The sequence below is a fragment of the Streptomyces sp. NEAU-174 genome (assembly GCF_052665095.1).
Genome location: NZ_JBQTCE010000003.1, coordinates 57672 through 172773 on the forward strand (window position 1 = coordinate 57672; position 115102 = coordinate 172773).

A 115102-nucleotide genomic window follows, 5' to 3' on the forward strand; every position below is an offset into this window, starting at 1 on the left:
TGACGCGCAGGATCTCGACGGCCTTGTCGACGACGCCCTCGGCCTCGTCCAGCGCCTTCTTGCAGTCCATCATGCCGGCGCCGGTGAGCTCACGGAGCTTCTTGACGTCAGCGGCGGTGAAGTTCGCCATGATCTGTGAATCTCTTCTCGAAAGTCGAAAGCTCTACGGGTGAACGGCGGGGGCGGCGCCACAGGCACCGTCCCCCGCCGTCATACACCGTCTGAGTGACGTCTGAGTGGTCAGCCCTGCTCGGTGCCCGCGGCGGGGGCCTCGGCAGGCTTGGCGTCCTCGGCGGGCTGGGCAGCGTCCTCAGCGGGCTTGGCGGCGTCCTCGGCGGGCTTGTCCGCGGCGGCCTCGGCCGGCTTGGCCTCGGCCTCGTCGGCCTTCTTCTCGCCCTCGAGCAGGTCGCGCTCCCACTCGGCGAGCGGCTCGCCCGCGGCCTTGTCGGCCTTCTCGTCACCGGTGGCGACACCGGAACGGGCGATGAGGCCCTCGGCGACGGCGTCGGCGATCACCCGGGTGAGCAGGGTGACGGAGCGGATCGCGTCGTCGTTGCCCGGGATCTTGTAGTCGACCTCGTCCGGGTCGCAGTTGGTGTCGAGGATCGCGACGACCGGGATCCGGAGCTTGCGCGCCTCACCGACGGCGATGTGCTCCTTCTTGGTGTCCACGATCCAGACGGCGCTGGGCACCTTCTGCATCTCGCGGATACCGCCGAGGGTCTTCTCCAGCTTGGCCTTCTCACGGGAGAGGACCAGGAGCTCCTTCTTGGTGAGGCCGGAGGCGGCCACATCCTCGAAGTCGATCTGCTCGAGCTCCTTCAGGCGCTGAAGGCGCTTGTAGACGGTCGAGAAGTTGGTGAGCATGCCGCCCAGCCAGCGCTGGTTGACGTACGGCATGCCGACGCGGGTCGCCTGCTCGGCGATGGCCTCCTGCGCCTGCTTCTTGGTGCCGACGAACATGATGGAGCCGCCGTGGGCGACGGTCTCCTTGACGAACTCGTAGGCGCGGTCGATGTACGACAGCGACTGGAGCAGGTCGATGATGTAGATGCCGTTGCGCTCGGTGAAGATGAAGCGCTTCATCTTCGGGTTCCAGCGGCGGGTCTGGTGCCCGAAGTGGACGCCGCTCTCCAGCAGCTCCCGCATCGTGACGACGGCCATGGCCGTACTCCTTGAGGTACTCGGTTCCACGGCGGCCGGGCGGCCGCCGCTCCTGACGTCCCGGCGCGCCTGCCACGGACGGGGCCCTTTCGGGGGTCGTCCGAGGACCGAGGGGCGCGGCCACCGAGCTGACCGATGCGCGATCGGAGCACCGGTGGCGGGGCGTGCGAAGTCGATCCGGTGACCCGGATCGCCATAAGAAGTGTACGGGACCGGTACGGTGCCGGGTGACGGCGTTATCCACAACCAGTGAGTAGTCCCCCGATTCCGTCCATGATCCACCCGTTTCGGGCCGCCCGGCCATCGTGGGGGCATGCGAAGGCTTGTGGTGGGTTGGGCGCGTGTCCTGGTGATTCTTGTGCTGTCGGTGCTGTCGGTGCCGACGGCCTTCCTTCTGGTGTCGCCTCTTCCGGCGGCACGGGCCGCGGCGGCGGATCCGGAGCCGGGTACGAGGCCCGGCGAGGGACGGTCGAGGCCGGGGGGAGAACGGTCATGGCCGGTCGGTGGTGCGCCGGGCGCGGTGCGGCCTGCCGTGCTGAGGGGCTGGCGGCCGCCTCCGGCGCCCTGGGCGGCGGGGCACCGCGGGGTCGACCTCGCGGCGCGCCCGGGCGAGCGGGTCCGGGCGGCGGGCCCGGGGCGGGTGAGCTTCGTGGGTCCGGTCGCGGGCCGTGGTGTGCTGGTGATCGAGGTGTCCGGGACCGGCTCCCGTCCCCTGCGGACCACCTACGAACCGGTGCGCGCCACGGTGGCCAAGGGGGAACGGGTGGCCGCCGGGCAGGTGGTCGGCGTGGTGGCGCCGGGCCCCTTCCACTGCCGGTCGGGCTGTCTGCACTGGGGGCTACGGCGCGCGGACCGCTATCTCGATCCGCTGTCTCTACTGCCGCCGTCGATGCTGCGGGGCGGGCCGTCCCGGCTGCTCCCGGTGTTCGGGGTGCGCGAGGCGCCCACGCTCTCCGCGCTCGCCTCCCCCGCCGGGGACACCCGGCTGCCGACGGCCGCGGCGCTGGTGGCGGCCTCCCTCTGGGCCCGGCTCCGGCTGGGTCGCCCGGGCCGGTGCGGGTCGTCCGGGGCCGCCGGTCGTCCGGGTCGCGACCCGCGCGCGCCCGCTGGGGCAGGTCGCCCGGCCGTCCGCCGCGCCCCGCGCGCCCGCTGTGGCAGTGGAAGAAGGGACGGGCGGTCAGCCCCGGACGCCGCGCAGGGCCATGGCGACGGCCGCCTCGGTGATCCGCTCGGGGTCCTCGGCCGCGCCGAGCTCGATGCGGCGGACCGCGGCGTCCACGACGCCCTGGAGCAGCACGGCCGAGAGCCGGGGCTGCTCATGCCCGAGGGTCGCGAGGGCCTCGACCACCATGGCGATCAGCCCGCCGTGGGCCGCCCGGATCTTCTCCCGCGCGCCCGCGTCCAGCTCACCGGCGGAGATCGCCACCACCGCGCGGTGCCGGCGGTCGCCGACGAGCGCGAGCTGTCGGCGAACATACGCCTCGATCTTCGCCTCAGGCCCGTCGGCCCGCTCCATGGCGGCCTCGACCTCGGCGGCCCAGACCGGGAAGTCCACGGCGCACAGCTCCTCGACCACGGCGGCGCGGGAGCGGAAGTACTCATAGACGGAGGACCGTGCGAGTCCCGTGCGCTCGGCGAGGGCGGGGAAGGTCAGCGCCTCCGTGCCGCCCTCGGACAGCAGGGTGCGGGCGGCCTCCAGCAGGGCCGCGCGCTGCATCGTCCGGTGCTCGGCCACTGAGGCCGCTCGAATCCTGGGCACCCGACCACTCTACGGAAGAGGCCGCCCCGAGGGCGATGCCGGAGGGACGATTCAGCGCCCGACGTCGGCGAGTTTCGCCCGCAGCTGGAGCACCGATTTGGTGTGGATCTGGCTGACCCGGCTCTCGGTGACGCCGAGCACCTGACCGATCTCGGCGAGCGTGAGCCCCTCGTAGTAGTAGAGCGTGACCACGGTCTTCTCCCGCTCCGGGAGGGTGTTGATCGCCCGGGCGAGCAGCCGCCGCAGCTCCCTGTCCTCGGCCACCTCGACCGGGTTGTCGGCCGCGGTGTCCTCGAGGGTGTCCATGAGGCTGAGCCGGTCGCCGCCCTCGCCGCCGACGTGCAGCAGCTCCTCCAGGGCGACCACATTGGCGAGCGACAACTGGCTGAAGACGCCGTGCAGTTCCTCGAGGCTGATGCTCATCTCGCTGGCCACCTCGGCCTCCGAGGGGGTACGGCGCAGCTGGGCCTCGAGCGTGGCGTACGCCCGCTCCACGGCCCGGGCCTTCTGGCGGACCGACCGCGGAATCCAGTCCAGGGCCCGCAGCTCGTCGATCATCGCGCCGCGGATCCGGGTGATCGCGTAGGTCTCGAACTTGATGGCGCGCTCGGGGTCGAACTTCTCGATGGCGTCGATGAGTCCGAAGACCCCGGACGAGACGAAGTCCGCCTGCTCGACATTGGAGGGCAGCCCGACGCTGACCCGGCCGGCCACATATTTCACCAGCGGTGAGTAGTGCAGGATCAGCTGCTCCCGCAGCCGGCCGTCGCCCGTGGTCTTGTACGACCGCCACAGCTCGTCGAGCGATGAGGGCGCGGCAGGGTGCACCGCGCCGCGGGCCGCGGGCGGCGCCGCGCTGTCAGACCCGGAGATGTGCTGGGGCATTCGTCGCCTTGAGCCGTTCTGCCATGACATGGGTGAGGACGTACGCTTCCGCCGGAAACCTTGTGAGCGTAGCGTGACTAAGGCGTCGCGGTATGCGAAGGGCGTCGGCTCGGCGGTGTGCGGATACGGTCATCGCCTCAACCCTTTCACCCGATTGCCCCGATTCGGGGGATCGCCTCGCCGTGCGCCGTCGCTCCGGCGCACGGGCGGGACCAACTCCCATCGATCGCCATGACGTTCGACAAAGCCCAGGGCGAGCAGTTCATGGAGCCGGCCCAGGGCCTCGTCGCAGCCGGTCCCGGATTCCCGGGCCACATCCCGCAGGTGGTTGCCGCCCCGTGCCGACAACGCTTCCAGCACCCGTGCCGTCACGGGATCGAGCAGGTCCCGCTCGACCAGCGGCCCCCGCCGCTCCGGGGCGAGGTCTCCGATGCCGCCGATGAGCTCAGCCACTTCGGCGGCGTCGGTGACCAGGACGGCCTCGCCGCGCAGGAGTTCATGCACCCCGGCCGAGAGCCCGCTGGTCACCGGTCCGGGCACCCCCATGGTGGACCGCCCGAGCTGTTGTGCCCGGCGCGCGGTGACGAGCGATCCGCTGCGGTACTGGGCCTCGACCACGACCGTGCCGCGGGTGAGGGCTGCGATGACCCGGTTGCGGAGCACGAATCTGGGGCGCGTCGGATGCGCTCCCGGTGGCAACTCGGCCAGCACCAGGCCCTGTTCGGCCATGCGCGCGATCAACTCGGCGTGCGCTCGCGGATAGGGGACGTCCACACCGGAGGCGAGCACCGCGATGGTGGCCCCGCCGGCGGCGAGCGCCCCTCGGTGAGCCGCGCCGTCCACGCCGTGGGCCGCCCCGGAGACGACCACCCAGCCGCGCTCGGCGAGCCCGGCGCCGAGGGACGTCGCGACATGCGCGCCGTAGTCGCTGCAAGCCCGCGCGCCGACCACGGCGACCGAGCGCAGCGCCCACATCCGCAGGTCGGCCGCGCCGCGCACCCATAACCCGACCGGGCGAGCGTCACCGAGATCGTCGAGCTGACCGGGCCAGTCCAGGTCCCCGGGGCAGATGAACCGTCCGCCGCACCGGGCGATCAGCGCGAGGTCCGTGACCGGGTCCACCCCGGGCGCCCGGAGGGCGCATCCGGCAAGCCGCTCCCCGGTGGCCCCGGGCGGGGGCTTGCCCTTCCCGGTGAGCGCCCGCCACAGGGCGACCGGCCCCATGCGGCGCAGCCAGCGCCCCACGGTCTCGTCCCCGGGCTCCACGAGCCGGGTGAGCGCCGCCCGCGCCAGCCGCTCCTCGTCCGGAACGCCCCGCCGCTCGGGGAGATCCTGCCCCTCATCCGGAGCGACCCGCCGCTTGGCCAGCCCCTGCTCCTCGTCCGGGACGCCCCACCGCTCGGGGAGCCTCTGCCCCTCGTCCGGGGTGTCTCTCTCGTCCGGGACGCCCCGCCCCTCCGGGAGTGCCTGGCCCTCGTCCCAGCCGCCCTGCCCCTGCCCTGGCTCGGAGAACAGGGCGGGCACGGCCCCGCGGCCGCCCGCCGAAGGCGATGGCATCAGCACTCCCCCGCCGGAACCGGCACCCCGCGGCTGACCCCGGTGCGCAGTTGCAGCGCCTGGGCGACGTCCGGCGCCATGGGCCGGTCGTGCCCGGCCAGGTCGGCGACGGTCCAGGCGACCCGCAGCACCCGGTCGAGCCCCCGGGCGGTGAGCAGCCCGCGCTCCATGTCGCGCTCGGCCTCGCGCAGCGCACCGGAGGACGGCTGCCAGCGGGTGCGCAGCTCATGGCCCGGCACCTCGCTGTTCAGCCGCCAGGGGGTGCCGTGGAGGCGGGCGGCGGACCGCTCCCGGGCTTCCCGGACCCGGGCCGCGACGGACGCGCTGCTCTCCGCCCCGGCACGCGCCCCGGTGAGCTCGGTCCGGCTCACCGCCTCGACACGGACCCGCAGGTCCACCCGGTCCAGCAGCGGTCCGGACAGCCGTGCCTGATAGCGGCGGACCGTGGCGGGCGAGCACTCGCAGACGTCGCCCATCAGACCGTGGCGCCCGCAGGGGCAGGGGTTGGCCGCGAGCATCAGCAGGAAGCGCGCCGGCATCCGCATCATCCCGGCGGACCTGGCGACCACCACATGCCCCGATTCCAGGGGCTGCCGGAGAGCATCCAGCGCCTTCCCGCTGAACTCGGGAGCCTCGTCCAGGAAGAGCACGCCACGGTGGGCGAGCGAGACCGCGCCGGGTCGGGGCAGACCATTGCCCCCGCCCACGAGCGCGGCCATGGTCGCCGAGTGGTGCGGGGCGCAGTACGGCGGGGTCTCCACCAAGGGCTGTCCCGGCGGCAGGACCCCGGCGACCGAATGGACCGCGGTGACCTCCAGGGCCTCCTGCTGGGTGAGCGGCGGCAGCAGCCCGGGCAGCCGCTCGGCCAGCATGGTCTTCCCGGCCCCCGGAGGCCCGTTCAGGAAGAGGTGGTGCCCGCCCGCGGCCGCGACCTCCAGGGCGGTGCGCGCGGCCCGCTGCCCGGCGACCTCGGCCAGATCGGGCCGCCCCGCCCCGGCCCCGGGCACCGCGGCCACACCGGTGCCCATACCGGCGCCGGGCACGGTGAGCCCCGCGAGCATCGGATCGGGGCGGCCCAGCTCCTGGGGCTCCTCCTCCTCGGGCACCGGCTCGTCCGTCAGCACCGCGATCAGCTGGCGAAGGCTCCGCACACCCAGCACCGAGACGCCCGGCACCAGGGCCGCCTCCGCCGCCGTCTGCTCGGGGACCACGACCTGGCGGTAGCCCGCCTCGGAGGCGGCGAGCACGGCGGGCAGCACCCCGCGGACCGGGCGCACCCGGCCGTCGAGCCCCAGCTCCCCGATCATCATCAGATCGGCGATCTCCCGCGGGTCCACCCGCTCGGCCGCGCCGAGCACCGCACAGGCCACGGCCAGGTCGAAGCCGCTGCCGCCCTTGGGGACGGATGCCGGGCTGAGCCCGACCGTGAGCTTCTTCTGCGGCCATTCACCGCCGGAATTGACCACGGCCGCGCGGACCCGGTCCCGGCTCTCCACCAGGCTCTTGTCGGGCAGCCCGACCAGGGTGAAGGCGGCCACACCCGGCTCCAGATCGGCCTGGACCTCCACCACCACGCCCTCGACCCCGACCAGCGCCACCGAGCAGGTGCGGGCGAACCCCATCAGGCCACACCTCGCACATGCTCGACCACGGGCGCGCCCCGGCGGGGCAGCACCACCCCCACCACATCGATCCGCACCCCGCCCGGCGGCGGCCCGCCGTGCCGCTCCAGCCAGCGCTCCGCCAGCCACCGCAGCCGCGCGGTCTTGTCCTGTCCGACGGCCGCCATCGGATGCTCGTAACCGCCCTCGCGGCGCGTCTTGACCTCGCACACCACCAGCGCCCCGGCGTCGAGCGCGACGATGTCGATCTCGCCGTCCCGGCATCGCCAATTGCGCTCCAGGACCGTCATCCCGGCTTCCGCCAATGTGCGGACCGCCACATCCTCGCCGTAGCGGCCCAGCGCTCCTCGGGCGTTCATTCGGCACCACCTCCGGCACCGAATGTGACGCCCCCGCGCCCCGCTCAGGGATCTTGGAGCATTCCTGTGGACGGCCGCCCGGCTGTGGAAAACTCAGCCACCCGAAAGGTGGAGTCAGCCGCCCGAGAGTTCAGGTCAGCCCCCAGAAAGATCGGATCAGCTGCCCGGAAAGGTCGGGGGTCAGCCGCTCGGAAGATCGAGGTCGCTCTTGTTCAGCTCCTCGATGTTCACGTCCTTGAACGTGAGAACCCGTACCTGCTTCACGAAACGGGCCGGGCGGTACATGTCCCAGACCCAGGCGTCGGCCATCGACACCTCGAAGAAGACCTCACCCTGGACCGAGTGCACCTGCATCTCGTAGTCGTTGGTGAGATAGAAGCGGCGCTCGGTCTCGATCACATATTTGAACAGACCGACGACATCGCGGTACTCCCGGTAGAGCTTCAGCTCCATCTCGGTCTCGTACTTCTCGAGGTCCTCGGCGCTCATGGCATGTTCCCCTTCAGCCGTGCGTCCCCCCATTGTGCGTCAGACGCGCTCAGTCTCCAGGATCACCGGTGTACTCGGAGGTCCCTCGACGAGCAGCGTACGCAACAGCTCCGCCAGCCGTGTCGGGTACACCGGCTCGGTGGCCGTGGCCAGCTCATCCGCCGTCCACCAGCGCAGACCGGCCACGCTCCGCCGCTCCAGCTCCGTCAGCCCGCCGCCGGCCCGCGCCGGGGTCTGTTGGGTACGACACAGGTAGTACCACTCGTCCTGGTCCCAGCGCCGCCCGGCGAACGGGAAGGAGCAGATCCGCCGCCACAGCAGCGGGCCGAGCCGCATATCGGTGATCCCGGTCTCCTCCGCGAGCTCGCGGAGCGCGGCCTCCTCGCGGCTCTCCTCGCCCTCCAGGCCGCCTCCCGGGGTGAACCACCAGGTGGACGAGGGATCGTCCGGTTCGAAGCCGTGCAGCAGCAGGATGCGGTCCTGCGGGTCCAGCAGCACCACCCGGGCGACCTTCCGCAGCCGCCGCTCGTCCGTGCCGGTCGTCCGCTCGGCTCCGTCAGGCCCGTCAGCCACTCGCGGCCACCTTCCCCTTCGCCGCCTGGTCCCGCCGGGCGCCGCCGCCCGACCTGCGCCGGGCGATCGGCCCATGGGCCGCGCCCGCCAGGATCAGCACCGCACCCACGATGACCGCGATCAGGATCGGCCCCAGCGGCCCCGGCTGCGAGATCCCGCCCGGCAGCGTCTTGAAGGCGTCGGGCCGCCCCACGGTCCCCCAGGACCCCAGCGGCCAGGCGGTGGCGTCCACCCGGGCGTCCACCGCGCCGCGCTCCACGGCGCCGCCCGCCTCGTCGGTGAGGTGCACCCGCGAGTCCAGGGAGTCGCTGCGATGGTCGCCCATCAGGAACAGCCGGTCCTTGGGCACGGTGGTGGAGAAGACCGAGGAGGAGGCCTGCTCCCCCGAGCGCAGATACGGTTCCTCGAGGACCTTGCCGTTCACCCGCAGCCGGCCCTGCTTGTCACAGCACTCGACCCGGTCGCCGCCGACCCCGATGACCCGCTTCACCATCGGCAGGTCGCCCCACACCTGATCGCGGAAGACCACCACATCGCCGCGGCGCACATCGCCGCCGTCGACCCGCTCCGCCAGCACCCGGGCGCCCTTGCCGATCGTCGGCGCCATGGAGTCGGTGGGGACCGTGTACGGCTTGTAGAGCAGCGCGCCCCAGACGAAGCCGCCGAGGAACAGCACACAGCCGACGGCCACCGCCAGCCCGGACAGCACACTGCCGGGCGTGCGCCGCGGCTTGCCGCCCCCCACCCCTTGGGCTCCGCTCATTCCAGTGCTCCCGCCGTACGCAACAGACGTAGAAGATCAGGTTCCGTGTGCCCCGGGGCACACGGAACCGCACCTTACCCGGCGGTACGGGCCCCGTCAGCAGTCGGCGGTCAACCGCTCCGGCCGGCTCTCGGCCTCCGTACGGACCTTGGCGATCAGCCGGCGGCGGCGCCACAGCACGATCGGCAGCGCACCCGCGAACCCCAGGGCCGAGGGGGCCATCGCGGCGGCCGCGCCCAGACCCGGCTGGTCGAAGGTGCTCGGCACCGGCAGGGTGGTCCAGCGGTTGATCGGCCAGGCGATGACGATCGCGCGCCCGACGACGTCGTCCACCGAGACCGTGCCGTTGTTCAGGTTCTGGTGGTAGCGGGAGTCAAGCGAGTCCTGCCGGTGGTCGCCCATCACCCAGATCCGGCCATCGGGCACCTTGATCGGGCCGAACGGCTTCTCGTCACAGGGGGTGTTCCCGGGGAAGATGTACGGCTCGTCCAGCGGCTTGCCGTTGACCATGACCTTGCCGCCGCGCTTGCAGGAGACGGTGTCCCCGCCGACCGCGATGACGCGCTTGATCAGGTCCTTCTCCTCCGCCGACGGCATCAGCCCGATAAAGCTGAGCGCCTTCTGGATCCCCTCGGCGACCGGTCCTGAGCTCTTGGTCTGCGACTCGCCGAGCCAGCCGCCCGGGTCGTGGAAGACGACCACCTCGCCGCGCTCCGGCTCGGAGCCGAACCACGGGGTGAGCTTGTCCACCAGCACCCGGTCGCCCCGCTGGAGGGTGTCCTGCATCGAGTCGGACGGGATCGAGAACGCCTGCACCAGGAAGGTCTTGATCAGCAGCGCCAGGGCCAGCGCGATGACGACCAGGATCGGCAGTTCCTTCCAGAAGGAGCGCACCTTCTTGGGCTTCCCGAGCTTCCCGGGCCCGCCGGGCTTCCCGGGGCCCGGCTGATCCGCCCCGTCCCCGGGCCCGGGCGGATCAGCCGCGCCGGGACCGCCCTGGGGATCGGAGGGTTCCGGCCCGCCATCGGCTCCGCGTGGGTCCGACGCCCTCGGCGCGGCAGCCGCCCCGTTCGTGGGTGCACCGGCTTCGGGCGCCTCGTCCGCCCCGTCCGTGGGGTGCTCCGCCCCCGTCCCGGGCTGCCTCTCGGGCTCTTCGTGACCGGATCGTGCGCCGACCGCCAAATCCCCCACATCCACTCCTCACGCCTGACTGCCGCCTGCCCCACGAACGGCGCAGGATCACCACTCCCATAACGAGCGGGAGTTCCGCAGGGGTCGGGAGCTGGACCATTCCTTGCTGATCCATGGGGGACAGCCTATGTGCCGAGCCCTCGGCCTGTGTCGCCCCACTCGGCGCGTCCTTCACCGAGGCGTAGGTGCCCGGTTCCTCGAGGCGCCGCATGTGCCCGAACGGCCACGCGATCACCACAGCGCGGCCGACCACCATGTTGTCCGGCACCGTGCCCTGGTACGGCTCGTCCAGATGGACCCGGGAGTCCGCCGAGTTGGACCGGTGATCACCCATCACGAACATCCGCCCCTGAGGGACCGTCACCTTGAACTGCTTCTGCGACGGCGGATTGCCCGGGTGCAGATACGGTTCGTTCAGCGGCGTCCCGTTGACGGTGACCTTACCGTTCGTATCGCAGCACTCCACCGTGTCGCCGCCCACGGCGACCACCCGCTTGATCAGGTCCTGCTCGTCGGAGGACGGCAGCAGCCCGATGAAGGTCAGGAACTCCTTGCCCTGCTTGATGACCGGCGGGTCGTCCTTGGGTGGCTTCCGCTCGTCGTCCAGCCACCCCCCGGGGTCCTTGAACACCACCACATCGCCGCGCTCCGGCTTCGAGCCGAACCACGGGGTGAACTTGTCCACCAGCACCCGGTCGCCGATCCGGATGGTCTGCTCCATCGAGCCGGACGGAATGACGAACGCCTGCACCAGGAAGGTCTTCAGGACGAGCGCGATCACCAGCGCCACGCCCACCAGGATCGGTATCTCCTTGACGGCCGAACGGCGCCGCCTGCGCTTGATACGCCGCTGGATCTTGCGCCGCTCCGCGCGCCCGCCCACCCGGCGCTCACCCGGCGGACGGGGAGTGCCCAGGTCGACGCCGGGGGGCTGAGCGGCCTGGCGCGCCGCGGCACGAGGACGCCCACGCTTACCCATGGGCACCGCCAGAGGCGGCGGACGGTATGCGGCCGGGCGCCGCGGGCACGCTGGTGAAGGCGTCCGTCCGGGGTACGCCGGACCAGCGGCCGAACGGCCAGCCGATCCATTCGGCGCGGCCGATCACCTTGTCGACGGGGACCGTGCCCCCGCCCGGAGCGCCCAGATAGTCGCGCGAGTCCCGGGAGGCGTCGCGGTGGTCGCCCATCACCCACAGCCGTCCTTCGGGCACCACGATGTCGAAGCGCACCCGCGAGGGGCTGTCCCCGGGGTGCAGATAGTGCTCGTCCACCGGCTGACCGTTCACCTCGATCCTCCCCCGCTCGTCGCAGCAGGTGACCCGGTCACCACCGATGCCCACCACGCGCTTGACGTAGTCGGACTCGGCCGGTTCGGCCAGCCCGACCGCCGCGGCCGCCTTGCGCAGCAGACCCGTCACCGGATTCCCGGACGGCTCCTCGTCTCCGAAGGAACCGGCTCCGTCGAACACGACAACGTCGCCGCGGCTCGGATCGTCCCCGAAACGGTAGGCGAGCTTGTTCACAAGCACTCTGTCCCCGGGGCGCAGGGTGCTCTCCATCGAACCGCTCGGGATCAGGAACGGCTGGAGCACAAAGCCGCTCACCAACAGCACGAACGCGGCACACGCGGTCGCGAGCAGCGCCGCCCGCCGCCAGCGCCCGCCGCCGACCGGCCGGCCCCCGCGCAGCCATCGCGGCAGCCGCCCGGCGGACCGGGGCTCCCCGGTCCGCGCGGAGGCATGCGAAGAGCGCGACCGCCCCTCGTGCTCCTTCTCGGAGCCCGGGGAGCGGTCGCGCTCCGCGAGCTGTCCTTCGGTGTTCATCGGGCCAGAGCCTATCCGGCCCGGCCGGATGATCCGGCGGTAGCTCAGTAGTCGCGCAAAATCGCCGCGATCCAGCCGCGAGCTCAGCTCTCGCGCTTCTCCTTGATCTTGGCGGCCTTGCCGCGGAGGTCGCGCAGGTAGTACAGCTTCGCGCGGCGCACATCACCGCGGGTGACGACCTCGATCTTCTCGACGATCGGAGTGTGCACCGGGAAGGTGCGCTCCACGCCGACGCTGAAGCTCACCTTGCGGACGGTGAAGGTCTCGCGGACACCGGAGCCCTGACGGCGGATGACGACGCCCTTGAACTGCTGGACACGGGAGCGGTTGCCCTCGATGACGCGGACGTGGACGTTGACCGTGTCGCCGGGGCGGAAGGTCGGGATATCGGTGCGCAGCGACGCGGAGTCGACGGTGTCGAGCAGGTGAGACATGATCGTCTGCTTTCTTCGCCGATGCCACAGGTCATCAGCGGAATATCGGATGATGATTCGGAGTGCCGCCCTCATCGGGTGGGCGTCGGTCCCCCTGTGGCAGGGGCGCACACCCGGACGTACGGCAGCGGCCTATTCTTCCACGGCACGGTCCGGCCGCCCAAATCGGGCCCCACCGGTCGTCCCGCTGGTCGTACCGCCAGTCGTCCCGCCGGTCCCGGGCAGCTCCTCCCAGCCCAGCTCGGCCAGGAGCGCACGGTCATGCTTGTCGAGCGTCGCCGGGTCGCAGCGCTCGATCAGATCGGGGCGGTTCTCGCTGGTACGGCGGAACGCCTCGTCCCGGCGCCAGCGGGCGACCTTGCCGTGGTGGCCGCTGATCAGCACCTCCGGGATGGAGCGGCCGCGCCACTCCGGGGGCTTGGTGTAGACGGGCCCCTCCAGGAGGTCGGCCATCGTGCCGGGGGCGAAGGAGTCGTCACGGTGCGACTCGGCGTTCCCCAGCACGCCCGGCAGCAGCCGGGCCACCGCCTCGGTGATCACCAGCACCGCGGCCTCGCCGCCGGCCAGGACGTAGTCGCCGATCGAGACCTCGTGGACCTCCAGCCGTTCGCCGTACTCCTCGATCACCCGGCGGTCGATGCCCTCGTAGCGGGCGGGCGCGAAGACCAGCCAGGGGCGCTCGGCGAGCTCGACGGCGAGGGCCTGGGTGAACGGACGGCCGGACGGAGTCGGCACGATCAGCGTGGGCTTGACCAGCCCCTCGGCCTCGCCCGACGCCATGATCGAGTCAAGCGCCTCGCCCCAGGGCTCGGGCTTCATCACCATGCCGGGGCCGCCGCCGTACGGGGTGTCGTCGACCGTGTTGTGCCGGTCGTGCGTCCAGTCGCGCAGATCGTGGACGCGCACATCGAGTTGGCCGCGGGCGCGGGCCTTGCCGACCAGCGAGACGTTCAGCGGCTCCAGGTACTCGGGGAAGATCGTGACGACGTCGAGCCTCATGACGACTCATCCTCACGGCCGCCTGCGGTGTCGCCCTTACGGTCGTCACCCGCGGTCTCACCGCTGCCCGCGGCCGCGCTCTTACGGCCGCCCGCGGTCTCGTCCTTACGGCTGCCCGCGATCTCCGCCTCCGCCTCGTCGAGCAGGCCCGGCGGCGGGTCGATCACGGCGCGCTGCTCCTCCAGATCGATCTCCGGCACGACCTCGGAGACGAACGGGATCATCACCTCACCCCCATCGGGGCGCTTCACGACCAGCAGGTCCTGGTACGGCAGATGGGAGATCTCGGAGATCCGCCCGACCTCCGTGCCGTCCACGGTGACCACATCGAGGTCGATCAGCTGATGGTCGTAGAACTCCTCGGGATCCTCGGGGAGTTCCTCCGGGTCGACCTCGGCGATCAGCAGGATGTTGCGCAGCGCCTCCGCGGCGTTGCGGTCGCGTACGCCTTCGAAGCGCAGCAGCAGCCGGCCGCTGTGCACCCGGCCGGACTCGATGGTCAGCGGCCCGGCCGAGGCGGGCTCGGTGGCCAGCACGGCGCCCGGGCCGAGCCGCAGCTCCGGCTCGTCCGTCCGCACCTCGACGGTGACCTCGCCCTTGATGCCATGGGCGCGGCCGATCCGCGCGACAACCAACTGCACGATGCGATGTCCCTTCACACACACGGGCCGGGGACGGCCCAAAGCCCTCCCCGGCCCGTGCCGGTGCTCTTCTTGATCGCCTCAGCGGACCTGATCGACGTCGACGAGGTCGACGCGGATCCCACGGCCGCCGATGGCGCCCACGACGGTGCGCAGGGCGCGTGCGGTGCGGCCATTGCGGCCGATCACCTTGCCGAGGTCATCGGGGTGCACCCGGACCTCCAGCACCCGCCCACGCCGCAGGTTGCGCGAGGCCACCTGCACGTCGTCGGGGTTGTCGACGATGCCCTTCACCAGGTGCTCGAGGGCCTCCTCGAGCATCCTCAGGCCTCAGTCGACGCGGTGGACTCAGCGGACTCGGCCGCCTCGTCCGACTTCTTGTCGGCCTTCTTCGCCTTCGGGGTGATCGCCTCACCCTTCGGCTCGTCTCCGGCGTCCTTGGCGGCCGCCTCGAACAGCGCGCGCTTGTCGGCCTTGGGCTCGGCGACCTTCATCGGAGCCGGGGCGGGCAGACCCTTGAACTTCTGCCAGTCGCCGGTGACCTTCAGAATGGCCAGCACGGGCTCGGTCGGCTGCGCGCCGACCTTCAGCCAGTGCTGCACGCGCTCCGAGTCGACCTCGATGCGCGACGGGTTCTGCACCGGGTGGTACAGACCGATCTCCTCGATGGCCCGGCCGTCACGGCGGGTACGGGAGTCGGCGACGACGATGCGGTAGTGAGGCGACCGGATCTTGCCCAGACGCTTCAGCTTGATCTTGACTGCCACGGGAGTGGTGTCTCCTGGTCTTGACGTGGTTGAGCACTGCGACGTGCCGCGTGGGGTTGCGGTACCCGAGTGCCCGATGGACGCGTCAGTCGTAGGAGAGAGGGGTCCTGGTCGACTGTCGAGTACAGCAGACCATTCTGCCACACCGTGACAGGTCAGCCGACCGCGGCCACCGGCTCCGGAATGCGGAACGGCTTCCCGCATCCTCCGCACATGATCGGCGCCTGGGCCAGCACCGACGGGACGACGCGGACATTGCGCCCGCAGTCGCACACCGCCTTGACCCGGACCCCGCCACCGGACGAGCCGTGGCGCGCGGCGGGCCCGCGGAAGGTGCGGGAGGTCTCGGCGGTGGTCGCCACGGTGTGCGCCTTGAGCGCGCGCTGGAGGCGGTCGATTGTCGTCCGGTACCGCTTTCTCGCCTCGGGACTGAGGGTGACCAGCGAGAAGCCGCTGCTGGGATGCGGCTCCTCGGGGTGGTCAAGACCCAGCTCCTCGGCGATCGCCAGGAACCGGCGGTTGTGGTAGCGGCCGGCGCGTGAGGTGTCACGGACACCGCGGGCAGCGGCGATCCCATGCACTGCCTCATGCAGCAGCCGTTCGAAGGAGAGCTCGGCGCCACATGCGGACGACGATTCTCCGATCAGCGATTCGGGCGCGGCGAGATCCGGCAGCTCGGGGTGGTGCCGTTGAATATCGGCCCACGCCTGCGCCAGCTCTGCGGCGAGAACAGGTGGTGTCGTGCTCACGTCGTGCTAACGAGCGGGACCGGTCCGGTGTTCCGATTCCGGGGCATCCCAAATAATTTGCACGTACCAGTCAGTTCACGGTGATGTACGACGACGAGGGGCGGGTGCGTAAATGTATGGATGAGCCACGCACCGCGCACCAAGCCGGTACGTACCGGTTCAGTAGGCCCTCGCGACGAACGCGACGTTACCGGGAGCGTCGTCGGCGTCCGGCACCGCCCCGTCCTCGGTGACCAGACACCGCACGGAAACGGACCGCTCGGCGAGCGCCGCCTCGCCCTCCGGCCCCAGGTCCGCCCACCGGATGCGGGCCCAGCCGCCCGCGGCCGCGGCCTCGGCGGCCTCCTCCATGGTCGTCACGTCCGTGGTGCGCGCCTTACGGCGTTCACGGGCCTGCCGCAGCAGCAGCGCCTGATCCTCCTCCAGGACCTTGGGCAGCAGCTCCGGCAGCAGCTCGGCGCGCACCGGCTCCTTGCCGCCGGGGATCCGCCGGGCCACCATCGCGGTGCCGCCCTCCAGGTCGCGCGGGCCGACCTCGACCCGGACCGGCACGCCCTTGAGCTCCCAGTCGACCGCGCGCCGGCCGAAAGGGGTGTCCGTACGGTCGTCGACGTGGACCCGCACGCCCGCCGCGGTGAGCAGCTCGCCGATCTCGCGGACCTTGGCGAGCACCGCGTCATCGCCCTTGATCGCCAGCACCACGACCTGGATCGGGGCCAGCCGCGGCGGGATCCGCAGCCCGTTGTCGTCGCCGTGCATCATCACCAGCGCGCCGACCATCCGGGTCGTGCTGCCCCAGGAGGTCTGCCAGACCAGCTCCTGCTCGCCGTCCTTGGACAGATAGCTGGTGTGGAAGGCCCGGGCGAAGTTCTGGCCCAGCTCATGGCTGGTGCCCAGCTGGAGCGCCTTGCCGTCGCCCATCATCCCTTCGAGGGTGAGGGTGTTGAGGGCGCCGGCGAACCGCTCCCGGGCGGTCTTGCGGCCCAGGACCAGGTCCATCGCCAGGACGTCCTCCATGAACCGGGCGTAGACCTCGCGGTGGATGCGGGCGGCGAAGTCCCGGGCGTCCTCGTACGAGGCGTGCGCGGTGTGACCCTCCTGCCACAGGAACTCGGTCGTCCGCAGGAACAGCCGCGGCCGCAGCTCCCAACGCACCACATTGGCCCACTGGTTGATCAGCAGCGGCAGATCGCGGTAGCTCTGCACCCACTTGGAGAAGTACTCGTTGACGATCGTCTCGGAGGTGGGCCGGACGACGACCGGCTCCTCGAGCTCCTTACCGCCGCCATGGGTGACGACCGCGAGCTCCGGCGCGAACCCCTCGACGTGATCGGCCTCCTTGGCCAGATACGACTGCGGGATGAAGAGCGGGAAGTACGCGTTCTGGACGCCGACCGCCTTGATGCGGGCGTCCATGTCCTGCTGCATCCGCTCCCACAGCCCGTACCCGTACGGTCGGATCACCATGGTGCCGCGCACCGGGCCGTTGTCGGCCAGTTCGGCCTTGTTGATCACGTCCTGGTACCAGCGGGGGAAGTCCTCCGTCTGGGGGGTGAGCACGGGAGCCTTAGCCATGGCGCCGATCGTACGGCTCGGGGGTACCGAACCGTGAATCGGACCAAAACGAGCCGATCAGTGCCGGCCACCGCCCGCGCCGCGCCCGCGGACCTCCGGCGGCCCGGCGGAGGTCAGGGGGCGGTTCGGGGAGCGAGGCATACGCACAGGTGTGCGGGGGCGCACAAAGGGGGCACGCAAGCACGGCCGTGAAACCTCTGGACGCGGGGACGGATGCGGAGTTCCCTGGCATTTGGGGGTGGGACGTCACAACGCACCACGGGGGATGTGACACCGAATCTGACGACGGCACAGCTCTTCGCTGATTGGGGCCCTTTCGATGACATCTACGCTCGTACGGCGGCACCGTCCGCGCCCCTCCTCGTCGTGGACGACGGACGCGCACGCTCGCACCCGCGACTGGGCGGAGATCCAGGAGCGGATGCTGGTCCCGCTGTACGAGGCCGTGTACGAACGGCTGGACGTCGGCGCCGGAACGCGTCTGCTGGGCCTGGGCTGCGGCTCCGGGCTCGCCCTCCTCATCGCGGCCGCGCGCGGCGCCGCGGTCTGCGGAGTGGACACGGACGAGCGGCGCCTGGACCTCGCCCGGGAGCGGCTGACCGCCGCGGACACGCCGGACGACCGGGCGCGGCCCGCCCGGCTGGGCCTCGGCGGCCCGGAGAGCCCCTGTGTGCGGGAGGCCACGGCGGACGCGGCCTTCACGGTGGTGACCGCCTTCGAGCCGCTGTCCGCCCTGGGCGCGGGGAGCCCCGGTGCGACGGTGTCCGACGCGGCGTCCACGCTCGCGGCCGCCGCGGCCGGAACCGAGCGCGGCGGGGTCGTGGTGCTCGCCGGATGGGGCCCGCCGGAGCGCTGCGCCACCTCCGGGGTGCTGCGGGTGGGCGCCCGGCTCGCCGACCCCATGTGCGCACCCGGCCGGGAGGTGCCCGCTCCCGCGCGCTGGCGGCTGTGCGGCCGGGACGACTTGGAGGAGCTGGCCGCGCGGGCGGGCCTGCGGCCCGACGGTTCGGGCCGGGTGGCCTGCCCGTTCGGGTACGCCGACATGGACAGCGCGGTGCGCGGGCTGCTGTCGACGGGGCTGTTCGACGCGGCGGAGCGGGCCACGGATCCGATCCAGGTCCGTAAGGAGATCACCGAAGCGCTGCATCCGCATCAGCGGGCGGACGGCACGGTGTGGATGCCGAACGTCTTCCGCTATCTGATCTGCCGGATCTGAACGGGCCCATTGCGTAAGGCCCCTGGCGGTGTGCGCAGGGGCCTTACGGTTCGCTCGTACGGGCGCGGCCCGGGAGCCGGGGCGGCTCAGCCCATGAACTTCTTGAACTCGTCGGGGAGTTCGAAGTCCTGGCCGCCCTGGTCGCCGTTGGGCAGCCCGAACGCGCCGCCCTGCTCGCGGCGCGCCGCGGCGGCCTGCTCCTCGGCCTTGCGCTTCATGGGGTTGCCCGAGCGCTGCTTGCCCTTGGCCTTCTTCTGCTGCTTGCCCTTGCGCTTGTTGGCGCCGCCCATGCCCGGCATGCCCGGCATCCCGGGCATCCCCGGCATGCCGCCCTGGGCCATCTTCGACATCATCTTGCGCGCGTCGAAGAACCGCTCCACCAGGTTCTTGACCGCGCTCACCTCGACGCCGGAACCGCGGGCGATACGGGCGCGGCGCGAGCCGTTGATGATCGTGGGGTCCTGGCGCTCGCCGGGGGTCATCGACTTGATGATGGCCGCCGTACGGTCCACATCCCGCTCGTCCAGGTTGTTGATCTGGTCCTTCATCTGGCCCATGCCCGGCAGCATGCCGAGCAGCTTGGAGATGGAGCCCATCTTGCGGACCTGCTCCATCTGCGCCAGGAAGTCGTCGAGCGTGAACTCCTTGGGGCCCTTCGCCAGCTTGGCCGCCATCTTCTCGGCCTCTTGCTGGCTGAAGGTCTGCTCGGCCTTCTCGATCAGGCTGAGCATGTCGCCCATGCCGAGGATGCGGGACGCCATGCGGTCCGGGTGGAACGCGTCGAAGTCGTCCAGCTTCTCGCCGTTGGAGGCGAACATGATCTGGCGGCCGGTGACATGCGCGATGGACAGCGCGGCGCCGCCGCGGGCGTCGCCGTCCAGCTTGGAGAGCACCACACCGTCGAAGCCGACGCCGTCGCGGAACGCCTCCGCGGTGTTCACCGCGTCCTGGCCGATCATCGCGTCGACGACGAAGAGGACCTCGTCCGGGCGGACCGCGTCGCGGATGTCGGCGGCCTGCCGCATCAGCTCCTCGTCGATGCCGAGGCGGCCCGCGGTGTCGACGATCACGACGTCGTGCTGCTTGGTGCGGGCGAACTCGATCGAGTCCTGCGCCACCTTCACCGGGTCGCCGACGCCATTGCCGGGCTCGGGGGCGAAGACGGCGACACCGGCCCGCTCCGCGACCACCGAGAGCTGGTTGACGGCGTTGGGGCGCTGGAGGTCACAGGCGACGAGCAGCGGGGTGTGGCCCTGGCCCTTCAGCCAGCGGCCGAGCTTTCCGGCGAGCGTGGTCTTACCGGCGCCCTGGAGACCCGCGAGCATGATCACGGTCGGCGGCTGCTTGGCGAAGCGGAGGCGCCGGGCGTCGCCGCCGAGGATGCCGATGAGCTCCTCGTTGACGATCTTGATGACCTGCTGGGCGGGGTTGAGCGCCTGGGAGACCTCCGCGCCGAGGCTGCGCTCCTTGACCTGCTTGATGAACGCCCGGACGACGGGCAGCGCCACGTCGGCTTCGAGCAGGGCGATCCGGATCTCGCGTGCCGTGGCGTCGATGTCCGCCTCGCTGAGGCGTCCCTTGCCCCGGAGGTTCTTGAAAGTCGCTGCGAGGCGATCGGAGAGGGTATCGAACACGGTGGTCGCGAATCCTTCGGTCGGATGTCGGGTCGGTGGTCGGCCTCCAAGGGTATCCGCCCGTCGTGCGAACGGTCTGCCCCCGGGTTTGCGACGCGACTGTTGTTCCGGGGGCTCCGCCCCCGTGCCCCCACCGGGGCTCCGCCCCGGACCCCGCTCCTCAAACGCCGGAGGGGCTGGGAGGTGGGGCCGATCCGCCCCTTGAGCGACGGTGGCCCGAGCGAGGCTCAGCCCCGCCCTGGCCCGCTCCTCAAGCGCCGGAGGGGCTGGGAGGCGGGCCGATCCGCCCCCTCCGGCGATGCTGGCCCGAGGGGGCTCAGCCCCCTCTCCTCAAACGCCGGAGGGGCTGGGAGGTTGGGCGACCCGCTCCCCCGGGCCACGGTGGTCCGGAGCGCGGCTCAGCCCCGCCCGGGTCCGCTCCCCAAGTGCCGGAGAGGCTGGGAGGCGGGCCGATCCGCGCCCTCAGACGACGGTGGCCCGAGCGAGGCTCAGGCACCGCTTCTCAAGCGCTAGGCGTGCTGGTCAGCGCGGTCTCGACCTGCTGGGCCACCTCGGCCGCGTGCATGGGCTTCAGGGGGGCGCCGGCGTCATCTGTGACATAGAACGCGTCCACCGCGTTGGCGCCGAGGGTGGAGACGTGGGCGCTGCGGACCGCGACGCCGGCGTGTTCCAGGGCGCGGCCGATGCGGTGCAGCAGGCCGGGGGCGTCCTGGGCGCGGACCTCGATCACGGTGGCGAGCTGGGAGCTGCCGGGGGCGACCGTGACCCGGGGTGGTGGGGCGTGCACCCCGCGGCGGCGGGGGTACTTGCGGTAGGCGGCCTCGCGCTCGGCGAGGCGGGCGACGATGTCGAGGGAGCCGTCCAGGGCGCGCAGCAGGTCGTTCCGGAGCCGGGCGGCCTGGGGCAGCGAGCCGTACTCGGCCGCCACCCGCCAGCTCAGCAGCAGCACCCCGCCCGGCGCGCCTGCCGCCTCCGCCGCGTCCAGCTCCGACGGCAGCTCGACGGCGCGCAGGTCCGCCGCGCGCACCGTAAGGCGGTGCAGGGCGAGGACACCGGCCGCCGTGGCGAGGACGCCGGGCTGGTCGGGGACGGCGATGAGGAGTTCCACGCCGATCGGTTCGGGGCCGGTGGGCCCCTCCTCCGAGGGCCCTTCGGTGACGTCCGTAAGGAGGCCCGTTTCGCCGGGCGGCAGTGATTCGGAGCGGGCGTGCAGGGCCAGCACCGGGCCGCCGGTGCGCCATGCCTCGACCGCCAGGCGCTCCTGCTCGGCCGTGGTCTGTTGCGGGGTGGACCAGTCGTCCGCGGGTTCACCGGCGAGCACCGCCGAGACCCGCTTGACCAGGTCGGTGACGAGGGAGCCGCGCCAGGCGCTCCAGGCCGCGGGGCCGGTGGCGAGGGCGTCGGCCTCGGTGAGGGCGTGCAGCAGTTCCAGCGTGGTGACGCTGCCGACGGCCTCGGCGACCGAGCGCACCGTGGCCGGGTCGTCCAGGTCGCGGCGGGTGGCGGTCTCGACGAGCAGCAGATGGTGGCGTACGAGGGTGGCGAGGACCGCGACGTCCGCGCGGTCGAAGCCGATGCGGGCGGCGACGTCGCGGGCGATGGTCTCCCCGGCCACCGAGTGGTCGCCGGGCCAGCCCTTGCCGATGTCGTGCAGCAGCGCGGCGACCAGCAGCAGATCGGGGCGGCCGACCCGGCGGCTGAGTGCGCTGGCCCGCACCGCGGTCTCGACCAGGTGCCGGTCCACGGTCCAGCGGTGGACCGGGTTGCGCTGTGGACGGCAGCGCACCCGCTCCCAGTCCGGCAGCAGCCGGGTGATCAGCCCCTCGGCTTCCAGGGCCTCCCACACTCCGACGGTGGACTCGCCCGCGCCCAGCAGTGTGATCAGCTGCTCCCTGGCCTCGGGCGGCCACGGCACGGGCAGCGGCCGGGCGGCGGCGGTCAGCCGCCGTACGGCGTGCAGGGAGAGCGGCAGTCCGGCCTGGGCGGCGGCCGCGGCGGCCCGGAGGGGGAGCACGGGGTCGCGGTCGGGGCGCGCGGCGCGGGCCAGCACCACCTCGCCGTCCTGCTCCACCACGCCCTCGGCTAGCGGGCTGCGCTCCCCCGCGTCCGCCCCGCCTCCGGCGCCTCCTCGGCCGCCGAGGAGGGCGCGCAGCCGGGGCCGGGCGGCCGAGCGGGCGCGCAGCACCCGTTCGACCTCGCGCCAGGTGACATCGGAGGCGTAGGAGATGAGCCGGGCGGATTCGTAGATCTGGCGCAGCAGGGCATCGGCGTCCAGCAGTCCGAGGGCGCCCGCGACCTGGTCCTGCTCCTGGAGGGCGAGGCGGTCGGTGGCACGCCCCGTGGACAGGTGGAGCGCGTCGCGGGCGTCCAGCAGCCGCCGCCGCGCCTCGTCGAGGCCCTCGCGGGGGGCGTCGGCGAGCCAGGAGGCGGCGATGGCGCGCAGCGCGGTGGCGTCGCGGAGCCCGCCGCGGGCCTCCTTCAGATCGGGTTCGAGCAGGAACTGGAGCTCTCCGTGGCGCTCGGCGCGCTCCTGGCACAGCGCGTGGAGCTCGGGCAGCCGCCGCGGGGCCTGGGCGCGCCAGTCGGCGAGGACGGCGGTGCGCAGATCGGCGGTGAGCGCGGCGTCGCCCGCGATGTGGCGGGCGTCGAGCAGGCCGAGCTGGACCTTCAGATCCTCGGCGGCGGTCCCGCGGGCCTCGTCGGGGGTGCGCACGGAGTGGTCGAGGGCGAGGCCCATGTCCCAGACGGGGTACCAGATGTGGTCGGCGAGCGCGGCGAGGGCCGAACGGTCGGCGGAGCCGTCGTGCAGCAGCAGCACATCGAGGTCGCTGCGCGGGGAGAGTTCGCCGCGTCCGTAGCCGCCGACGGCCACCAGGGCGGCGCCCCGGGCGATCCCCGCGGTCTCCGCGCCGCCGGTGAGCAGGGCGGCCAGCCACCGGTCGGTGAGGTCGGCCAGCGCGGTGCGGCGCGGCGGCCCGGACCGCGACTCCTCCTGGAGGAGTCGCAGCCGGGCCGCCGCGTAGCCGCCGGGCCCCGAGTCGGTGGTGTGGGTCGTGGTCTCGAGGCTTTCCGTCAACTCGGCTCCCTGTCCGCGTGCCACTGGTGGTCCGGAGGGGTCAGAGGGCGTCCGGGCCGCGCTCCCCGGTGCGGACGCGGACCGCGGTCTCGACGGGGACGCTCCAGACCTTGCCGTCCCCGATCTTTCCGGTACGCGCGGCCTTGACCACGACATCGACCAGGTCGTCGGCGTCCTCGTCCTCGACCAGCACCTCTATGCGCACCTTGGGCACCAGGTCGACGGTGTACTCCGCGCCCCGGTAGACCTCGGTGTGGCCGCGCTGACGGCCGTAACCGCTGGCCTCGGTGACGGTCAGCCCCTGCACGCCGAACGCTTGCAGCGCTTCCTTGATCTCGTCGAGCCGGTGCGGCTTCACTACCGCGGTGATGAGCTTCACGCGTCCACCTTCTTGTTGTGCGACTTCTGCGGCGCGGACGCGCCGGCCTGGTCTGCGGCGGGCACCGTACTACGCGGGGACCCGCCGACCGCGCTGAAGTCATAGGCGGTCTCGGCGTGGAACGCCTGGTCGACGCCGCCGAGCTCATCGTCCTCACTGGCCCGGAAGCCGATGGTGACGTGGATGAGCTTGGCCAGGATCCAGGAGACGGCGAAGGAGTAGAACAGCACCGTGAAGGCACCGAGGGCCTGCTTGCCCAGCTGGGTCATGCCGCCGACGCCGTCGGTGGCGAGGACGCCGACCAGGAGGGTGCCGATGAGGCCGCCGACCAGGTGCACCCCGACCACGTCGAGCGAGTCGTCGTAGCCCAGCTTGTACTTGAGGCTGACGGCCCAGGAGCAGACGACTCCGGCCACCAGGCCGATCACGATGGCGCCCCAGGCGTTGACCGCCGCACCGGAGGGGGTGATGGCGACCAGGCCCGCGACCGCGCCGGAGGCGGCGCCCAGGGTGGTGAACGCGCCGTGCCGGATGCGCTCGTAGGCGAGCCAGCCGAGCATGGCGACGCCGGTGGCGACCTGGGTGTTGAAGGCCATGTTGGCGGCGGTCCCGTTGGCGGCGAGGGCGGAGCCGGCGTTGAAGCCGAACCAGCCGAACCACAGCAGTCCGGAGCCGAGCATCACCAGCGGCAGGTTGTGCGGGCGCATCGGGTCCTTCTTGAAGCCGATGCGCTTGCCGAGCACCAGGGCCACGGCGAGGCCCGCGGCGCCCGCGTTGATGTGGACCGCCGTACCGCCCGCGAAGTCGATGACCTCCCGCTTGAACAGCCAGCCGTCGGCCTGCCAGACCCAGTGCGCGACCGGGAAGTAGACGACCGTGGTCCACAGGGTGATGAAGAGCGTCCAGGCGCCGAACTTGACGCGGTCGGCGACGGCTCCGCTGATCAGCGCGGGGGTGATCACCGCGAACATCAGCTGGAAGAGCGCGAAGGCCAGGACCGGGATCGCGTCCGGCTTCTCGCCCCACAGCGAGGTCGGGTCGATGCCCTTGAAGCCGATGTGGTCGAGATTGCCCAGCAGCCCGCCGCCGACGTCATCGCCGAAGGTGAGCGAGTAGCCGTACAGCACCCACAGCAGCGAGACGACGCCGAGCGAGATGAAGGACATCATCAGCATGTTCAGGGCGCTCTTCACCCGCACCATGCCGCCGTAGAAGAAGGCCAGGCCAGGGGTCATCAGCATCACGAGCGCGGCGCTGATCAAGACGAACGCTGTATTTGCGCCATTCAATGTGGACGTCTCCTCGAAACGACGGCCCGTGCGGGCAGGACATCGGTGGGCCGGTATTCGCCTCGAGGTTGGCGCAGCGCCGTTTCAGCCGATGCCGCCCGATGTTTCACCGCAGTGACGAAGGGCGCGGGAGTGTTACGTGGCGGTGAACCGCGGTGGTCGGGCCGGAGCCCTCCGTTACGGTGTCGCAATCATCGCCGGGGCCGCTCAGACGGCCTGGCCGGGACCCGTCGTCTCGGGGTTGTCGGGCATCAGGGTGGCCAGCCGCTCACTGAGGTCGGTGATCTCCGGCACGTCGCCGAACTGGCGCACCGCCGTGTCCACGGTCTTGCGCAGCCGGTTGTTGACCCGCTCCGAGCGCACCCGCTTGGCGAGCGGCAGCGCCTCGCGGGCGACCGCGGCGGCCTGCTCGGGCTCCTTCTGGAGGAGATGGACGGTGGCCATGCCGATCAGGTTGAGCGCATACGAACGCTGGGGACCGGACTCGTTCTCGGTCTCCTGGCCGAAGAGCCGCACGGCCTTGCGCATGACCGGGTCGGCCATCTTGGCGTAGGTGGGGCTGCGGCCGGCCACATAGGCGAGATCGCGGTAGGAGTGGGCGTTCTCCGCGTTGAGCTCGGCCTCGGAGAAGAAGCGGATCCAGTCCGGGTCGCCGTCGCCCCCGGCGCAATCGGCGAAGGTGTCCTCGGCCATCTTCACCGCGCGGTGGCACTTGCTGGGCTGACCCATATTGGCGTAGGCGCGGGCCTCCATCGCATACAGCATGGCCTGGGTGCGCGGCGTGGCGTTCTCCCGGCTGCCGTACTGCGCGAGATGGATCAGCTCCAGCGCGTCGTCGGGCCGCCCGACGTGGATCATCTGGCGGCTCATGCTGGAGAGCACGTACGAACCGAGGGGGCGGTCGCCGGACTCCTTGGCCGCGTGGAGGGCGAGCACGAAGTACTTCTGCGCGGTGGGCTGGAGTCCGATGTCGTAGCTCATCCACCCGGCCAGCTGGGCGAGCTCGCCCGCGACCTTGAACAGCCGCCGGGAGACCGCGTCCGGATGCGGCTCCTGGAGCAGGTCGGTGACCTCGTGCAGCTGGCCGACCACCGCCTTGCGGCGCAGCCCGCCCCCGCACTGGGCGTCCCAGGCGCGGAACATCACGATGGTGGACTCCAGCAGCTCCAGCTCCGGCTCGGAGAGCCGGGAGACCCGGCGCGCGCGCCCGCCGTCGGCCGCCCGGCCGCCGCCGAGCTGTCCGCTCGTGGAGGGCACCAGCCAGCGCTGCATGGGCTCGATGAGGGCGGGGCCCGCGGACAGCGAGAGCGAGGTGCCGAGGAAGCCGCGGCGGGCCAGCATCAGATCGCTGCGGGAGAACTCACCGATCAGCGCGACCGTTTCGGGCCCGGCCCAGGGAAGGTCCACCCCGGACACGGACGGTGACCGGTGGACGGCGCGCAGCCCGAGGTCCTCGATGCCGACCACACAGCCGAAGCGCTCGGAGAAAAGCTCGGAGAGGATCTGCGGAATCGGCTCGCGGGGCTGCTCGCCGTCCAGCCAGCGGCGCACCCGCGAGGTGTCCGTGCTGATGTGGTGGGCACCTAACTGCCGCGCTCTGCGGTTGACTTGGCGCGCCAGCTCCCCCTTCGACCAGCCGCTGCGCACGAACCACGACCCCAATTGCGCATTGGGGCGCTTCCCAGCACCGCCGTCGCTGTCGCCCACCCGGAACGCCCCCATCCCACGAATCTTCCCGGACCGCCACCAGAATGCCCTCTGTCACGGTCAGTTGTCCCCGCGATGCGGCGCATCAACCGTCCGGACGGGGAACCGCCTCATGCCAGTGGCATGTACCGATCCGTACTCCGCCCGTCGTCAGCTCGCATTCGAGCGAGCGCCACTTCCAGGGACTGTGCACTGAAAGTAATCCTACGATCACGCCTCCGGCGAGGCGGTTCCCGAAAACGCCACCATTCGCCACCCCTTCGAATGAACCCGGTTGCGGTTTCCCACGATTCACTTGACACCGAGGCGACGGGAACAGGTGAAGGGGTGCATGTGGGGGCGCGCGAGTCGCGTCTCACCACCTCCGTCACATCGGAGCGCACACCTCCGCACCTCATCGGCGACGGAGCGTCATCGCGGCGCTTCGGCTCGTAACCATCGAGAGCGGGACCCGTTGGAGGGGGCATGGGCTTCACGATCGGCGGCATCCGGGACATGCGGTCCGGCTCGCGGCGCCGCGGCCGTACGTCCGAGTCCACGACGGTGGCGGAGTACACCGGGCTGTGGGGCTGGGACGTGGTGCCGGGCGCGCGGGCGGCACGGGGCTCGGGGGGTGGCAGAAACGAATGTTCATGCGGTGACCGGGACTGTCCCTCCCCGGGGGCGCATCCGCTCGGCTTCGCCCCCGGCGTCCCGGCGGGCGCCACGCTGGACGCCGCCGCGGCCGCGTGGGAGCGGGTCCCGGGAGCGGCCGTACTGCTGCCCGTGGGCCGCTCGTTCGACATCCTCGAGGTCTCGGAGTACGCGGGCGGACACGCGCTGGTCCGGCTGGAGCGGATGGGGCTGCCCCTCGGCCCGGTGGCCGCCACCCCGCACGGGCGCGCCCAGTTCTTCGTCGCCCCCGGCGCCGCCGCCGAACTCCCCGAGCTGCTGTACCGCATGGGGTGGGACGACGCCGATCTCGATCTGCGCTGCCTGGGCCCGGGCGACCACATCACCGCCCCGCCCTCGGATCTCGGCGGCCTCGGACCGGTCCGCTGGCTGCGCCCGCCGACCCTCGACACCGCGGGCCGCCCGCCGCACGCCCGGCTGGTGCTGGGGACCCTGGCCTATCTGAGTCATCGGGCCGGGGGCTGAAGGCGGCCCGCCCCTCGCGTGCGAACGCCGGACGGGCCGGGAGTTCGACCCCGGCCCGTCCGGCGCGATACGGGTGATCCCCCTCCACCGGCCTCAGCCGCCGATCAGCGCGTCGACGAACGCCTCCGGCTCGAACGGCGCGAGGTCGTCCGCGCCCTCGCCCAGGCCCACCAGCTTGACCGGGACGTTCAGCTCGCGCTGGACCGCCACCACGATGCCGCCCTTGGCGGTGCCGTCCAGCTTGGTCAGCACGATGCCGGTGATGTCCACCACCTCGGCGAACACCCGCGCCTGCACCAGGCCGTTCTGCCCGGTCGTGGCGTCCAGGACCAGCAGCACCTCGTCCACCGCGCCGTGCTTCTCCACGACCCGCTTGACCTTGCCCAGCTCGTCCATCAGACCGGTCTTGGTGTGCAGCCGCCCGGCGGTGTCGATAAGGACGACATCCGCGCCCTCGGCGATGCCCTCCTTCACCGCGTCGAAGGCGACCGACGCCGGATCGCCGGCCTCCGGCCCCCGGACCGTACGGGCACCGACCCGCTCGCCCCAGGTCTGGAGCTGATCGGCGGCGGCGGCGCGGAAGGTGTCGGCCGCGCCGAGCACCACCGACTTGCCGTCGGCGACGAGCACCCGGGCCAGCTTGCCGGTCGTGGTCGTCTTACCGGTGCCATTGACGCCGACGACCATGACGACGCCCGGCTTCTCCTCACCGTTCGCGCCCACACCGCTCTCGGTGTGCACCGAACGGTCGGCCTCGGTGCCGATGAGGTGCAGCAGCTCCTCGCGCAGCAGACCGCGCAGCTCGTCGGGCGTACGGGTGCCGAGCACCTTCACCCGCTCCCGCAGCCGCTCGACCAGCTCCTGGGTCGGCGCCACACCGACGTCCGCGGTCAGCAGCGTGTCCTCGACCTCCTCCCAGGTCTCGTCGTCGAGGTGCTCCCGGGACAGCAGCGTCAGCAGCCCCTTGCCCAGAGTGTTCTGGGAGCGGGACAGCCGGGCGCGCAGCCGGACCAGCCGGCCGGCGGTCGGCTCCGGGACCTCGATCGGCGGGGCCTCGGGCGCGGGTGCCTCCGCGGTCGCGGCCCCGGCGCCCGGAAGGTCCACCTCCTCGATGGTTCTGCGTGGTTCCTCACGCGGGGTTTCGGCCTCCTCGCCGACGTGCGGTTCGGCGGGCGGCGCGGTGACGGTGGGGCTGCTCGGCGGGGGCGGGGGCAGCCGCTTCTTCTTGCGGCCGCTGATCACGAGCCCGCTGATCGCGGCGACCGCGACCACAGCGATGACTACGGCAAGGATGAGGTATTCCATAACGCCACCCAGTATCAGCCACGAGCGGGGGCGAGTCATTCGCCTCCCAGCCCGGCCTGCCGGGCGCGCACGATCGCCTGGGCGCGGTCGCGCACCTGGAGCTTGGCGAAGATCGATCCGACGTGATTGCGCACCGTCTTGTCCGTCACCACCAGCCGCTGGGCGATCTGGCGATAGCCGAGCCCGGCCGCGAGCAGATCCAGCACCTCCAGCTCCCGGGCGGTCAGCGTCGGGAACGCCTCCTTCGCGGACGCCGAGCCCGACGCGCCGACCAGCGCCCCGAGCCGCTCGGCCATCCGCGGGCTGAAGACCGCGCCACCGCGCGCCACGGTGTGCAGCGCCCGCAGGATCTCGTCCCGGCCCGCGCCCTTGAGGAGATAGCCGCGGGCCCCGGCGCGCAGGGCGGCCAGCAGACTGTCGTCGTCCTCGGACATCGTCATGACCAGCACCCGGATCTCGGGGTGATCGCACAGGATCCGCCGGGTCGCCTCCAGCCCGGACCGGCCCGGCAGCGCGAGATCCATCATCACCAGGTCCGGACCGGTGCGCACGGCCTCGGCCAGCGCCCCGTCCGCGCAGGCCGCCTGGCCGACGACGGTGAACGCGTCATCGAGATTGACGGCGGCGGCCAGGCCCTCCCGGAAGAGGGGATGATCGTCCACCAGCAACACTCTCCACTGCGACACCCTTCGCTCGCACCTTTCTCTTTCGAGGCTCGGTTCTTCCCCGGCTACCGCTAGGAGGTGCCCCCGCGGGGGCACAAACGCCTTACGGTGCCCGGCTCATCGATCTGCTGGTCTTGAGGAGGGCCCGGCAGGCCTCGTGGCCGGTCGGTTTCCGGTGCTCCTCCGGGTTGCCGTGTTCGCCCGGGCCGGCGAGGGGCAGCACCGCGTGGACCACCGTGCCGGTGGCCGATCCGGTCACCGAGCAGGAGCCGCCGATCTCCTCGGCCCGTTCGGTGACCGAGGCGAGGCCGACGCCGGGCACTGCGGTCTCGCGCAGGCCGCTGCCGTCGTCGGTGACCTTGACCTCGAGCGTGTCCGGGCCCGTGGTCAGCTCGACGCTCACCTGACGTGCCCGGGCGTGCCGTACGGCGTTGGTCAGCGACTCCGCCGCGATCCGGTACGCGGCCGTCTCCACGCCGGGCGACAGCGGGGGCAGCGCGGCGGGGCGGCTGGCCACGCTGACCCGCAGGCCGTCGACGCCCAGCCGGTGCGCCAGGTCGCGGACCGCCCCGGCCAGTCCGCGCTCGGCCAGCGCGGCCGGGGCCAGGCCCGCGGTGATCCGCCGGACCTCGACCAGGGCCTCGGCGAGCGTCTCGGCGGCCTCGCACAGCTGCGGGGTGGCGGGGTGGCCGGGCGGGCAGGAGGTCTGCGCGATGTCCAGGCGCAGCCTTACGGCGGCCAGTTGGGGGCCGAGTCCGTCGTGGATCTCCCGGCGCAGCCGGCGGCGCTCCTGTTCGCGGGCGAGCACCAGGCGCTCGCGGGCGGCCTGGGCCTCCTCGGCCAGGCGCAGCGCGGCGAGCGCGGGTGCGGCCTGGTCGGCGAGGAGGGAGAGCAGTCCGCTGTCGCGTTCGGCCGGGGTGCCGGAGCCGTCGCGGGAGACCTCCAACCGGCCGACGGTACGGCCGTGGTGGCGCAGCAGAAACGTCTGGACCGGGCCGGTCAGCGGGGCCCCCGCGGCGGCCAGCCGCCGGGGCCCGGCGCGGGTGTCGACGCTGACGGCGGCGCCCGAGACGCCGAGGTCCTCCACGGCGCTGCGGCAGATCTGCTGGGGCACCTCGCCCGGGTGCGGGGCCTGTTGCAGCCGTACGGCGAGGGCGCTCACGGCCTCGTGCGGGCGGGCCCGGGGGCCGTAGAAGGCGCGCTCGACGCAGAGGGTGAGCTTACGGGCGCTCGGGCGCAGCCCCCAGCCCAGTACCAGGGCGGCTCCGGCGGTGACGGTCGTCGCCCCGCTGCGCACGGAGGGAAGCCCGGCCTGGACGGCGACGACCGCGCAGACCACCACGGCGGCCAGCGAGGTGAGCACGAAGGCGCGGGCGAGGCGGTGGCTGGTGGAGCGGTCCAGCCGCCATATGCCGGTGCGGGCGACGCCGAGGCAGATCGCGGCGGCCCATACGGCGCTGCCGACCGTACGAGCCACGATCGTGGGCACGCCCTCGCCCCACTGGGACAGCAGGAGCGAGACGCAGGCGGGGTAGGCGGCGGCCAGCAGCGCCCAGTCGCGCCGCTCGGCGCCGCGCGAGAGGGCCGCGCGGCAGCACAGGGCGGCGGTCACGGCCGCGGCGACGCTGCGCAGCACCCAGGGTTCGGCCTCGGCGTAGGCGTCGAGGTGGTCGAAGGCCCACTGGCCGCTCGCGGTGGCGAACGCCGGGTTGGCCACGGAGCCCACCCGGGGCTCGCTGATCAGCCACAGCCCCGCGTACCCCAGCCAGTAGCCGGACGCGCCCAGGCTGATCACCCACCACTGCCACCGCCGGCGCCCGCCTCGGGGGAACAGCCACAGCGGCAGCAGCAGTACGGTCAGCGGGCGGCAGGCCATCTTGGCGGCGGCGAGCAGCAGGGACAGCACGGCGCCCGTGGTGCCCAGGTCGGCCAGGCCCAGCAGCCCGGCGGCGGCCGAGGGCAGCAGCCACAGGCCGCCGGCCACCAGCAGGACGCCGCCGTAGCGCCGGGCCGAGCGCTCGGCGAGCAGCAGCACGCCGACGCCCAGCACCGGAACGCCCACGGCGACCCTGGTCAGCACGGTGGCGCCCCGGGGGTGGGGGTAGGCGAGCGCGAGCCACTCGTCGTTGACCCGCAGCAGCCCGGCCACCCATCCGGCCAGGACCACCACGATCAGCGCCGATACCCCGCCCGCGGCGCGCACGGCGCGGTCCTTCGGCAGTGCGGCCTGTCGCATCTCAACCGGCGGCGGGCCAGGCGGTCAGGGCGCGCGCCGCGCCGGAGCCGCGGCCTCTGACCCACAGCGTGACGTAGTTGTCGTTACGGCCGGGGCGGCACTTGTACTCGGCCCACTTGTGCCGTTCGACTCCGGCCTTGCCCGCGCGCTTGCAGGCCGCGGTGGTGTCGTAGTGCCCCGCCTCCCGCCAGTCGGTGTCGGCGGACGTGACGGGGTGGGAGGAGGCGGTGGCGGGGGAGGCGGCCGCGGTCCACACGACGGCCCCGGCGCTCAGGCCGAGGGCGATCGCCGTGCGGATTCGGGTAGGGCGCATGGTCGTTCTCCTTGTGTCTCGCCCCGAGCACTACCCGCCGCCGCGGCCGTGAAGTGCGCGGATGCCCCGGCCCACCCGAACCGGTGACCCCCTAGCACCCCCGTTTCCATCGACGGCGGGGCCCGGTGCTCACCCCACGAGCAGCAGTACGGCGACGGCGATCGTCTCCGCCTCGCCGTAAGGCAGTCCGAAGCGCATCAGGGCGAGCATGACGGGCCGCGCCGCCCAGACCTCCAGCGTGTCGAGGAAGTTCGCGAGCCGGTGGGCGTAGCGGCGCACCATGGCGGTCTCGCGGGGGCTGAGCCGGCTGAGCAACTTGGCCAGCAGCGCGCCCCCGTGGCGGAGGGCGGTCACCAGCAGCCGCTGCCGGATGAGCCGCGCCGCCTCGGGGTCGGGGCCGGTACCGGCGCCGTCGCCGTGGCCGTCGCCGTTGCCGGAGAAACCGGAGAAGAGCGCGGCCTTGGCGGATTCCAGGGGCCCGGGGTCGCCGGCGGTCTGCCGAACCCGGGTGATGAGGTCGTCGATGTCGGCCGCGGTGATGAGCGATTCCCCCGTGCTGATCGTCACGCGCCCCTCCTGAGTTGGCGTATGCGGGCTGCGGCCCATGTGACGGGCCGGCCCTCACCATGGGCCGCCCCGCGTCCCAGGCACATGAGTCATCCGCCCCGGCCCTGCCCGTACGGTGGGCCGAACGGGCCATGGAGGTAGCTATTTGACGGTCCGTCAGCTACGGTCCGGCTGCCGCGTCCCATGACGAAGGAGGACATCCGCCATGCCCGTCACGGTCGTACGCCTCAACCTCGTCGATCCCGACGCGACCCCGCGCGGGCTGTCCGAGCGGTACCGCGCCGCGCTGGAGATGGCGGCCTTCGCCGATGAGCGGGGTATCTCCACCCTCCAGACCGAGGAGCACCACGGGTCCACCGACAACTGGCTGCCCGCCCCGCTGGCCTTCGCGGGCACGCTGCTGGGCGCCACCCGCCGGATCACCGTCACCGTCTCGGCGCTGATCGCGCCGCTGTACGATCCGCTGCGGCTCGCCGAGGACCTCGCCGTGCTGGATCTGGCCAGTGGCGGGCGGCTGATCACGGTGGCCGGGATCGGCTACCGGCCGGAGGAGTACGCGGCCCTGGGCACGGACTGGAAGCGGCGCGGCGCGCTCCAGGACGAGGCGCTGGAGACGCTGCTCGCGGCCTGGACGGGTGAGCCCTTCGAGCACCGGGGCCGCACCGTCCGGATCACCCCGCGCCCGTACACCCGGCCGCATCCGCCGCTGCTGATCGGCGGCAGTTCCCAGGCGGCGGCCCGCCGCGCGGCCCGCCTGGGCCTGCCGTTCTTCCCGAGCGCGCATCTGCCCGAGCTGGAGGCGTACTACCACGCGCGGCGGGAGGAGTACGGCACCGAGGGCTGGTGTCTGATGCCCCCGGCGGCCACCCCGCTGCTGCATCTGTCCGAGGACCCGGACCGGGCCTGGGAGGAGTACGGCACCCACCTGCTGTACGAGGCGCGCAGGTACGCCTCCTGGCAGCAGGGCACGGTGCGCTCGGCGGTGCGTTCACGGGCCGAGGACGTGGCGGCGCTGCGCCGGGAGGGCGTCTACCGCATCGTCACCCCGGAGGAGTGCGTGGCGCTGGCGGAGGAGGGCGGCGAGTTGGCGAGCCTGGTGCTCCATCCGCTGTGCGGCGGGATGCCGGTCGAGGAGGGCTGGCGGTCCCTGCGGCTGTTCGCGGAACGAGTGCTGCCCCGCCTCAAGGACTGAGGCGGGGCAGTTCTCCTGTGCGAGGAGTGGGCGGCGGGGGGATTTAGCCCATCTCCTCCAACGCCTTGCCCTTGGTCTCCGGCACCCACTTGAGGATGAACGGAATCGAGAGCAGGGCGAAGGCCGTGTACAAGATGTACGTACCCGACAGGTTCCAGTCCGACAGGCTCGGGAAGCTCGCGGTGATGGCCCAGTTGGCGATCCACTGCGCGGAGGCGGCGACGCCGAGGGCGGCGGCGCGGATCTTGTTCGGGAACATCTCGCCGAGCAGCACCCAGACCACCACGCCCCACGAGAGGGCGAAGAAGAGCACGAAGGCGTGGGCCGCGATCAGCGCCAGGACACCCTCCGCGTGCGGCAGCTTGCCATCCACCAGGTGCGCCGAGAAGGCCCAGGCCACCAGGCCGAGCGAGACGGCCATGCCCACGGAGCCGATGAGCGCGAGCGGCTTGCGGCCGATCCGGTCGACGAAGATCATCGCGATCACGGTGCCGAGGATGTTGATGATCGACGTGGTGAAGGAGTAGAAGAACGAGCTGCTCGGGTCGACGCCGACGGACTGCCACAGCGTCGAGGAGTAGTAGAACGCCACGTTGATGCCGACGAGCTGCTGGAAGACCGAGAGCCCGATGCCGATCCAGACGATGGGCAGCAGACCGAACCGGCCGCCGAGGAGGTCCTTGAAGGTCGACTTCTCCTCACTGCGCATGGCGTGGTCGATCTCGGCGACCCGCACATCGAGGTCCACGGTCTTGCCCTCGACCTCTTCCAGGACCTGCTTGGCCTCGGCGGTGCGGCCGACGGAGATCAGGAAGCGGGGCGACTCGGGGATGGCGAAGGACAGCAGCCCGTAGAGGACGGCCGGGATGACCATGACGCCGAGCATCCACTGCCAGGCCTCAAGACCGGCGATCTGCCCGCGCTGGTCGCCGTCGGCGAGGTTGAGGATGCCCCAGTTGACGAGCTGGGAGATGGCGATGCCGACGACGATCGCGGCCTGCTGGAACGAGGCGAGCCGACCGCGGTAGGCGGGCGGGGCGACCTCGGCGATGTAGGCCGGGCCGATCACCGAGGCCATGCCGATGCCGACGCCGCCGAGCACCCGCCAGAAGGCCAGGTCCCACAGCGAGAAGGGCAGCGCCGAGCCGACCGCGCTGATCGTGAAGAGGGCGGCGGCGATCTGCATGACGCGGATCCGGCCGATCCGGTCGGCTATCCGGCCCGCGGTGGCGGCGCCGATGGCCGAACCGATCAGGGCGATGGCCACGACCTGGGCGAGGGCCGCGGAGCCGATGTCGTACTTGCCGCGGATGGCTTCGACCGCTCCGTTGATCACCGAGCTGTCGTAGCCGAAGAGAAAGCCGCCCATCGCGGCGGCTGCGGTGATGAAGATGACGTGGCCGAGGTGCTCCGGCTGGGCCTTGCGGCCCTCGGCTCCCTGTGCCTGCACGGTGGTGGACAACGTGAACTCCTGACGCCCGCCCGGCAACGGCGCCGGACGTGGGGGGACGGCTGACCCTTCCAGCGGTCGCTGCTGAGGCGTCGACCACCACTTGAAGGTAAAAGCAACGTTGCAGAGACTATTCCTTCAAGTTTCGAAGTCAATAGGGTGTGACGAAGAAATCGCTCCAGCACGCCGACACGCGGGAGCAAGTCTTGACTTCAAGTATTGAAACGGTCACCGCAAGCGCTGGCTGATGACCTTCGAGACGCCGTCGCCCTGCATGGAGACGCCGTACAGCGCGTCGGCGACCTCCATCGTCCGCTTCTGGTGGGTGATCACGATCAGCTGGGAAGCCTCCTGGAGCTCCTGCATGATCCGGATCAGCCGCTGGAGATTGGTGTCGTCGAGCGCCGCCTCGACCTCGTCCATCACATAGAACGGGCTCGGCCGCGCCTTGAAGATCGACACCAGCAGGGCCACGGCGGTCAGCGAGCGCTCACCGCCGGAGAGCAGCGACAGCCGCTTGACCTTCTTGCCCGGCGGCCGGGCCTCCACGTCCACGCCCGTGGTCAGCATGTTCTCGGGGTCGGTCAGCACCAGCCGCCCCTCCCCGCCCGGGAACAGCCGCGAGAAGACGCCCTCGAACTCGCGGGCGGTGTCCCGGTACGCCTCCGTGAAGACCTGCTCGACCCGCTCGTCGACCTCCTTGACCACCTGGAGGAGGTCGGCCCGGGTCTTCTTGAGGTCCTCCAGCTGCTCGCTCAGGAACTGATGCCGCTCCTCCAGCGCCGCGAACTCCTCGAGCGCCAGCGGATTGACCTTGCCGAGCTGCTGGTACGCGCGCTCCGCGGCCCTCAGCCGCTTCTCCTGCTGCGCTCTGACATACCGCACCGGCTGGTTGCGCGGATGCTCCGGATCCTCCGGCAGGACCTCGCCCTCGGCAGGCGGGGACGGCGGGACGAGCTGGTCGGGGCCGTATTCGGCGATCAGCCCGGCCGGTTCGACGCCCAGCTCCTCCAGCGCCTTGGTCTCCAGCTGCTCGATCCGCATCCGCTTCTCGGCGCCCAGCACCTCGCCCCGGTGCACCGAGTCGGTCAGCTTGTCCAGCTCGCCCTTGAGGTCACGCCCCTGGCCGCGGGCGGCGTCCAGCTCCCGCTCGCGCTCGGCCTTGGCGCGCTCCGCGGCGTCCCGCTCCTGCTCGGCCCGTACCAGCGACACCTCGACATGCGCCAGCAACTGGCGGGCGCCGGAGGCCACGGCCGAGGCCACCTCGGCCTCATGACGCAGCCGGGCGCGCCGCTGCTCGGCGCGCGTCCGGGCCTCGCGCTCGGCGCGCGCGCCCCGGTCGAGCGCGTCGGCACGCCCCGCGAGCCCCTTGACGCGCTCCTCATGCGTACGGACCTGGAGCCGCGCCTCCATCTCGGTCTGCCGGGCGTTCGCGCCGTCGGCCGCCAGCCGGTCGCGTACGGAGGTGTCGGGCTCCTCCTCGCCCGGCTCCTCCTCCGCCACGGCCAGCCGCTCGGCGAGCTCCTCGGCCTCCTCGGTCGCCCGCTCCAGCGCCTCCTCGGCCCTGGCGACGGCCGCGGTGCTCCGCTCGGCCTCCCCGGCGGCCCCGCGCGCCTGCCCGGCCAGCCGGCCCAGCGACTGCGCGACCCGCGACTTCTCCCGGTCCGCCGCGCTCCGGCGGCCCGCGAGCTCCTCCACGAGCGCCAGGCACTCGGCCCGCCGCTCCTGAGCCGCGCGCTGCGCCCCGGCCAGCTCCTCGCACCGTACGGCGAGCCGCTCGAGCTCCGCCGCTGCCTCGTCGACGGACGCCTGCACCTCCAGCAGCGTGGGCGCCCCGGCGGAGCCGCCCTGCGCGAAATGTGCCCCGAGCAGATCGCCCTCGGCGGTCACGGCGGTCAACTCCGGCCGCCGCGCGAGGAGTTCCTCGGCCTCCTCCAGGGTCCCGACCACCACCATGCCGTCCAGCAACCGTCTTACGGCGGGCAGCAGCGCGGCGGGCCCAGCCACCAAGTCCGCCACCCACGGCAACGCTTCGCCGGCCGCGGCCTTCCCGCCCGGCCCGCCCCCGGGCACTGCCCCTGCTACGGCCGCCTCTCCCCCGGCGGGCTGCGGCACCCGCGCGGAGACGACCGACCCGGCCGGCCCGGCAACGGCGGCGACCGCGGCACCGGGCACCGAAGCGGCTGGGGCGCCGTCAGACGCCGTACGGGGATCGCGGCCCTCGTCCCCGGACGCCTCCGGCCGCGTACCGGGCACCACGGGCCGGTCGGCGCCGGGCCCTGCGGACGCGCTCGCGACACCCGTATCGCCCCGGCTCACGGCGTCGGCGCCCGGCGCGCGCGTGCCCGGGGCAGCACTGCCCGCCGCCTCGGACGACGCTCCCGCGGTATCGGTGACGGCCTGCGCGGACCCCGGCGCGGTACCCCAGGAGTCCGCCCCGCCGGGCCGAGAGCCGTCATCGGATCCGGAGGACTCGTTCACCGGACCGTCCGGGGACCGCGTACCCGGCACGGCGGCAGCGCCATCAGCCGCCTCGGGCGCCGCCCCCGCGGCATCGGCGACGGCCTGCGGCACGCCCGGACCGCCAGTATCCGACGCGCCGCCCGGCCGAGAGCCGTCATCGGATCCGGAGGACTCGTTCACCGGACCGTCCGGGGACCGCGTGCCCGGCACGGCGGCAGCGCCGTCAGCCGTCTCGGTGGGGCCCTCCGGCGCGCCAGCGGGTGAACCGGCCCCGGCCGTGAGGGCATCCCGACCCCCGGACTCGGCCCCCGGCACCCGCGTGCCCGGCACGGCGGCAGCGCCGTCAGCCGTCTCGCCGGGGCCCTCCGGCGCGCCAGCGGGTGAACCGGCCCCGGCCGGGGGCGTTTCGGCGTCCGTGCCCGGTGTCGTGCCCGGCTCGGTCGGGCGACCGAGAGGGCCGGGCGCCGCCGGGGTGGTCGCCGATCGTGGCGCGGGCCCCTGGTCCGGCTCGCTCGGCGCGGCCCCCTCGGCACGCGTGCCCGGTACGAGGGCGGCGCCACCCGGCGCGGGCGCGCCGGGACCGCCCGGCTCCGGCGCGGCGGACGGGGATTCCGCCAAGGCGGCGGACGGGGACTCCTTCCCCTCCGCGGTCGGCGTCGTCAGCAGCAGGGTGGCGCGGCCGGCGTCGTCGGCGCGGAGGAGGCGGATCGCGTCGGCGGCCGCGTGGGGGCCGCTGACGGCGATCGCGTCGGCGGCGGCGCCCAGGGCCGTGGCGACCGGGACCTCGAAGCCCGGGGTCACGGTGAGGAGTTCGGCGGCGGGGCCCAGGAGTCCGCCGAGGCGGTCGGCGGCGGCCATAAGGGCGCCCGTGCCGTCCTTACGGCGGAGACCGAGGGCGAGGGCGTCATGCCGGGCGGAGGTCGCGGCACGCTCGCGTTCGGCGGCCGTCGCCGCCTCGCGGGCCGCGCTCAGCGCGGCCTCCGCCTCGGCCAGCTCGCGCTTCGCGGCCTCGTGGCGCTCCGCCAATTGCGCGTCGTCCGCGTCGAGTCCGTCGACCTCCGCCTTGAGCTGCTCGTACTCCTCCTGCGCGGCGACCGCCCGGGTCTGTGCCTCGTCGCGGGACGCGGCCAGCCGTTCGATCTCGGCGCGGGCCGAACCGGCCCGGCCGCGGGCGGCGTTCACCTGGCCCTGGAGCCGGGCGAGCCCTTCGCGGCGGTCGGCGATGGCGCGGGCCACGTCCTTGAGCCGGCGCTCCTCCTCGGCCAGGCTCCGCTCGAGCTCGGCCCGGTGCGCCACGGTGTCGTCCAGTGCCCGGCTCGCCGCCTCCAGGGCGGCCTCCAGCTCGGCCTCCTGCTCCCGGACGCGGGCCGCCTCGCGCTCCATGTCCTCGGGGTCGCGGCCGCGCCGCTCCTCCCCGGGGGCGGAGGTGGCGCTCTTGACCCGGGCGTCCGCCAGGCTGATCGTGCCGCGCACCCGCTCGGCGAGCTGCGAGAGCTCGTACCAGGTCTGCTGGGCGTCCCGGAGCCGGGGCGCGAGCCGCCGCACCTGCTCCTCCAGCGCCGCCTCGCGCTGCTGCGCGGCCCGCAGCTCGGCCTCGGCCGCCTCCTTGCGCCGCTTGAGCTCGGCCTCGTCGGCGACCTCGGCGCGCAGCGCCTCGCGCAGGGTCACCAGGTCGTCGGCGAGCAGCCGCAGCCGGGCGTCGCGCAGATCGGCCTGGATGACGGCGGCCCGCCGGGCCACCGCGGCTTGCCGGCCGAGCGGTTTGAGCTGGCGCCGCAGCTCGTCGGTGAGGTCCTGGACGCGGGCGAGGTTGGCCTGCATCGCGTCCAGCTTCCGCAGCGCCTTCTCCTTGCGCTTGCGGTGCTTGAGGACGCCCGCGGCCTCCTCGATGAAGGCGCGGCGGCCGGTCGGATCGGCGTGCAGCACCCCGTCGAGCTGGCCCTGCCCGACGATGACGTGCATCTCCCGGCCGATGCCGGAGTCGGAGAGCAGCTCCTGGATGTCCAGCAGCCGGCAGGTGTCCCCGTTGAGCTGGTACTCGCTTCCGCCGTTGCGGAACATGATCCGCGTGATGGTGACTTCGGCGTAGTCGATGGGCAACGCGCCATCGGCGTTGTCGATGGTGAGCGAGACCTCGGCGCGGCCGAGCGGGGGACGGCCGGTGGTCCCGGCGAAGATGACGTCCTCCATCTTGCCGCCGCGCAGGGACTTGGCACCCTGTTCGCCCATGACCCAGGAAAGGGCGTCCACGACATTGGACTTGCCCGAGCCATTGGGGCCGACGACGCAGGTGATGCCCGGCTCGAACCGGAGCGTCGTGGCGGAGGCGAAGGATTTGAACCCTCGCAGGGTCAGGCTCTTGAGATGCACGCCTTTGGACTCTACCCGCCGCGCTTCCTCCGGCACCGTCCCATGAGGGTGGCGCGGCGCACCCGTCCCGGCTTTTTCTCCGTTTCAGCAATGATCGGTTTCACCGCTGGGAGAGAGGGGCACATCAGTCGGTAAGGATGGCTCGGAGGCACACTTGGGGAAACGACGAAGGGACGCCGAAGCGTCCCTTGAGGATTCTCAAGCGGCTGACGATGCAGCCCGACCGGCCCTGGGGCTGGGTCAGGCGAGCGCAGGCTCCGCCTGGGATACGTCGATGCTTTCGAGCAGCGAGTCGCCGTGTCGAGCGGCGGCGGACAGCGCGTCGTTCTCGGCCTGAATCCGGACGATCTCGGATTCAAGGTCCTGGACGCGCTGCTGAAGCCGTCGCATCTCGGCGAGGACTCGGGGGTCGGAACCGCCGACGTAACCGAGAAGCGCCTTTGCCATGATGGATGGTCCTCCACACTGAGTGACCGACCGAAGCGGTGTGGGTCGTGAGGGATTTGCACCCGCGATGCTTGCCGAAAATACTACCGTGCTGCGCGGCAAACAGTTAAGGTGCGCGGGGCTTCCAGCGTCTCACCAATTGGTTTGAGGGTCAACACGATCACACGCCGACGGGCCCGCAGGGGCCGAGAGCACACTGACGGCGGACGCTCCCGCCCCTCTCCAGATGACCCATCGCGGTCGGGGATCTTTCGTGACTCCGCAGCCTTCCATGGAGCGGCCCGGTTGGCAACCATCAGCCGATTTCTGCTCACCGTGCGCAGGGAAGGCGTGGTCAGAGGGGGCCGCGAAGGGTGCCTCGGGTGAGTTGATCAACGGATCTCGAAGGTGTCGTAGCCGCCGCGCGGTGTGTCCCAGATCTCGGTGATTCCCTCGACTTTCCCGGGCGTGTCGCCATCCCGGAGCCATTCGAGCAATTGTTCGCACTCCGCACGGGGGCCCTCCGCGACCACCTGCACCCGCCCATCGGCGAGGTTGGAGGCAAAGCCGACGAGGTCCCCGATGCGCAACGCGTTGGCCCGGGTGTACCAGCGGAAGCCGACGCCCTGGACGCGGCCGCGGACCCACACGGTGAGGCGGACTCTTTCGTTCATATGCGCACGCTAACCCCCCGTCCGAGCAGCCGCTAAACCATCGAATTGCCCAGTAGGCAGGCGCGTTGGGGCCCGAATGGCGTACAGTCCCGGCTCAACAGGACTCACCCACACGAGTGATACATGGCTCGCGCACACGAGTGACACATTTCGAGCGACTTTTGACGCCGAGCACACAAGGAAGGCAGGAGATGGGCCGCCATCGACGATCTGCCCCCGGTACCCCGGCGCAGGTGGCCGCCGCAGGCCGCCACCGGGGACCGCACCGGAGCCCCCTCGCTCCGGTCCGGACCGGACTGTTGGGCGTATCCGCCGCTGTCGCGGTCGGCGCCGTGGCGATGGCCTCCGGACTCGGTCCGAACGGCTACGAACTCGGCGGGGGCAACGACTCCGCCGGACAGGTCCAGGCGGGCGGTCCGTCGGACTCCGGCCTGGAGACACAGGGCTCGCAGTCCGCGGCCCCCACCGATCGCGGCACGGTACCGCCCAGCCGTGGTGACGACCGCCCTCACGCACCCTCCACAACTCCCTCCAAGACCCCGCCCAAGCCCTCCGAGCCGCCCTCCACCACCCCGCCGGAGCAGCCGGCGCCCTCCCAGCCCTCCGGGAACGACCGGCCCGGCGGAAACGGCAAGGGCAAGGGAAGCGACAACGGCAACGGCCACGGCAACGGCAAGGGCGGCGCGAACGGCGGCGGGCACGGCAAGCCGTCGCAGACGCCCTCGGCGGAGCCGACCGCACCCGAACCCCCGGCGGCGTCGACCGGCCCCGAGACCGCCTCGGAGGCCGAAGTCCTCACCCTCGTCAACAAAGAGCGCAAGAAGGCCGGCTGCGACCCCGTGGTAGCCGACTCCAAACTCGCGCAGCTGGCCGAGGACTTCAGCGAGGACATGTCCCTGCGCCAGTTCTTCGACCACATCAACCCCGACGGCGACAGCCCCTGGGAGCGCGCCGAGGGTGCGGGCATCCTGGACCTCGGCGGGGAGAACATCGCCCGCGGCCAGTCGGACGCACAGTCCGTGATGGACTCCTGGATGAACAGCTCCGGCCATCGCGCCAACATCCTCAATTGCTCGTTCAAGCGACTGGGCGTCGGCGCGCACTTCGGCGACGGCGGTCCCTGGTGGACCCAGGACTTCGGCTACTGAGCCGCGTGAGCGGGAGCCGCTGAGCGAGAGCCCCCGAGCGGGCCTCCGCATCCGGCCGCATGGGAGAGCCCGGGGCGTACGAAAGCACCCCGGGCTCTCATACGCCCGCGCGAGCAGCACACTCACCAGCCGAAAGCGCGACCCCGGAGTCAGCGCTGAGTGCGCGTATGGTGTGGGTATGGACAGTGAACGCAGTGGCGGGGCGTCCACCACGGTGGACGTGGAGAACCTGGCCTTCGACGTGTTCGCCCGCGCCTGCCCCTCACGCGGCACGCTGGAGCACGTCACCGGCAAATGGGGCGGCCTCATCCTGAGCGCGCTCCACGACAGCACCTTCCGCTTCAACGAGCTGCGGCGGCGGGTCGACGGCGTCAGCGAGAAGATGCTGTCCCAGACGCTGCACGCGCTGGAGCGCGACGGTCTGGTGCACCGCGAGGCGCAGCCGACCAACCCGCCCCGGGTGGACTACCGGCTGACCCCGCTGGGCAGCGCGGTCGCCGAGCGGCTGCTGGCCCTCATCCATCTGGTCGAGGACCGGATGCCCGAGGTGCTGACGGCCCGGGAGCGCTACGACACCGCGCGCGCCGGGAGCGACGAGGCACCGGCCACGCTGGACGCCGGACGGGCCGTGGTGGCCGGGCGCGGCGGGCGCTGACAGCGCGGGCAGAAGTAGCTGGAGCGGTTCATCCAGGGGCGGCGGCGCATCGCGGTGCCACAGCGGCGGCAGGGCTCGTCCTCCCGGCCGTAGGCGTCCAGGGAGCGCTCGAAGTACCCCGACTCGCCGTTCACGTTCACATAGAGGCTGTCGAAGCTGGTGCCGCCGACGGCCAGCGCGGCGGTCATCACCTCGCGCACATGCTCCAGGAGTTCGGCGGCGCGCGGCCGGGTGAGGGTGGCCGTGGGCCGGTCGTAGTGCAGCCGGGCGCGCCACAGCGCCTCGTCGGCGTAGATGTTGCCGACCCCGCTGATCAGCGACTGGTCCAGCAGCGCGCGCTTGATCGTGGTGCGGCGGCGGCGCAGCGCGAGGTGGAAGGCGGCTTCATCGAAGGCGGGGTCCAGCGGGTCGCGGGCGATGTGCGCGATGACGTCCGGCAGCCCCTCCAGATCGCCGGGGACGGTGTCGTGCAGCGAGAGCCCGCCGAAGGTGCGCTGGTCGACGAAGCGCAGCTCGGTGCCCGCGTCGTCGGCGAAGCGGACCCGGACGCGCAGATGCTTCTCGTCGGGCGCCCCGGCCGGCTGGACCAGCAGCTGCCCGCTCATCCCCAGATGGGCCAGGACGGACTCGGCGGGCGCGCCGTCGTCGAACGGCAGCCATAGGTACTTGCCGCGGCGCCGGACGGTCCCGGCGCGGCGGCCCCGGAGGCGGGCCGCGAAGTCCTCCGCGCCGCCGAGGTGGCGGCGGACCGCGCGGGGGTGCAGCACCTGGACCTCGGCGACCGTACGGCCGCTGACCCAGCGCTCCAGTCCGCGGCGGACCACCTCGACCTCGGGCAGCTCGGGCAACGGGGGCCTCCTTGAAGCCTTCGAGCCCTCACCGCCCCCGGGCGGAACGGCCCCGGCGGGCCGTCCGCCCGGGGGCGGTGAGAGGCGTTACGGATGTGCTGGAAGGTGCGGGTCGGGGAAGGCCGATCAGCGTGCCGGGGAGGCCGCGTCGGCGGCGGCTCCGCCGTCCACCGCCGTGCCCGCGGTTCCGGCGTCGGCCGCCTTGGCCTTCGCCTGGGCCTCGTCGGCAGCCGCGCGGATGGCGCGCCAGGCGGCCTCGGCCGCCTGCTGCTCGGCTTCCTTCTTGCTGCGGCCGGTGCCGGTGCCGTACGCGACACCACCGACGCGGGCGGCAGCCGTGAAGGTCTTCTCGTGGTCGGGACCGGTCTCGGAGACCAGGTACTCGGGGACCCCGAGGCCCTCGGTGGCGGTCAGCTCCTGGAGGCTGGTCTTCCAGTCCAGGCCGGCGCCGAGGTTCGAGGACTTCTCGATCAGCGGGTCGAAGAGCCGGTGGACCAGCTCCGCGGCGGCGTCGAGCCCCCGGTCGAGATAGACAGCGCCGATCACCGCTTCAAGGGTGTCGGCCAGGATGGAAGCCTTGTCCCTGCCGCCGGTGCCCTCTTCGCCCCGGCCGAGCCGGATGAAGGCGCCGAGGTCGAGGCCGCGGCCCACCTCCGCGAGCGCGCGCGAGTTGACCACCGCGGCCCGCAGCTTGGCCAGCTGGCCCTCGGGCAGGTCGGGGTGGATGCGGTACAGCGTGTCGGTGACCACCAGGCCGAGCACCGAATCCCCGAGGAATTCCAGCCGCTCGTTGGTGGGCAGCCCGCCGTTCTCGTACGCGAAGGAGCGGTGGGTCAGCGCACGCACCAGAAGGGCGGACTCGAGCTGGTACCCGAGCCGCCCTTCCAGGATCGTGTGAGACGAGGCCGTGTCCGCCTGGGCCGTTTCACCGCGCTTGCGCGGGGGCGTGGTGGCGTCTGACATAGAGCCTGTCACCCGCCGATCAGACCTCGAGGACCTGGCGGCGGTTGTAGGTGCCGCAGCTCGGGCACGCGATGTGCTGCTGCTTCGGCTCGTGGCAGCGCTCACACGCCACCAGGTTGGGGACCGCAGCCTTCCACTGCGACCGGCGGTGGCGCGTGTTGCTGCGCGACATCTTCCGCTTCGGAACAGCCACGGCTACTTCTCCTGTGAGTCATCCCCGCGCTCGCGGGGTGCGTTGTCCTTCTCGCCGTCCCTCATGGTCTCGGCGAGTCCCTTCAGTGCCGCCCAACGGATGTCGGCGGACTCGTGGTGGTGGTCGGGGTCGTCCGCGAGCCGGGCGCCGCAATCGGCGCACAGACCCGGGCAGTCCTCCCGGCACACCGGCTGCAACGGCAGTGCGAGCACCACCGCGTCGCGCAGCACGGGCTCGAGGTCGAACAGGTCGGCCTCGAGGAAGAGCATGTCCTCCTCCTCGGCGTCGTCGCCGGTATCCGCTTCGCGGCTCCGGTCGTCGGCGTCGGGGTAGGAGTACATCTCCTGGAAGTCCACTTCGAGCTCTCGCTCCAGCGGCTCCAGACACCTTACGCACTCCCCCGTGAGCGGCGCACGGGCGGTGCCTGTGACAAGCACCCCTTCCATGACCGACTCAAGGCGGAGGTCCAGCTCGATCGTCGCGCCCTCCCGCACCCCGATGACCTCGATACCGAGACCCTTGGGCGCCACCACGGAGCGGGAGACCCTTTTGAGCGCACCGGGACGACGGCCCAGCTCGCGCGTGTCGAACACGAGAGGGGCACGGTGGTCGAGGCGGGCGTTCAGGGCTTCCTGCTTTCTACGCTGCGGCGGGCCACCCGAACATCCACTACGAATCGGGCAGCCGAGATCGCGGACGTACGCGCGACCGAAGAGCCAGGATACTGGACAGGCTGCCGTAGACCCAATCCGCCCGGTGGGGAAGGGACTCTCGCACCCCGAGCACTTCCCGCGGAGCGCTCAGCGGCCCTGCTCGTACTGGCGGAGCTGATCGAGGTCGATCATGCTCGTGTCGAACAGGCTGGTCTCGTCGAGCGCGGCGCCCTGCTGCTGCTGGTGCTGGGGCTGCTGCTGAGGCTGCTGGGGCACGTAGGCCGCGTTCGGATCGTAGCCCTGGGCCTGGGCCTGCTGCTGTTGCTGCTGTTGCTGTTGCTGTTGCTGCCAGGCGGCGTAGGCGTCCTGCTGATAGCCGCCCTGCGCGGCGTACGGGTCCTGCTGTACGTACGCCTGCTGATAGCCGTACGCGTCCTGCTGCTGGTAGCCCGCGGTGGCGGCGTAGTACCCGGCGTCGGCGGCCGCCTGGCCGGGCTGGGCGGCGGGCTGGGCGAGGTCCGCCTGGGACTGGGCCAGGTCCGCCAGATAGTCGTCGTCGGTGGTCCGCAGGGCCATGCCGGCCCCGTCCTGGGCCGCCATATGGGCGCCGAGCTCATCGGCGGGCCGGGCCCCGAGCAGCTTCTGGCGGCCCCGGCCGACCGCCTCCAGGGTCTTGGCGAGGACCGCCGAGACGGCCCCCAGCTTGGTGTCCACGTACTCGTCCGCGCGGTGCCGCAGGGTGGCAGGGTCGGCGCTGCGCTCCGGGCCCTCGTCGGGCTGCCCGAGGCCGTCCTCGGCGCCGGGGGCGCGGCCGAGCAGCTTCTCCCGGCCGCGGTCGACCGAGCCGATGGTCTTGGTGAGCACGACCTCGAAGTTGGCCAGCTTGCTGTCCACGTAGTCGTCGGCCTCGACGCGGATCTCCTCGGCCTCCCGGCGGGCCTCGGCGAGGATCCGGTCGGCCTCCTCCTGGGACTTCCGCACCAGCTCGGTTTCCGAAATCAGCGAGGCGCGCTGGGCGTGCGCGGACTCGATGATCCGCCCGGCCTCCCGGTGGGCCTCCTCGACCATCTGGTCCCGGCCGCCGATCAGCTCCTGGGCGTGGGCCAGGGAGTCCGGCAGTGCCGCGCGCACCTCTTCGAGCATGGCGAGCAGCTCGGCGCGGTTGACCACGCACGAGGCCGACATGGGCATGGACCGGGCGCCACCGACGGTATCGACGATCTCGTCGAGCTTCTTCTGCACGTCCACTGTGGGTGCTCGCAGACTGTCTGGATGCGGATGGATACGGAGACGAACGGGACGACTGTACGGCCAGCGGCCGCCTCCCGGACAGCCGCTGACGCCCCGTCAGCCGCTACTTCCGGCCGAGCCGCTCGGCAAGCGCCTCCAGGACCAACGGGGGCACCAGGTGGGAGACGTCGCCGCCCCAGGCCGCGACCTCCTTGACCAGGCTGGAGGAGAGGAAGCTGTAGGTGGGGTTGGTGGGCACGAACAGCGTTTCCACGCCGGAGAGGCCGTTGTTCATCTGGGCCATCTGCAACTCGTAGTCGAAGTCGCTGACGGCCCGCAGCCCCTTGACGATCGCGGGGATGTCCCGCTGCTTGCAGAAGTCCACCAGGAGGCCGTGGAACGCCTCCACCTGGACGTTTCCGTACTCCTCCGTGGTCTGGCGGAGAAGGTCGATCCGCTCGTCCACCGTGAACAGGCCCTGCTTCGACTTGTTGATCATCACGGCGACGTACACGACGTCATAGAGCTTGGAGGCACGGGCGATGATGTCGAGGTGTCCATTGGTGACGGGGTCGAACGACCCCGGACAGACTGCGCGGCGCAACGGAAGTTCCTCGCTCTCGGGTCCGGTCATGACGCGTCCTCGCACGTCGAGGCGGCGCGACCGTACCAAAGCGTGCCCTCCCCGTAGCGACGGGCCCTGAGCCCCTCGAATCCGGCAGGCCACACGAACTCCCCACCTCGTGTGCTCCGCTCAACGGTGGCCAGCGCACGGGGCCCGAGCCAGCCCTTCACCAGGAGTGTGAGGAGTATCTCCCGAATTTGGTCGTCGGTGACCGCGTAGGGCGGATCCAGGAAAACGACGTCGTACGGGCCGGTGTCGGGGGCCTGTCCGGCGATGGTCTGTTCGGCCTTGCCGGTGCGCAGCTCCGCGCCGGGCAGACCGAGGGTGCGGACGTTCTGCCGGATCGTGCGGGCCGCCCGCGGGTCGGACTCGACCAGCAGCGTGTGGGCGGCGCCGCGGGACAGCGCCTCCAGGCCGACCGCGCCCGAGCCGCCGTACAGATCCAGGACGCGGGCCCCGTCCAGCGAGCCGAGCAGCGACTCCCAGGTGGAGAACAGGCCCTCACGCGCCCGGTCCGAGGTGGGTCGGGTGCCGTTTCCCGGCGGCACGGCCAGGCGGCGGCCGCCGGCCGCTCCGGCGATCACGCGGGTCATGGGTGGGAGCCGTCCTTCACGGTGGTCGGGGCAGCGGCGCCCGGTGCCCGTCCGGGCGGGGCCGCCGCATCTCCACGATATGGCGTACGGGGGCAGACGGTGGCCGGGCGCGCACCTCGGACGGGCCCGGCGGTGGCCGGGCGCGTTCCTTTCGCGGGGCTCAGCTCGCGGGGCTCAGCTCGCTGGGCTCAGCCCTTGTCGAGGAACTCCGCGCGCTCCTTGTCCAGCAGGGCGTCCAGCGCGGTGCGCAGCTGCGGGTATCCGGCCAGCTCCGGGTCGGCGGCCACGATCGCGGCCGCTTCCTCCCGGGCGGCCGCGATGACCTCCTCGTCGTCGATGACGGCGAGCACCCGCAGCGAGGAGCGGACCCCGGACTGGGCCTGGCCGAGCACATCGCCCTCGCGGCGCTGCTCCAGGTCGATCCGGGACAGCTCGAAGCCGTCGAGCGTGGCGGCGACCGCGCCCAGCCGGGCCCGGGCGGGGCTGCCCTCGGGCATGTCGGTCACCAGCAGACACAGCCCGGCGGCGGAGCCCCGGCCGACGCGGCCGCGCAGCTGGTGCAGCTGGGAGACGCCGAACCGGTCGGCGTCCATGATCACCATGGCGGTGGCGTTGGGCACGTTCACACCGACCTCGATGACGGTCGTGGCGACCAGGACGTCCACCTCGCCCGCGGCGAAGCGGCGCATCACCTCGTCCTTGGCCTCGGGCTGCATCCGCCCGTGCAGCACCTCCACCCGCAGATCGCTCAGCGGGCCCTTGACCAGCTGCTCGGCGACGTCGACGACGGCCAGCGGCGGTCGCTTCTCGGCCTCGTCCTCGGGGCTCTTCCCCTTCGCCGCCTTGGCCTCGTCCTCCTCGTCCCCGATCCGCGGGCACACCACATAGGCCTGGTGGCCGGCGGCCACCTCCTCGCGCACCCGCTCCCAGGCGCGGGTCAGGAAGTGCGGCTTGTCCTTGGCGGGCACCACGTGGGAGGCGATCGGGGAACGGCCCGAGGGCAGCTGGTCCAGGACGGAGGTCTCCAGGTCGCCGAAGACGGTCATGGCCACGGTGCGCGGGATCGGGGTGGCCGTCATCACCAACAGATGCGGGGGCTGTTTGCCCTTGGAGCGCAGGGCGTCGCGCTGCTCGACCCCGAAGCGGTGCTGCTCGTCCACGACCACCAGGCCCAGATCGTGGAACTGGACCTTGTCCTCGATCAGGGCATGGGTGCCGATCACGATCCCGGCCTCGCCGGTGACCAGGTCCAGCAGCGCCTGACGGCGGGCCGCGGCGCCCATGGAGCCGGTGAGCAGCACCACCTTGGTGCCCTGCTCGGCCCCGCCCAGCATCCCTCCCTCGGCCAGCTCCCCCATCATCTCGGTGATCGAGCGGTGGTGCTGCTGGGCGAGCACCTCGGTGGGCGCGAGCATCGCCGCCTGTCCCCCGGCGTCCACGACGCCGAGCATCGCGCGCAGCGCGACCATGGTCTTGCCCGAGCCGACCTCGCCCTGGAGCAGCCGGTGCATGGGGTGGTCGGTGGCGAGGTCGGCGAAGATCTCCTCGCTGACCCGGCGCTGGCCCTCGGTGAGGGTGAACGGCAGCCGGGCGTCGAAGGCGGTCAGCAGCCCGTCCGGGGCGGGCTTGCGGGGCGCCGCGGGCAGCTGGGCGTCGGCCTGCCGCCGCCGGGCGAGCGCCACCTGGAGGACGAACGCCTCGTCCCACTTCAGCCGGTCCCGGGCCGTCGCGATATCGGCCTTGGTGCCCGGCCGGTGGATCTTGCGCAGCGCCTCGGGGAGCGTGGCCAGTCCCCGGCCCTCGCGCAGGCTCTCGGGCAGCGGGTCGATCAGCCCGGCCAGGGCGGACTCCTCATGGCCGGCCGGGCCGAGCACGGTGTCGACGGCCTGCTGGATCTGCCAGGACTCCATCTGCTTGCACGCCGGGTACAGCGGCAGCAGCTGATTGGCGAACGCCTCCACGGCCTCCGCGCCGCTCCCCGCGCCCAGCGTCTTGAACTCGGGGTGGGCCAGCTGCCGCTTGCGGTTGAAGACCGAGACCTTCCCGGCGAACATCGCGCGGGTGCCGGGCTGGAGCTCCGTACGCGGCTTGTGGACGCCCTTGCCGAAGAAGACCAGCTGGAGACGGCCGCTGCCGTCGGTGATGGTGACCTCGAGCCGCCGGCCCCGGCCGCCGTTGAACGTGTGCACCCGGGCGTCGGCGACCTGGGCCACCACGGTCACATGCTCGTCCAGGGGCAGGTCGGACAGCCGGGTCAGCTCACCGCGCTCCGCGTACCGCCGCGGGTAGTGGTGCAGCAGGTCGCCGACGGTGTGCAGGTCGAGATGGTCGGCCATCACCTTCGCGGTGTTGCCGCCCAGGACCTTCTTCAGGGGTTCATCCAGCACGGGCACCCGTCCATTGCACACCACGGGAGTGACAATCGGGGATGACGAGCGGGGTGGTTCGGCGGGTGGCCGCTCCGGGCGGCCGGGCTCATTCGATGCCTATGATCAGCGGCGCGGTGGGCTGACCCCCGTGGTAGACGACCGTGTCGACGGCGAAGTGCCCCTCCCGCACATGCCGCTCCAGCCGCTCGGCGACCTCCTCCGGAAGGTCCGCGCCGAGCACCAGCGTGACCATCTCGCCGCCCGACGCCAGCATTCGGTCCAGCACCGTCTCGGCGGTCGCGGCCAGCTCCGAGCCGATCACCGCCACATCGCCGTCGATCATGCCCAGGACGTCCCCGGCCTGGCACACCCCGGCCATGGTCCAGGACTGGCGCTCGGCGACGGCCAGTTCCGCGTAGCGGGTGGCGCCCGCGGCCGAGGTCATGGCGACCACGTCCTCGTCGAAGCTGCGGCCGGGCTCGTGGACGGCGAGCGCGGCGATGCCCTGGACGGCGGAGCGGGTGGGGATCACCGCGACCCGTACGCCCTCGGCGCGGGCCTGGGCCGCGGCCGCGGCCGCCGTGTGGTGCAGCTCGGTGTCGTTGGGCAGCAGCACGACCTCCCGGGCCCGGGCCCGGCGGACCGCGTCCACCAGCTCACCGCTGGCGGGCGGCTCCCCGGGGCGGGTGGCGACCGCGGTCGCGCCCGCCTCGGCGCACAGCGCGGCCAGCCCGTCGCCGGGGACGACGGCGACCACGGCACGGGGGGCGCGCTCGGCGCGCGGGCCGCCCGTGGGGCCCTGGGCACCGGACTGATCCGGCAGGACGACGGCCGGGCCCGGCCGGTCCGGACCGCCCGAGCCCGCCTTACGGTCGGCGGCGCCGCCGAAGTGGGTGATCCGGATGCGGTACGGGCGCCCGGCCTGGATGCCCGCCTCCACGGCCGCCCCCGCGTCGTCCACATGGACGTGGACGTTCCACAAGCCGTCGCCACCGACGACCACCAGGGAGTCGCCGAGGGCGTCCAGCCGCTCCCTCAGGGCGGTCACGGCCGTGTCGCCGGCCTCCAGGAGGTAGATCACCTCGAAGGCGGGTCCGCCGTCCGGGGCGCCGTCGGCGGAGCAGCCCGCCACGTCCTGCTCGCTCGTTCCGGTGGGCGCCTGGGCGTCATGGCCGGGGCGGGCCGGGGCGGGCGGCGCGGGGACCTCGCCCGACAGCGCCTGGGCGAGCCCGCCCAGGACCGTCACCAGGCCGTAGCCGCCCGCGTCGACCACCCCCGCGCGGGCGAGGACGTCGAGCTGGCCCGGGGTGGCCTGGAGCGCCGTACGGGCGCCCTCGTACGCGGCGCGGGCCACCGTGGCGGCGTCGCCCGTGGTGCGCTCCGCGCTCTCCGCGGCGGCCACGGCGACCGTGAGGACGGTGCCTTCGACGGGGTGCGCGACGGCCAGGTAGGCGAGGTCGACCGCGCGCCGCAGCGCCCGCCGCAGCCCGTCCGCCTCATCCTCGCCAGGGGCCGCTCCCGCGCCCAGGGTCACTCCCGTGTCCGGGGCCGCTCCCGCGCCCGGGTTCCCGTCCGGCCCGCCGTCGGCCAGGACGTCCGCCATGCCGCGCAGCAGCTGCGCCAGGATCGTGCCGGAGTTGCCCCGCGCGCCGATCAGCGCGCCATGGGCCATGGCGCGCACCACATCGGCGAGGGTGGGGCGGGACGCGGCGGCCGAGGCCGCGTGGCCGTCGAAGGCCGCGTCGACGGCCCGGGCGGCGGACTCGACGGTCAGATACAGATTGGTGCCGGTGTCCCCGTCCGCGACCGGATAGACGTTGATCGCGTCGATGTCCGCCCGGGCCCGGCCCAGCGCGTCGAGGGCGAGCCCGCACCAGGTCCGTACCGCATCGGCATCGAGCGTGTGCGGCACGAAAGGTCCTCCTCGGAGGCTGCTGGGGGCGGGGGTGGGCATCGCGTCATCGCAGGGTAGCCGCCGCCCTCGGCGGGTGCCGGGGCAGCCATGATAGTTTCGTTGTACGGGAGTGGCCGTTGTATGCTGCTCCGGTTGCCCGATGCGAATCGGGCCATTCCCCCCAGGCGCCGCCGATCCTTCACGATTCAGGCAACGTCCGGGGCATCCGTTCAGTGTCCTGTCTCCTCGCGGGAAGCGAGGGTGACCCGTCTTTGGAGTAACCCGTGGCTGCCAACTGCGACGTCTGCGGCAAGGGGCCGGGCTTCGGCAACAACATCTCGCACTCGCACCGCCGCACCCGCCGTCGTTGGAACCCCAACATCCAGACGGTGCGCGCTGTGGTCGGTCGTACCCCGAAGCGGCTCAACGTCTGCACCTCGTGCATCAAGGCCGGCAAGGTTTCGCGCTAGTCGTCTAGTCGCACGGCCTCCCCGCGCAAGCGGGACAACCGGTACGCCAGGCCGGTCCACCACTGGAGTGGACCGGCCTTTCGCGTGCCCTCAGCCGGTCCGCTCCGACAACCACCCGTGGTCGACCGGGCCGATGCCCGTGCCCAGGGGGAAGCCTGCCGCGATGGCGCCCGTGACGTAGTCCTTGGCCGCCGTGACGGCCTCGGGGACCGCGTAGCCGCCCGCCAGATACGTGGCGACGGCAGCGGCCAGGGTGCACCCCGTGCCGTGCGTATGGCGGTTGTCCTGGCGCGGCGCCCGGAGCCAGTGCTCCTCGGTGCCGTCGGTGAGCAGATCCACCGCGTCGCCGCCGGGCAGATGGCCGCCCTTGATCAGCGCCCATCGCGGGCCGTGCCCCAGCACCGCCCCGGCCGCCCGTCGCTGGTCGTCCTCCGACTCCACCCGGACGCCGGTGAGCTGGGCCACCTCGTCCAGGTTGGGCGTGGCCACGGTCGCGGTCGGCAGCAGCTTCGTACGGACCGCGTCGAGCGCCTCGGCGGCCAGCAGCGGGTCACCGTGCTTGGAGACGCCGACCGGATCGACGACCACGGGCGCGGTGACGTCCGCGAGCAGCGCGGCGACGGTCTCGACCAGTTCGGCGGTCGCCAGCATCCCGGTCTTGACCGCCTGGACGCCGATGTCGTCGGCCACGCTGCGGAACTGGGCCCGTACGGCCTCGGCCGGCAGCTCCCAGGCGCCCTGGACGCCCAGGGAGTTCTGCGCCGTCACGGCCGTGATCACGCTCATGCCGTGCGCGCCCAGGGCCAGCATGGTCTTCAGGTCGGCCTGGATGCCCGCACCGCCGCCGGAGTCCGATCCGGCGACGGTGAGGACGCGCACGGGCGCCGAGCCGTCATGGGCGGGGCGGGGGACGCGGGGAGGTAGAGCCATGGCACCGAATCTACTCGGCGCCGAGGACATCCCCAGACGTCCCCCAGGGGCCCTTACGGCCGCCCGGTGCCCTTACCGTCACCCGGCACCATCACTCGGCGCCCTTACCGTCGCCGAAGTGGTCCCAGCCCCCATGTGCCCACGGGGCTCCGTCCACCGTCACCTGGGGCAGCGCCGAGGGGTTGAGCACCTCGCCGATCACCTTCCAGCGGGCCGGCAGCTTGGCGTCGGGCGGGAAGGTGGCCACGATCGCGTGGTCCTCTCCCCCGCTGAGCACCCACTGGAGCGGATCGACGCCCACCGCCTGCCCGATGTCCGACATCTGCGAGGGGACGTCGATGTCCGCCGAGCGCAGATCGATGCGGACCTTACTGGCCTCGGCGATATGCCCGAGGTCGGCCACCAGCCCGTCGCTCACATCGGTCATCGCCGTCGCGCCGAGCCCGGCGGCGGCGGGACCGGCGTGGTACGGCGGCTCCGGCCGCCGGTGCGCCTCGACAAAGGCCCGCGGTGAGCGGAAGCCGCGCGAGAGCACCGCGTGTCCGGCCGCCGACCAGCCGAGCCACCCGGTGACGGCGACGACGTCGCCTGGCTGGGCACCGGATCGGGTGACCGGCTCGTGGTTGCGCAGATCGCCCAGGGCGGTGATGGCCACGGTGATGGTGTCCCCGCGCACGACGTCACCGCCCACCACGGCCGCGCCCGCGACCTGGCATTCGTCGCGGATGCCGTCCATCAGCTCGGTCGGCCAGGTCACCGGCAGATCGGCGGGGACCACCAGGCCGAGCAGCAGGGCGGTCGGCACGGCGCCCATGGCCGCGATATCGGCCAGGTTCTGGGCCGCGGCCTTACGGCCGACGTCATAGGCGGTGGACCAGTCCCGGCGGAAGTGCCTGCCCTCCAGCAGGACGTCCGTACTGGCCACGACCCTCCGGTCGGGCGCGGCCACGACCGCGGCATCGTCACCGGGCCCCAACCTCACCGCCGGGGTGGTGGTGAGCCGGGAGGTGAGCTCTCTGATGAGCCCGAACTCCCCCAACTCGCCCACGGTGCCCTTCATCCCATCGCCCCTTCGTGCTCGTGACCGCTTTCCGCCGCGCCGCGCTCCCCGCGCGGGTCTCCCCGCGCCGCATGGCGACGCGGTACCGTGGCGTCCCTTCTTTCCACATGATCCTCGTAGCCGCCCTGGAGGTTCCGTGGTACAGGCGTACATCCTGATCCAGACCGAGGTCGGCAGGGCCTCGACCGTGGCCGACGTCATCGCCAAGCTCCCCGGGGTGATACAGGCGGAGGACGTGACGGGCCCCTACGACGTGATCGTGCGGGCCCAGGCCGACACGGTCGATGAGCTCGGCCGCATGGTGGTCGCGAAAGTCCAGCAAGTGGAAGGGATCACCCGTACCCTGACCTGCCCGGTAGTCCATCTCTAGCTCCCCCGTATGATCGGCCGGTGAATTCCGCACACCGTAGTCCCACCCGACGGCTCGTTCCGCTGTCCGCCGTGGTGGCCTTGGCCCTGGTGCCGGTAGCCGGTTGCTCCTTCACCGGGGATTCCGACGACACCAAGGCGCCCGCGGTTCCCACACCGGCCCCACAGGCGGCCGCGATATGCCGGGCGCTGCACAAGGAACTGCCCGATGCCGTGAACGGGCTGAAGCGGGGCACCGCCGAGCCCGCCTCGGACTACACAGCCGTGTGGGGGGACCCCGCCGTGCAGCTGCGCTGCGGGGTCCCCCGGCCGGAGGCGATGGGCTCCAAGACCGATTCGGCCGAGGTGAACGGCGTCGAGTGGCTCCCGGAGAAGCGAAAGGACGGCTACCGCTTCACCACCGTACTGCGCCGGGCCTATGTCGAGGTGACCGTGCCCGGGAAGTACTCCCCCGAGATCAACCCCCTGCTCGACCTCGCCCGCGCCGTCAAGAAGACGGTCCCGAAGGGCGTGGCCTAGCGCGATCCGGTGCGACTGGCCCGGCCGCGGCCGTCCGGCTACGGGCGGGGAGGGGAGCAGCCCGCCGCAGGCGCCGAGATCCGCCGGAAACCCCCTAGCGCAGCCCCGTCGAGCGGCGCAGCGCGGCCTCCAGCAGCCGGTCCACCAGCTCGGGGTAGCTCACGCCGCTCTCCTGCCACATGCGCGGGTACATCGAGATCGGGGTGAAACCGGGCATGGTGTTGATCTCGTTGATCACGAACTCGCCGCTGTCCAGCAGGAAGAAGTCGGCCCGCACCAGCCCCTCGCAGGACGCCGCCTCGAAGGCGGCCACCGCGAGCTCCTGGACCCGCCGGGTCTGCTCCTCGGTGAGCGGCGCGGGCACGATGCCGTCCGCCGCGTCGATGTACTTCGCCTCGAAGTCGTAGAAGGCGTGGGAGGAGACCGGCGGGATTTCGGCGGGCACGCTGGCGCGCGGCCCGTCCTCGTACTCCAGCACCCCGCACTCGATCTCGCGGCCGCGCAGCAGCGCCTCCACGATGACCTTCGGGTCGTGGCGCCTGGCCTCCTCGATGGCCGCGTCCAGGTCCGCCGGGCCCTCGACCTTGCTGATGCCGAAGGACGAGCCGGCCCGCGCGGGCTTCACGAAGAGCGGCCAGCCGTGCTCCTCGGCGAACTCCACGATCCGCTGTCGGGCGGCGGAAGGTTCCTGCTCCCAGGCCCGGGGGCGGATCACCTCGTACGGGCCGACGGGCAGCCCGAAGGAGACGAACACCCGCTTCATGTACTCCTTGTCCATGCCCACGGCGGAGGCGAGCACTCCGGCGCCCACGTACGGCACCCCGGAGAGCTCCAGCAGCCCCTGGAGGGTGCCGTCCTCGCCGTACGGGCCGTGCAGCATGGGGAAGACGACGTCGACGTCGCCCAGCGCCTTGGGCACCGCCCCCGGCTCGCTGTAGACGACCTCGCGGTTCCCCGGGTCGACCGGGAGGACGACCGAGCCCTCGCTGGACTCGGCGAGCCGTTCGACGCTGGGCAGCTCGCGGTCCGCGATGGCCATCCGCTCGGGCTCGTCTGCGGTCAGCGCCCAACGGCCGTCCGTGGTGATGCCGATCGGCAGCACGTCGTACTTCTCGCGGTCGATGGCGCGCAGCACGGCGCCCGCGGTGACCACCGAGATGGCGTGCTCGGAGCTGCGGCCGCCGAAGACGACGGCCACGCGCGGCTTGCGCCGCTCGCCTCCGGAGGAAGCCGGGACAGGGCCTGGGGAAGGGGTCTGGCTGCTCATATCGCGTTGAGATTACCTTGCGGTCCGCGCGGCGTCAGTGCCGCTCGGCCTTGGCGCTGCGGGACATCAGCTCTTTGAGTGCGACAAGGGGCTGTTTGCCGTCGTGCACGATCTCGACGACGGTCTCGGTGATGGGCATGTCGACGTCGTGGCGGCGGGCGAGATCCAGCACCGACTCGCACGACTTGACGCCCTCCGCGGTCTGCTTGGTGACCGCGATGGTCTCCTCCAGTGTCATCCCGCGCCCCAGGTTGGTGCCGAAGGTGTGGTTGCGGGAGAGCGGGGAGGAGCAGGTGGCGACCAGGTCGCCCATGCCCGCCAGGCCCGCGAAGGTGTGCGCGTCGGCGCCCATCGCCAGGCCCAGCCGGGTCGTTTCGGCCAGGCCGCGGGTGATCAGCGACGCCTTGGTGTTGTCGCCGAGGCCCATGCCGTCGGCGATGCCCACGGCCAGCGCGATGACGTTCTTCACCGCGCCGCCCAGCTCGCAGCCGACCACGTCGGTGTTGGTGTACGGGCGGAAGTACGCGGTGTGGCAGGCGGTCTGGAGGCGGCGGGCCACGCTCTCGTCGGGGCAGGCCACCACGGAGGCGGCGGGCTGCCGGGCGGCGATCTCCTTGGCGAGGTTGGGCCCGGTGAGCACCGCGACGCGCTCCGCGGGCGCCTTGGCGACCTCCTGGACGACCTCGCTCATCCGCTTGGCCGTGCCGAGTTCGACCCCCTTCATCAGGGAGACCAGCACGGTGTCGGCGGCCAGCAGCGGGGCCCAGTCGGAGAGGTTGCCGCGTAGCGTCTGGGAGGGCACGGAGAAGACGGTGAACTCCGCGCCGTCCGCGGCCTCGGCCGGGTCGGTGGTGGCCCGCACGCCGTCGGGGAGCCGCACCCCGGGGAAGTAGTCGGGATTGCCGCGGCCGGTGTTGATGGCCTCGACGACACCGGGCCGGCGCCCCCACAGCGTCACCTCGCACCCCGCGTCGGCGAGCACCATCGCGAAGGCGGTGCCCCAGGAGCCGGTGCCGAAGACGGCGCAGCGCGTCACTTGCTCTCCTCATCGGCCAGCGGGAGCGGCGGGCCGTCGGTGCCGGACCGGGTGGGCCGGTCGTACCTCTGAACGGGCGCCGGTTCGCCGCGCACCTCGGAGAGGAGCTCGGTGATGGCGTCCATGATGGTGTCGGTGGCCGCCCTGAGGACCTCGGCGGTGGGCTCCTGACCGTAGAACTCGGACAGGTCCACCGGCGGGCCGGCGTGCACCTTGAGCGTCTTGCGGGGGAAGAGGCGGACCCGCTTCTCCTTGGCGTACGGCGGCACGGCCTCGTTGGCGCCCCACTGGGCGACGGGGATGACCGGGGCCTTGGTGAGCAGCGCCACCCGCGCCGCGCCGGTCTTTCCGCGCATGGGCCACATGTCGGGGTCGCGGGTGAGGGTGCCCTCGGGGTAGAAGGCCACGCACTCCCCCTTGTTGATGGCGTCCACGGCGGACCGGAAGGCGTTGGCGGCGTCGGTGGACTCGCGGTAGACGGGGATCTGGCCGGTGCCGCGGAGCATGGTGCCCACGAAGCCGCCTCTGAAGAGGGCGGCCTTGGCGAGGAAGCGCGGCACCCTTCCGGTGTTGTACTGGAAGTGCGCGTAGGAGAGCGGGTCGAGATACGAGTTGTGATTGATCGCGGTGATAAATCCACCGTCGGCGGGAATGTGCTCCATTCCGTGCCAGTCCCGCTTGAACAGAACCACCAGCGGCGGTTTGCACAAGACCGCTGCCATGCGGTACCAGAAGCCGATTCTGCGGCCGGACACTCGGAACATCCTCTCTTGGACCCTGCTGACCTGCTGGCTTGCTGTCGTCCCCCGTAGCCGCACAAGTGTCGCTCCAGGCACCCCGTCTGTCGAGGACACCGTAACCCCGCAGGTCTTCGGCGAGCCGGGCAGCAGGTCAGAATGAGGCCCGTGGGAAGAAACGGAGCCCCTGTGACCTGGACCCTCGTGGTGCCGCTGAAGCCCTTGGCACGGGCCAAGACCAGGCTCTCCGACGCCGCGGGGGACGGCCCCCGGGCCTCGCTCGCCCTCGCGTTCGCCCAGGACACGGTGGGCGCGGCGCTGGCGAGCCGGTGGGTCCGGGAGGTGACCGTCGTCACCGACGACCCGCTCGCCGGACGTGAGCTGTCGGCCCTCGGCGCCCGGATCCTGCCCGACTCCCCGGGGCTCGGGCTGAACGCGGCGCTGGCGCACGGCGCCCGCACGGTCCGCGGGGAGCGCCCGGAGGCCGCCGTGGCGGCGCTGAACGCCGATCTCCCGGCGCTGCGGACAGCGGAGCTCGACCTGGTGCTCGAGGCCGCCGCCGGCTTCTCACGCGCCTTCCTGGCGGACGCCGCGGGGGTGGGCACCACGCTGCTCTCCGCGGCGCCGGGCGCCGAGCTGGCGCCCGCCTTCGGGGGCCCGTCGCGGGACCGGCACCGGGCGTCGGGCGCGCGGGAGATCGAGCTGGCCGGGGTGGACTCGGTGCGGCGCGACGTGGACACGGCCGGGGATCTGCGCGCGGCGGTGGCCCTGGGCGTGGGCGCCCACACCAGGGCTAGGCTGGCGGACATGCAGGGAACCGCCTATACGTACGACCCCGAGACCCGCGCCGGCAGCGTGCTGCTGGACGACGGCACCCCGCTGCCGTTCGACACCGCGGCCTTCGACGCCGGGGGGCTGCGGATGCTGCGCCCGGGGCAGCGGGTGCGGATCGAGGTCGAGGGCGAGGGCGAGCAGCGCCGGGTCGTCTTCGTCACGCTCCAGACGTTCTGAGCGCCGGGCGGACGTTCTGAGCTCCAGACGTTCTGAGCGCCGGGCGCCGACAGCACCGCGGGCCGGGCTCCCTCGGGGAGCCCGGCCCGGCGCGGATGCGGTGGGGCGCCTGAGCGCCGCCGGCTAGCGCTTCCTGGCGGTGGTCTTCTTCGCGGTGGTCTTACGGGCGCTCGTCTTGCGCGCGGGGGCCTTCTTGGCCGTGGCCTTGGCGGGAGCCTTCTTCGCTGTCGTCTTCTTCGCGGGGGCCTTCTTGGCCGTGGTCTTGGCGGGGGCCTTCTTGGCCGCGGCCTTCTTGGCGGGGGCCTTCTTCGCGGGAGCCTTCTTGGCGGTCGCCTTCTTGGCCGCGGCCTTCTTCGCCGCCGCCTGGAGGCTGCCCTTGGGCGCCTTCTTCACGGCGACCTCGCCGCCGCGCGGGAGCTTCTTGGAGCCGCTCACCAGATCCTTGAAGCCCTGACCGGGACGGAAACGGGGCACCGAGGTCTTCTTGACCCTCACGCGCTCCCCGGTCTGGGGGTTACGGGCGTACCGGGCGGGCCGCTCCACCTTCTCGAACGAACCAAATCCAGTGACCGAAACTCGCTCCCCGGAGACGACCGCCCGGACGATGGCGTCCAGGACGGCGTCTACGGCATCGGCGGCCTGCTGACGGCCGCCGACCTTGTCGGCAATCGCTTCTACGAGCTGCGCCTTGTTCACGTCTTCCCCTTCGGAGACATGGCCGGAATCAATGTGTTCAAGCCTTTTCGCACGTTAGGCAGATATATACCGCAAATCAAACACGAAACGGTCTAATCACCCTTGTGCCGCAACGCACTCGATCGTCACGGACTTCCGTCGGTGTCGGGATCTTCGGGGAAACGCCCCTCGTCGAGGTCGTTCATGAACCGCTCCAGACGCGTTGCCGCATCTGCGAGATCGTGTTTCGCCGCTGATGTCATGACCAGCAGCTTCCGGGACAGCGCCATCCGTACGCCCTCCGGGACTTGCAGTGCGCGCACCTTTGCGTGCGCTTCCTTGAGCCGGTCGGCGACGATGCCGTAGAGCTCGAGTTGGCCGTCGCGTTCCATGCACTGATTGTGCCATCTGAGGCGAGTTGTCGCTTCACGGGGCCTCAACATGCCGATGCGCCGCCAGTCCGAGGACCGGCGGCGCATCTTGCCAAACCCGCTCTGTACAGGGAGAACCGGGGGGTCAGACCTCCACCGTGCTGGGCTTGAAGGAGGGGCGACGCGCCTCGTACGAGGCGATCGAGTCCTCCTCCCTGAGGGTGAGGCTGATGTCGTCCAGCCCCTCCAGGAGTCGCCACCGGGCATTCTCGTCAAGCTCAAAATCAGCCGTGATGCCGTCGGCCCGGACCTGGCGCTCGACGAGGTCCACGGTGACCTCCGCGGTGGGGTCCGCCTCGACCAGCTTCCACAGCCGGTCCACGGTCTCCTGCGGCAGGACGACGGTCAGCAGCCCGTTCTTGAGGGAGTTGCCCCGGAAGATGTCGGCGAAGCGGGGGGAGATGACGGCCTTGAAGCCGTAGTTCTGGAGCGCCCACACCGCGTGTTCGCGCGAGGAGCCGGTGCCGAAGTCGGGGCCGGCCACCAGAACCGTTCCGCCCTTGTGCTCGGCCTTGTTGAGCACGAACTCCGGGTCCTTGCGCCACGCCTCGAAGAGGCCGTCCTCGAAGCCGTCGCGGGTGACCTTCTTGAGCCAGTGCGCCGGGATGATCTGGTCCGTGTCCACATTGCTGCGGCGCAGCGGGACGGCCCGGCCGGTGTGCGTGGTGAATGCTTCCATGACTGCTCAGGCCCCCACGGGAGTCGATACGGCGGCGTCGGACAGGTCGGCGGGCGAGGCCAGATGGCCCAGCACCGCGGTGGCGGCGGCGACCTGCGGCGAGACCAGGTGGGTCCGGCCGCCCTTGCCCTGCCGGCCCTCGAAGTTGCGGTTGGACGTGGACGCCGACCGCTCACCGGGGGCGAGCTGGTCGGGGTTCATGCCCAGGCACATCGAGCAACCCGCGTGCCGCCATTCGGCCCCCGCGGCGGTGAACACCTTGTCCAGCCCCTCCTCGACGGCCTGGAGGGCGACCCGCACCGAGCCGGGGACCACCAACATCCGTACGCCGTCGGCCACCGCACGGCCGGACAGCACCGAGGCGGCGGAGCGCAGGTCCTCGATCCGCCCGTTGGTGCAGGAGCCGACGAAGACGGTGTCCACCTTGATGTCGCGCAGCGGCTGACCGGCCGTCAGACCCATGTACTCCAGGGCCTTCTCGGCGGCGTAGCTCTCGCTGGCGTCCTCGAAGGAGGCCGGGTCCGGGACCGACTCCGACAGCGGCGCGCCCTGGCCGGGGTTGGTGCCCCAGGTGACGAACGGGGCGAGCGCGGAGGCGTCGATGACGACCTCACGGTCGAAGACCGCGTCGTCGTCGCCGCGCAGGGTGCGCCAGTACGCGACGGCGGCGTCCCAGTCGGCACCCTGGGGGGCGTGCGGGCGGCCCTTCAGATAGGCGAAGGTCGTCTCGTCCGGGGCGATCATGCCCGCGCGGGCGCCCGCCTCGATGGACATGTTGCACACGGTCATCCGGGCCTCCATCGAGAGCTTCTCGATGGCCGGGCCGCGGTACTCGATCACATAGCCCTGGCCGCCGCCGGTGCCGATCTTCGCGATGATCGCCAGGATCAGGTCCTTGGCGGTGACGCTCTCGGGCAGCTCCCCCTCGACGGTGATCGCCATGGTCTTGAACGGCGCCAGCGGCAGCGTCTGGGTGGCCAGCACATGCTCGACCTGGCTGGTGCCGATGCCGAACGCGAGCGCGCCGAAGGCGCCGTGGGTCGAGGTGTGGCTGTCACCGCAGACCACGGTCGTGCCCGGCTGGGTCAGCCCCAGCTGCGGTCCCACCACGTGGACGACGCCCTGCTCGACGTCACCGAGCGGGTGCAGGCGGACACCGAACTCCGCACAGTTCTTGCGCAGCGTCTCCAACTGGGCGCGCGAGACGGGGTCCGCGATCGGCTTGTCGATGTCGAGGGTGGGGGTGTTGTGGTCCTCGGTCGCGAGGGTGAGATCGGTACGACGGACCGTGCGGCCGGCCTTGCGCAGGCCGTCGAACGCCTGCGGGCTGGTCACCTCGTGCAGCAGATGCAGATCGATGAAGAGCAGGTCAGGCTCGCCTTCGGCGCGCCGGACGACATGGTCGTCCCAGACCTTCTCCGCGAGTGTCCGTCCCATCGGTTTCCCTCCGGCCGGCGCCAGCGCCGGCCCAAACTCGAGTCGAGTGCGTGCCCTGGTCCGCGGGCCCGCCATTTACAGAGTGGCGGGTATCCCCGGAAATTGAACTTGCGTTTCACAGTGTGAGACGTGAGTATCGTCCCATGGACAACACTAGCGGTGTCGGCGTTCTCGACAAGGCTGCTCTGGTTCTGAGCGCCCTGGAGTCCGGTCCGGCCACCCTCGCCGGGCTGGTCGGGGCGACCGGCCTCGCCCGCCCCACGGCGCACCGGCTGGCGGTGGCACTCGAGCACCACCGGATGGTGGCGCGTGACATGCAGGGACGCTTCATTCTGGGCCCGCGCCTGGCCGAGCTGGCGGCGGCCGCGGGCGAGGACCGGCTGCTCGCGACGGCCGGGCCGGTGCTCACCCATCTCCGGGACGTGACCGGCGAGAGCGCGCAGCTCTACCGGCGCCAGGGAGACATGCGCATCTGCGTCGCCGCGGCCGAGCGGCTGTCCGGACTGCGGGACACCGTGCCGGTCGGCTCCACGCTCCCCATGAAGGCCGGCTCGGCCGCCCAGGTGCTGATGGCCTGGGAGGAGCCCGAGCGGCTGCACCGCGGACTCCAGGGCGCCCGCTTCACCGCCACGGCCCTGTCCGGCGTACGGCGGCGGGGCTGGGCCCAGTCGATCGGCGAGCGCGAGCCCGGCGTGGCGTCCGTCTCCGCGCCCGTTCGCGGCCCGTCCAACCGCGTGGTCGCCGCCGTCTCGGTCTCCGGACCGATCGAGCGGCTGACCCGCCACCCGGGCCGCATGCACGCCCAGGCGGTCATCGACGCGGCGGCACGCCTGACGGACGCCCTCCGCCGGGGAAATTGACCAGCGCCCTCAGGCCCTCTTCAGCGACAGCCGGTCGGCCGCACGGTCTCCGCGGCGGCCGACCGGGACGACTCCGGTGGCCTTGCCCAGGCCGAACGCCGGCATGTTGATGTAGACCGCCTCGTGCGACCCGGCCGGTACGACATAGGTCTCGTGCCAGAAGCCGACCTTGCCCCGGCCCTCCCGCAACCGGCGGTTGAACGCCGCCCAGGCGGGGCGGTGCTCCTTGTCCTGGGCCACCGAGTACTCCAGCAGCCGCTCGTGCGAGTTCCAGTACTGGACCACGTAGAACACCCGCGGCGGGCCGAGCAGCACCTGATAGCCCAGCATCCCGCTCTCCTTGTCCTGCGACAGCTCGCGGAGCATCCGCGGCATCGACCGGAAGACCGGCAGCCAGCTCCGCAGCGCGCGGAAGCGGTTGATGCGCATGCCGATCAGGAAGACGGTGACCTCCCCCTCGGCCTCGGCGGTCATACGGCCGGCGAGCAGCTCGGCACCCATGATGATCCCCTCGTTCCCCACGTTCGGGATAGACTTGGATAGCTGCGCTATCCAGTTCTTAGATAGTGCCACTCTCCAATGGAAGGTGCAACAGGGATGCGACTGGCGGAGCTCAGCGAGCGCAGCGGAGTGCCCACCGCGACGATCAAGTACTACCTGCGCGAGCGGCTGCTGCCGCCGGGAGAGCGGATCACCGCCACCCAGGCCGAGTACGGCGAGGAGCATCTGCGCAGACTGCGGCTGGTGCGCTCGCTGATCCAGGTCGGCCGGATGCCGGTGGCCACGGCGCGCGAGGTGCTGGCGGCCGCCGAGGACGAGTCGCTCGGCCAGAACGCCCGGATGGGAGCCGCGGTCTGGGCGCTGCCGCAGGGCCCCGGGCCGGACGAGGACGATCCGCACGCCGCGCGCGCCCGCGAGCAGGTGGACGCCGTGCTGGGGCGGATGGGCTGGTCCTACGGCCAGGAGCTGGGCGACACCTCCCCCGCCTACCGGACGCTGGTGGCGGCCATCGCCTCCCTGGACCGCCTGGGGTACCCCCATGACACCGAGCATCTGCTGGTGCACGCCCGGCTGGCGGGCGAACTGGCCGTCGCCGACCTGGACCTGGTGGAGACCTACGACACCCCGCCCGAGCGGGTCGAGGCGGTGGTGGCGCTGACGGTGCTCTACGAACCGGTGCTGCTCAGCCTGCGGCGGCTCGCGCAAACCGAGGAATCCAGCCGTCGCTTCAAGGAGTGACCAGGGGCTAAGGGCGCGAACCCAAGGGCACGAGCCCAAGGGCACGAACGGACACGAAAAAGCCCTCCGCCGTCGCGGAGGGCTTTTCGCTGGTACCCCCGACCGGATTCGAACCGGCGCTACCGCCTTGAGAGGGCGGCGTGCTAGGCCGCTACACAACGGGGGCCTGAATCAGCACAGGTGCTGCGCTGGGCTACCAGGACTCGAACCTAGACTAAATGAACCAGAATCACTCGTGCTGCCAATTACACCATAGCCCATGGTATAGACCAGTACCCCCGACCGGATTCGAACCGGCGCTACCGCCTTGAGAGGGCGGCGTGCTAGGCCGCTACACAACGGGGGCTCTAGCGATCTCGTCTCGCGAAGAGATCCGTACCCCCGACCGGATTCGAACCGGCGCTACTGCCTTGAGAGGGCAGCGTGCTAGGCCGCTACACAACGGGGGCTTGGTCCTGCTTTGATCAAGAGATCCACCAGACATCCGGGAGATCTCCTGCTGGGGTACCAGGACTCGAACCTAGACTAAGTGAACCAGAATCACTCGTGCTGCCAATTACACCATACCCCACCAAAACGCCACCCCCGTAAGGGGTTTTGTTTGGTTTACGCCTCCGGTCCGACCTCTCGGCGGCCCGTCCGGCGCAGGAAGAACATTACCCGATGGTGGACGGGCCACCAAAACGAGTATCACCGCGAGTGGCGCCGCCTCACGGGCGCGGGCGGCGCCTCACGCGCCTATCCGGCCGGCTTCACGCGCCTATCCGGCCAGCTTCGCCAGCGCCGCGTCGACCCGGGCCAGCGTGCGCTCGCGGCCCAGGACCTCCAGGGACTCGAACAGCGGCAGCCCGACCGTGCGCCCGGTGACCGCGACGCGCAGCGGCGCCTGGGCCTTGCCCAGCTTCAGGCCGTGCTCCTCACCGGCCGCGAGGACCGCGGCCTTCAGGGTCTCGGCGTCCCAGTCCGCCTCGGCGAGCCGGGTGCGGACCGAGGCCAGGAGCGCGTCCGCGCCCGGCTTCATCGCCTTGGCCCAGGACGCCTCGTCGGCCACCGGCTCGTCGAGGAAGAGGAAGTCCACGTTCGCGGTGATGTCGGACAGGACCGTCAGCCGGGTCTGGGCCAGCGGGGCCAGCGCCTCGAAGGCGGCCGCGTCGAAGGCCTCCGGGGCCCACGGCGCGTGCGGGGCCTCCAGCCAGGGCTCGCAGGCGCCGATGAACGCCTTTACATCCAGCAGCCGGATATGGTCCGCATTGATCGCCTCGGCCTTCTTGAGGTCGAAGCGCGCCGGGTTGGCGTTCACCGCCGCGATGTCGAACGCCTCGACCATCTCCTCCAGCGAGAAGACGTCCCGGTCGGCGGAGAGCGACCAGCCCAGCAGGGAGAGGTAGTTGAGCAGCCCCTCGGGGAGGAAGCCGCGCTCCCGGTAGAGGTTCAGCGAGGCCTGCGGATCGCGCTTGGAGAGCTTCTTGTTGCCCTCGCCCATGACGTACGGGAGGTGCCCGAAGACGGGCACCGTGCCGCCGCCCACACCGATCTCGGCGAGCGCGCGGTAGAGCGCGATCTGCCGCGGGGTGGAGGAGAGCAGGTCCTCGCCGCGCAGGACGTGCGTGATCTCCATCAACGCGTCGTCGACGGGGTTGACGAGCGTGTAGAGCGGCGCGCCGTTGGCCCGCACGATCCCGTAGTCCGTGACGTTCTCGGGGGCGAAGGTCAGCTCACCGCGGACCAGGTCGGTGAAGGTGATCGGCTCGTCCGGCATCCGGAAGCGCACGATCGAGGCGCGCCCCTCGGCCTCGTACGCCGCGATCTGCCCGTCGGTCAGGGTGCGGCACTTCCCGTCGTAGCCGGAGGGCCGGCCGGCCTTGCGGGCCGCCTCGCGGCGCTCCTCCAGCTCCTCGGCGGTGCAGTAGCAGCGGTAGGCGTGGCCCGCCTCCAGCAGCTTCTCCGCGACCTCGCGGTAGAGGTCCATCCGCTGCGACTGGCGGTAGGGCGCGTGCGGACCGCCGACCTCGGGGCCCTCGTCCCAGTCGAAGCCCAGCCAGCGCATCGCGTCCAGCAGCTGGGTGTAGGACTCCTCGGAGTCGCGCGCGGCGTCGGTGTCCTCGATGCGGAACACCAGGGTGCCGCCGTGGTGACGGGCGAAGGCCCAGTTGAACAGGGCCGTGCGGACCAGGCCGACATGGGGGTTGCCGGTCGGCGAGGGACAGAAACGAACCCGCACGGGGGCGGAGGAGGGTGCGCTAGCCACGCTTGATCACCTTGTTGGTGAGAGTGCCGATGCCTTCGATGGTGACGGCGACCTCGTCGCCGACGGAGAGCGGGCCGACGCCCGCCGGGGTGCCGGTGAGCACGACGTCGCCGGGGAGCAGCGTCATCGCCTCGGTGATGTGCACGATCAGGTCCTCGATCGGGCGCACCATCTCGCTCGTACGGCCGAGCTGACGCTGCTCGCCGTTGACGGTGCACATGATGCCGAGGTCGCCGGCGCGCGTCAGGTCGATATCGGTCTCCACCCAGGGGCCCAGCGGGCAGGAGGTGTCGAAGCCCTTGGCCCGCGCCCACTGCTTCTCGCGCCGCTGGGCGTCGCGGGCCGTGATGTCGTTGCCGCAGGTGTAGCCGAGGATGACGTCCTGGACGCGGTCACGCGGCACCTCGCGGCACATCCGTCCGATGACCACGGCCAGCTCGGCCTCGTAGTGCACCTCGGAGGAGAAGGAGGGGTACGCGACCGGGTCGCCGGGGCCGATCACCGAGGTGGACGGCTTGAAGAAGACGACCGGGACGTCGGGGACCTCGTTGCCCAGCTCCGCCGCGTGCTCGGCGTAGTTGCGCCCGATTCCGACGACCTTGTTCGGCAGGACGGGCGGCAGCAGCCGGACCTTGCTCAGCGGGACCTTCTGGCCCGAGCGCTCGAATTCGGCGAAGGGGTGGCCCTTGATGATGTCGATGACGGGGCCGTCCGGATCGGACGGTTCGCCCTCCACCACGCCGAAGGCGACGTTGCCGTCGATGGAGAATCTGGCGATGCGCACGGGAAGCCTTGGCTCCTGACTGAACTCGCTGGAGACTGAAGCTCCAGGCTATCGCTCCGCGTCCCGCGCGCCGCCGTCCCGCCTGCCGCCGGTGGTGGCGCCCACCACGGGCCCGGGGGTCAGTTGCCCGGGGTCTCGGTCAGCACGGTGCGCTTGGGGTTCGCGGTCCGGTTGGGCAGATCGACGCGGTGCTCCGGCTGCTCCTCGGGCGCGCCGGTGTTCTCGGCCTCCTCGGCGATGTCCCTGGCGTCCTTGAGCTCTTGGACGTCCTTGACATGGGCCAGAGTGGTGCGCCGCGGGTTGGCTATGGAGCGGAACATCATCGTCGTCTTCACTGGGGTGTACGCCTCGCTCTTGTCGTTCGTTCCGGCTGTGTAAAGCGTCAGGCTAGAGGCGGCCTTGCCCATCGATTCGCAGGAAAAGTCGCCGCCAGCATGTGATATTGCTCACGAACGATCAGGCAAATGCGACATAGAAGACAGTTGCCTAATCGCGCTAAACGGACATCGCATACCTGAACCGAACGTTCCGCTCTTGATCATCGCTAGCCGGACACCCAAGGACGCCATTCGATTCGTTCACGAACGTCCGTTATCGCCGACATGACTTTCTACGTCCCGTAATAAAGTCCGTACTGAGCGTCACGCGCATCACAGCCTTACCCATTGCCCTTGTTGCAGCATCCGGCACTGTGCTGGAATTCCCGGGACCGCCGCGGGAATCACCGGCGCGCACGGGGGCGCAACCTGAGAGGCGCCGAGCGGCGGGGGGCTCCTCTTCTCGACACGAAAGGATGCGCGCCGGTCACTCACGACCGACAGGGGGGATCGCGGTCCCCCACGACTCGACACCGCTCCGCCGCTCAATCCGGTGGGGCGCCTGGTCCAGAGGTTGCGACGCTAGTGCAGGGACGTTTCAAGAGGGATGGTATGGGGGCTCCCCAGGCCCGCCAGGGCCGAGGGGAAGCTTCGGCGGACCCGGAGCCGCACGGCGCGGCCGACCGCGGCTCCTCGCCCCAGCGCGCCCAGGGAAGCAACGGCAGGACGCTGAGCGATCAGGGCCCCGAGGCCGGTGCGCAGAGCGCAACTCGGGTCAGTGCGCCCAGCGGCGGTGGTGGCGGCGGAGACGCCACGGAGCCGCCGGTCAAGGCGAAGCCCTCCGGCCCCACCGGGCCCGGCAATCGCATGGCCCTGCGCAACTGGCGCATCAGCACCCGACTGGTCTCCCTGCTCGCGCTCCCGGTGGTCGCCGCGACCACGCTGGGGGCGCTGCGCATCGAGGGCTCGCTGGACAACATCCAGCAGCTGGACCAGATGAAGCTGCTCACCGAGATGACGCAGCAGGCCACCCAGCTGGCCAGCGCGCTCCAGGAGGAGCGCGACAAGTCGGCGGGTCCGCTGGCGGGCAAGGGCAACGAAAAGGACGACCGGGTCGTCTCCACGCGTGAGGACACCAACCGCGCGATCTCGGCGTTCCGCGAGGCCACCCACCAGATCGACCCCGGTGACCAGTCGCTGGCCGGTGTGCAGTCCACGCTCGTCAACATCGACCGTCAGCTCGGCAAGATCAACGAGGTCCGGGACACGGCCTACGACAACAGCCAGTACTACTCGCTGACGGTCCAGAACTACAACGAGCTGATCAACTCGTTGCTGTCGCTCTCCCAGGACATGGCGCAGGCGACCAGCAACCGCGCGATGATCAACAACACCCGCGCGCTCGCCACCTTCTCCTCCGCGAAGGAGTACGCGTCCATCCAGCGCGCGCTCATCAGCGCCGCTCTCGCCGACCCCAAGGGCGCCGACTTCTCCGCCAACGACCGCCGCTTCGCCAGGACCGCGGTGGACAAGGAGAACGAGGCGCTCGGCCGCTTCAAGCAGATCCGCCAGGGCAACTCCGAGGACCTGCTCGAACCGCTGGACAGCCGCCCCGACATCAAGGCGGCGACCATGTACGCCGACCGCGCGGTGCGCGACCCCGAGGGGCTCAAGGCGGAGAAGCGGACCGATCTTGACTGGTACGACCAGGACAGCATCAAGATCGAAGAGATGGGCAAGATCGAGGAGACGCTGCTCAGCGAGATGCAGCAGAAGGCTCGTGAGCTCCGCGACTCCGCCCAGCAGGACGCGATCCTCAACGGTGCGCTGATCCTGCTGGTCCTCGGCGTCTCCCTGGTCGGCGCCTTCGTCGTCGCCCGCTCCATGGTCCGCTCGCTGCGCCGTCTCCAGGACACCGCGCAGGAGGTCTCCCAGAAGCGGCTGCCCGAACTGGTCAAGCAGCTCTCCGAGTCCGACCCGCAGGATGTGGACACCTCCGTCGAGTCCGTCGGTGTGCACAGCCGGGACGAGATCGGAAAGGTGGCCGCGGCCTTCGACGACGTGCACCGCGAGGCGGTCCGGCTCGCCGCCGAGCAGGCGCTGCTGCGGGGCAACGTCAACGCGATGTTCACCAACCTCTCGCGCCGCAGCCAGGGCCTCATCCAGCGCCAGCTCTCGCTCATCTCCGAGCTGGAGAGCCGCGAGGCCGACCCGGACCAGCTCTCCTCGCTGTTCAAGCTGGACCACCTCGCCACCCGTATGCGCCGTAACGGCGAGAACCTCCTGGTCCTCGCGGGCGAGGAGCCCGGCCGCCGGTGGACCCGTCCGGTGCCGCTGGTGGACGTGCTCCGCGCGGCCGCCTCCGAGGTGGAGCAGTACGAGCGCATCGAGCTCAGCTCGGTCCCGGCGACCGAGGTCGCCGGCCGGGTCGTCAACGACCTCGTCCACCTGCTCGCCGAGCTGCTGGAGAACGCCACCTCCTTCTCCTCGCCGCAGACCAAGGTCAAGGTCACCGGTCACGCGCTGCCCGACGGGCGGGTGCTGGTCGAGATCCACGACACCGGTATCGGGCTCTCGCCCGAGGACCTGGCGGCGATCAACGAGCGGCTGGCCTCCCCGCCCACCGTCGATGTGTCGGTCTCCCGGCGCATGGGTCTGTTCGTGGTCGGCCGCCTCTCGCTGCGCCACGGCATCCGCATCCAGCTCCGGCCGTCCGACTCGGGCGGTACGACGGCGCTGGTCATGCTGCCGGTCGATGTCGCCCAGGGCGGCCGGAAGCCGGCCCCGCAGGCCGCCGGCGGCCAGGGCGGAACGGGCGCCGGCAACGGCGGCGCCCAGGGCGGCGGCGCGGGACTGCTCGGCTCGGCGCCCTCGCGGCGCCAGGTCCCGGGCTCCGGTTCGCGCGCCGCGCTGCCGGGCAACGGCGGCGGCAGCGGACTGCCGACCCGGCCGGTCGGCGCGGGTGCGGGCCCCTCGGGCGGCGCCCCGTCCGGTGGCACCAACTTCTTCGAGGGCGGTCGGCCGCCCGGCCCCCGGTCCAACGCCCCTTCGGGCCCCGGTGGCCAGGGCGGTCAGGGCGGCCCCGGCGCCCCCTCGGGCCGTCCCCCGCTTCCGACCCGCGGCGAGAACCCGACCGTCGCCCCGCCGACCGGCGCCCCGGCCCGGGCCGACGGGGGCGACCAGGGCGGCCGCCCGCAGCTGCCCACCCGCGACCCCGCGCCCGAGCTTCCGGCCCCCACGCAGCCCGGCACCAGCTGGGGCGCGCGCCGCGCGTCCGGCGAGGACGACTGGCCGGGCACTCCGCGCGACGCCGGGGACACCCCGCGCGGGCACGAGGAGTACGAGTCCACCGGCCAGTTCGCCCGTCCGGAGCTCGGCGGCCCGTCGGAGCGGCGTGATCCGTTCGGCAACCGCGGCCCCGGTGACACCGGCGAGCTGCCGCAGCTGACCGACAGCCCCAGCATGTTCGAGCCGCGCCGCGCGCCCAGCGGGCCGCAGGCCGGGCAGGGGATGTCCGACACCGGCCAGTTCAACCGCCCCGACTACGGCCGCGGCCCGGGCGACACCGGCGAGTTCGCCCGCCCGGAGCTCGGCCAGGGCCCGGGCGACACCGGTGAGTACGCCCAGCCCCGGTTCGAGGACGCCGCCCCGCGCGGCGGCCGCGGCCCCGGCGACACGGGCGAGTTCCCGCGCCCGAACATGGGCGGCCCCGGCGACACCGGCGAGTTCCCCCGCCCGAACATGGGCGGTCCCGGCGACACCGGCGAGTTCCCGCGTCCGGACATGAGCGGCACCGGCGAGTACGGACTGCCCCAGGACTCCCAGGGCGAGTCCGGCCGGCGCCCGAACGACCCGCTGCCGCCCGCCGCCGGTCCCGGCGACGGCCGTACGCCCATCTTCGACACCATCGAGTCGACCTGGCAGCACCCCCAGGTCGCGGACCCCGGCAACTCGGGTCCGCGGGACGGGGGCCGGTCGTTCCCGTCCGCGCCCTCCGCGCCCGAGCCCACCCCCGGCCGGCCCGCCTCGGCCGTACCGCCCCCCTCGCCCCGCGAGCCGCAGCCCGCGTCCCAGGGCACGGGGGACTTCGCCGGAGCGGGCGCCTCGGCGGGCCCGGGTGGCGCCGGTCTCAACGGCCGGAGCACGGGTTCCCACTGGCGTACGTCGCCCCACAACGACGAGCGCTGGCGCCGCGCCGAGCAGATCCGCGAACCGGCGGCCGGCGGTATCACGTCGTCCGGGTTGCCACGGCGGGTGCCGCGCGCAAACCTCGTGGAGGGCGCCGCACACCAGCAGTCGCAGCAGCCCGAACGGACTGGGCCGCAGGTGTCTCGCGCGCCCGATGATGTACGCGGAAGGCTGACCAACCTCCGCCGTGGGATCCAGCAGGGTCGCCGGGCCGGTACCGGACTCGGCGACAACCATGATCGCGGCATTGGCCCGACTTACCAGCAGGAGCGTTAGTTGAGCCCGATGAGCCAGGCGGCGCAGAATCTGAACTGGTTGATCACGAACTTCGTGGACAACACCCCCGGGGTGTCCCACACGGTGGTGGTCTCCGCCGACGGACTCCTTCTGGCGATGTCCGAAGGCTTCCCCCGTGACCGAGCCGATCAACTGGCGGCGGTGGCCTCCGGCCTGACCTCGCTCACCTCCGGAGCCTCCCGCATCTTCGAAGGCGGCGTGGTCAACCAGACCGTCGTCGAAATGGAACGAGGCTTCCTCTTCATCATGTCGATCTCCGACGGATCCTCCCTCGCGGTGCTCGCCCACCCCGAGTGCGACATCGGCCTCGTCGGCTACGAGATGGCCCTGCTGGTCGACCGCGCGGGCAACGTCCTCACGCCGGACCTGCGCGCCGAACTCCAGGGCAGCCTGTTGAACTGATCCAACGACCATCCGAAGCCCGCCCGCCCGGCCACCAGGCCGGGCGGCCCCCCACCGGCACCGACCGACGGCACCACCGTCACCTTGTTGTCCGACCGGAGGATCCATGACCCCGCCCCCCGCCTCGCCCGGCCCGTACGGCGGCCATCACCAATCGCCGTACGGGGGTGAAGGCGACCAGCCATTGGTGCGCCCCTATGCCATGACCGGTGGCCGGACCCGGCCGCGTTACCAGCTCGCCATCGAGGCGCTGGTCAGCACGACGGCCGACCCTGTGCATCTCCAGGGGCTCCTTCCCGAGCACCAGCGGATCTGCCACCTGTGCCAGGAGGTCAAGTCGGTCGCCGAGGTCTCGGCGCTGCTGAACATCCCCCTGGGCGTGGCACGCATCCTGGTGGCGGACCTGGCGGAGGCCGGCATGGTGGCGATCCACCAGCCCGGGGGCGGTTCGGAAGCGGGCGGAACTCCGGATGTGACACTGCTCGAAAGGGTGCTCAGTGGACTTCGCAAGCTCTAGCGGCGCTCCCCCCGCCCGCGCGACCACCTCCGCGAAGATCGTGGTGGCGGGCGGCTTCGGCGTGGGCAAGACCACGTTCGTCGGCGCGGTCTCGGAGATCAACCCGCTGCGCACCGAAGCCGTGATGACCTCGGCCTCGGCGGGGATCGACGATCTGAGCCACGTCCAGGACAAGACCACGACGACCGTGGCGATGGACTTCGGCCGCATCACGCTCGATGACGACCTGATCCTGTACCTGTTCGGCACGCCCGGCCAGGACCGCTTCTGGTTCATGTGGGACGACCTGGTCCGCGGCGCCATCGGCGCCGTGGTCCTGGTGGACACCCGCCGCCTCGCCGACTGCTTCCCCGCCGTCGACTACTTCGAGAACTCCGGCCTGCCCTTCGTCATCGCCCTCAACGGCTTCGACGGCCAGCAGCCCTACAACCCCGAAGAGGTCCGCGAGGCCCTCCAGATCGGCCCGGACACTCCCATCATCACCACCGACGCGCGCCACCGCAGCGAGGCGAAGAGCGCGCTCATCACGCTGGTCGAGCATGCGCTGATGGCCCGACTCAAGTAGGGGCCGCTGTCCGGAAGTTGTCGGAAAACCGACGTAGGGCGGGCTGTGTCGAACGACACGGCCCGCTCGTCATTCATAACGTTTCGACAGAGATATGCACCGGCTGTCGATACAGAGCGCGATCGCACAGCTCCGGTGCGCACTCAAATAGTTCGTTATTCGACAGATCTCAGCCGTAACGCCCGTTTTTTCTCTGGTCCAGACAACCCACTGAGCGCTTTGCGCACTGTTTGGAAAGCACCCGCGCGGCGTGCTGGAATTCGCTGAACTGGGCAGTCAGGGCTCAGCTGGGAACGGCACGAATCAGGTGCCGATGCCGAGAGGTTGTTGGTCGAGTGAGGCGAAGCAAGCCGGACCCCGCGCAAGAGGCGCGAGGGAACTTCACCCCGCCGCCGCGTACAGGCACAGCGGCGTCGCCCGCCGAGGCAGCGGAGCCACCCGCACCCAGTGGTGGCCGGATCTCCCCTCGGAACTGGCGGGTGCGCGGCCGGCTGTACGCGATCCTGCTCATCCCCGTGCTCGTCGCCCTGGTCTTCGGTGGCTTCCAGGTCGCCTCCTCGGTCTCCACCTGGAACGAGGCGCGGGACGCCGAGCGCACCGCCCAGGTCGTCCGCGCCGCCACCACCTACGCCCACGCCCTGGTCAACGAGCGCGACCTGACCGCGGGCCCGCTGCTCAGCGGCACCAACGAGGCCACGGTCTCCAAGGCCCGGGCCGCCAGCGACGCGGCGAAGAAGGATTTCGACAAGGCCGTCGCCGACATGCCGCAGACGCCCAGCTTGAAACGCCGCCTCAAAGCCTTCAGGGCCAGCGAACCGCAGCTGGCCGCCCTGCGCCGGAACGCCTACACCGACCGCCTCGACGGGGTGAAGACCGAAGAGGGCTATGTGGCCGTCGAGCACGGGCTGACCGAGTTCGCCAATGAACTCGGCCTGGGCACCGGCAATATCACGTCATACGGCCGTACCGTCTACGCGGTATCCCTGGCCAAGGGCGCGGAGTCGCTCCAGCGCTCCATCGGCACCCATCTGCTGGTGAAGCCCGGCCCGTCCACGACCGACCGCAAGACCCAGCTCACCGCCTTCACCTCGTACGTCTACCTCGAGGGCATCGCGCTCGGGGAGTTCGAGGCCGCCGGCACCCCGCAGGACGTGACCCGGCTCGAGGACACCCTCAAGACGGCCGAGAAGCGTGCGCAGACGCAAATCGCCGAGGCGAAGCGGAAGGCCGAGGCGGACGGCAAGAAGTTCGTGGCGCCGCCCGGCATGGACAAGATGCTCAAGGCCATGGGCAGCGGTGCGAGCCCCTCCGCGCTGGCCGCCCAGGGGGTCACCCCGGATACCTGGTTCAACGCCTCCACGATCAAGTTCAACGCCTACCGGGACGTCGAGCAGACCCTGGTGAACAAGGCCGTGGACGAGGCGGCGCAGATCTCCTCGGACGCCCGGCGCGACGCGATCGTGAACGGCGCGATCGTGGTGCTGGCACTCCTCGCCGCCTTCTTCGTGGCCGCCCGGATGGCCCGTTCGATGAGCCATTCGATGCGGCAACTGCGCAACGCCGCCTTCGACGTCGCCGAGACGCGGCTGCCGGCGGTGGTCGACCAGCTCTCCCGGACCGACCCCGGACGGGTGGACACCCGGGTCAGCTCGATCCCGATCAACACCCGGGACGAGATCGGCGAGGTGGCCCGCGCCTTCGACCAGGTGCACCGCGAGGCGATCCGGCTCGCGGCCGAGCAGGCGATGCTGCGCGGCGGCGTCAACGCGATCTTCACCAACCTTTCCAGTCGCAACCAGGGACTGATCGAGCGGCAGCTGACCCTGATCTCCGAACTGGAGAGCCGGGAGGCCGATCCGGACCAGCTGGAGCACCTGTTCCGGCTGGACCACCTGGCCACCCGTATGCGGCGCAACGGCGAGAACCTCCTGATCCTCGCGGGCGAGGAGCCCGGCCGGCGCTGGAACCAGCCGGTGCCGCTGATCGACGTGTTGCGGGCCGCCTCCTCGGAGGTGGAGTCCTACGAGCGGATCGAGCTGGCCGGGATCTCCGAGAGCGAGATCCACGGCACCGCGGTGACCGACCTGGTGCACCTCCTGGCCGAGCTGCTGGAGAACGCCACCACCTTCTCCTCCCCGCACACCAAGGTGCGGGTCACCTCGACCCGGCTGCCCGACGGCCGGGTGGTGGTGGAGATCCACGACAAGGGCATCGGCCTGACCGCCGAGGACTTCGCCGACATCAACCACAAGCTGGCCAATCCGCCGACGGTGGACGCCTCGGTGTCCCAGCGCATGGGCCTGTTCGTGGTCGGCCGCCTCGCCGACCGGCACGGCATCCGGGTCCAGCTGCGCCCCTCCGGGGAGCTGGCGGGCACCACCTCGCTGGTGATGCTGCCCGAGGCGATCACCCACGGCGGTGGCGGCGAGGAGCTGCCCCAGGACGACTTCACGGTCTCCCGGATCGTTCCCGAGCCGCAGCCCGCCCTCTCCTACGAGGACGCGAGCGAGCTGTCCTCGCGCACCGCCGCCGAGCTGGGCTTCGACGACTCCGCCTACGACCGGGACCAGGGGCAGAACCAGTTCCTGGGCCAGTACAGCGGAATGGGGGCCACCCCGCCCGAGCAGGACCCGCGCCATGACCAGGCCGCTTCCGATCCGCCCGCGCAGTCCGGGTACCAGAATTCCGCCTTTACGCAACCGGAAGCGGATTACACAACTCAAACGGAATCCGAACAGCAGCCGTACATCGGCTATAACTCACCCTCTCAGCAGGGAGAGTGGGGCGATTCCGGATCTTTCGAGATGCCCTTCGCGTCGCAGTTCGGGGCCGAAGCGGAATCGGGACCCAGCGCTCCCGAAGTTTCCCGGGACCGCGTAGAGTTCCACCGTCCGGGCCCTTCCCCGAGCGGAATCCACTCGATGACCGACGCCGGGCTTCCGCGTCGTGACAAGCAGTGGCAGCCGTCCGAGGAGACAGGGGCACAGGGGATGGTCGGGGATCCGGCGGCCCCCGCGGCGCCGCAGCGGCCCCATCAGGCTCCCCAACAGCAGGAGGACGGTGCCCCGTGGCAGTCGGAGAACGACCAGCGCTGGCACCGTGCCGAGCGGCTGCGCGAGCCGAAGGCCGGCGGGGTCACATCGTCCGGCCTGCCCCGCCGGGTGCCCAAGGCCAATCTGGTCGAGGGCGCCGCGGAGCCGACCGGACAGGGCGGCCCCCAGGTCTCCCGCGCCCCGGAGGACGTCCGCGGCAGGCTGAGCAACCTGCGCCGCGGCGTCCAGCGGGGGCGCGACGCGAGGTCCGGGACCCCCGGGCGTGACCAGCATGACCAACAGGGCTTCGGCCCCGGCAGCACCTACGATCAGGAGCGTTAGTGTGAGCCCGATGAGCCAGGCGGCGCAGAACCTGAACTGGTTGATCACCAACTTTGTGGACAACACCCCCGGGGTGTCCCACACGGTGGTGGTCTCCGCCGACGGACTCCTTCTGGCGATGTCCGAAGGCTTCCCCCGTGACCGAGCCGATCAACTGGCGGCGGTGGCCTCCGGCCTGACCTCGCTCACCTCCGGAGCCTCCCGCATCTTCGAAGGCGGCGTGGTCAACCAGACCGTCGTCGAAATGGAACGAGGCTTCCTCTTCATCATGTCGATCTCCGACGGATCCTCCCTCGCGGTGCTCGCCCACCCCGAGTGCGACATCGGTCTCGTCGGCTACGAGATGGCCCTGCTGGTCGATCGCGCGGGCAACGTCCTCACCCCGGATCTCCGCGCGGAATTGCAGGGCAGTCTTCTCAACTAGCAAACATGGAGTGCGTTTCGCGCCACCGCGCCATAGGGTGCGGTGGCGCGACCGGCAAGACAGGCGAGTTGGAGGAGGACACGTGGCAACGCCCCCTAGCGGATATCCGTACGCCCACGGGCAGCCGTCCGAGCCGCGCGGAGAGGGCCCAGTGAAGCGCTACAACTTCCCCTCCGCACCCAGCCGCCAGGCCCGCTCCCCACAGCAGCCGGAGCCCCAGCGGGAGCAGCAGCCCCCGCGGCGGCAGCCGCAGCGGCCCCAGCAACAGCCGTACACGCCCTCCTACGCGCCTCCCGGGCCGTCGGAGGGGTCTTGGTACGACGCGCCGCCCGCGCCCCGTATCGAGCCCGTACAGCCGCCTGAGCGCCCCGCCCCGGAACCTTCCTCCCCCGCGGGCGGCACCCATAACCCTCTGGTGCGCCCGTACGCCATGACAGGGGGCCGGACCCGGCCCCGGTACCAGCTCGCCATCGAGGCGCTGGTGCACACCACGGCCGACCCCGCTCAGCTCCAGGGCCAACTGCCCGAGCACCAGCGGATCTGCCACCTGTGCCGCGAGATCAAGTCGGTCGCCGAGATCTCCGCACTGCTCACCATTCCTCTCGGCGTAGCCCGCATCCTCGTAGCCGACCTGGCCGAGGCGGGGCTCGTCGCGATCCATCAGCCCGGCGGCGACGAGTCCGCCGGCGGTCAGCCTGACGTGACACTGCTCGAAAGGGTGCTCAGTGGACTTCGCAAGCTCTAGCGGTGCAGCCCGCTCCACCACCTCCGCGAAAATCGTGGTGGCGGGCGGCTTCGGCGTGGGCAAGACCACGTTCGTCGGCGCGGTCTCGGAGATCAACCCGCTGCGCACCGAAGCCGTGATGACCTCCGCCTCGGCGGGGATCGACGATCTCACCCACGCGCCGGACAAGACCACCACCACGGTGGCCATGGACTTCGGCCGCATCACGCTGGACCAGGACCTGATCCTGTACCTGTTCGGCACGCCCGGCCAGGACCGCTTCTGGTTCATGTGGGACGACCTGGTCCGCGGCGCCATCGGCGCGGTCGTCCTGGTGGACACCCGCCGCCTCGCCGACTGCTTCCCGGCGGTGGACTACTTCGAGAACTCCGGGCTGCCGTTCGTCATCGCCCTCAACGGCTTCGACGGGCACCAGCCCTACAACCCCGAAGAGGTCCGCGAGGCCCTCCAGATCGGCCCGGACGCGCCGATCATCACCACCGACGCCCGCCACCGCAGCGAGGCCAAGAGCGCGCTGATCACCCTGGTCGAGCACGCGCTGATGGCCCGGCTGCGCTAGCCGAGGCCGACGGCGGAAGCCAAAATCCCCTGCTCTCCGAAGGAGAACAGGGGATTTGTGCGTTTGGCCGGGCCTTCTCGGGCGTCCGGGCGGTGTGCGGCCGACCCGACCCGGCGGCGCCGGTGGGCGGTCAGCCCTGCCAGCTGTGCGGCGCGCTGAACGCCGGGCGGCGCTCCAGACGGCGCCAGCGGGCGGCGCTGCGGCTCGGGCGGGTGGAGCCGGCGGTCCGGTGGGTGCCGGCGGCCGCGCGGGCGAGCAGCACCGCGGTGACCGCGGCGAGCTCCTCGGCGTCGGCGTGGCCCTTCTCGACCCGGACCAGGGTGGCCGCCGCCGCGGCGGCGGGATCGGCGATATCGCTGGGTGTGCTCACGGTGTTCTCTTCTCCCTTGGTCGCGCGTGCCCCGCGCGAGGTCGTGAACGTGAGGGGTTACTGCGGCGGGTTGCCGTGCTTGCGGGACGGCAGGTCGGCGTGCTTGTCGCGCAGCATCGCCAGGGACCGGATGAGGACCTCACGGGTTTCGGTCGGGTCGATCACATCGTCGACCAGCCCCCGCTCGGCCGCGTAGTACGGGTGCATCAGCTCGGACTTGTACTCCTTGACCATGCGGGCGCGCATGGCCTCGGGGTCGTCGGCTCCGGCGATCTGACGGCGGAAGATCACGTTGGCGGCGCCCTCGGCGCCCATCACCGCGATCTCGTTGGTCGGCCAGGCGTAGGTCAGGTCGGCCCCGATGGACTGGGAGTCCATCACGATGTAGGCACCGCCGTACGCCTTGCGCAGGATGACCGAGATCCGCGGCACGGTGGCGTTGCAGTACGCGTACAGCATCTTGGCGCCGTGCCGGATGATCCCGCCGTGCTCCTGGTCCACACCGGGCAGGAAACCGGGCACGTCGAGGAAGGTGACCAGCGGGATGTTGAAGGCGTCGCACATCTGGATGAAGCGCGCGGACTTCTCCGACGCCTCGATGTCCAGCACCCCGGCCAGCGACTGCGGCTGGTTGGCGATGATGCCGACCACCTGGCCGTCGAGCCGGGTCAGCGCGCAGATGATGTTGGTCGCCCAGCGCTCGTGGACCTCGAGGTACTCACCGTCGTCGACGATCTCCTCGATGACCTTGCGCATGTCGTACGGCCGGTTGCCGTCGGCCGGGACGAGGTCCAGGAGCGCGTCGCCGCGCCGGGAGGCCGGGTCGTCGGACTCGACGGTCGGCGGGTTCTCGCGGTTGTTCTGCGGCAGCAGCGACAGGAGGTAGCGGACCTCCTCGAGGCAGGTCTCCTCGTCGTCGTAGGCGAAGTGGCACACGCCCGAGGTCTCGGCGTGCACATCCGCGCCGCCCAGTCCGTTCTGGCTGACCTTCTCGCCCGTCACCGCCTGGACCACATCGGGTCCGGTGATGAACATCTGCGAGGTCTCCCGGACCATGAAGACGAAGTCCGTCAGCGCCGGGGAGTACGCCGCGCCGCCCGCGCACGGGCCGAGCATCACACTGATCTGGGGGATGACACCGGACGCCTTGGTGTTCCGCTGGAAGATGCCGCCGTAACCGGCGAGCGCCGAGACGCCCTCCTGGATACGGGCACCGGCGCCGTCGTTGAGGGACACCAGCGGTGCCCCGGCCGAGATGGCCATGTCCATAATCTTGTGGATCTTGGTCGCGTGGGCTTCCCCCAGCGCCCCGCCGAAGATCCTGAAGTCGTGTGCGTAGACGAACACCGTCCGTCCGTGGACGGTCCCCCAGCCGGTGACGACACCGTCGGTGTAAGGCTTCTTGGCCTCGAGCCCGAACCCGGTCGCACGATGCCGCCGCAGCGGCTCCACCTCGTTGAAGGACCCCTCGTCAAGCAGCAGATCGATCCGCTCGCGAGCAGTCAGCTTCCCCTTGGCCTTCTGAGCCTCGGTCGCCCGCTCGCTCGGGCCGCGCCGAGCCTGCTCGCGAATCGCGTGCAGCTCGGCGACGCGCCCGCGAACGTCACTCGCCTCAGCAGGCGCACCTTCGAGATTGGTCATGCAATGACGGTACGTTCCCGGGCCCCCGGAAACGCATGTCAATTCCCTACAACGTCAGGGGCGTTTTGGTGGGCAGGCGGAACAGAACTGGACAGCGGCTTTCCCACTACCTGGTGTCCTAAAGGACTATCGGCCCTGTCGGCACCCCACAAACCTCCAGGCTGTGACCGTGCGGGGGGCGGGCGCGACCACCCGGATGGGCGCCGTCCGCCGGAGCGGCCGTGCGGCCGGATCGGGCAACGGAGCACGTCGGCCGCGCTCCGCTCCCCGCACCCTACTCCGGCGGCCGCCGGAGCCGTACCATCCGCATGTCCCGCCGCCCGGCCGGCGTCACTCCTGCGGGTCCACTCCGGCCCGCAGCAGCCCGTAGGCGTAGGCGTCGTCCAGGGCCTGCCAGGACGCGGCGATCACGTTCTCCCCGACGCCCACGGTCGACCACTCCCCCTGGCCGTCCGCGGTGGAGACCAGCACCCGGGTGGTGGACTCGGTGCCGTGCTTGCCTTCCAGGATGCGGACCTTGTAGTCCACCAGCTCCATCGTGGCCAGCTGCGGATAGATCCGCTCAAGACCCACCCGCAGCGCCCGGTCCAGCGCGTTGACCGGGCCGTTGCCCTCCGCCGTGGCGACGATGCGCTCGCCCTTGGCCCACAGCTTCACGGTGGCCTCGTTGGCGTGGGTGCCGTCCGGGCGGTCCTCGACGATCGCCCGCCAGGACTCGACCCGGAAGAAGCGGCGGGGGCGGCCCTCGACCTCCTGGCGCAGCAGCAGTTCGAAGGAGGCGTCGGCGGCCTCGTAGGTGTAGCCCGCGAGCTCCCGCTCCTTGACCCGCTCCACGATCCGGCCCACCAGCGCCCGGTCGTCGCCGAGGTCGATGCCCAGCTCCTTGCCCTTGAGCTCGATCGACGCCCGGCCGGCCATGTCGGAGACGAGCATCCGCATGGTGTTGCCGACCCGCTCGGGGTCGATGTGCTGGTACAGATCCGGATCGACCTTGATCGCGGAGGCGTGGAGTCCGGCCTTGTGCGCGAAGGCGGAAACACCCACATAGGGCTGGTGAGTGGACGGCGTCAGATTGACGACCTCGGCGATCGCGTGCGAGATCCGGGTCATCTCCTCCAGGGCGCCCTCCGGCAGCACCCGGCGGCCGTACTTGAGCTCCAGGGCCGCGACGACGGGGAAGAGGTTGGCGTTGCCCACCCGCTCGCCGTAGCCGTTGGCCGTGCACTGGACGTGGGTGGCGCCCGCGTCCACGGCGGCGAGGGTGTTGGCCACCGCGCAGCCGGTGTCGTCCTGGGCGTGGATGCCCAGCCGGGCCCCGGTGTCGGCCAGCACGGTGCGGACCACCGCGTCGATCTGGCCGGGGAGCATGCCGCCGTTGGTGTCGCAGAGGATCACCACCTCGGCGCCCGCCTCGTGGGCGGCGGAGACGACCTGCTTGGCATAGCCGGCGTTGGCCCGGTAGCCGTCGAAGAAGTGCTCGCAGTCGAGGAAGACCCGGCGGCCTTGGGACCGCAGATACGCGACGGTCTCCCGGACCATCGCGAGGTTCTCCTCGAGCGTGGTGCGCAGGGCCAGCTCCACATGGCGGTCGTGGGACTTCGCCACCAGGGTGATCACCGGCGCCCCGGACTCCAGCAGCGCCTTGACCTGGGCGTCGTCCTCGGCACGCACCCCCGCCTTGCGGGTGGCGCCGAACGCCACCAGCTGGGCGTGTTTGAAGTCGATCTCGGCGCGGGCCCGGGCGAAGAACTCCGTGTCGCGCGGGTTGGCGCCGGGCCAGCCGCCCTCGATGAAGCCCACGCCGAAGTCGTCCAGGTGACGGGCGATGGTCAGCTTGTCCGCGACCGTGAGGTTGATGCCCTCGCGCTGCGCTCCGTCGCGCAGGGTGGTGTCGAAGACATGCAAGCCGTCGTCGGGCAGATCCTTCATGGTTGGTCTGGCTCCTGTCGGATGGTCTCGGTCTACCGGAATATCCGGTTCCGCGCCCTCCTATGATCCCTCACGCTTCGCGTCCGGCGGGATGGTCCGGAAAACGAAAAGACCCCTCGCGGGTGCGAGAGGTCTGCGCGCGGGTCTGGGGCACGATGGCCGCCCTGTACCGGGTCGTACGGGCGGTCACTGCGGACCGGCGCGCCTGCTGCCAATAATCATGACGAACGAGGGCACGGAGGCAGTCTGGCACATTCCGCCCCCGCGCTCTCATCCGTCTCAGGATGCGAACCCCTGGCGTCAACGAGGTGACGCCCCGAGGTCAGCCCAGGGGGTGCATCCAGCCATGCGGGTCCGGGGCGGCACCGGTCTGGATGTCCAGCAGCGACTTGCGCAGCCGCATGGTCACCTCGCCCGGCTCACCGTCGGCCACCGTCCAGCTCGCCCGGGCGGACTTGACCGAGCCGACCGGGGTGATCACGGCCGCCGTACCGCAGGCGAAGACCTCGGTGAGGGTCCCGTCGGCGTTGCCCTCGCGCCAGTCGTCGACGGAGATCCGGCCCTCGGTGACCTCGTAGCCGAGGTCGGCGGCGATCTCCAGCAGCGAGGCGCGGGTGATCCCCGGCAGCAGCGAGCCGGACAGCTCGGGGGTCATGATGCGGTTCCCGTACACGAAGTACAGGTTCATCCCGCCCATCTCCTCGATCCAGCGGCGCTCGATCGCGTCCAGCCAGACCACCTGGTCACAGCCCTGCTCGGCGGCCTGTGCCTGGGCGACCAGGGAGGCCGCGTAGTTGCCGCCCGTCTTGGCCGCGCCGGTGCCGCCGGGCGCCGCGCGGACGTACTCCTCCGAGAGCCAGACCGAGACCGGCCGCACACCGCCGGGGAAGTAGGCCCCGGCCGGGGAGGCGATCACCACGAAGAGGAACTCGTTCGCGGGCCGGACACCGAGCCCGACCTCGGTGGCGAACATGAAGGGCCGCAGGTACAGGGACTGCTCCCCGTGGCCCGGCACCCACGCCTTGTCCTGGGTGACCAGCGCGTCACACGCCGCGATGAAGGTCTCGACGGGGAGCTCCGGCATGCCCATGCGGCGCGCGGACGTCTGGAACCGCTCGGCGTTCTGGTCGGGGCGGAACGTGGCCACGGTGCCGTCGGGCCGGCGGTACGCCTTGAGCCCCTCGAAGATCGTCTGGGCGTAGTGCAGCGTCATGTTCGCCGGGTCGAGCGAGAGCGGGGCGTACGGCACGAGCTGGGCCTCGTGCCAGCCACGGCCCTCCGTCCACTTGACCGTCACCATGTGATCGGTGAAGTGGCGGCCGAATCCGGGGTTGGCCAGGATCTTCTCCCGCTCGGCGGCGGGCAGGGGGTGGGAGGAGGGCTTGAGCTCGATCGTGGGCGTCGTCATGGCAGGTAGTCCTTCACCTTTGGTTGTGGCGGACCGCGCTTTCACCATCCTGCCCGCAAGCGGTACTAGGACGTCCAAGCTCTTCTTCACACAGCGGCCCCACCGGGGATTATCTCCTAGGTGGGGCCGGGGAAGGAACGTGGTGGAACGCGCGGCCCGAGGTCGATCGTCGCACCCAGCCGCGCGTCGGCACAGGCTGGGGTCAGCCGGATACTCGGGCGGCGAGCGCGTCGCCGATCTCGTCGGTGGTGCGCGGCGCCGCCGCGTCCCGCTCGGCGAGGTCCGAAGCGACGGCGGTCTCGATACGGGCCGCCTCGTCCCCGTAGCCGAGGTGCGACAGCAGCAGGGCCACCGACAGCACGGTCGCCGTCGGGTCGGCCTTGCCGGTGCCCGCGATGTCCGGCGCGGAGCCGTGGACCGGCTCGAACATCGACGGGAAGGCGCCGGAGGGGTTGATGTTGCCGCTCGCGGCGAGCCCGATGCCGCCGGTGACGGCGGCGGCGAGGTCGGTAAGGATGTCACCGAAGAGGTTGTCGGTTACGATCACGTCGAACCGCTCCGGCTGGGTGACGAAGAAGATCGTCGCGGCGTCGACGTGCAGATAGTCGGTGCTGACCTCTGGGTACTCCTGGCCGACCCGGTCGAAGATGTTCTTCCACAGGTGGCCGGCGTGCACCAGGACGTTGTTCTTGTGCACGAGGGTCAGCTTCTTGCGCGGCCGGGCCTTGGCCCGCTCGTAGGCGTCCCGGACCACGCGCTCGACACCGTGGGCGGTGTTCAGGCTGACCTCGGTGGCGACCTCGTCCGGGGTACCGGTGCGCATCGAGCCGCCGTTGCCCACGTACGGGCCCTCGGTGCCCTCGCGGACGACCACGAAGTCGATGTCGGGGCGGCCGGCCAGCGGGGTCGCGGTGTTCGGGAAGAGCTTCGACGGACGCAGGTTGACGTAGTGGTCGAAGGCGAAGCGCAGCTTGAGCAGCAGCCCGCGCTCGAGCACGCCCGAGGGCACCGAGGGGTCGCCGATGGCCCCGAGCAGGATCGCGTCGTGATCCTTCAGCGACTCCAGCTCCGCGTCCGGCAGGGTGTCGCCGGTGGCGTGCCAGCGCTGGGCGCCGAGGTCGTAACTGCGCGTCTCCAGCTTCACGTCCTGCGGAAGGGCGGCGGAGAGGACCTTCAGGCCCTGGGCCACGACTTCCTGGCCGATACCGTCACCGGGGATCACTGCGAGGCGAATGCTGCGAGACATACCGGGACCCTACCGCTCGTCCCATGGATTGACATAGGCGTTCCACCATTCGGACGGCCGCCCAGCGGCAATCACGCGTTCATCCCCTGTATGGGGCGCTGTTGACCGCTCGGGGGACATTCCGGTCCATGGACACACCACGGTTCGGCGTACCGGAGCGGCTCGCCCGGCGGATGACCATGGCGGAGCAGCACGAGTATCTGCGGGCCCGGCTCTCCCGCCGCCGGGTGCTGCGCCGGGGCGCCGCCACGGCGGGCACGGTCGCGGGGGCGGGGCTGCTGGGAGGGGCGGCGTGCGCCGCCGACACCAAGCCGGCGCCGGCCCCGAGCCCGAGGACGGGGGCCGCCACGGTGGACGGCGCGCTGGTCGCCCCCTTCGGCCGTCATCTGGCCTTCGGCGCCGATCCGCGGACGCAGATGCGGATCTCCTGGCAGGTGCCGTTCGCGGTGCGCAAGCCGTATGTGCGGATCGGCACCAGCCCGCTGGAGCTCACCCGCGAGGTCGAGGCCGAGGTCCGTCATCTGCACACCCCGTCGCTGAGCGACACGCTGCCCGCGGTCGACCAGTTCTATCTGCACGCCGCCGTGGACGACCTGCGCCCCGGGGTCACCTACTACTACGGCGTCGGGCACGCGGACCGCGATCCGGCCGAGCCGCGTCACTTCGCGTCCGTGGGCACCTTCCGCACCGCGCCGGAGCGGCCCGGGAAGTTCGTCTTCACCGCCTTCGGCGACCAGGGGGTGAGCTATGACGCGCTCGCCAACGACCAGTTGATCCTTGGCCAGAATCCATCGTTCCATCTGCACGCCGGGGATCTGTGCTACGCGGACACCACCGGCCACGGGAAGAAGTCCGACCTCTATGACGCCCGGGTCTGGGACTCCTTCCTCGCCCAGACCGACTCGGTCGCGGCGAGCGTGCCGTGGATGGTGACGACCGGGAACCACGACATGGAGGCGTGGTACTCCCCCGACGGCTACGGCGGCCAGCTGGCCCGCTGGTCGCTGCCCGGGAACGGCCCGGACCCGCGCAAGGCGCCCGGCGTCTACTCGTTCGTCTACGGGAACGTGGGCGTGGTCGCCCTGGACGCCAATGACGTGTCGTACGAGATGCCGGCCAACAAGGGGTACACGGACGGGGCGCAGACCCGCTGGCTGGACCGGGAGCTTGCGCGGCTGCGCAAGCGGCCCGGCATCGACTTCCTGGTGGTCTTCTTCCACCACTGCGCCTACTCCACCACCAGCGCCCACGCCTCGGACGGCGGGGTGCGCGACGCGTGGGTGCCGCTGTTCGACAAGCACCAGGTGGACCTGGTCATCAACGGCCACAACCACGTCTACGAGCGGACCGACGCCCTCCGGGGCGGCAAGGTCGCCCGCCGGGTCCCGGTGGAGGGGAGCGCCGACGCGGTGCGCGACGGGATCGTCTATGTGACGGCGGGCGGGGCGGGCGCCAAGCTGTACGAGTTCCCGGTGCCCGACAGCTACGAGGGGCACGTCAAGGAGCTCGACGAGGTGAAGACCTACCACTGGACCGAGGACGGCGAGAAGAACCGGGACAGCGCGGACTGGTCCCGGGTCCGCTACACCGGCTTCTCGTTCCTCGCGGTGGAGGTGGCGCCGGGCCCCCGCCCCAGGCTCACGGTCACGGCCCTGGCGGAGTCGGGCGAGCGGGTCGACCGCTTCGAGGTCACCCGGCCCCGGCGTCAGTGACCGGTGGCGCCGCCGTTGTCCCGGCGGTCGAGGGCGCGCTGAAGTGCGGCGGCGGCCTTCTTTCGGTCGGTGTTGTCGGTCTTGCGGCGGATCCTGCGGACAGTCGTCTCGGCCATGATCACATCTCCTCTGCTGAACCCGGTGACGCCCGGGAGGAAGGAAAGCTCCCCGAGAAGGTGGCTGCCGGAAGGGGCGGGGGCCTGGGTGCGGCAGGGGTCACCTGCGCGATGTGCACCGGCCGCGGCCGCCATCGCTGGATGCAGCGAGACGTTCGGCTTCCACAAAAGTAAGGCAGCGGAGCGTCAGTGTCTGCACAATTAGTCGGACGTCCTACTATCTGAGACGCGAACAGGGCGACATCGGCCACTGACCCAGGGTGATCATCTCTCGGCGCCACGCCGATGATCGAGGCCGACCCCCGTCCGACCTCGACCAACGGCGGCCGATCGCACGTCCGTGGGCGTTCCCGCGCCTGGTTACCCACGTAAACTGCGGTAAATAGTGCCTACTTGACTGCTTGACGCTAGCACCGCCGCGTATCGGGCGTCCACAGATTTCCCCCGACGCGCCCCCTGACAGCACCGCGCCCCCGGGCCACTTCGGTGCGGTCCGGGGGCGCGGGTCGCCGGGGCTCGAGGGTCAGCCCATGTGCGGGTAGCGGTAGTCGGTCGGCGGGACCAGGGTCTCCTTGATGGAGCGGGTGGAGGTCCAGCGCATCAGGTTCTGCTTGGCGCCCGCCTTGTCGTTGGTGCCGGACGCGCGGCCGCCGCCGAAGGGCTGCTGGCCGACGACGGCACCGGTCGGCTTGTCGTTGATGTAGAAGTTGCCGGCCGCGAAGCGCAGCGCCTCACAGGCGGCGGCCGCCGCCGCGCGGTCCTGGGCGATGACGGCGCCGGTCAGCCCGTACGGGGCGGCCGACTCCATCTGCCGCAGCATCGCGTCGTACTCCTCGTCCTCGTAGACGTGCACCCCGAGGATCGGGCCGAAGTACTCGTCCTTGAAGATCTCGTTCTCCGGGTCGGTGGAGACCAGCACGGTCGGGCGGACGAACCAGCCCTCGCTGTCGTCGTAGGAGCCGCCCGCGACGACCTCGACCGTGGGGTCGGACTTCGCCCGGTCGATCGCCGCCTTGTTCTTGGCGAAGGCGCGCTCGTCGATGACGGCGCCCATGAAGTTGCCGAGGTCGGTCACATCGCCCATGGTCAGCCCGTTGACCTCGGTGGCGAACTCCTCCTTGAGGCCGTTCTCCCACAGGGAGCGCGGCACATAGGCGCGGGAGGCCGCGGAGCACTTCTGGCCCTGGAACTCGAAGGCGCCGCGGGTCATCGCCGTCTTCAGCACCGCCGGGTCGGCCGAGGGGTGCGCGACGATGAAGTCCTTGCCGCCGGTCTCGCCGACCAGCCGCGGATAGGTCTTGTAGTTCTCGATGTTGTTGCCGACCGTCTTCCACAGGTACTGGAAGGTCCGGGTCGAACCGGTGAAGTGGATGCCCGCGAGGTCCGGGTGGGCCAGCGCCACCTCGGAGACCTCCTTGCCGTCGCCCGTGACCAGGTTGATCACGCCCTTGGGCAGCCCGGCCTCCTCCAGCAGCTCCATCAGCAGCACGGCGGCGTGCGTCTGGGTCGGGGACGGCTTCCAGACCACCACATTGCCCATCAGGGCGGGGGCGGTCGGGAGGTTGCCCGCGATGGCGGAGAAGTTGAAGGGGGTGATCGCGTAGACGAACCCCTCCAGCGGCCGGTGGTCGGTGCGGTTCCAGACCCCGGGCGAGTTGGTCACCGGCTGCTCGGCAAGGATCTGGCGGGCGAAGTGGACGTTGAAGCGCCAGAAGTCGATCAGCTCACAGGGGGTGTCGATCTCCGCCTGCTGCGCGGTCTTCGACTGGCCCAGCATGGTGGACGCGGCGAGCGTCTCCCGCCAGGGGCCGGAGAGCAGATCGGCGGCCTTGAGGATGACCGCGGCGCGGTCGTCGAAGCTGAGCGCGCGCCACGCCGGGGCCGCGGCCAGGGCGGCGTCGATCGCGTCCTGCGCGTCCCCCTGGGTGGCGTTGCCGTAGGTGCCCAGACGGGCTGAGTGCTTGTGCGGCTGGACGACGTCGAAGCGCTCCCCCGCTCCCATCCGCTTCTGGCCGCCGATGGTCATCGGCAGATCGATGGGGTTCTCGCCGAGCTCCTTGAGCTTGGTCTCGAGGCGGGCGCGCTCCGGGGTGCCGGGTGCGTAGGTGTGCACCGGCTCGTTCACCGGCACGGGGACCTGGGTGACGGCGTCCATGATGGCCGTTGTCTCCTTCGATCGTCGGGGGCGTCGGGGGTTTACGAGGTCTGCGATCCCGGGAGCGGTCAGCGGCGGCCGACCAGCGAGCGCAGGAAGAATGTGAGGTTGGCGGGACGCTCCGCGAGGCGGCGCATGAAGTACCCATACCAGTCTGTGCCATACGGGACGTAAACCCGCATACGGTGACCTTCCGCCACCAGCCGGTCCTGCTCGGCCACGCGGATCCCGTACAGCATCTGGAACTCGTACTCGTCCAGTTTGCGCCCGAGGCGGTGCGCCAGGTCCTGGGCGATGGCGACCATGCGCGGATCGTGCGAGCCGATCATGGGGTAGCCGTCACCGGCCATCAGGATCTTCAGACAGCGCACATAGGCGCGGTCCACCTCGCGCTTGTCCTGGTGGGCGACGCTCGCCGGCTCCTTGTACGCGCCCTTCACCAGCCGCACCCGGGAGCCTTCCCCGGCCAGCGCCCGGCAGTCGTCCTCGGTCCGGAAGAGATAGGACTGGAGGACCGCGCCGGTCTGCGGGAAGCGGCCGCGCAGCTCGCCGAGGATGGCGAGGGTGGAGTCCACCGTGGTGTGGTCCTCCATGTCGAGGGTGACCGTCGTGCCCGCCGCGGCGGCGGCCTCCACCACCGGGGTCACATTGGCCAGCGCCAGATCGTGGCCCCCGGGCAGCGCCTGGCCGAAGGCGGAGAGCTTCACGGACATCTCCGCGTGCCCGGCGAGCCCCTCGGCGGCCAGCGCCTCGGTCAGGGCCAGATAGGCGTCACGGCTGCGCAGCGCCTCGGACCGGTCGGTCACGTCCTCGCCCAGATGGTCCAGGGTGACGTCCAGGCCGCGGGCGGTCAGCGCCCGCACCGCCCCCAGGGACTCGGCCAGCCGTTCCCCGGCGACGAAGCGGTCCACCATGGGTCGGGTGACCGGCGCGGCCGAGACGATACGGCGGATGGCGGCACTGCGCGAAGCGGCGAGCAGCACGGGTCCCAGCACGGGGCACCTCCACGATGACGGCCGATGAACGGCAATGGCAACTCACCGTGAAACTTAAGGATGGCGCTGATTCCGGACCATCGACAGCTGTCACGCATCCGTGGCCGGGATCTCAGACATCTGTATGAGAATGTGAGGGGCGAAAGCGGGAAGAGGCGGGACCCATGCGCGACGACTACCAGCAGCTGGTGGACGAGATCACGGCGGTGCTCCGGGCACCCGCGACCCTGGAGAACCGCGACTTCGCCCTGATCGCGTTCGGCGTCCAGGACAGCGAGGACAGCGATGAAGCGGCGGAGCCCGCGCTGGACCCGGTGCGCACCCGCTCGATCCTCCAGCGCCGCTCAACGGCGGCGGTGCGGGCCTGGTTCGAGGCGTTCGGGATCGCCCGGGCGCAGGCGCCGCTGCGGATCCCGCCCGACCCGGCGGCCGGGGTGTTCATGGGCCGCATCTGTCTGCCCGTCCGGCACCGCGGGGTGGTGCACGGCTATGTCTGGCTGCTGGACGACGGCCATCTCGCCGATCTGGAGCTGGGCGGCCCGGCGGGCGCGCGAGACCCCCGGCTGGCCCGCGCCATGGAGACCGCGGACCGCATCGGGGCGCTGCTGGCCGCCGAGGCGCGGGCCGGGGAGGAGCTCGGCGAGCTGCTGCGCGACGCGCTGACCGGACCGCCGGCCGGGCGGGACGCCGCCCGCGCCGGGCTGCGGGCCGCGCTGCGCGGAGCGGCCGACGGGCCGCTGGCGCTGGTGGCGGTGGTGCCGTGGACGCCGGGGACCGGCGAGGACGCGGACCACCCGGGTCTTCCGCATCTGCCGGGCATCGTGGCCGCGTGCGCGCTGCCGGGGGACGCGGCGGCGGGGGTGTCCGGGGCGGCAGGGGTATCCGGGACGTCCGGGGCGGCAGGGGTGTCCGGGGCGCCCGGCGCGGGGCTGGCGGCGCTGGTCCGGCTGCGCGCGGCCTCCGCCCTGGACCCGGCCCGCGCGACGGCCGAGCAGCTGCTGCGCTCGCCCAGGGCCACGGCGGACGGCGGGAGCCCGGGGAGACCGGCGTCCAGGGCCGCCGCCGGGGTCAGCGCGCCCCGGCGGGGGCTGGAGGATCTGCCCGCCGCCTGGCAGGAGGCGCTGGCCGCCGCGCGGGCGGCGCACGCCGACGCCCACCTGGGCCCGGTCGCGGAGTGGTCCGCCATCGGCCCGTACCGGCTGCTGGCCGCGCTGCCCGCGCTGCCGCCCGACGCCGCCGTACGGCCCCTGCTGGAGCCCGCGCACGCCGAACTCGCCCGCACCGCCGAGACCTTCCTCGACTGCGCGGGCCAGGCCGGACGCACCGCCCAGCGGCTGGGCATCCACCGGCAGACGCTGTACTACCGGCTCTCGCGGGTGCGGCAGCTGACCGGTCTCGACCTGGACGCGGGCGAGGACCGGCTGCTGCTCCATATGACGCTGAAGGCGGCGCGTCTCGGACCGCTGTAGGGTCCGCGTCTTCATGCGCACTGTCAGTGCTTGATGCACAGTAAATGGGCAGATTCGGGCTTCGGTGCGCAATGACTCCGGACCGTAACTGCCGTTCGTCGGTCTTGCGATCTTTCGGGGCACCGCGTTCTGGGTGCTTAGTAGTCCGGGGTAGGGCAAGCGCAAGACCATGACTGTACGGAGAACGGCGAGTCCCCGTGCACCTGCCCATCGCGGCGGGAAAGTTTCCGTGACCTGGCACGGCACCATGATCGTGGTCGGCAAGGTGCCCGCATCAAGGCGGCCGGCGCCCTTCAGTGAGCCTGCGCCTGCCCCTGCCGCGCCTCGGTCGCGTCACGGAACGCGGCCAGCGCGGCCCGGCGGCGGTGCAGATCCGCGATGTCTGCGTCCATCCGCTCCAGGTGCGCGGTCATCGTCCGCAGTACCTCCGGGCAGGGCTCGATCCCCGGCCCGGCGTCGGTGGCGCACGGCAGCATCTCGCGGATGGCGTCGGTGGTCAGCCCGGCCGCCAGCATGCCCCGGATGCGGGCGACGATGTACGGGGCGTCGGGCGCGTACACGCGGTATCCGCTGCTGTCGCGGTCGGGGCACAGCAGGCCCTGCTCCTCGTAGTACCGCAGCAGCCGGGCCACCACTCCAGTCCGCCGTGACAACTCGCCTATCAGCACCGATTCTCCTCACCACGCCTGGGACTTGACCTTCACACCGGTGTGATGGGTCAACGTACGAGGCATGCGCGATTCATTCCCCGCCCTCGCCACCACCGTCACCGGAACCGGCCCAGGACTGCTGCTCGCCCACGGAGCCACCGGCAGCATCGAAGACAACTTCGCCCCGGTTCTGCCCGCCCTCGCCGCCGCCCACACCGTCGTCGCCCCGGACTACCCCGGCTCGGGTGGCACCCCGGTCGCCGCCGCCCCACTGGACCTCGATGAGCTCACGGACGCGGTCGTCGACTCCGCCGTACGGCGCGGCGTCGGCCAGTTCGCGGTGCTCGGCTTCTCGCTCGGCACGCTGGTGGCGGTGCGCGCCGCCGTACGCCATCCCGAGCGGGTGACCGCGCTCGTACTGACCGCCGGGTTCGCGCGGCCCGACGACCATGTGCTCGGCCTCCTCCCCGGTTGGCGGGCCGAGGTGCCGCCCGCACTCCACCCGCACATCGACCTGATCCCCTCCCTCGACACCACCGGTGACCTGGCCGAAGTCGCCGTCCCGACGCTGGTCGTCGCGACGACCGCCGACAGCATGGTCCTGCCTGCCGGCTCCCGCGCCTTGGCGGCCGGGATCCGGGGCGCGCGGTATACGGAGATCGACAGTGACCATGTGGTCATGGTCGAGCGGTCGGAGGAGTGGCTGAAGCCCGTCCTCGACTTTCTCCACCCCCTTTCGCTTTCGGAAGGGCAGGACGGTGAGGCGGAGTGAAACTACAGGTCGTCCTCCCGAACGAGGCCGCGGGGGCCGACCCGCGCCGACTCGCCGACCTGGCACGGCAGGCCGAGGCCCTCGGCTACGACACGGCATGGCTCCCCGACCACATCCTGCCGCCCGGCGAGTACGGCCCGGTGTACGGAGGGGTCCTCGAACCGTTGGTGACCATGGGCTGGCTGGCAGCCGCGACCACCCGGATCCGGTTCGGCACCTCCGTGCTCGTCCTGCCCCTGCGCAGTCCTTTCGTGGTGGCCAAACAGGTCGCGACCCTCCACGGGCTGTCCGGCGGACGGATCGCCCTGGGCGTGGGGATCGGCTGGGACGAACGCGAGTTCACCGCCGTCGGCGCCGACTTTCGGAGCCGGGCGGCCCGCACGGACGAAGCCATCGCACTGCTCCGGCACCTGTTCCGGGTCGGCCGGGGGCCCTTCGAGGGCCGCTGGTACGGCTTCGAGAGGGGCGTCTTCGAGCCACGCCCCGACGGTCCGGTGCCGGTGATGACCGGCGGTGTCACAGACGCCGCCCTGCGTCGGGCGGCCCGTTATGCCGACGTTTGGCAGGGCGTGGGCCTGGACCCGGCAGCGTTCGCCGAACGGCTGGCGTACCTGCGGGCGCATACGGACGGCCGCGCTGTGTCCCCCGGCACCCGGATCGACTGGCATGGCCCGGACAGCACCGTCGGCGAGGCCGCCCGCACCGCCGAGGCCTTCCGGGCCGCTGGAGCCGAGCACCTCGCGGTGCACTTCGGCGACCCGGACGGTTACGCCCGACGGATGGCCGCCTTCGCCCGGCACACTCCTGACAGCCTCTACCGACAGTGACCAACCACAGCGTCCAGGTCTCCCGATCGCTCACGCTGAACCGACGCGACGCGTGCGCATCGAGCGCGGATTCCTGCGTTTCCACAGGAACCAGTGGTCATCGAATCGCGGACCCTACAGCGATGTAGGGTCCGCCGCTCGATGCGCAATGTCGGGTAAGGATGCGCAGCGAATACGTAATTCCAGAGTTCCGTGCGCAATGTTCGCGGTCTGTGGCCATACGCACGAACCCTGGATTCCGGCGTTCCCTCAGGAAACAGTGCGCACGACGTTGTGGAGTCAATACATCATTGGGCCTTGGCGTGCGGCCAGAGCATGCCGTCCTCGGTGCGGATGATCACCCAGCGCCCGGGTTTCGGGGTGCCGATGACCTCAACGTGTTCGATGCGCGATCTGTCCGACCGGTCGCTCCGCTCAGTGATGTCCCGGCTGTGGAAGTGGTGGAGGGGTACCGCGAGTGAGCGCCACATAGGCCATTCCTCCCCCTCTGGCAGGATTCCATCGGGTTCGCCCTGCGCGGGCGGCGCCTGGGGCGCGCTGTCGTACCGCAGCCACGCGAACGGTTTGTCGTGCACCTTGAACCCACCGATAAACCCACCGCTGCTGCTGTCGGCAATGACCTCCTCCTCCCACCCGGTCTTCATCAGCATCGGAACGGCGTACAGGCCGGAGCTCCGCAGCACGCTGCGTATGTGGAGAAACCTCCAGGCGTCCCCGAGGGAACGGAGTGCTTGGATCACACAGACGCCGATGGCCAGGGCGATGACTGTTCGGCCGCCGCGTTCGTACCATGTGTCTCCGGTAAGGGCGCCCTGCACCGCCGTCACGGGGACGAGGGCCGATAGTGACCACAGCAGGACCCGCCAGGCAGCCGCCCTGAGGCGCCGGTAGCCTCTGTCGGTTTTGTACTCGTTGGCTGTGGAGTTCGGTGCGAGAGGCGTACCAGGCCAGCGCCCTCGGGAGCCGGCCTGGCGGAAGGCGCGCACCTGCGATTGCTGCCACTCCACGGTGCCCGCGTCGCCCGGCAAGTCGAACGAGACGGCGCCGCCCGAGCTGTCGGCACGCAGCTCCGCCATCTTGTGGCCGCTTACGCGGGCATGGATATCGCGCCACGTGACGTCCGCGTGTCGGTACAGCTCGGCGGTGACGGGTGTGCCCTCGCCCGCCGCGGTGATCTCGTCGCGGTGGGTTGTCAGGACGACCCCATGCTGGGGCAAGTGGACGTGCAGGACACCGCTGAAGTCGGTGTACGTGGCAAGCAGGGACCGGTTTCCATCGGGGTCGGTAAAGACGGGGCGCACGTCGAGGGGAGCGGCGTCATCTCCGGCGGCGCGGGCTGGAGCGTCCGTCGTCTCCGTTTCGGCCGGCTGCGGTGGGCGTCGCGCGAGCGGGATGGCGCCGACCCCGGCTTCGGTCTTCATGTGCGGAATCTGCCCGGAGGCCCGCAGTCGGCCGTGAACGTATCGGTATATGTCATACGCCGTGACAAGGCCGTCCCGGCCAGGGGCACCGGACCTCAGCCCGGTGACCAGGTGCCGCGTGAAGGGGCTGGCCGCACCTGCCTCCTCGGCATCGGCGGACGTATCCCCGTGGCTGGAGCTGGTCATCACAAAACGTCCATGCCCCGCCAACCGGGCTGCGGGATCCTGCCCCTTTACGGCGGCGGCGCCGCTGAAGCAGCAGTCCAGGATGACGACGATCGACCGTGCTGCGCACCCGTCGATCAGACCGTTGATGAACTCAAGATCGACGGAACGCGCCTGAAGACGTTTGACCGCGGTGTCGCGCGCGCACAGGCGCAGTCTGTTGCGGAGGTCAAGGAGGCCGTGCCCGCTGTAGTAGAGGAAGAGCTGTTCGTGCGTCAGCGCGCTCTCGAAGAACTCCTCCAGTTCGTCCCTGATGCGCTGTGCGGTCTCCTCCAGGACCGTTCGAACGGCGTCGGCCTGGTGCAGGCCGGTGTCGGGGTCCATCAGGGCCGCTGCCAGCAGGGAGACGTCCGCCGGTGGCCCCAGGAGGGAGCGCAGATGATCGGGGTCGCCAGGAAACTCGGAATTGCCGATCAGAAGCGCCCGGTACACCCTCCCCGACTCATTCACCGAGGGCACCGTTCCGGTCGCCCGGCTCGTCGACGGCCGTGGAGTTCCCCGCCGCCGTGCGCAGGCCGTGCTCCAGCGCGCTGCGCAGCGTGTCGTTGTCGATGGTGGTGCCCGTCACGGTCAACTCGCCACGGCGGCCGTCCACAGTCCAGGTGAGACGCACACTCCGCCCCCGATCACGCTTGAGCCACGCGGCGAGCGCTGCCACGACGCCCGCGACGATCCCGGGGCCGGTGAGGTGGAGCACCACGTCGGAGAGCGCTCCCTTGGTTCCCGAGACCGGCTCGAAGCGACGCTCCAAAGGGCCCGCCGCCTCTTCGAGTGCTCCATGCAGGAGAAGCACTTGGGTCCGCCAGCGGTCGTCGTCTTCGTCGAAGCGGTCGCTCCGAGCCGCTAAGTGAACCTCCGGCATGGTTCCGCCCTCCCCGTGTTCCGGTTGCATGCCGTTTTCTACACGAGGCGCGCACCACCCGGCAGCCCCCTACCACCCGTCGACGGTGCCAAGACAAGCTGGTGTCACTCACTCAAGGTCGGGGCCGCGGGGGCATCCGGGGCGTCTGGGCCGTCCGGGGCGTCCGGGGCGTCGCCGACGATCCGGCGCATCGCCTCGACGAGGTCCTGGGCGCTGGGCATGATGCCGGGGTCGATGGCCATCTGGACGACCATCCCGCTCACCAGCGTCATATAGAACGAGCCCATGACCCGGGCGGTCTCCTCGTCCACATCGCGCTCGTCGATGCCGTGGATCAGCCCCACCAGCCCCTGGCGCCCCTCCGGTTGGGCCCGGCCGAAGGCGGCGCGCAGCTCGGGGTCGTGCTGAACCTGGAGGATGGCCTCCAACTGGGAGCGCCATACCGCCTGGTGCTTGTCGAACAGCTCGAGCACCCGGGTCCACCGGGACTCGAACCGCTCCCGCAGCCCGGCGTCCGGCCCCTCACCGGCCGGGGCGTCCGCCTCGAGGGAGCGCTGGACGTCATCGGCCCAGTCGCCCATGGAGGCGAAGAGCGCCTCCCGCATCAGGGCGTCCTTGGAGCCGTAGTGGTAGCCGATGGAGGCCAGATTGGCGCCCGAGGCGGCCACGATGTCCCGCGCCGTCGTACGGGACCAGCCCTTCTCCTCAAGGCAGCGCTTGGCCCCGGCCAGCAGATCCTCTCGATGTCCCATGGCGCCAGGGTATCCCGATCCCATACGACCGTCCTAGACGAACGTCTCACACGAGCGTTTTACACAGCCGTACTAGACGCTTGTTTAAGACGCCCGTATAGTCGCCGTCATGACCTCGACTTCCACCGGCCCGCGCGCCGGACGCAGGGAATGGACCGCCTTCGTGGTCCTGATGCTTCCGCTCCTCCTGGTCTCCATGGATGTGTCGGTGCTGTACTTCGCGGTGCCGGCCATCAGCCGGGAGCTGCACCCCAGTTCCACCCAGCAGCTGTGGATCTTCGACATCTACGCCTTCGCCCTCGCCGGGCTGCTCATCACCATGGGAGCGCTGGGCGACCGCTTCGGACGGCGGAAGCTGCTGCTGTTGGGAGCCGCGGCCTTCGGCGCCGCGTCCGTCGCCGCGGCGTACGCGCAGAGCGCCGAGATGCTCATCGCCGCGCGGGCGGTGCTCGGGATCGGCGGCGCCACGCTGATGCCCTCGACGATGGCGCTGATCCGCAACCTCTTCCTCGACGAGAAGCAGCGGGCCAAGGCGATCGCGATCTGGTCGTCGGCCATGGCGGGCGGAGTCGCGCTGGGCTCGGTGCTGAGCGGAGTGATGATCGAGCACTTCTGGTGGGGCTCGGTCTTCCTGATCAACGTCCCGGCGATGGTGCTGTTGCTGGCGCTGGTGCCGCTCCTGGTGCCGGAATTCAAGGACCCCGCGCCCGGGGCGTTCGATCTGCCGAGCGTGCCGCTGTCGATGGCCGCGGTGCTGCCGGTGATCTACGGCCTGAAGAGGATCGCCGCCGACAACGGCGTCAGCCTGATCCCGGTGCTGTCCATCGTGGCCGGTCTCGCCATCGGCGCCGTCTTCGTACGGCGCCAGCGCACCCGGCGCGACGCGATGATCAGCCCGGCGCTGTTCCACCACCGCGGCTTCGGCCCGTCGATCGCGCTCAACGCGCTGGCCACCTTCGCCATGATGGGCTCGGCCTACTTCACCACCCAGTATCTCCAGTCGGTGCTCGGCAAGGGCGCGTTGGAGGCGGCGCTGTGGAGCCTGGCCCCGTCCGTCTGCGTCGGCATCGCCGGTCCCGCGGCGGCCGCGGTGGTCCAGCGCGGCGCCAACCGGGCGTATGTGATCGGCGCGGGCTTCGCGACCGCGGCCATCGGCTACGGGATCCTGACCCTGGCCGGTACGGACGCGCTGTGGACCGTGCTGATCGGCGCCGCCGTCCTGGCCAGCGGGATCGTCGCGGTGATGTCGCTGGTCACCGACCTGGCGATCGGCACCGTCCCGCCGAAGCGGGCGGGTTCGGCGGCCGCGCTGCTGGAGACGGGGCAGGAGTTCGGCGGGGCGATGGGCATGGCGGTGCTCGGCAGCGTCGGCACCGCCGTCTACCGGAGCGACGTCAAGGACTCGCTGGGCGCCGGACTGCCCGCCGACGCGCTCGACCAGGTGCGCGAGACGCTGGGCGCGGCCGCCGCGGTGGCGGGTTCGCTGAAGGGGCGGGCCGGGGAGCAGCTGCTGGACTCGGCGCGGGAGGCGTTCACCCACGGGATGCGGATCGCGTCCGGGGCCGGGGCGGTGGTCCTGGTGGCGGGCGCGATCCTGGTCCTGGTGACGCTGCGCCGGGTCGGCGCGGAGAACGCCGGGTCCACGGGCGAGGACGCGCCGTCGCCCGGCGCGGACGAGGCGGTGTCGAGTCGCTGAGCCTTGTACGCAATGCCTGTTGGGGACCCCACCGCGGTGAGGTCCCCAACAGGCGTTACGTACCGGGCGAGTTGACCGCGACCGTACGCATCTCTTCGAACACCACGACAACCATTCCCCGCCCGGCGGCAACCAGAGGACGGCGGCCGGACACGGCGGCCAGAGGGCTGAGCAGCCACCCCACGCGAGAGGAGTGACGCACCGTGCGTATCACCAGAGCGTTAGCGGCAGCCGGGCTCGCCACCGCCTTCCTGATCGGCGCGGCCTACACACCGCAGGCCGTCGCGGGCGAACTGCCGGGCGACACCCGGTTCTTCAACAACCCCGACTCGCTCGTCAACAAGTGGGTCGCCGCCAATCCGGGCGACTCCCGGCAGCCGCGCATCGCCTCGCGGATCGCCAGTCAGCCACAGGCCGCGTGGTTCTCCCGGTACTCCCCCGCCACCGTCACCGAGGACGTCCGGAAGGTCACCTCCGCCGCCTCCGCCAAGGGCCAGACCCCCGTCCTGGTGACGTACCAGATCCCCAACCGCGACTGCGGCGGAGCCTCCGCGGGCGGCGCGCCCGACCTCGCGAGCTATGACACATGGGTGCGCGGCTTCGCCGCCGGGCTGGGCAGCGGGCCCGCCGTCATCATCCTCGAACCCGACTCGATCGCGCTCATCAGCTGTCTCTCGCCCACCGAGCTGAGCGGCCGCTACACCTCCCTGGCCCGCGCCGCCACCGCCATCCACAGCGCGAACCCCAACGCCCGGGTGTACTTCGACGCCGGTCACTCGGCCTGGAACAGCGCCGCCGTCCAGGCCTCGCGGCTCCGCTCGGCCGGGGTGCTGACCAGCGGCGACGGCATCTACAGCAATGTCTCCAACTTCCGCCGCACCGCCGACGAGGTGGCCTTCACCAAGAGCGTGCTCGCCCAGCTCGGCACCTCCTCCGGGCTCACCGCCGTCATCGACACCAGCCGCAACGGCAACGGCCCCGCCCCCGACAACGCCTGGTGCGACCCCCACGGCCGCAAGGTCGGCGAAAACCCCACGGCGAACACCGGCGACCCGGCCATCGACGCCTACCTCTGGGTCAAGCCCCCGGGCGAAGTCGACGGCTGCGCGGGCCCGGCGGGCACCTTCTCACCGGACTACGCCTACGAGCTGGCGGGGTGAGAGCACGCGACCGCGGGTCACAAGTGGTCGATCTCCGTGAGGTCGATGTCGATGGTGAACGGGACCGAGACCTTCAGGCGGTCGTGGTAGATGCCCGTGGGCACATAGGTGCAACCGTCCTGAGCCGGACCTCTCCGTGTTGCGTGCGGAGGCGGTGTCCGCTGAGGGGTACGAGACGGGCTACGAAGCGGCAGATGTCGTGCTCGTGGTGGAGGCGGTCTCGCCGGATTCGGAGGCAGCGGCCAGGCAGGCCGGGGCCGCCACCCCCACAGGTGAGCGGCGGCCCCGGCGTTGACGCGACCCGGCTATGCGCCCAGCCCACGCAGGAACACCTCCAGCCCCCCGAAGAACTCCCGTTCCGCCCCCACGCTCCGGGCCTGTCGTGCCGTGTCGGCCAGGTACGGGAACTCGTCGGACGGCAGCTCGGAGATCGTGACCGTGCCCGCGCCGGACAGCGGTCCGAGGTGTTCGAGCTGGATCGCGCCGATCACATAGCCGAGGAGGGCGCGCAGGGCGAGGACCCGGCGTTCGCCGTCCAGGCCCGCCTCGGTGAGGATCGCGAGCGCCGTCTCCGCCCACCGCAGCGAGCTGGGGGAACGGTGCCGGTGGGTGAGGGTCAGCGGGAGGACCGCGGGGTGGGCGCTGACCGTGTCGCGCAGTCGGCCGACCATGATCCGGAGTCGTTCGTCCCATGGGGCTCCGGGATCGGGCGGCGCGGTGTCGACGGCGCCGAGGACGCGCTCGACGACCAGCCCTTCGAGCTCCTCGCGGTCGTCCACATAGCGGTAGAGCCCCATCGTGCTCATCCCGAGTTCCTTGGCGACGGCGCGCATCGAGAGCCCGGCGAGCCCCTCGCGGTCGAGGACGGCGAGGGCGGCCGAGGCCAGCTGATCGGGGGTGAGGGAGCGGGGTCGTGGCATGGCGGTTGACAGCGTACGGCATACGCCTACGCTGGTAGGCGTATGCCGTACGCTTACGAAAGGGGGGCTCCCATGGAGCCCGGTTCCCGCGTCTCCGCCCGTACCCTCGCCCCCGTGACCGGTCCGGCCGTCGCCGTGCCCGACCCTGACCGGCTGATCCACCTTCAGTTCCGGCGCTTCGCCGGATGCCCCGTCTGCAATCTCCATCTGCGCTCGATCGTGCGGCGCCACCAGGAGATCGAAGCGGCCGGAATCCGGGAGGTGGTGGTCTTCCACTCCCCCGCCGAGGAGTTGCGCGAGCACACGGAGGGGCTGCCGTTCGCCGTCGTCGCCGACCCCGGGAAGCGGCTGTACCGGGAGTTCGGAGTGGAGCAGGCGCGCCGGGCCCTGCTCAGCCCGCGCGCCTGGGGGCCGATCGCGTGGGCGCTGGTCACCGGCGTGTGGGCGGTCCTCCGCGGCCGGGAGAAGCTCCCCGAGCCCAGCCAGCCCGGGGGCCGGCTCGGGCTGCCCGCGGACTTCCTGATCCTCGGGGACGGCGTCGGCGGGGACGGCCGCGTCATCGCCGCCAAGCACGGCGAGCACGCCTATGACCAGTGGTCGGTGGATGAGCTGCTGGAGCTGGCCGCCCGCGCGCCGCGCCCCGACCCCACCCCCTGACCCACCACAGCCCGGAGGCCCTCCGCCCCGGCGATGGGGCGAAGGACCTCCGCGGCGCGGGGCGCCGTCAGCCCATGTGGGCGGGGAGCGGGGTGGCGCCTTCGGTGCCGGGTTCGCGTACCGGGCGCGGGGTGTTCATCAGCAGGGCCACGACCACCGCGGCTCCCACGAGGATCGAGGACGAGACGACGAAGGCGTGTGAGAAGCCCTCGACCAGACCGGCCTTGGCGGTCGCCTTGGCGGTCCGCGGTGTCATCTGCCGGGCGTGCGAGGCCATGTAGTCGGAGGTCGCGCTGGTGGCGATGGTGTTGAGCATCGCCGTGCCGATCGAACCGCCGATCTGCTGGGCGGTGTTGACGGTGGCGGAGGCGACGCCCGCGTCCCCCGCCGCCACGCCATGGGTCGCGTAGTTCATCGAGGGCGCCATCACCAGGCCCATGCCGAAGCCGACCAGGAGCTCGGCGGGCAGCACCCCCGCCGCGTACGAGCTGTCGACGTCCAGGGGCACCAGCAGGACGACACCGGTGGCCGCGATCAGCAGGCCGGGCGCCACCAGCAGCCGCGGCGGCACCTTGGGGATGAGGCGGGAGGCGACGCCGCCCGCGCCGATCAGCACCGCCCCGGTCATCGGCAGGAACGCCACACCGGTGAGCAGCGCCGAGTACCCCTTGACGATCTGCATGTAGTACGTGAGGAAGAGGAACATCGCGAACATGCCGACCACCGAGAGGCCGACCGCCAGATAGGCGCTGCCACGGGTGCGGTCCCCCACGACCCTCGGCGGCAGCAGCGGCCGTGCCACGTTCCGCTCCACCATGACGAAGGCGAAGAGCAGCACCCCGCCCAGGATGAGCAGCCCGGTCACCAGCCGGGAGTCCCAGCCCTCGGACTCGGCCTCGCTGCATGCGTAGACGACGGCCACCAGCCCGCACACCGCCAGCACCACACCGGGGATGTCGAAGCGGGCCCGGCCCTCGGCGCGGGTGTCGGTGGGCAGCACGGACCAGCTGAGGGCCGCGACGACCGCGATGGGCACATTGACGTACAGGCACCAGCGCCAGTCGAGGTACTCGGTCAGCAGCCCGCCGACGACCAGCCCGATCGCACCGCCGCCCGCCGCGATCGCGCCGAAGATGCCGAACGCCTTGGCGCGCTCACGGGGCTCGGTGAAGTTCACCGCGAGCAGCGAGAGCGCCGAGGGGGCGAGCAGCGCGGCGAAGGCGCCCTGGAGGGCGCGGGCCGCGAGCAGCATCTCGAAACCGGAGGCGGCGCCGCCGAGCGCGGAGGCCCCGGCGAACCCCAGCAGCCCGATGAGGAAGGTGCGCTTACGGCCGGTGTAGTCCGCGATCCGGCCGCCGAGCAGCAGCAGACTGCCGAACGCCAGGGTGTAGGCGGTGATGACCCACTGCCGGTCGCCGTCGGAGATGCCGAGGTCCTTCTGGGCCGACGGCAGGGCGATGTTCACGATGGTGATGTCGAGGACGATCATCAGCTGGGCCAGGCCGATGAAGACGAGGGCGAGCCAGCGCCGCGGGTTGGCCTGCGGCGGCGCCTGTGAGGGCTGGGACATGACGATGCCTTTCTGGTCTTGCGGAAGGCGAGCGGAGAGGGAGGTCAGGCGGGGTCCGGGTCGAGGTCCGATGCGGCGTCACGGGCGTCGCGGGCCTCGTGGGCCTCGTGGGCCTCGTGGGCGTCGTGGGCGTCGTCGATCACTCGCTCCCGGATGCGCTTGAACGCCTCCGCGTCGACGGCCGGACCGCCGAGCGGGGTGGTGGGGCGCGGGGAGCCGGTGGGGCGCAACCCGTCGATGTAGACATCCAGCTGGCGATGGGCGAGGCCGTCATCGGGGGCGAACCGGCCGCCGCCGGGCAGCGGCCGCGTCAGCCGGATGATCATCAGAGTGATGTCGCCGAAGACGACATCACTCCGGACCAGCCCCCGCTCCTGGGCACGCAGGAGCATCGCGTCGATCGGGTCGACGGCGTCGCCGGGGACGCTGTCGAGGATCTCGTCCACGGTGAACCGGCCCAGCAGCGCGGGCAGCACCGAGCCGATCTTGAGATCGAGGGCGGCGTGCATGAAGCGGCGCAGCGCGAGACAGGGGTCGCCCTCCTCGGCGGTGGCCCGGCGCGCGGCCTCGACCAGCGCGGTCAGCACCTCGATGGCGACCCCTCGATGCAGCTCGGCACGGTCCGGAAACCGCCGGTAGAGGGTCGCGATGCCGACCCCGGCGCGCCGGGCTATCTCATCCAGCGGGGCATCCGGCCCCTGATCGGCGAAGACCTCGCGGGCGGCGCGCAGGATCTGCTCCCGGTTGCGCCGGGCGTCGGCGCGCATGGGGGGCGACGGGACGCCGGCGAGGGCGTCGGTCTCGGTCTCGGCGTCTGCGGACACGGGGCTCTCCTGACAGCACGGCACATACCTACAGCTATGTGGAGAAATTCTCTCCACATAGCTGCGAGCGTAGCGAGCCCAACGCCATTATTCAACACGCGATGAAAAAGATCCGGAACCCCTCCGGCACGCCTTGCCGCCCTGGATGCACAAAGACCTGGGCCCGGCCCCCGCCGAAGCGGGGACCGGGCCCAGGTGGGTGATGCCTTGAGCGGCTCAGACCAGATTGACCGAGCGGGCCGAGGTGGCGCCGATCTCCTCGGCGATCTCGGTGAGCACGGGCTGCGGAATGGTGTCGTCCACCGTGAGCGCCACCAGCGCGGCACCGCCCGCCGTGGCCCGCGAGACCTGCATCCCCGCGATGTTGATCCCCGCCTCGCCCAGGATGCGGCCGAGCGTGCCGACCACGCCCGGGCGGTCGGTGTAGCGGAGGAAGGCCATATGGTCGGCGAGCGCCAGATCCACGTCGTACTCCCCCACCGCGACGATCTTCTGCTGGTGCTTGGGACCGGCCAGCGTGCCGGAGATCGAGACCTCCTCGCCGTCCGACAGGGTGCCGCGCACGGTCACCACATTGCGGTGCTCGCTCGACTCCGAGCTGGTGGTCAGCCGCACCTCGACCCCGCGCTCCTGCGCGAACAGCGGCGCGTTCACATACGAGACGGTCTCGTCGACGATGTCCTCGAAGACGCCCTTGAGCGCCGACAGTTCCAGCACCTTGACGTCGTGCTGGGTGATCTCGCCGTAGACCTCGACATCGAGGCGGACCGCGACCTCGCCCGCCAGCGCGGTGAAGATCCGCCCCAGCTTCTCGGCCAGCGGCAGCCCGGGCCGTACGTCCTCGGCGATGACGCCGCCCTGCACGTTCACCGCGTCCGGGACCAGCTCGCCGGCCAGCGCCAGCCGCACCGAGCGGGCGACCGCGATGCCCGCCTTCTCCTGGGCCTCACCGGTGGAGGCGCCCAGATGCGGGGTGACCACGACATTGTCGAACTCGAACAGCGGGGACTCGGTGCACGGCTCCTGGGAGAAGACATCCAGCCCGGCCCCGGCCACCCGGCCCTCCTTGAGGGCGGCGGCCAGCGCCACCTCGTCCACGATCCCGCCGCGCGCGGCGTTCACGATCCGGACCTCCGGCTTGACCTTGTGCAGCGCCTCGTCGCCGATCAGCCCGACCGTCTCGGGCGTCCTGGGGAGGTGGACCGTGATGAAGTCGGAGACCTCGAGCAGCTCGTCCAGCGAGAGCAGCTTCACACCCATCTGCGCGGCCCGCGCGGGCTGCACATACGGGTCGTACGCGACGACCTTCATGCCGAAGGCGGACATCCGCTGGGCCACCAGGACGCCGATGCGGCCGAGGCCGACCACGCCGAGGGTCTTCTCGCTCAGCTCCACACCGGTGTACTTGCTGCGCTTCCACTCGCCGTTCTTCAGCGCGGCATTGGCCTGCGGGATGTTCCGGGCCGTGGCCACCAGCAGACCGCAGGCGAGCTCGGCGGCGGTGACGATGTTGGACGTCGGCGCGTTGACGACCATGACGCCCGCCTTGGTGGCGGACGAGACGTCCACATTGTCCAGGCCGACGCCCGCGCGGGCGACCACCTTCAGCTTCTTCGCGGCGGCGATGGCCTCGGCGTCGACCTTGGTGGCGCTGCGGACGAGGATCGCGTCCACATCGGCGATGGCGGGAAGGAGCTCGGCTCGGTCCGCCCCGTTGCAGCTCCGGATCTCGAAGTCCGGGCCCAGGGCCTCGACCGTCGCCGGAGAGAGCTCTTCGGCGATGAGTACGACGGGCTTACCAGTGGAAGCAGTGCTCACGTGGTCTTCAGTCCTCACTAGTCCTCAGCGGACGGCCGTCCCGACGGCCGCTGGCGGTGAAGGGGTCAGCCGCGTGGGAGACGCACGACGCTGTGAGCCTGACGCGCTTGCTGTTGATGAGTGTAGTGGCGGTCGGGCCTTCGTCATGTGCCGTTGCGGCAGGATCACCCGCACGTGGTGCTGCGCGGTGGACAAAGCGCGAACCGGGTGTGGAGGGGGTCCAGCGGGCCCCCCTCCCCCCCCGGGCACGGCCTCCCCGTCCCCGGGGGGGGGGGGGGGGGAAAAAAGCAAAAATGGGGGGGGGGGGGGTTCAGGCAACCCCCCCCCACACCCGGGGCACGGCCTCCGCGCCACCAGGCGCGGTTACGCCTCTTCGTCGACCCAGCTCATGAGCTTGCGCAGCTCCTTGCCCGTGGTCTCCAGCAGGTGGTTCTCGTCGGCCTTCTTCAGCTCGTTGTACTTCGGCAGGCCGGCGTTGTACTCCGCCATCCAGTTCTTGGCGAAGGTGCCGTCCTGGATCTCGCCGAGGAGCTTCTTCATCTCGGCCTTGGTGGAGTCGTTGATGATCCGCGGACCGGAGACATAGTCGCCCCACTCGGCGGTCTCGGAGATCGACCAGCGCATCTTCTCCAGGCCGCCCTCGTACATCAGGTCCACGATCAGCTTGAGCTCGTGGAGGCACTCGAAGTACGCGATCTCCGGCTGGTAACCGGCCTCGACCAGGGTCTCGAACCCGGCCTTGACCAGCGCCGAGGTGCCGCCGCACAGCACCGCCTGCTCACCGAAGAGGTCGGTCTCGGTCTCCTCGGTGAAGGTGGTCTTGATGACGCCGGCGCGGGTGCCGCCGATGCCCTTGGCGTAGGACAGGGCCAGCTCGAAGGCGCTCCCGGTGGCGTCCTGCTCGACGGCCGCGATGCACGGCACGCCGCGCCCCTCCTCGTACTGGCGGCGGACCAGGTGGCCCGGGCCCTTGGGGGCGACCATGCAGACGTCCACGTTGGCCGGGGGCTTGATGAAGTCGAACCGGATGTTGAGGCCGTGCCCGAAGAACAGGGCGTCGCCGTCCTTCAGGTTGTCCTTCACGGACTCCTCGTAGACCTTGGCCTGGATCGGGTCCGGGACCAGGATCATGATCACGTCGGCCTCGGCGGACGCCTCGGCTGGGGTGACCACGCGCAGCCCCTGCTCCTCGGCCTTGGCCTTGGACTTGGAGCCCTCGTGCAGGCCGACCCGGACGTCGACGCCCGAGTCGCGCAACGACAGCGCGTGGGCGTGGCCCTGGCTGCCGTAGCCGAGGATTGCGACCTTACGGCCCTGGATGATGGACAGGTCGGCGTCGTCGTCGTAGAACAGCTCGGCCACTTCGGGAATCTCCTAGCGTGTGGGTTGTGCTTCCCACCGTATGACGGGCGGGCGGGTGAAGGTTCGGGGGTCTCGCCATACGGTCCGGCGCACGGGTGGCGCCGGACCGTGGCCCTGCTGGTCAGGGCGGGGCCGGGGGTCAGGCGGACCGGTCGAGCGCGCGCAGGCTCCGGTCGGTGATGGAGCGGGCGCCGCGCCCTATGGCGATGGTGCCGGACTGGACCAGCTCCTTGATGCCGTACGGTTCCAGCATCCTGAGCATGGCCTCGAGCTTGTCACTGCTGCCGGTGGCCTCGATGGTCACGGCCTCCGGGGAGACGTCCACGGTCTTGGCGCGGAACAGCTGGACGATCTCGACGATCTGGGAGCGGGTCTCGTTGTCGGCGCGGACCTTGACCAGGACGAGCTCCCGCTGGATCGCCTGGCCGTCCTCCAGCTCGACGATCTTCAACACGTTGACCAGCTTGTTGAGCTGCTTGGTGACCTGCTCCAGCGGCAGCTCCTCGACATTGACCACGATGGTGATCCGGGAGATGTCCGGGTGCTCGGTGACGCCGACGGCCAGCGAGTCGATGTTGAAGCCGCGGCGGGAGAACAGGGCGGCGATCCGGGCCAGGATGCCGGGGGTGTTCTCCACCAGGACGGAGAGCGTGTGCTTGGACATGGGGTCGGTCTCTTCTCTCTCTCGGTCCTGGCCTCAGTCGTCTTCGCCGTCGCCGAAGTCCGGGCGGGTGTCGCGCGCCGCCAGGATCTCGTCGTTGGAGGTGCCGGCCGCGACCATCGGCCAGACCATGGCGTCCTCATGGACGATGAAGTCCACGACCACCGGGCGGTCGTTGATCGCGTTGGCCTTCTCGATCACGGCGTCGAGGTCGGCCGGGTCCTCGCAGCGCAGCCCGACGCAGCCCATGGCCTCGGAGAGCTTCACGAAGTCGGGGACGCGGGTGCCCAGGTTCGCCTGCGCGGGGGTGTCCGGGCCGGAGTGCAGGACCGTGTTGGAGTAGCGCTGGTTGTAGAAGAGGGTCTGCCACTGGCGGACCATGCCCAGCGCGCCGTTGTTGATGATCGCGACCTTGATCGGGATGTTGTTCAGCGCGCAGGTGACCAGCTCCTGGTTGGTCATCTGGAAGCAGCCGTCACCGTCGATCGCCCAGACCGTACGGCCCTCGTCGGCGCCGGCCTTGGCGCCCATCGCGGCCGGGACGGCGTAGCCCATGGTCCCGGCGCCGCCCGAGTTCAGCCAGGTGGCGGGGGTGTCGTAGTCGATGAAGTGGGCGGCCCACATCTGGTGCTGGCCGACGCCCGCGGCGAAGATCGTGCCCTCCGGGGCCAGCTGCCCGATCCGCTGGATGACCTGCTGCGGGGAGAGGCTGCCGTCGGCGGGCTGGTCGTAGCCGAGCGGGTAGGTCTCCCGCCACCGGTTCAGGTCCTCCCACCAGCCGGAGTAGTCACCGGCGTGGCCGGCGTCGTGCTCGGCCTGGACGGCGACGACCAGGTCCGCGATGACCTCGCGGGCGTCCCCGACGATCGGCACGTCGGCGGCGCGGTTCTTACCGATCTCGGCCGGGTCGATGTCCGCGTGGACGATCTTGGCGTGGGGGGCGAAGGAGTCCAGCCTGCCGGTGACGCGGTCGTCGAAGCGGGCGCCCAGCGCCACGATCAGATCGGCCTTCTGGAGGGCGGTCACGGCGGCGACGGTGCCGTGCATGCCCGGCATGCCCAGGTGGAGGTGGTGGCTGTCGGGGAAGGCGCCCAGCGCCATCAGGGTGGTGGTGACCGGCGCGCCGGTCTGCTCGGCCAGCACCTTCAGCTCGGCGGTGGCCCGCGCCTTGATCACACCGCCGCCGACGTACAGCACCGGGCGCTCGGCCTGGGTGATCAGGCGGGCGGCCTCGCGGATCTGCTTGGCGTGCGGCTTGGTGACCGGGCGGTAGCCGGGCAGATCGGCCTGCGGCGGCCAGGAGAAGGTGGTCTGCGCCTGGAGCGCGTCCTTGGCGATGTCGACCAGGACCGGGCCGGGGCGGCCGGTGGAGGCGATGTGGAACGCCTCGGCGATCGTGCGCGGGATGTCCTCGGCCTTGGTGACCAGGAAGTTGTGCTTGGTGATCGGCATGGTGATGCCGCAGATGTCCGCCTCCTGGAAGGCGTCCGTGCCGATGGCCTTGGACGCCACCTGGCCGGTGATCGCGACGATCGGGACCGAGTCCATATGGGCGTCGGCGATGGGGGTGACCAGGTTGGTGGCGCCGGGACCCGAGGTGGCCATGCAGACGCCGACCTTGCCGGTGGCCTGCGCGTAGCCGGTGGCGGCGTGGCCCGCGCCCTGCTCATGGCGGACGAGCACATGCCGGACCTTCGAGGAGTCCATCATCGGGTCGTAGGCGGGGAGGATCGCGCCACCGGGAATGCCGAAGACGGTGTCGGCACCCACTTCCTCGAGGGAACGGATGAGGGACTGCGCGCCCGTGACGTGCTCTACGGGGGCGGACTGCGGTCCGCCGCTACGGGGCCGAGGCTGGGGGTGATGGGACCCGGGGGCCTGCTCGGTCATCGGCATTCTCTTCTCGAAGATGAGGTTCGGTGCGGGAGGGAGGGGGCGGGGCGATGCACCGGGGCCTGCCGGTGCAACAAAAAACCCCTCGTGCCGTAAGGCAAGCGAGGGGAGCGCGCCGGTGAGGGTCCGCAGGGCTTCGATGGGCCCTGCTCAGCCGACGCGCTGTCCAAGTACGAGAATTCGGGTGCGCATGGCTCCGACCCTCCCCCCGGCGCATATCGGGTGTCAAGTGGGTGGGACGGGCGTCTCAGTATTTGAGCGGGTCGGCGGGTGGGTGTGCGGCTCCGTACGGCGCGGGCCGTGGGAGCCGCCGTGCCCGCCATGACCGCCGTGCCGGATCGGCAGGGCGCCGCCGACCAGCAGCGGGGGCTCCGGGCGCGGCACCGGATAGCCGCCGCGCAGCAGCGCCCGGCGCAGCCGGTGCTCGTCCAGCGGCCCGCTGAAGGCCGCCCCTTGGGCGTGAGTGCATCCCATACCGCGCAGGGTGACAATCTGCTCGGGCAACTCCACCCCCTCTGCGATGGACTGCATTCCGAGGTCGCCGGCGATCCTCAGCAGCCCTGCGGTGATCTTGTGCAGCCGTGAGGACTCGACCACTCCCTCGACCAGTCCGGGGTCCAGTTTCAGCACATCGATGGGGAGCCTGCGGAGCGCCCTGATCGCGGCATAGCCGCTGCCGAAGCCGTCGAGGGCGATCCGCACCCCCAGGCGGCGCAGCGCGCCGAGGCGGTGCTCCAGCTCGTCCAGCGGCACCCGTGGATCGCTGTCGGTCAGCTCCAGGATCAGCGCGCCGGACGGCAGCCCGTGGCGGGCCAGCAGGGCCTCCACGGCTTTGGGCGGCATCGACTTGTCCACCAGCCGGCTCGCGGGGAGCCGTACGCACACCGGGACCGGATGGCCGTCGCGGCGCCGCTGGGCGGCCTGCTCGACGGCCGCCTCCAGCATCCAGCGGGACAGCTCGGCGGTACGGGCGGTGTCCTCACCGCTCCCCCGGCCGTTGTCGGCGACCCGGAGGAACTCGGCGGGGGTGAACAGGATGCCCTGGGCCGAGCGCCAGCGGGCCTGCGCCGCGACCGCGGTGATCCGGCCGCTGGTCAGCTCGACGACGGGCTGGTGCAGCAGCACGAACTCCCCGTCGTGCAGGGCGGCGCGCAGTCTGGTGGCGACCTCGGCGCGCCGCGCCACCTCGGCCTGCATCTGCGGTGCGTACAGCTCGACGCGGTTCTTGCCCGCGGCCTTGGCGCGGTACATCGCCAGGTCGGCGTTGCGCATCAGGGCCCCGGGGCTGGTGCCGGGCTCGGCGAAGGCGACGCCGATGCTGGCGGCCACGCGGACCTCGGTGCCGCCCTCGACCCGGTAGGGCTGGGAGAGCCGCAGCCGCAGCCGGTCGGCGATCTCCATGATGCGCTGCTCGCGGTTGCCCGCGTCCCCCTCGCCGTCGCCGAGGATGAGGGCGGCGAACTCGTCGCCCCCGAGCCGGGCCGCGCAGTCGCCGGACCCGGACCGCACGGACTCCTGGAGCCGGCGGGCGGCCTGGACCAGCAGCTCGTCCCCGGCGTGGTGGCCGACGGTGTCGTTGACCGCCTTGAAGCCGTCGAGGTCGATGAAGAGCACGGCGGTGCCGGCGTCCGTACGGCGGCGGCCGGCGACGGCGTGCGCGACCCGCCGGGTGAACAGGGCGCGGTTGGGCAGATCGGTGAGCGGGTCGTGCTCGGCGTTGTGCTGGAGCTGGGCCTGGAGCCGGACCCGCTCGGTGACATCGCGGCTGTTGAAGATCAGCCCGCCGTGGTGACGGTTGATCGTGGACTCCACGTTGAGCCAGTCGCCGGAGCCGGAGCGGAAGCGGCATTCGATCCGCGTGGTGGGCTCCTCACCCGGTGCGGCGGCCAGGAACCGGCGGACCTCGTGGACCACCGAGCCGAGGTCCTCGGGGTGGATCAGGGAGGCCAGCTCGGAGCCCTCCAGCTCCTCCGCGTCGCGGCCGTAGACCCCGGAGGCGGCCGGGCTGACATAGCGCAGGATCCCGGTGGGCGCGGCGATCATGATCACATCGCTGGAACTCTGCACCAGGGAGCGGAAGTGACTCTCCTTCTGGGCGAGTTCCTGGGTGAGCCTGATGTTGTCCATCAGCATGATCGCTTGTCGGACGACGAGCGCGAGCACGACCGCGCAGGCGGTGAAGAGCACCACCCCGTCGATCGGCCGGCCGTCCATCACGTTGAACAGGACCCCCAAGGTGCAGACGGCGGCGGCGAGATAGGGCGCGAGTGCGGCGAGCGAGCCCGCGATGGGGACGCTCTGCTGCGCGGGGCGGCGCGCCGGCGGCGGGTTCTGGGCGGCCTCGCGGCGGGCCACCCACGGTGCGTACGCCAGCAGCGCGGAGCCGGCGAACCACCCGGCGTCGAGTATCTGCCCGGAGCGGTAGTGCTCCCGCAGCAGCGGCGACGTGAACAGGGCGTCGCACAGCACGGTCAAGGCGAAGGCGGCGATCGCGGTGTTGATCGCGGAGCGATTGCCCGATGAGCGCCGGAAGTGGAGCACGATCACCATGCTGACCAGCACGATGTCCAGCAGCGGATAGGCGAGCGACAGGGCGCCGCGGGCCACGGAGGCGCCGTCCGCGCCGAACTCCCCGGTGTGGGCGAGCGCGAGGCTCCAGGAGAGCGTGACCAGCGATCCGGCGATCAGCCAGGCGTCCAGCCCCAGACAGATCCACCGGGCCCGGCTGGTGGGGCGCTTGGCGAGCACCAGCATCCCGACGATGGCGGGCGGGGCGAAGAGCAGGAAGCAGAAGTCGGCGACCGAGGGGGTCGGCACGGAACGGCCGAGCACCACCTCGTACCAGCCCCAGACGGCGTTCCCCAGCCCGGCCATGGCCGAGGAGGCGGCGAACAGCAGCCAGGCCGGGCGCAGCCGCCCGGCGTGCCGGCGGCCGTGCCACAGACAGGAGGCCGCGGCGGCGAACGCGGCGGCGCTCAGCCCGAAGTCACCCATGACCAGGGCCAGTTGGGACGATCCCCAGCCGACGATCGCCCCCGCCGCGTAACCGCCGCAGACCAGGGCGAGGACCACTTGCGGCAACAGCCCGGCCCCGCCGCCGGAGACCGACGGCCGGGCGAGCACCGCTCCCGTGGCGCTCACTGGACTGCCATCCACTGCGTGGCGGACCACTGGCGCCTCGGGGCCCCCGGAAGCGGTATCCCCGCGGGCCTCGTCGAGTTGGAGAACCGCGCGGCTGCGCGGAAGTGTCGCGGTCGACGCCTGAGCTGCGTCGGGTTGTCGGTCCATCGGCCATACATCGCCCGTCGCCCCCCTCGAGTTCCGGTCCATCGCTGACGCCGTCAGGTCAGTGGCGCAGCCCCCGCTCGGGACGATACACCAGACTGGTCACTCAGGGACATAGGCCATCTACGGACCGTAACCGACTACGGCGTTGTATATACGGAGGGGAGTCAATCGGTGCCTGTATGTGGTGCCAGAGGCATGTCTACCCCGTCGTGACGGCGAGATGTGCCAGCGACTCGCCGCGCGCGTAACGATGCAGCTGATCCCTCAACAGCCGCTTGGCGCGCGGGAGGAAGGCCGACGTGGGGCCGCCCACATGCGGGGAGATGAGCACCCCTGGAGCGTGCCACAGCGGATGCCCGGCGGGCAGTGGTTCGGGGTCGGTGACATCGAGCGCGGCCCGCAGCCGTCCCGACTCCAGCTCCGTGAGCAGGGCCTTGGTGTCCACGACCCCACCACGGGAGACGTTCACCAGCAGCGCCCCGTCCTTCATGCGGGACAGGAACTCCGTCCCCACCAGACCACGGGTGGCCTCGGTGAGCGGGGTCACCAGCACCACCACATCCGCTTCCGGAAGCAGTCGGGGCAATGCGTCGATCGGATGCACCGGGCCGCGCTCGGTCGTGCGCGGGGAGCGCGCGACGCGCGCCACCCGCTCGCACTCGAAGGGCACGAGCCGATCCTCGATCGCGCTGCCGATGGCCCCGTAGCCGACGATCAGTACGGACTTGTCGGCGAGCGCGGGACGGAAGCCGGAGCGCCACTCCTCGGCGTCCTGGCCCCGGACGAAGTCGGGGACCCCGCGCAGCGAGGCCAGGATGAGGGTGAGGGCGAGCTCGGCGGTGCTCGCGTCGTGCACACCGCGCGCGTTGCACAGCCGCACCCCGGGCGCGAGATCGGCGAGCGCGGGCTTGATGTGGTCTATTCCGGCGGTGAGGGTCTGCAC

At 71.5% G+C, this 115102-nt stretch carries 100 protein-coding genes, 5 tRNA genes and 4 pseudogenes (2 of these 109 only partly in view); 27 read left to right on the plus strand and 82 right to left on the minus strand.

Translation table 11 applies throughout. The annotated features are described in order from the left end of the window. On the minus strand, positions 1-130 hold the 5' end (the start) of the coding sequence (gene tsf, locus ACT2CW_RS09605; protein WP_138917305.1) for a translation elongation factor Ts. Its footprint begins 707 nt before the window's first position; 130 of the gene's 837 nt are visible here — the first part of the coding sequence; its start codon is at positions 128-130; its stop codon lies off the left edge, out of view. A 110-nt stretch (positions 131-240) separates the two neighbouring features. Then, the gene (rpsB, locus tag ACT2CW_RS09610) at positions 241-1164 is read right to left on the minus strand and encodes a 30S ribosomal protein S2 (protein WP_164431270.1); all 924 of its coding nucleotides are present in this window, start codon (positions 1162-1164) and stop codon (positions 241-243) included. Between the two features lie 313 nt (positions 1165-1477). On the opposite strand from rpsB, the pseudogene ACT2CW_RS09615 reads away from it, so the two are divergent. Next, a pseudogene (locus ACT2CW_RS09615) lies at positions 1478-1972 on the plus strand (peptidoglycan DD-metalloendopeptidase family protein); the annotation flags it as partial. A gap of 369 nt (positions 1973-2341) precedes the next feature. Here the strand turns inward: ACT2CW_RS09615 and ACT2CW_RS09620 are convergent. From ACT2CW_RS09620 to proS, 18 genes and pseudogenes are all read right to left on the minus strand, one after another. Further along, the gene (locus ACT2CW_RS09620; protein ID WP_044581329.1) at positions 2342-2881 is read right to left on the minus strand and encodes a TetR/AcrR family transcriptional regulator; all 540 of its coding nucleotides are present in this window, start codon (positions 2879-2881) and stop codon (positions 2342-2344) included. Positions 2882-2974: 93 nt separating this feature from the next. Next, a complete protein-coding gene (gene whiG, locus ACT2CW_RS09625; RefSeq protein ID WP_138917306.1) occupies positions 2975-3808 on the minus strand; it encodes an RNA polymerase sigma factor WhiG in 834 nt (277 codons plus the stop codon). 129 nt (positions 3809-3937) lie between these two features. Further along, a complete protein-coding gene (dprA, locus tag ACT2CW_RS09630) occupies positions 3938-5365 on the minus strand; it encodes a DNA-processing protein DprA (protein WP_445516269.1) in 1428 nt (475 codons plus the stop codon). Beyond that, positions 5365-6987, minus strand: a complete 1623-nt coding sequence (locus ACT2CW_RS09635; protein ID WP_445516270.1) for a YifB family Mg chelatase-like AAA ATPase — start codon at positions 6985-6987, stop codon at positions 5365-5367. Before ACT2CW_RS09635 ends, dprA begins: the two co-directional genes overlap by 1 nt. Then, on the minus strand, positions 6987-7346 hold the full coding sequence (locus ACT2CW_RS09640) for a YraN family protein (protein ID WP_445516271.1): 360 nt from the start codon (positions 7344-7346) through the stop codon (positions 6987-6989). Before ACT2CW_RS09640 ends, ACT2CW_RS09635 begins: the two co-directional genes overlap by 1 nt. 180 nt (positions 7347-7526) lie before the next feature. After that, entirely contained in the window at positions 7527-7835 is a 309-nt protein-coding gene (locus ACT2CW_RS09645) for a DUF2469 domain-containing protein (RefSeq protein WP_004944840.1), read from the minus strand. A 39-nt stretch (positions 7836-7874) separates the two neighbouring features. After that, entirely contained in the window at positions 7875-8408 is a 534-nt protein-coding gene (locus ACT2CW_RS09650; protein WP_445516272.1) for an NUDIX hydrolase, read from the minus strand. Next, positions 8401-9171: a signal peptidase I gene (gene lepB / locus ACT2CW_RS09655; protein WP_445516273.1), complete on the minus strand. Its 771-nt coding sequence runs from the start codon at positions 9169-9171 to the stop codon at positions 8401-8403. Before lepB (ACT2CW_RS09655) ends, ACT2CW_RS09650 begins: the two co-directional genes overlap by 8 nt. 96 nt (positions 9172-9267) lie before the next feature. Then, positions 9268-10362: a signal peptidase I gene (gene lepB / locus ACT2CW_RS09660; protein ID WP_445516274.1), complete on the minus strand. Its 1095-nt coding sequence runs from the start codon at positions 10360-10362 to the stop codon at positions 9268-9270. 277 nt (positions 10363-10639) lie between these two features. Continuing rightward, positions 10640-11341: pseudogene (gene lepB, locus ACT2CW_RS09665) on the minus strand (signal peptidase I); the annotation flags it as partial. Further along, positions 11334-12185, minus strand: coding sequence for a signal peptidase I (lepB, locus tag ACT2CW_RS09670; protein ID WP_445516275.1), 852 nt, complete (start codon positions 12183-12185; stop codon positions 11334-11336). The pseudogene lepB (ACT2CW_RS09665) and the gene lepB (ACT2CW_RS09670), both read right to left, overlap by 8 nt. Positions 12186-12268: 83 nt before the next feature. Next, on the minus strand, positions 12269-12619 hold the full coding sequence (gene rplS, locus ACT2CW_RS09675) for a 50S ribosomal protein L19 (RefSeq protein ID WP_086880642.1): 351 nt from the start codon (positions 12617-12619) through the stop codon (positions 12269-12271). Between the two features lie 132 nt (positions 12620-12751). Next, positions 12752-13618, minus strand: a complete 867-nt coding sequence (gene trmD, locus ACT2CW_RS09680; RefSeq protein ID WP_445516276.1) for a tRNA (guanosine(37)-N1)-methyltransferase TrmD — start codon at positions 13616-13618, stop codon at positions 12752-12754. Continuing rightward, on the minus strand, positions 13615-14259 hold the full coding sequence (rimM, locus tag ACT2CW_RS09685; protein ID WP_445516277.1) for a ribosome maturation factor RimM: 645 nt from the start codon (positions 14257-14259) through the stop codon (positions 13615-13617). The genes trmD and rimM overlap by 4 nt, the downstream gene beginning before the upstream one ends. 81 nt (positions 14260-14340) lie before the next feature. After that, positions 14341-14580: an RNA-binding protein gene (locus ACT2CW_RS09690; RefSeq protein WP_005311361.1), complete on the minus strand. Its 240-nt coding sequence runs from the start codon at positions 14578-14580 to the stop codon at positions 14341-14343. Between the two features lie 2 nt (positions 14581-14582). Beyond that, positions 14583-15026, minus strand: a complete 444-nt coding sequence (gene rpsP, locus ACT2CW_RS09695; protein WP_037948612.1) for a 30S ribosomal protein S16 — start codon at positions 15024-15026, stop codon at positions 14583-14585. A 155-nt stretch (positions 15027-15181) separates the two neighbouring features. Further along, a complete protein-coding gene (locus tag ACT2CW_RS09700; RefSeq protein WP_030834213.1) occupies positions 15182-15775 on the minus strand; it encodes a hypothetical protein in 594 nt (197 codons plus the stop codon). 159 nt (positions 15776-15934) lie between these two features. Continuing rightward, positions 15935-17350, minus strand: coding sequence for a proline--tRNA ligase (gene proS / locus ACT2CW_RS09705; RefSeq protein WP_164431288.1), 1416 nt, complete (start codon positions 17348-17350; stop codon positions 15935-15937). Positions 17351-17669: 319 nt separating this feature from the next. Here proS and ACT2CW_RS09710 point away from each other — a divergent pair, with 319 nt between their 5' ends. Then, complete coding sequence (locus ACT2CW_RS09710; RefSeq protein WP_445516278.1) at positions 17670-18566, plus strand: methyltransferase domain-containing protein; 897 nt, start codon at positions 17670-17672, stop codon at positions 18564-18566. Between the two features lie 86 nt (positions 18567-18652). On the opposite strand, the gene ffh is transcribed toward ACT2CW_RS09710, so the two are convergent. The 5 genes from ffh to nsdA form a co-directional block, all read right to left on the minus strand. Beyond that, positions 18653-20200, minus strand: a complete 1548-nt coding sequence (gene ffh / locus ACT2CW_RS09715; protein ID WP_164431297.1) for a signal recognition particle protein — start codon at positions 20198-20200, stop codon at positions 18653-18655. 502 nt (positions 20201-20702) lie between these two features. Next, a complete protein-coding gene (locus ACT2CW_RS09720; protein WP_445516279.1) occupies positions 20703-23276 on the minus strand; it encodes a [protein-PII] uridylyltransferase in 2574 nt (857 codons plus the stop codon). A 40-nt stretch (positions 23277-23316) separates the two neighbouring features. After that, entirely contained in the window at positions 23317-23655 is a 339-nt protein-coding gene (locus ACT2CW_RS09725) for a P-II family nitrogen regulator (RefSeq protein ID WP_014055184.1), read from the minus strand. Next, on the minus strand, positions 23652-24944 hold the full coding sequence (locus ACT2CW_RS09730; protein WP_414083458.1) for an ammonium transporter: 1293 nt from the start codon (positions 24942-24944) through the stop codon (positions 23652-23654). The genes ACT2CW_RS09725 and ACT2CW_RS09730 overlap by 4 nt, the downstream gene beginning before the upstream one ends. A 207-nt stretch (positions 24945-25151) precedes the next feature. After that, positions 25152-26666: a transcriptional repressor NsdA gene (nsdA, locus tag ACT2CW_RS09735; protein WP_445516280.1), complete on the minus strand. Its 1515-nt coding sequence runs from the start codon at positions 26664-26666 to the stop codon at positions 25152-25154. Between the two features lie 450 nt (positions 26667-27116). Here nsdA and ACT2CW_RS09740 point away from each other — a divergent pair, with 450 nt between their 5' ends. Continuing rightward, a complete protein-coding gene (locus tag ACT2CW_RS09740) occupies positions 27117-27788 on the plus strand; it encodes a bifunctional DNA primase/polymerase (protein ID WP_037948600.1) in 672 nt (223 codons plus the stop codon). Positions 27789-27881: 93 nt separating this feature from the next. Here the strand turns inward: ACT2CW_RS09740 and ftsY are convergent, their stop codons facing one another. The 5 genes from ftsY to ACT2CW_RS09765 all read right to left on the minus strand — a co-directional run bounded on the left by ftsY (position 27882) and on the right by ACT2CW_RS09765 (position 32874). After that, the gene (gene ftsY, locus ACT2CW_RS09745; RefSeq protein WP_164431304.1) at positions 27882-29093 is read right to left on the minus strand and encodes a signal recognition particle-docking protein FtsY; all 1212 of its coding nucleotides are present in this window, start codon (positions 29091-29093) and stop codon (positions 27882-27884) included. 35 nt (positions 29094-29128) lie between these two features. Further along, a complete protein-coding gene (locus tag ACT2CW_RS09750; RefSeq protein WP_171072826.1) occupies positions 29129-29755 on the minus strand; it encodes a response regulator in 627 nt (208 codons plus the stop codon). Between the two features lie 106 nt (positions 29756-29861). Then, entirely contained in the window at positions 29862-31994 is a 2133-nt protein-coding gene (locus ACT2CW_RS09755; RefSeq protein ID WP_445516281.1) for a sensor histidine kinase, read from the minus strand. A gap of 1 nt (position 31995) precedes the next feature. Next, a complete protein-coding gene (locus ACT2CW_RS09760; RefSeq protein WP_164431306.1) occupies positions 31996-32307 on the minus strand; it encodes a hypothetical protein in 312 nt (103 codons plus the stop codon). Between the two features lie 129 nt (positions 32308-32436). After that, positions 32437-32874 (minus strand): hypothetical protein, encoded by a 438-nt coding sequence (locus tag ACT2CW_RS09765; RefSeq protein WP_445516282.1) that lies wholly within the window; start codon positions 32872-32874, stop codon positions 32437-32439. A gap of 205 nt (positions 32875-33079) precedes the next feature. On the opposite strand from ACT2CW_RS09765, the gene ACT2CW_RS09770 reads away from it, so the two are divergent. Beyond that, positions 33080-34066, plus strand: coding sequence for an LLM class flavin-dependent oxidoreductase (locus tag ACT2CW_RS09770; RefSeq protein WP_164431310.1), 987 nt, complete (start codon positions 33080-33082; stop codon positions 34064-34066). 43 nt (positions 34067-34109) lie between these two features. On the opposite strand, the gene ACT2CW_RS09775 is transcribed toward ACT2CW_RS09770, so the two are convergent. From ACT2CW_RS09775 to ACT2CW_RS09790, 4 genes are all read right to left on the minus strand, one after another. Then, positions 34110-35528 carry a sugar porter family MFS transporter gene (locus ACT2CW_RS09775; protein WP_164431312.1) on the minus strand — a complete coding sequence of 473 codons (1419 nt, stop codon included), beginning with the start codon at positions 35526-35528 and terminating at the stop codon, positions 34110-34112. 216 nt (positions 35529-35744) lie between these two features. Continuing rightward, positions 35745-40349 carry an AAA family ATPase gene (locus tag ACT2CW_RS09780; protein ID WP_445516283.1) on the minus strand — a complete coding sequence of 1535 codons (4605 nt, stop codon included), beginning with the start codon at positions 40347-40349 and terminating at the stop codon, positions 35745-35747. A 240-nt stretch (positions 40350-40589) separates the two neighbouring features. Further along, complete coding sequence (locus ACT2CW_RS09785; protein WP_037948583.1) at positions 40590-40796, minus strand: hypothetical protein; 207 nt, start codon at positions 40794-40796, stop codon at positions 40590-40592. A 371-nt stretch (positions 40797-41167) separates the two neighbouring features. Beyond that, the gene (locus ACT2CW_RS09790; protein WP_445516284.1) at positions 41168-41449 is read right to left on the minus strand and encodes an acylphosphatase; all 282 of its coding nucleotides are present in this window, start codon (positions 41447-41449) and stop codon (positions 41168-41170) included. A gap of 191 nt (positions 41450-41640) precedes the next feature. On the opposite strand from ACT2CW_RS09790, the gene ACT2CW_RS09795 reads away from it, so the two are divergent. Together ACT2CW_RS09795 and ACT2CW_RS09800 are read left to right on the plus strand one after the other, a co-directional pair. After that, positions 41641-42597: a CAP domain-containing protein gene (locus ACT2CW_RS09795; RefSeq protein ID WP_445516285.1), complete on the plus strand. Its 957-nt coding sequence runs from the start codon at positions 41641-41643 to the stop codon at positions 42595-42597. A 178-nt stretch (positions 42598-42775) separates the two neighbouring features. Beyond that, a complete protein-coding gene (locus tag ACT2CW_RS09800) occupies positions 42776-43252 on the plus strand; it encodes a winged helix-turn-helix transcriptional regulator (protein WP_445516286.1) in 477 nt (158 codons plus the stop codon). Here the strand turns inward: ACT2CW_RS09800 and mutM are convergent. From mutM to ACT2CW_RS09845, 9 genes are all read right to left on the minus strand, one after another. Beyond that, on the minus strand, positions 43165-44100 hold the full coding sequence (gene mutM, locus ACT2CW_RS09805) for a bifunctional DNA-formamidopyrimidine glycosylase/DNA-(apurinic or apyrimidinic site) lyase (protein WP_445516287.1): 936 nt from the start codon (positions 44098-44100) through the stop codon (positions 43165-43167). The two genes, ACT2CW_RS09800 and mutM, sit on opposite strands and share 88 nt — an antisense overlap. Positions 44101-44226: 126 nt before the next feature. After that, positions 44227-45063, minus strand: a complete 837-nt coding sequence (gene rnc / locus ACT2CW_RS09810) for a ribonuclease III (RefSeq protein ID WP_164431323.1) — start codon at positions 45061-45063, stop codon at positions 44227-44229. A gap of 19 nt (positions 45064-45082) precedes the next feature. Then, positions 45083-45256, minus strand: coding sequence for a 50S ribosomal protein L32 (gene rpmF, locus ACT2CW_RS09815; protein ID WP_037948573.1), 174 nt, complete (start codon positions 45254-45256; stop codon positions 45083-45085). Positions 45257-45258: 2 nt separating this feature from the next. Next, on the minus strand, positions 45259-45849 hold the full coding sequence (locus ACT2CW_RS09820; RefSeq protein ID WP_037948570.1) for a YceD family protein: 591 nt from the start codon (positions 45847-45849) through the stop codon (positions 45259-45261). A 207-nt stretch (positions 45850-46056) separates the two neighbouring features. Next, the gene (locus tag ACT2CW_RS09825; RefSeq protein ID WP_445516288.1) at positions 46057-47157 is read right to left on the minus strand and encodes a cell division initiation protein; all 1101 of its coding nucleotides are present in this window, start codon (positions 47155-47157) and stop codon (positions 46057-46059) included. Positions 47158-47263: 106 nt separating this feature from the next. Further along, entirely contained in the window at positions 47264-47773 is a 510-nt protein-coding gene (gene coaD / locus ACT2CW_RS09830; RefSeq protein ID WP_445516289.1) for a pantetheine-phosphate adenylyltransferase, read from the minus strand. Continuing rightward, positions 47770-48357 carry a 16S rRNA (guanine(966)-N(2))-methyltransferase RsmD gene (gene rsmD / locus ACT2CW_RS09835; protein ID WP_164431327.1) on the minus strand — a complete coding sequence of 196 codons (588 nt, stop codon included), beginning with the start codon at positions 48355-48357 and terminating at the stop codon, positions 47770-47772. Before rsmD ends, coaD begins: the two co-directional genes overlap by 4 nt. 188 nt (positions 48358-48545) lie before the next feature. Next, positions 48546-50693, minus strand: a complete 2148-nt coding sequence (recG, locus tag ACT2CW_RS09840) for an ATP-dependent DNA helicase RecG (RefSeq protein WP_432046338.1) — start codon at positions 50691-50693, stop codon at positions 48546-48548. A 139-nt stretch (positions 50694-50832) separates the two neighbouring features. Next, a complete protein-coding gene (locus tag ACT2CW_RS09845; RefSeq protein ID WP_445516290.1) occupies positions 50833-52638 on the minus strand; it encodes a DAK2 domain-containing protein in 1806 nt (601 codons plus the stop codon). Between the two features lie 266 nt (positions 52639-52904). On the opposite strand from ACT2CW_RS09845, the pseudogene rpmB reads away from it, so the two are divergent. Continuing rightward, positions 52905-53015: pseudogene (gene rpmB / locus ACT2CW_RS09850) on the plus strand (50S ribosomal protein L28); the annotation flags it as partial. Between the two features lie 165 nt (positions 53016-53180). Here the strand turns inward: rpmB and thiD are convergent. Then, a complete protein-coding gene (gene thiD / locus ACT2CW_RS09855; RefSeq protein ID WP_445516291.1) occupies positions 53181-54020 on the minus strand; it encodes a bifunctional hydroxymethylpyrimidine kinase/phosphomethylpyrimidine kinase in 840 nt (279 codons plus the stop codon). Positions 54021-54111: 91 nt separating this feature from the next. Beyond that, positions 54112-55080 (minus strand): thiamine-phosphate kinase, encoded by a 969-nt coding sequence (locus tag ACT2CW_RS09860; protein WP_445516292.1) that lies wholly within the window; start codon positions 55078-55080, stop codon positions 54112-54114. A gap of 136 nt (positions 55081-55216) precedes the next feature. Between ACT2CW_RS09860 and ACT2CW_RS09865 the strand changes: the two genes are divergently transcribed. Together ACT2CW_RS09865 and ACT2CW_RS09870 are read left to right on the plus strand one after the other, a co-directional pair. Further along, positions 55217-55450 carry an Lrp/AsnC family transcriptional regulator gene (locus ACT2CW_RS09865; RefSeq protein ID WP_037948554.1) on the plus strand — a complete coding sequence of 78 codons (234 nt, stop codon included), beginning with the start codon at positions 55217-55219 and terminating at the stop codon, positions 55448-55450. A gap of 20 nt (positions 55451-55470) precedes the next feature. Beyond that, positions 55471-55968, plus strand: a complete 498-nt coding sequence (locus ACT2CW_RS09870) for a DUF3515 domain-containing protein (protein ID WP_311766901.1) — start codon at positions 55471-55473, stop codon at positions 55966-55968. A gap of 94 nt (positions 55969-56062) precedes the next feature. Here the strand turns inward: ACT2CW_RS09870 and ACT2CW_RS09875 are convergent, their stop codons facing one another. Genes ACT2CW_RS09875 through ACT2CW_RS09885 form a run of 3 tightly spaced genes read right to left on the minus strand, consistent with a single transcriptional unit; the run spans position 56063 to position 59026 of the window. After that, entirely contained in the window at positions 56063-57235 is a 1173-nt protein-coding gene (locus ACT2CW_RS09875) for a D-alanine--D-alanine ligase family protein (protein WP_445516293.1), read from the minus strand. Between the two features lie 34 nt (positions 57236-57269). After that, the gene (locus ACT2CW_RS09880; RefSeq protein WP_037948547.1) at positions 57270-58271 is read right to left on the minus strand and encodes an NAD(P)H-dependent glycerol-3-phosphate dehydrogenase; all 1002 of its coding nucleotides are present in this window, start codon (positions 58269-58271) and stop codon (positions 57270-57272) included. Then, entirely contained in the window at positions 58268-59026 is a 759-nt protein-coding gene (locus ACT2CW_RS09885) for a lysophospholipid acyltransferase family protein (RefSeq protein ID WP_256650536.1), read from the minus strand. Before ACT2CW_RS09885 ends, ACT2CW_RS09880 begins: the two co-directional genes overlap by 4 nt. A 171-nt stretch (positions 59027-59197) precedes the next feature. Here ACT2CW_RS09885 and cofC point away from each other — a divergent pair. After that, positions 59198-59812 (plus strand): annotated as a pseudogene (gene cofC, locus ACT2CW_RS09890) (2-phospho-L-lactate guanylyltransferase); the annotation flags it as partial. Positions 59813-60142: 330 nt separating this feature from the next. Here cofC and ACT2CW_RS09895 read toward each other — a convergent pair. The 4 genes from ACT2CW_RS09895 to leuC all read right to left on the minus strand — a co-directional run bounded on the left by ACT2CW_RS09895 (position 60143) and on the right by leuC (position 63241). Next, positions 60143-60715 carry an HU family DNA-binding protein gene (locus ACT2CW_RS09895; protein WP_138917343.1) on the minus strand — a complete coding sequence of 191 codons (573 nt, stop codon included), beginning with the start codon at positions 60713-60715 and terminating at the stop codon, positions 60143-60145. A 125-nt stretch (positions 60716-60840) separates the two neighbouring features. Next, positions 60841-61086: a hypothetical protein gene (locus ACT2CW_RS09900; protein ID WP_037948543.1), complete on the minus strand. Its 246-nt coding sequence runs from the start codon at positions 61084-61086 to the stop codon at positions 60841-60843. A 124-nt stretch (positions 61087-61210) separates the two neighbouring features. After that, complete coding sequence (gene leuD, locus ACT2CW_RS09905) at positions 61211-61804, minus strand: 3-isopropylmalate dehydratase small subunit (RefSeq protein ID WP_138917344.1); 594 nt, start codon at positions 61802-61804, stop codon at positions 61211-61213. A 6-nt stretch (positions 61805-61810) separates the two neighbouring features. Then, the gene (leuC, locus tag ACT2CW_RS09910; RefSeq protein WP_164431337.1) at positions 61811-63241 is read right to left on the minus strand and encodes a 3-isopropylmalate dehydratase large subunit; all 1431 of its coding nucleotides are present in this window, start codon (positions 63239-63241) and stop codon (positions 61811-61813) included. Between the two features lie 143 nt (positions 63242-63384). On the opposite strand from leuC, the gene ndgR reads away from it, so the two are divergent. Further along, on the plus strand, positions 63385-64101 hold the full coding sequence (gene ndgR, locus ACT2CW_RS09915) for an IclR family transcriptional regulator NdgR (protein ID WP_030834082.1): 717 nt from the start codon (positions 63385-63387) through the stop codon (positions 64099-64101). A 9-nt stretch (positions 64102-64110) separates the two neighbouring features. Here the strand turns inward: ndgR and ACT2CW_RS09920 are convergent, their stop codons facing one another. Next, positions 64111-64602, minus strand: coding sequence for a DUF4188 domain-containing protein (locus ACT2CW_RS09920; RefSeq protein WP_432048524.1), 492 nt, complete (start codon positions 64600-64602; stop codon positions 64111-64113). Between the two features lie 96 nt (positions 64603-64698). Between ACT2CW_RS09920 and ACT2CW_RS09925 the strand changes: the two genes are divergently transcribed. After that, positions 64699-65340 (plus strand): MerR family transcriptional regulator, encoded by a 642-nt coding sequence (locus ACT2CW_RS09925; RefSeq protein WP_445516294.1) that lies wholly within the window; start codon positions 64699-64701, stop codon positions 65338-65340. 90 nt (positions 65341-65430) lie between these two features. Here the strand turns inward: ACT2CW_RS09925 and ACT2CW_RS09930 are convergent. From ACT2CW_RS09930 to ACT2CW_RS09965, 8 genes are all read right to left on the minus strand, one after another. Continuing rightward, positions 65431-65506, minus strand: a tRNA-Glu gene (locus ACT2CW_RS09930). 22 nt (positions 65507-65528) lie between these two features. Then, positions 65529-65600, minus strand: a tRNA-Gln gene (locus ACT2CW_RS09935). Between the two features lie 13 nt (positions 65601-65613). Further along, positions 65614-65686 (minus strand) — tRNA-Glu (locus tag ACT2CW_RS09940). Positions 65687-65716: 30 nt separating this feature from the next. Further along, positions 65717-65789: transfer RNA gene (locus ACT2CW_RS09945), tRNA-Glu, on the minus strand. Positions 65790-65839: 50 nt separating this feature from the next. Next, a tRNA-Gln gene (locus tag ACT2CW_RS09950) sits at positions 65840-65911 on the minus strand. Positions 65912-66100: 189 nt separating this feature from the next. Then, positions 66101-67588 (minus strand): glutamate--tRNA ligase, encoded by a 1488-nt coding sequence (gene gltX / locus ACT2CW_RS09955; RefSeq protein ID WP_445516295.1) that lies wholly within the window; start codon positions 67586-67588, stop codon positions 66101-66103. Next, positions 67581-68372 carry a fumarylacetoacetate hydrolase family protein gene (locus ACT2CW_RS09960; protein ID WP_037948532.1) on the minus strand — a complete coding sequence of 264 codons (792 nt, stop codon included), beginning with the start codon at positions 68370-68372 and terminating at the stop codon, positions 67581-67583. The genes gltX and ACT2CW_RS09960 overlap by 8 nt, the downstream gene beginning before the upstream one ends. Before the next feature lie 119 nt (positions 68373-68491). After that, positions 68492-68707: a hypothetical protein gene (locus tag ACT2CW_RS09965; protein WP_414083440.1), complete on the minus strand. Its 216-nt coding sequence runs from the start codon at positions 68705-68707 to the stop codon at positions 68492-68494. A gap of 594 nt (positions 68708-69301) precedes the next feature. Here ACT2CW_RS09965 and ACT2CW_RS09970 point away from each other — a divergent pair. The 8 genes from ACT2CW_RS09970 to ACT2CW_RS10005 all read left to right on the plus strand — a co-directional run bounded on the left by ACT2CW_RS09970 (position 69302) and on the right by ACT2CW_RS10005 (position 79760). Further along, positions 69302-73153 (plus strand): nitrate- and nitrite sensing domain-containing protein, encoded by a 3852-nt coding sequence (locus ACT2CW_RS09970; protein ID WP_445516296.1) that lies wholly within the window; start codon positions 69302-69304, stop codon positions 73151-73153. 9 nt (positions 73154-73162) lie between these two features. Next, the gene (locus ACT2CW_RS09975) at positions 73163-73576 is read left to right on the plus strand and encodes a roadblock/LC7 domain-containing protein (RefSeq protein ID WP_020868201.1); all 414 of its coding nucleotides are present in this window, start codon (positions 73163-73165) and stop codon (positions 73574-73576) included. A gap of 106 nt (positions 73577-73682) precedes the next feature. Further along, positions 73683-74093 carry a DUF742 domain-containing protein gene (locus ACT2CW_RS09980; RefSeq protein ID WP_014055140.1) on the plus strand — a complete coding sequence of 137 codons (411 nt, stop codon included), beginning with the start codon at positions 73683-73685 and terminating at the stop codon, positions 74091-74093. Then, positions 74074-74658 carry a GTP-binding protein gene (locus ACT2CW_RS09985; protein ID WP_078559056.1) on the plus strand — a complete coding sequence of 195 codons (585 nt, stop codon included), beginning with the start codon at positions 74074-74076 and terminating at the stop codon, positions 74656-74658. The genes ACT2CW_RS09980 and ACT2CW_RS09985 overlap by 20 nt, the downstream gene beginning before the upstream one ends. A 335-nt stretch (positions 74659-74993) precedes the next feature. Further along, entirely contained in the window at positions 74994-78032 is a 3039-nt protein-coding gene (locus tag ACT2CW_RS09990; protein ID WP_445516297.1) for a sensor histidine kinase, read from the plus strand. A 10-nt stretch (positions 78033-78042) separates the two neighbouring features. Beyond that, positions 78043-78456, plus strand: coding sequence for a roadblock/LC7 domain-containing protein (locus ACT2CW_RS09995; RefSeq protein ID WP_020868201.1), 414 nt, complete (start codon positions 78043-78045; stop codon positions 78454-78456). A gap of 82 nt (positions 78457-78538) precedes the next feature. After that, positions 78539-79201 carry a DUF742 domain-containing protein gene (locus tag ACT2CW_RS10000; protein WP_086879637.1) on the plus strand — a complete coding sequence of 221 codons (663 nt, stop codon included), beginning with the start codon at positions 78539-78541 and terminating at the stop codon, positions 79199-79201. Continuing rightward, positions 79182-79760 carry a GTP-binding protein gene (locus tag ACT2CW_RS10005; RefSeq protein ID WP_075200410.1) on the plus strand — a complete coding sequence of 193 codons (579 nt, stop codon included), beginning with the start codon at positions 79182-79184 and terminating at the stop codon, positions 79758-79760. Before ACT2CW_RS10000 ends, ACT2CW_RS10005 begins: the two co-directional genes overlap by 20 nt. Before the next feature lie 130 nt (positions 79761-79890). Here ACT2CW_RS10005 and ACT2CW_RS10010 read toward each other — a convergent pair whose 3' ends face one another. The 5 genes from ACT2CW_RS10010 to ACT2CW_RS10030 all read right to left on the minus strand — a co-directional run bounded on the left by ACT2CW_RS10010 (position 79891) and on the right by ACT2CW_RS10030 (position 86354). Further along, a complete protein-coding gene (locus tag ACT2CW_RS10010) occupies positions 79891-80130 on the minus strand; it encodes an acyl-CoA carboxylase subunit epsilon (RefSeq protein ID WP_078559055.1) in 240 nt (79 codons plus the stop codon). Between the two features lie 57 nt (positions 80131-80187). Beyond that, a complete protein-coding gene (locus ACT2CW_RS10015; protein WP_182470756.1) occupies positions 80188-81771 on the minus strand; it encodes an acyl-CoA carboxylase subunit beta in 1584 nt (527 codons plus the stop codon). A 330-nt stretch (positions 81772-82101) separates the two neighbouring features. After that, complete coding sequence (gene cimA, locus ACT2CW_RS10020; RefSeq protein ID WP_445516298.1) at positions 82102-83700, minus strand: citramalate synthase; 1599 nt, start codon at positions 83698-83700, stop codon at positions 82102-82104. A gap of 322 nt (positions 83701-84022) precedes the next feature. Then, entirely contained in the window at positions 84023-85108 is a 1086-nt protein-coding gene (locus tag ACT2CW_RS10025; protein ID WP_445516299.1) for a branched-chain amino acid aminotransferase, read from the minus strand. A 202-nt stretch (positions 85109-85310) separates the two neighbouring features. Beyond that, positions 85311-86354 (minus strand): 3-isopropylmalate dehydrogenase, encoded by a 1044-nt coding sequence (locus tag ACT2CW_RS10030; RefSeq protein ID WP_138917353.1) that lies wholly within the window; start codon positions 86352-86354, stop codon positions 85311-85313. Between the two features lie 128 nt (positions 86355-86482). Between ACT2CW_RS10030 and ACT2CW_RS10035 the strand changes: the two genes are divergently transcribed. Further along, positions 86483-88066 carry a purple acid phosphatase family protein gene (locus ACT2CW_RS10035; RefSeq protein ID WP_445516300.1) on the plus strand — a complete coding sequence of 528 codons (1584 nt, stop codon included), beginning with the start codon at positions 86483-86485 and terminating at the stop codon, positions 88064-88066. On the opposite strand, the gene ACT2CW_RS10040 is transcribed toward ACT2CW_RS10035, so the two are convergent. The 3 genes from ACT2CW_RS10040 to ACT2CW_RS10050 all read right to left on the minus strand — a co-directional run bounded on the left by ACT2CW_RS10040 (position 88060) and on the right by ACT2CW_RS10050 (position 91332). Further along, positions 88060-88182 carry a hypothetical protein gene (locus ACT2CW_RS10040; RefSeq protein WP_020868213.1) on the minus strand — a complete coding sequence of 41 codons (123 nt, stop codon included), beginning with the start codon at positions 88180-88182 and terminating at the stop codon, positions 88060-88062. The two genes, ACT2CW_RS10035 and ACT2CW_RS10040, sit on opposite strands and share 7 nt — an antisense overlap. A gap of 523 nt (positions 88183-88705) precedes the next feature. After that, positions 88706-90337 (minus strand): L-glutamate gamma-semialdehyde dehydrogenase, encoded by a 1632-nt coding sequence (gene pruA / locus ACT2CW_RS10045; protein WP_445516301.1) that lies wholly within the window; start codon positions 90335-90337, stop codon positions 88706-88708. 68 nt (positions 90338-90405) lie between these two features. After that, positions 90406-91332: a proline dehydrogenase family protein gene (locus tag ACT2CW_RS10050; RefSeq protein WP_445516302.1), complete on the minus strand. Its 927-nt coding sequence runs from the start codon at positions 91330-91332 to the stop codon at positions 90406-90408. A 164-nt stretch (positions 91333-91496) separates the two neighbouring features. Here ACT2CW_RS10050 and ACT2CW_RS10055 point away from each other — a divergent pair, with 164 nt between their 5' ends. Then, positions 91497-92801 (plus strand): PucR family transcriptional regulator, encoded by a 1305-nt coding sequence (locus ACT2CW_RS10055; protein ID WP_445516303.1) that lies wholly within the window; start codon positions 91497-91499, stop codon positions 92799-92801. Positions 92802-93094: 293 nt separating this feature from the next. Here the strand turns inward: ACT2CW_RS10055 and ACT2CW_RS10060 are convergent, their stop codons facing one another. Further along, positions 93095-93469 (minus strand): MerR family transcriptional regulator, encoded by a 375-nt coding sequence (locus ACT2CW_RS10060; RefSeq protein ID WP_445516304.1) that lies wholly within the window; start codon positions 93467-93469, stop codon positions 93095-93097. 64 nt (positions 93470-93533) lie between these two features. Here ACT2CW_RS10060 and ACT2CW_RS10065 point away from each other — a divergent pair, with 64 nt between their 5' ends. Together ACT2CW_RS10065 and ACT2CW_RS10070 are read left to right on the plus strand one after the other, a co-directional pair. Continuing rightward, positions 93534-94223, plus strand: a complete 690-nt coding sequence (locus ACT2CW_RS10065) for an alpha/beta fold hydrolase (protein WP_164431656.1) — start codon at positions 93534-93536, stop codon at positions 94221-94223. Beyond that, complete coding sequence (locus tag ACT2CW_RS10070) at positions 94220-95050, plus strand: TIGR03619 family F420-dependent LLM class oxidoreductase (RefSeq protein WP_445516305.1); 831 nt, start codon at positions 94220-94222, stop codon at positions 95048-95050. The genes ACT2CW_RS10065 and ACT2CW_RS10070 overlap by 4 nt, the downstream gene beginning before the upstream one ends. Before the next feature lie 287 nt (positions 95051-95337). Here the strand turns inward: ACT2CW_RS10070 and ACT2CW_RS10075 are convergent, their stop codons facing one another. From ACT2CW_RS10075 to ACT2CW_RS10085, 3 genes are all read right to left on the minus strand, one after another. Then, on the minus strand, positions 95338-97128 hold the full coding sequence (locus ACT2CW_RS10075) for a caspase family protein (RefSeq protein WP_445516306.1): 1791 nt from the start codon (positions 97126-97128) through the stop codon (positions 95338-95340). Positions 97129-97138: 10 nt separating this feature from the next. Continuing rightward, positions 97139-97558, minus strand: a complete 420-nt coding sequence (locus tag ACT2CW_RS10080) for an effector-associated constant component EACC1 (RefSeq protein WP_445516307.1) — start codon at positions 97556-97558, stop codon at positions 97139-97141. Between the two features lie 104 nt (positions 97559-97662). Beyond that, a complete protein-coding gene (locus ACT2CW_RS10085; protein ID WP_445516308.1) occupies positions 97663-98310 on the minus strand; it encodes a TetR/AcrR family transcriptional regulator in 648 nt (215 codons plus the stop codon). Between the two features lie 109 nt (positions 98311-98419). Between ACT2CW_RS10085 and ACT2CW_RS10090 the strand changes: the two genes are divergently transcribed. Both ACT2CW_RS10090 and ACT2CW_RS10095 read left to right on the plus strand, forming a co-directional pair. Continuing rightward, the gene (locus tag ACT2CW_RS10090; protein ID WP_445516309.1) at positions 98420-100006 is read left to right on the plus strand and encodes an MFS transporter; all 1587 of its coding nucleotides are present in this window, start codon (positions 98420-98422) and stop codon (positions 100004-100006) included. Between the two features lie 203 nt (positions 100007-100209). Then, the gene (locus ACT2CW_RS10095) at positions 100210-101166 is read left to right on the plus strand and encodes a glycoside hydrolase family 6 protein (protein WP_445516310.1); all 957 of its coding nucleotides are present in this window, start codon (positions 100210-100212) and stop codon (positions 101164-101166) included. Between the two features lie 305 nt (positions 101167-101471). Here ACT2CW_RS10095 and ACT2CW_RS10100 read toward each other — a convergent pair whose 3' ends face one another. Then, complete coding sequence (locus tag ACT2CW_RS10100; RefSeq protein ID WP_445516311.1) at positions 101472-102086, minus strand: TetR/AcrR family transcriptional regulator; 615 nt, start codon at positions 102084-102086, stop codon at positions 101472-101474. A 72-nt stretch (positions 102087-102158) separates the two neighbouring features. On the opposite strand from ACT2CW_RS10100, the gene ACT2CW_RS10105 reads away from it, so the two are divergent. Continuing rightward, the gene (locus ACT2CW_RS10105; protein WP_445516312.1) at positions 102159-102743 is read left to right on the plus strand and encodes a peroxiredoxin-like family protein; all 585 of its coding nucleotides are present in this window, start codon (positions 102159-102161) and stop codon (positions 102741-102743) included. Between the two features lie 67 nt (positions 102744-102810). Here the strand turns inward: ACT2CW_RS10105 and ACT2CW_RS10110 are convergent, their stop codons facing one another. The 8 genes from ACT2CW_RS10110 to ACT2CW_RS10145 all read right to left on the minus strand — a co-directional run. Next, a complete protein-coding gene (locus ACT2CW_RS10110; protein WP_445516313.1) occupies positions 102811-104313 on the minus strand; it encodes an MFS transporter in 1503 nt (500 codons plus the stop codon). 44 nt (positions 104314-104357) lie between these two features. Beyond that, the gene (locus ACT2CW_RS10115) at positions 104358-105137 is read right to left on the minus strand and encodes a TetR/AcrR family transcriptional regulator (protein ID WP_445516314.1); all 780 of its coding nucleotides are present in this window, start codon (positions 105135-105137) and stop codon (positions 104358-104360) included. A 216-nt stretch (positions 105138-105353) separates the two neighbouring features. Then, positions 105354-106955, minus strand: coding sequence for a phosphoglycerate dehydrogenase (gene serA, locus ACT2CW_RS10120; RefSeq protein WP_138917362.1), 1602 nt, complete (start codon positions 106953-106955; stop codon positions 105354-105356). A 363-nt stretch (positions 106956-107318) separates the two neighbouring features. After that, on the minus strand, positions 107319-108317 hold the full coding sequence (ilvC, locus tag ACT2CW_RS10125) for a ketol-acid reductoisomerase (protein WP_086879625.1): 999 nt from the start codon (positions 108315-108317) through the stop codon (positions 107319-107321). Between the two features lie 139 nt (positions 108318-108456). Continuing rightward, positions 108457-108981 carry an acetolactate synthase small subunit gene (gene ilvN / locus ACT2CW_RS10130; RefSeq protein WP_037948468.1) on the minus strand — a complete coding sequence of 175 codons (525 nt, stop codon included), beginning with the start codon at positions 108979-108981 and terminating at the stop codon, positions 108457-108459. Positions 108982-109014: 33 nt separating this feature from the next. Next, positions 109015-110868 (minus strand): acetolactate synthase large subunit, encoded by a 1854-nt coding sequence (locus ACT2CW_RS10135; RefSeq protein WP_445516315.1) that lies wholly within the window; start codon positions 110866-110868, stop codon positions 109015-109017. A gap of 228 nt (positions 110869-111096) precedes the next feature. Continuing rightward, positions 111097-114012 carry a putative bifunctional diguanylate cyclase/phosphodiesterase gene (locus ACT2CW_RS10140; protein WP_445516316.1) on the minus strand — a complete coding sequence of 972 codons (2916 nt, stop codon included), beginning with the start codon at positions 114010-114012 and terminating at the stop codon, positions 111097-111099. Between the two features lie 346 nt (positions 114013-114358). Further along, positions 114359-115102, minus strand: partial view of a 2-hydroxyacid dehydrogenase gene (locus tag ACT2CW_RS10145; protein ID WP_445516317.1) — the 3' portion only. 255 nt of this gene lie beyond the right edge of the window; the window shows 744 of its 999 coding nt (coding positions 256-999); its start codon lies beyond the right edge, outside the window; its stop codon occupies positions 114359-114361.

Coding starts and splice junctions, on each gene's coding strand:
- rpsB (WP_164431270.1), bottom strand. CDS start 1,164: ATGGCCGTCGTCACGATGCGGGAGCTGCTGGAGAGCGGCGTCCACTTC.
- ACT2CW_RS09620 (WP_044581329.1), bottom strand. CDS start 2,881: ATGCAGCGCGCGGCCCTGCTGGAGGCCGCCCGCACCCTGCTGTCCGAG.
- whiG (WP_138917306.1), bottom strand. CDS start 3,808: ATGCCCCAGCACATCTCCGGGTCTGACAGCGCGGCGCCGCCCGCGGCC.
- dprA (WP_445516269.1), bottom strand. CDS start 5,365: ATGCCATCGCCTTCGGCGGGCGGCCGCGGGGCCGTGCCCGCCCTGTTC.
- ACT2CW_RS09635 (WP_445516270.1), bottom strand. CDS start 6,987: ATGGGGTTCGCCCGCACCTGCTCGGTGGCGCTGGTCGGGGTCGAGGGC.
- ACT2CW_RS09640 (WP_445516271.1), bottom strand. CDS start 7,346: ATGAACGCCCGAGGAGCGCTGGGCCGCTACGGCGAGGATGTGGCGGTC.
- ACT2CW_RS09645 (WP_004944840.1), bottom strand. CDS start 7,835: ATGAGCGCCGAGGACCTCGAGAAGTACGAGACCGAGATGGAGCTGAAG.
- lepB (WP_445516273.1), bottom strand. CDS start 9,171: ATGAGCGGAGCCCAAGGGGTGGGGGGCGGCAAGCCGCGGCGCACGCCC.
- lepB (WP_445516275.1), bottom strand. CDS start 12,185: ATGAACACCGAAGGACAGCTCGCGGAGCGCGACCGCTCCCCGGGCTCC.
- rplS (WP_086880642.1), bottom strand. CDS start 12,619: ATGTCTCACCTGCTCGACACCGTCGACTCCGCGTCGCTGCGCACCGAT.
- trmD (WP_445516276.1), bottom strand. CDS start 13,618: ATGAGGCTCGACGTCGTCACGATCTTCCCCGAGTACCTGGAGCCGCTG.
- ACT2CW_RS09690 (WP_005311361.1), bottom strand. CDS start 14,580: ATGCTCGAGGAGGCCCTCGAGCACCTGGTGAAGGGCATCGTCGACAAC.
- proS (WP_164431288.1), bottom strand. CDS start 17,350: ATGGCTAAGGCTCCCGTGCTCACCCCCCAGACGGAGGACTTCCCCCGC.
- ACT2CW_RS09710 (WP_445516278.1), top strand. CDS start 17,670: ATGACATCTACGCTCGTACGGCGGCACCGTCCGCGCCCCTCCTCGTCG.
- nsdA (WP_445516280.1), bottom strand. CDS start 26,666: ATGGGGGCGTTCCGGGTGGGCGACAGCGACGGCGGTGCTGGGAAGCGC.
- ACT2CW_RS09740 (WP_037948600.1), top strand. CDS start 27,117: ATGGGCTTCACGATCGGCGGCATCCGGGACATGCGGTCCGGCTCGCGG.
- ftsY (WP_164431304.1), bottom strand. CDS start 29,093: ATGGAATACCTCATCCTTGCCGTAGTCATCGCTGTGGTCGCGGTCGCC.
- ACT2CW_RS09755 (WP_445516281.1), bottom strand. CDS start 31,994: ATGCGACAGGCCGCACTGCCGAAGGACCGCGCCGTGCGCGCCGCGGGC.
- ACT2CW_RS09760 (WP_164431306.1), bottom strand. CDS start 32,307: ATGCGCCCTACCCGAATCCGCACGGCGATCGCCCTCGGCCTGAGCGCC.
- ACT2CW_RS09770 (WP_164431310.1), top strand. CDS start 33,080: ATGCCCGTCACGGTCGTACGCCTCAACCTCGTCGATCCCGACGCGACC.
- ACT2CW_RS09785 (WP_037948583.1), bottom strand. CDS start 40,796: ATGGCAAAGGCGCTTCTCGGTTACGTCGGCGGTTCCGACCCCCGAGTC.
- ACT2CW_RS09790 (WP_445516284.1), bottom strand. CDS start 41,449: ATGAACGAAAGAGTCCGCCTCACCGTGTGGGTCCGCGGCCGCGTCCAG.
- ACT2CW_RS09795 (WP_445516285.1), top strand. CDS start 41,641: ATGGGCCGCCATCGACGATCTGCCCCCGGTACCCCGGCGCAGGTGGCC.
- ACT2CW_RS09800 (WP_445516286.1), top strand. CDS start 42,776: ATGGACAGTGAACGCAGTGGCGGGGCGTCCACCACGGTGGACGTGGAG.
- rnc (WP_164431323.1), bottom strand. CDS start 45,063: ATGTCAGACGCCACCACGCCCCCGCGCAAGCGCGGTGAAACGGCCCAG.
- coaD (WP_445516289.1), bottom strand. CDS start 47,773: ATGACCGGACCCGAGAGCGAGGAACTTCCGTTGCGCCGCGCAGTCTGT.
- rsmD (WP_164431327.1), bottom strand. CDS start 48,357: ATGACCCGCGTGATCGCCGGAGCGGCCGGCGGCCGCCGCCTGGCCGTG.
- recG (WP_432046338.1), bottom strand. CDS start 50,693: ATGGCCGACCATCTCGACCTGCACACCGTCGGCGACCTGCTGCACCAC.
- thiD (WP_445516291.1), bottom strand. CDS start 54,020: ATGGCTCTACCTCCCCGCGTCCCCCGCCCCGCCCATGACGGCTCGGCG.
- ACT2CW_RS09860 (WP_445516292.1), bottom strand. CDS start 55,080: ATGAAGGGCACCGTGGGCGAGTTGGGGGAGTTCGGGCTCATCAGAGAG.
- ACT2CW_RS09875 (WP_445516293.1), bottom strand. CDS start 57,235: ATGAGCAGCCAGACCCCTTCCCCAGGCCCTGTCCCGGCTTCCTCCGGA.
- ACT2CW_RS09900 (WP_037948543.1), bottom strand. CDS start 61,086: ATGGAACGCGACGGCCAACTCGAGCTCTACGGCATCGTCGCCGACCGG.
- leuD (WP_138917344.1), bottom strand. CDS start 61,804: ATGGAAGCATTCACCACGCACACCGGCCGGGCCGTCCCGCTGCGCCGC.
- leuC (WP_164431337.1), bottom strand. CDS start 63,241: ATGGGACGGACACTCGCGGAGAAGGTCTGGGACGACCATGTCGTCCGG.
- ndgR (WP_030834082.1), top strand. CDS start 63,385: ATGGACAACACTAGCGGTGTCGGCGTTCTCGACAAGGCTGCTCTGGTT.
- ACT2CW_RS09920 (WP_432048524.1), bottom strand. CDS start 64,602: ATGGGTGCCGAGCTGCTCGCCGGCCGTATGACCGCCGAGGCCGAGGGG.
- ACT2CW_RS09925 (WP_445516294.1), top strand. CDS start 64,699: ATGCGACTGGCGGAGCTCAGCGAGCGCAGCGGAGTGCCCACCGCGACG.
- ACT2CW_RS09970 (WP_445516296.1), top strand. CDS start 69,302: ATGGGGGCTCCCCAGGCCCGCCAGGGCCGAGGGGAAGCTTCGGCGGAC.
- ACT2CW_RS09975 (WP_020868201.1), top strand. CDS start 73,163: ATGAGCCAGGCGGCGCAGAATCTGAACTGGTTGATCACGAACTTCGTG.
- ACT2CW_RS09980 (WP_014055140.1), top strand. CDS start 73,683: ATGACCCCGCCCCCCGCCTCGCCCGGCCCGTACGGCGGCCATCACCAA.
- ACT2CW_RS09995 (WP_020868201.1), top strand. CDS start 78,043: ATGAGCCAGGCGGCGCAGAACCTGAACTGGTTGATCACCAACTTTGTG.
- ACT2CW_RS10015 (WP_182470756.1), bottom strand. CDS start 81,771: ATGACCAATCTCGAAGGTGCGCCTGCTGAGGCGAGTGACGTTCGCGGG.
- cimA (WP_445516298.1), bottom strand. CDS start 83,700: ATGAAGGATCTGCCCGACGACGGCTTGCATGTCTTCGACACCACCCTG.
- ACT2CW_RS10025 (WP_445516299.1), bottom strand. CDS start 85,108: ATGACGACGCCCACGATCGAGCTCAAGCCCTCCTCCCACCCCCTGCCC.
- ACT2CW_RS10030 (WP_138917353.1), bottom strand. CDS start 86,354: ATGTCTCGCAGCATTCGCCTCGCAGTGATCCCCGGTGACGGTATCGGC.
- ACT2CW_RS10035 (WP_445516300.1), top strand. CDS start 86,483: ATGGACACACCACGGTTCGGCGTACCGGAGCGGCTCGCCCGGCGGATG.
- ACT2CW_RS10040 (WP_020868213.1), bottom strand. CDS start 88,182: ATGGCCGAGACGACTGTCCGCAGGATCCGCCGCAAGACCGACAACACC.
- pruA (WP_445516301.1), bottom strand. CDS start 90,337: ATGGACGCCGTCACCCAGGTCCCCGTGCCGGTGAACGAGCCGGTGCAC.
- ACT2CW_RS10055 (WP_445516303.1), top strand. CDS start 91,497: ATGCGCGACGACTACCAGCAGCTGGTGGACGAGATCACGGCGGTGCTC.
- ACT2CW_RS10065 (WP_164431656.1), top strand. CDS start 93,534: ATGCGCGATTCATTCCCCGCCCTCGCCACCACCGTCACCGGAACCGGC.
- ACT2CW_RS10080 (WP_445516307.1), bottom strand. CDS start 97,558: ATGCCGGAGGTTCACTTAGCGGCTCGGAGCGACCGCTTCGACGAAGAC.
- ACT2CW_RS10085 (WP_445516308.1), bottom strand. CDS start 98,310: ATGGGACATCGAGAGGATCTGCTGGCCGGGGCCAAGCGCTGCCTTGAG.
- ACT2CW_RS10090 (WP_445516309.1), top strand. CDS start 98,420: ATGACCTCGACTTCCACCGGCCCGCGCGCCGGACGCAGGGAATGGACC.
- ACT2CW_RS10100 (WP_445516311.1), bottom strand. CDS start 102,086: ATGCCACGACCCCGCTCCCTCACCCCCGATCAGCTGGCCTCGGCCGCC.
- ACT2CW_RS10105 (WP_445516312.1), top strand. CDS start 102,159: ATGGAGCCCGGTTCCCGCGTCTCCGCCCGTACCCTCGCCCCCGTGACC.
- ACT2CW_RS10110 (WP_445516313.1), bottom strand. CDS start 104,313: ATGTCCCAGCCCTCACAGGCGCCGCCGCAGGCCAACCCGCGGCGCTGG.
- ilvN (WP_037948468.1), bottom strand. CDS start 108,981: ATGTCCAAGCACACGCTCTCCGTCCTGGTGGAGAACACCCCCGGCATC.
- ACT2CW_RS10135 (WP_445516315.1), bottom strand. CDS start 110,868: ATGACCGAGCAGGCCCCCGGGTCCCATCACCCCCAGCCTCGGCCCCGT.